This window comes from Clostridium sp. AM27-31LB (genome assembly GCF_003480745.1).
In the GTDB taxonomy this organism is placed as follows: Bacteria; Bacillota; Clostridia; order Lachnospirales; family Lachnospiraceae; genus Butyribacter; species Butyribacter intestini.
In genome coordinates this window covers 57,672-173,014 of sequence record NZ_QUJS01000008.1, presented here as the reverse complement: position 1 = coordinate 173,014, position 115,343 = coordinate 57,672, and the positions used below count along the sequence as shown (strand labels likewise).

Genomic DNA, 115,343 nt, shown 5'->3' with positions numbered 1-115,343 from the left:
ATAAGAGTAAACTCCGGGTTGTGTCTTGTATCTACGCCTTCGTTACGGAATACTCGTCCAATCTCATATACTCTTTCAAGTCCGCCTACTATAAGTCTCTTTAAATATAATTCTAACGAAATACGAAGCTTTACATCCTCATTGAGTGCATTATAGTGTGTTTCAAATGGTCTTGCGGCTGCTCCACCGGCATTAGATACAAGCATAGGTGTTTCTACTTCCATGAAATCTCTTGATGCAAGGAAATTTCTGATTTCTTTCATCATAAGTGATCTCTTTACAAATACATTTTTACTTTCCTCATTCATAATAAGGTCAATATATCTCTGACGATAACGTACATCTGTATCTGTAAGACCATGGAATTTCTCAGGTAAAATCTGAAGGGATTTCGATAACAGTGTCAATTCTTCCGCATGTATGGAAATCTCTCCTGTTTTTGTTCTAAATGCATAACCTTTTATGCCATAGATATCACCAATATCTGATTTTTTAAATACAGCATACGGCTCTTCTCCAATTGAATCTCTGGACACATATATCTGTATTTTTCCTTTGAGATCCTGAATATTACAAAATGATGCTTTTCCCATGACACGCTTAAACATCATACGGCCTGCCACCGATACCTGAATAGGAGATGCATCCATTATTGCTCTTCTTTCATTGTAATCATCATTTATTACTTTACGGGCTTCCGCTTCGTCCATTCCCTCTGTATCAGGCTTAACTCTGCCAGCAAGAAGTTTCTCTTCATGTGCTGTGTAAAGTTCTTTTACTTCATCCGAATGATGCGTCTGATCATACTTTGTAATCTCAAACGGATCTTTTCCTGCTTCCTGTAATGCAGCAAGTTTCTCTCTTCTTACCTTTAAAAGCTGGTTTAAATCCTGCTGTGTCTGTGGTTTTTTCTGCTGTTCTGCCACTTTTATTACTCCTTCCGTTTTTATTATTATCTGCTTACGCTCATTACTTCATATTTTATCATTTCACCATTTGGTGTCTCTATCTCGATAATATCACCTTTTGCTGCCCCTATAAGTGCAGCTCCGACAGGTGATTCATTTGAGATTTTATTATTAAGACAGTCAACCTCTGTTGAACCTACGATCTTATACTCCATCTCATCACCAAACTCAATATCTTTAATCTTTACCGTAGCACCTACATTAACCTTGTCAGCATCTCCCTCGTCATGCTCTACTACCTCAGCATTTTTAAGGATATTGTCGATTTCTTCGATACGCGCTTCTATGTCACGCTGCTCATCTTTTGCAGCATCATACTCAGCATTCTCTGACAAGTCTCCCTGCTCTCTTGCTTCCTTGATTTTCTGTGCTACTTCTTTTCTTTTATTTAATTTTAAGTCGTTTAACTCATCTTCCAGTGCCTTAAGACCTTCACGAGTCATAAGATTTTTCTTTCCAGCCATCTTAAATCCTCCATAAATTCATATTCATATCGCTTGATTATACTGCAAAACCACCATTTAGTCAACCTCGGCATTTTTCCACAATCCTTCATTTCTGCTGCCGGTCGCAACTGCCCCGTCATCACAACTTGTTCTAAACGGTGCGGCAGGTATTCCATTTTTGCCAAATAATGTCACTTCTGAATAATTTGTCCAGCAGTATCTTGCATATTTAGGCTTATCTACCTCAGATGCCGATACTACAATATCATTTCCTGCAATCTTGGCATCTGCTTTATAATATTTCTTATCATCACCTGCAATCTCAAATCCTATAAGTTTCTCTCCCTTACATTCCATGCCATTATCTGCATAATCAAAATGAAGTATCATTTTTTCTTCGTCTTTTTCATACGACTTGTATATCGGTCCAAATGCACTCTTTTCATTATCATTTTTATATACATGATAAAGTGCCTGCTCGCAGAGTCTCTCTCCAACAACATCTTTCTGTACCGGATGAATGTTTCCATACTCGCCCTTGTCAAGTATGACTGCAATTCCTGTGTTTTTAACAGTCTTAAACACACGCATCTGGGCTTCTCGTATAAACGGCCAGTTATGGTAATCAGGCTCTCCATCATTCTTAAACATAGGAAGCTGAACAATCATAAATGGGAGTTGCTCATCTCTCCAGTCATGACGCCACTGTCTTATAAGTGTTGAAAGCATCGTATAATATGTATAAGGCATATGGTCATCTTCCTCGCCCTGATAATATAAAAATCCTCTGAGCGTATAAGGCATTACCCTCTTAAGAAGCGAATCGTAAAGTCCGTTCGGTCTTGTCTCATTTCTTGGTCCCATAGGTCCCGGATACTGATTTTCTCCAAAAAGGCTTATCGCCTCATCCCATGTAGGATTTTTGGCAGTCTCATAATAATGACCGACATTCTTATCAAACTCTGCCTGATATTTAATATATTCTTCTCTGGATTTTATGTACTCCTCTGGATTTTGTCCCTTAACCGCATTGTCATATTTATCAAGATAAGGTTTTAAAAGTGTCTCCTGCTCCATAAACTCCCTGCTCGTCCAGCATGAAGCCGAAGTTCCGCCCCAGTTGCAGCCGATAATACCGACCGTCACTCCAAGTTTTTTTGAAAGCTCTTTTGCAAAATAGTATGCAACGGCAGACCAGTTTTTGCAATTATCAGGTGTGCAATGCTGCCACTCACTCTTTTTTTCTGCTTCAAAAAGTTCATCTCCGACCCATGACACTTTCGGTGTATAATAATACCTTACACCGTCATCTTTTACATTTGCACAAACTTCCTGTCCGTTCATGCTGTTCTGAAGTTCAAGCTCCATATTAGACTGACCTCCGGCAAGCCATACCTCACCTATCATTATATCTGTATATTTTTTAGTCTGTACTCCATCCGACACCTCAAGTTCATAAGGTCCGCCTGCTGCCATCGGCGGCAGTTCAATCTCCCATCTGCCGTTATTTACATCTGAACTTACTTTTTTTTCATCTATTACTGCTGTAACATTTTTTTCATCACTTTCTCCCCAAAGTAATATATTTTTTTCTCTCTGAAATACCATATGGTCGCTAAAAATAGCCGGTAAACTTAACATACTTCGTCCTCCTGATTATTATCACTTTTGTACTCATTATATCATAAATTTGTGCAAGCTTTTTGCACATAATGGAGTTTCGTTAGAAACTCTTAATATGAACACTTTTGTGTTCATTATATCATAAATTCGCTCGAATAAATACAAAGTTTTTCCATCTGTTTTACATTCCAAATCTTATAGTAACAGTTCAGCCTTGCACATCTTATATAAAAACAATCGGCATTGCTATTGTCACACTTTTATAGATAGGTTATAATAAATATGTAACTGTTGTTGCACATACCAAAAATGAATAGCAGTTATATAATAAGTTTTTACGAAACTATTTGCTATGTCTTTGCAGTCAATAAGTTTCGTTACAACCTAATCTATCTAACACAGGGAGGGCTGGTATATTGAAAAAAGGAAGCTTAATAAAAAGAATTTTAGCAAGTATATTAATACTTGCCGCTGTCGCTGTCATATCTATTCTTATAATAAAAAAAGGGAAAGTCAAATTATACAGTGATTCATCCACTACCGGCAATACAAGTGGCAATCTTTTAAATGGTGGTCTTTTCACACAGGCAGACGATGTGATTTATTTTGCCAATCCAAACGACCATAATAAACTATACAAAATGAATGCAAACCTCAGCAAAATAAAAAAAGTCTATAATGACAAGGTAAGTTATATAAATGCTGCCGGAAATTACATTTTTTACACCAGAAGAAATGATAAATTCAAAAAATCTGATAATGCACTGTTGTCTTTAAGTACTACCGGACTTTTCAGAATAACAAAAAACGGTACTGATTTATCAAGGCTTTATGAAGACCCTACTCAAGTAGCCTGCCTTTATGGAAATCATGTATATTACCAGCATTATGACCATAAAAAAGGTCTTGAACTTTATTCAGCGAAAATAGACGGTTCAAAAAATAAACTTCTTAAAAGAGAAGCCATATCGCCTTATTCTGTTTCCGGTAACACTATTTATTATTCCGGCTGGGCAAAAGAACATAATATTCATTCAATGGATATTTCAGGTGCCAATGACAAAGTCATATACAATGGCAACTGTACATCTGTTATAAAATCAGGCGACTACATATATTTTCTTAACATGAATCAAAACTATAATTTGTGCCGTATCGGACTTGATGGTGGTTCTGCCGAAACTATAGTCCAATATAAACTTGCCACATATAATATCACAAATGATGGCAACATTATTTTCTATCAAGTTGATAACGGTCAAAACAATGGTATATATATGTATGATATGAGTACCGGCACAAATGAGCAGATTGCTGCAGGCAATTTCAATTTTATACATATAATCTCCGATTATGTTTTCTATGAAGACTATGAGGGAAAAACAGCATACTACTACAATATTTCAACAGGTGAAAATAAAAATTTTAATCCAACTGTTGAAAAGGACTAAAACAGAACACAAATAAAAGAACATATAGCATAGCTTATATACAAACTGTGCCATATGTTCTTTTTTAATGTCTGTGAAAATGTTCGTAACACAGCAGAAAACCAGCGTTTTCCCCTTTTTTATTTTAACAGTTCAGTCTTTCATTTCTTAGATTAATGAACCGTCAACTGCCAAAACTCAGCTTTTATTTTATTTCCAGTATTCTTTATTCATTGTGCAGGCAAGTACCATTTTCTTTGGAAGTTTTTCATAATTTTTTCCAAGCTTATATCCAAACAGCCTAAAGCCACACTGCATCATAAAATAAAATGTCTTTATAAATTTTCCATTTTTCAAAAGACGGATTATAACTTTTTTGGCATAGCCTGCCCCTTCTTTTTCAGAAGAAATATTATCAAATATCTCATGATACTGTCTCTGTGACACACCGAGGTCAAAGCTCCTTACAAACTGCTGTTTACAAGTATATGAATGTGAATGGATAACCTTTGCATCCGCCATATATGCAACGCTGAATCCTGCCTGCATCTCTTTATATGCCATTATCATATCTTCATTAAATATCGTTTTCTTGACAAATCCGCCAAGTTTTTTATATACATCAAGTCTATACATTGCACATACATCCGAGCAAAAATAAGCTTTTATTCCAAGCTTTTTTTCATCCTTTTTAGTTTTTACGATACTTTCCTCCGGATAGTTATTTTCTCTTGTCATCCGCTCTATCTCATCCGCATCTTCTCTTGCAAGCTGCCTTGCGTAAGCTATCCCTACTTTTCTGTCATCAAATGCATTTAAAAGATTTTCGATAACATAATCATCATAACATACCGCATCCTGCGTCATAAAAAGAACATATTCACTTTTCGCCATAAGTGCCCCATATGCCCTTGTTGCACCGTGGTCAAAATCAGACTTTTTTATCGGATGAACAGATATTATATTTGCAAGTCCGTGACTGCATTTTTCTTTATCAAACAGCTTTTCGTCTTTACTCTCTATCGTCTGTAAAAGATATATGTGTTCCGGTCTTTTGCTCTGCTTATAAAGTTTTTCAAGCATTTTTACAAAATCATTGCCCGCTTTATATATCGGTATAACAACATCTACACTGTTTCCCATATTTTACACCTTTCTTTTTGTAAGTCTATGTAATTATTTTTTATCACCATGCCAACAATTTATTTATCACTTATTTTCGCTATTGTTTTCGACACCCAAAATAAAAAATCTCATTACATACGCAAACATTTCATTATTTATTTTTGTCTCTCTCGGCAAGAAGTTTTCCAACAACCTCAACTGCATTCTGGGCATCTTCCGAATAACCATCTGCTCCTATTTCATCAGCAAATCCCTGTGTTATAACTGCTCCGCCAATTATGACAAGCGTATCCATATTATTTTCTTTTACAAGATTTACAACCTTTTTCATCTCCATCATAGTGGTTGTCATAAGTGCCGAAAGACCGATTATATCCGCATTATGCTCCTTTGCAGCTTCTATGATAGTCTCTGCCGGGACATCTTTTCCAAGGTCGATAACATCATAACCATAATTTTTAAGCATGAGCACTACAAGATTTTTTCCAATATCGTGTATATCATGCTCAACGGTTGCCATTACTATCGTACCCAAAGGCTCTTTATCTTTATTCTGTGCAAGCACCGGTTCTAACACACCGATACCAAGTTCCATTGTCTCGGCACTTGATATGAGCTGTGGAAGATAATATATCTGTTTATCAAAGAGTTTTCCAACATGCGTTATCGCAGGTATCAGACTTTTATCTATTATAGACTGTGCGTCCGCACCATTGTCAAGTGCTTCCCTCACGAGTTCTTCTATCTTTTTGCTTCTTCCCTTGACAACAGCTTCAAAAAGTTTGTCATCTTTTGGCACATCACTGTCTATATCAGCGGCAGATGTGGTATTTCCTGCCTGTGCCGTAACCTGTGACGCATCTATGTCTCCTGAAAGCACCGAAAGTTTTCTTCCCGTAACCCTGTTTATATATCTTGTGTCTGACTCAGGTTTATTCATAAGAAGGTCAGCGGCAAACATTGAATGCATAAGAAGATCCTGTGACGGATTTGCGATTGCCATAGTAAGTCCGTGGCTTATGGCGATACTCATAAAACTACTGTTTACAAACATTCTCTCAGGCAGTCCGAAGGAAATATTTGAAAGACCACACGCCGTTGCCACTCCTATATCATTTTTGCAATACGAAATAGTTTCCATTGTCTCTTTAGCGGCATTTCTGTTTGCTCCTATCGTAGCGACAAGACCGTCAACAACAACATCATCTTTTGTAAGGCCAAACTCATATGCCCTCTCAAGAATCGTATGAATAATCTCTTTCTTTTCATCAATATCCTTTGGAAGCCCTGCTTCTGAAAGCGGGAGTAAGATAAACATTGCACCATATTTTCTCGCAACCGGAATAAGTTTTTCAAATTTTTCGGGCTCAAGAGAAATCGAGTTTATCAATGCTCGTCCCGGATAAATTCTAAGTGCTGCCTCAACAACAGACGGATGACTTGAATCTATTGACAAAGGAAGGTTGCTTACAAGAGTAAGTTCATTTACACATTTAAGCATCATTTCTTTTTCATCAATGCCGTTCATACCCATATTTACATCAAGGATAGATGCACCAAACTCCTCTTGCGACTCAGCCATCTCGCAGACCATATCAAGACTTCCCTCACGAAGCTGTGCCTGAAGTGCTTTCTTTCCTGTCGGATTTATCCTCTCACCGATAATAAGAAAATCTCCGTCAAGGTCAATCGGCAGCACATTTCTCTCAGTAGACAATGCTCGCCTTAAGACTTTTCCCTCTCTCTTTTCAAAAGAGCCGCCGTCCTTATAACCTTTCTCAATAAGAAGTTCATTTAAAAGCCTTATATGCTCAGGTGTTGTTCCGCAGCATCCGCCCACAACATCTGCACCAGCCTCAACAAGCGGCATCATTTCTCTTGCAAATTCCTCAGGTCCCATATCATAGATGGTGACACCATCCTCAAGTTTTGGCAGACCTGCATTTGGCTTTGCCACAATCGGAACATCTGCATATTCTGTCATCGTCTTTACTATCTCAATCATCTTGTCAGGTCCCGTTGAACAGTTTACACCGACCGCATCGACACCAAGAGTAGTCATTACAAGAGCCGCCGTCTCAGGATTTGTACCATAGAGAGTTCTGCCATCCTCATTAAATGTAAGCGTCACCATAATAGGAAGCTCACAAACTTCTTTAGCCGCAATAACTGCGGCCCTGCACTCCTGAAGACTCATCATAGTCTCAACCACAATAAAATCAATCCCTGCATCAGCAATGCATCTTATCTGTTCCTTATATATGTCAACAAGTTCCTCAAACATAAGTGGTCCGACAGGATATACCTGTTTTCCGGTCATAGTAATGTCACCTGCTATATAGACTTCTCTGCCTGCTTTCTTCTCCTCGTCCGTCAGCCCTTCATCAACGGCAGCTTTAGAAATCTCTACAAGTTTTGTGTTTATCTCAAAAAGCTTGTCATCAAGACCGTACTCCTCAAGTTTAATCCTGTTTCCCGAAAATGTAGGTGCATACAAAACATCACTGCCCGCCTGTATATATTCAATCTGAAGCTGCTTTAAAACTTCGCTGTTTTCAATAATCCACTCCTCAGGGCAGACACCAACCGGCATACCTCTTTTCTGTAAATTTGAACCCGTTGCTCCATCAAGTATAAGCTTTGATTTTTTTATTCTATCTCTAAACTCTTTTTTTGTCATAACAATATATAATCCTCATTTCCGAGCGTTTTATCATCACTTCCTGCTCTTATTTATCAAAAGTAATTATAGCCGAAAAGCATTTGTTTTACAACAATTTAATATTATGGTAAACTTAGTGGCACACTATAAATGTGATTATAATTTAATACCGCAAGCACACTCGTAAATCCCCACTTTGCTTTTGCAAGAGTCACTCATCACCTAATGGTAATGGGTTCTCTCTTCAATTTTATAAAACATCACTTAAAAAGGAGCGATTAACATTGAAAACAATAGGAATAGTTGCTGAATATAATCCGTTCCACAACGGACATAAATACCAGATAGAACAGACAAAAAAACAGCTTGGTGCCGACAATGTTGTTGTCGTAATGAGCGGCAATTTTGTCCAGCGTGGCGGTGTTGCGTGGACAGATAAATATCTGCGTGCAAAAATGGCTATAGACTGTGGTGCCGATCTTGTTTTTGAATTGCCCGTTGTTTTTTCGTGTGCAAGTGCTGAAACTTTTGCCCTTGGCTCTGTAGCACTCCTTGACTCTCTCGGTTTTGTCGATGAAATCTGTTTTGGCAGTGAAGAAGGAAATCTTGAAATACTTGAAAAGATTTCTTCTATATTAAATAGCAATGATTATATTAAAGAACTTGAAATATACTTGAAAAAAGGGATATCATTTCCTGTCGCACGAGAGGAATATCTAAAACAGCATATGCCCCAATATCGTGATATCCTCCCAACACTTTTAAAACAGCCAAACAACATATTAGGAATCGAGTATATAAAAGCACTAAAAAGAATAGGAAGTCATATCAAACCTGTTACAATAAAAAGGATTGACAATGGTTATCATTCGACAAGCCTTGATAGCACTCCCACTCTTTCAGACAACACCTGTAATTTAATTCCAAACAGAAATATGCAAAATACAAACAAAAATGTTTGCTGCAGTCCTGACTCTAAAAAAGAAATATATTTGTCTGATAAAGAAAATAACAAATTCAGTTCAGCATCTGCAATAAGAACATCATTTGAAAAGTTAAACTTTTTTTCAGATATAAATAAAAAAGAAGCAGCTTTAACTACTATCACTACGCATGTGCCTGAACCTGTCATAAATATTTTAAAAAATAATCTTACACGATTTCCTGCCGACAACCCCCTTTTCTCTGATATGCTGTATTTTAAGCTCTTATCATTAAAAAAAGAAGATATGCCGTTAGGAATTTATAGTGATATTTCTCCCGAATTATCCGACAGAATATATAATAATCTGCCACATTACAAAGGCTTTGACAACTTTGCAGACATCTTAAAGACAAAGCAATATACACACACACGCATCACAAGAGTGCTTACACATATTCTGCTTGATATAAAAAAAGAAGACATGGAGCTGTTTATAACTAAGCTTTATCCTAACAGAGATAAACCGCTTACAAAAAATTCACAGGCTGATGAGCATGATAAAAATATTACGGATTTTATGCCGACTTTAGCATATGCCAGACTTTTAGGAATGAACAAAAACAAAAGCGGACTTCTTCGCAATATAAAAAATATTCCTCTTATCACAAAAGTTGCTGATGCAGACAAAAGCTTTGAAAGATTTCTGTCACAATTCCAAACTGACAATGCGTTTTCCAAAAAGCCTGCACAAGCAAATAAAAGTAACGGCAATAACGCTGTATCTGTAACAGACAAACAGCACTTACAATACATGAAACAGCTTCAAAAAATGTTTAAATATGACCTGTTTGCAGCAGAGCTGTATCGTTTCTGCACTCACAAGCATGTTCCCGATGAATATCGCGCAGGAGTTTATATTTTGCATTGACCGAAGTAAATAAAGAAATACACACTGGAGGTAACGATAATGTTATTAAAAAATATGTCAGACTATTTTACAAAGAAAGAATTATTATTATGGATAGGTTCAATACTCACAATATTGATATCATTTATTCTTTTTAAAGGTGACAATACACTGTCACTTATAGCATCACTCATCGGTGTTACATCACTTATATTTTGTGCAAAAGGAAATCCGTTTGGACAATTTCTCATAATCATATTCAGTTTACTTTATGGAATTATTTCATTTTCATATGCATATTACGGCGAAATGATAACTTATCTTGGCATGACTGCACCAATAGCTTTGTTTTCAATGATCACATGGCTTAAAAATCCTTATGAAGGCAATAAATCAGAAGTCGAAGTGAAACATCTTAAGTTGAAGGATATTATACCTATGATAATCCTGACCGTTATTGTAACCTTTGTTTTTTATTTTATATTGGATTATTTTAATACGGCAAATCTTATTCCGAGTACATTTTCAGTCACAACAAGTTTTCTTGCAATTTATCTGACAACAAAAAGAAGCCCTTTTTATGCAGTTGCATATGCCGCAAACGACCTTGTGCTTATCGTACTTTGGAGCATTGCCGCAAAAACAAATATTACATATGTTTCTGTGATCGTCTGCTTTGCAGTATTTTTGTTAAATGATATTTACGGATTCATAAACTGGCAAAAAATGCATAAACGACAGACAACAGTTGAAATGTGCCAGTGATACATTTCACCTGTTGTTTAGCAGAATAATTATTAGTCAAGTGGATATTCACAATCCGCTTTGCTGCCTGATAGTGTTAAATTTGATGGTAACATCACTTTTTACACTCTTTTTAATCTTATGCTTTCGGTTTTAATGGGCCATAATATATTGCAAAAGGAATGTTAAATTCATAAATATCTTTGCAAATATACCATATCTATTAACTGTACACCGCCCTCATAGATTGGGTGATTATAATTATCGGTAAAGAAATTGGGAATCTTGTGAGAACGGATAAATCCACATTTTTCATAAAATGGTATTGTCAATGGACTGTCACCTGTTCCAACCTGCAAAATAGAATATTCTTCTGCATATTTTTCTGCAAGGAAGTCTATCAGAGCTTTACCATAGCCATTTCCTTGGTTCTTTGGATCAACTGCGATATTTTTAATTTCAAGTATTCCATTATCTTCATCAGTAACGACACATTCAGCTTTTACATTACCATCTTCAAGTACATACATAGTACCCTTTTCAAGATAGCGATCAATCATATTTTCCTGTTCATCAGCTAATAACAATAATGATATAAACTGCTTTTTATTTACATTTACTTCTCGAATTATCATATCCACTACTCCGTCAAACTGGAAGTTATTAATCTACAATTTTAATCTATAGCCCATCTTCTTGCCCTTCGGACAAGAAGCATCCCACGCTTCTGAACAAAATGGAACTCCATCTGTTCCACAATGCATTGTTCCCGGAGAAAGTAATACCCCTTCATCCGTTTTTCCGCTTTTTATCAGTGTGCCTGCTCCCATATGCCAATAGTCATCACGCTCATCGTTGCGATAAAACATAAATTCATCTCCAACATTGTAACAAGGACATTTCCCACTGTCGGGTACTGCACAATATTGCGCCTGTAATTCCGGAAATAATTTTTTATCCAAAACAGTAACTTTCACTCTATGCTCCATATCGTATCTCTCCTTAAAATTTAAAATTCATGTAATATGTATTCTACCTGCTATCCTTCTTCCTATAATTTGCAATACCAAATATTGCCATAAGCAAAACACAGGCAAATACCATCCAGCCTATAAGATATCCTGTTCCAAGCTTCGCAAATGTGTCATAGTATCCCTTTAAGTATATTACAACTATTACAGCGGGGAGAATGTATGACATATAAAATCTGATCCCGTCAGGATATCTCATTCCCTTTCCAATGTTGGTTTCCGCATGAAATCCTTTCCAGCCCCAGCCATTCTTTTTGGTGCAGAAAAGTACAAATATCATACTCCCAAGCGGCAAAAGATTATACGATACAAGGAAATCCTCAAGATCCATTATTGAACTTCCCGGTCCGAGTGGCTGAAATCCTGCAAGTTTGTTAAATCCAAATACGGCGGGAAGTGAAAGTAATGTCATAAATACTATATTCCATCCGACTACTTTCTTTCTCGAATATCCTTTTAAATCTATGTAAAATGATATTATATTCTCAAAAACTGCAATAACCGTAGACAGTGCGGCAAATGACATAAATACAAAGAATGCTGTTCCCCATATTCTTCCACCTGCCATATGATTAAATACATTAGGCAATGTTTTGAAAAGAAGTGATGGACCTGCATCCGGCTGAACTCCATATGCAAAACACGCCGGTATGATTATAAAGCCTGCCATGAGTGCAACAAATGTATCAAGTACAACGATATTTACTGCTTCGCCGCCTATCGTCCTGTCCTTTTTCAGATAACTTCCAAATATCTCCATGGCACCGATACCTACACTAAGAGTAAAAAACGCATGTGTCATGGCATCAAATATGACCGGTCCTAGTCCTCTGGATCTTATTGTATCGAGATTTGGAACCATATAAAATTTTATTCCGCTTGACGCATTTGGAAGTACAACGGAGTGTACCGCCAATACGATAATAAGTATTATAAGCAGTGACATCATTACCTTTGTAACTTTCTCAATGCCATTCTGAAGTCCCAGCGCACAGACTCCAAAAGAAAGCACAACTGCCACGATTGTCCATATTGTCATATTTCCCGGATTGCCAAGCATTGACGCAAACTTTGCAGAAACTTTTTCTGAATCAAGCCCTGTCATTTTTCCCGATGCTTCGAGCCATGCATAATACAGCATCCAGCCTGCAACCATTGTATAAAATGCCATTAAAATATAACTTCCTACTACTGAAACCCATTTAAAATAGTGCCATTTACTTCCTTTACTCTCAAGAACTTCAAATGCCCTTGCCGCACCTTTACCACTTCCTCGTCCTATTGCAAACTCTGCACACAATATTGGAAATCCCAGCATTGCAAGAAACACCAGATATATCAATACAAATGCAGCTCCACCGTTTTCTCCACATATGTACGGAAACTTCCATACATTTCCAAGTCCGACTGCGCATCCCGCCGATACAAGGATAAATCCAAGACGCGAGCCAAATTTTTCTCTCTCTTTTACTTCATTTTGCATTTTCTTCCTCCATTTTATTTTGATGCTTTATAGCATTAAACTAAAATTGACGCTATTGCTGTTCCCAATGCACCTGCAATGGTTCTAAGACTGCATATTATCGCTGTTCCATCTGAATAATACTCTTTTTTAATCTCTTTCATTCCCCATGCAGTCATAGGCATCATTATTGCTCCGATACCGATTGAACGAAATGAATACATTACCCATATCGGAACAACATTTCTCGTAATAAATGCCAATATAAACGAGCATATACTGATCGCATATAAAAGCCTTATACCATATTTCTGGTACAGCCAGCCGCCAAGTACACTTGATACTGCCATGATGACAGCACCCGGAAGCATTATATAACCGGCTCTTTCCATGCCTGCTCCGGTCATTCTGTTTATATAAACCGGGAACCACAATGCCGTACCCATCATGATACCATAAATAAATATACTTGTCACTACAACTGCCATAAACCTTTTATTTTTAAATAACTCCAGCCTGATATATGGATTTTTCATTTTCTTTTGCCGACTTATAAAAATTAAAATAAACACTATCGATATACAACTATAAAGTACGACCTTTAAAATCGCATATTCACTTATCTTTACAAACTCATCCGCTGTCAGATTTTTCTGCCAGTAATTTATATCTTTTACCGATATATCCCTTATCGACATACAGGCAAGCATAAGAAATATTACCGAAATACTGCTAAACAAAAAAGATATTATATCAAAATTTTTAAATAATCCTATTATTTTTTGATATAAAAACAGTCGTAAAGAATTAAAATAACGACAAAAATTGCCTGTCAAATTTGTCTGCTTAAAAAACTTATTTTCTTTCAAATCCTGTTTGCCTGAACAATTTTCCAGAGTACAATTTGCCGACATTTTACTTTTTTCACAGCTATATAAATTTATATTTTCTTTTTCATCGTAATTTTCGTAATGTGTTTTTTTCCTCCTATGACATTTAAACCATGTCAAAAAAATCACAAATACAGACATTATCAATATCCACCACATTATTGTCTGCCACGATATTTTTTTAACAAGCATTATCGTGATAACAGGTGCAAGTGCCGATGATAAGTTTAGCATAAATCCATAAATTCCCATTACAAGCCCTGTCTTTTGTTTTGAAAACGAACTAAGCAGAACTACTTGTGACAATGTAAGGATAATACCACTTCCTATTGCCTGAAATACTCTGCCTGTTAATATCAATACATAATTAAAACTTATCGCAGTAAATAATACCCCACTCCCAAATACAAACATTGCACCTAGAAATAACACTTTCCTGTTGATATTTTTTGTTAGAAAAACAGATAATATCGTTGTGATGCCTATTGTCATTGAATATATACTTGTCATGAGTTGGGCTTCACCTGCTGACAATGAAAACTGCTTCATTATCAACTCAAATATTGAAGAAAATGCTGTATGCGAAAACGACCCCATCATACAGCCAACGACCATCAATATTATAAAAATCTTATTCTTTGATATTTTTTTCTTTTTACCCTTAATATTATTACTGATATTTTTTTCCAGTGGCATATCATTCCTCTTTTACCTCAAAACATTTTTATATATTTATAAATATAATATTTATGAATTTTTATTATATTATGCCTATCCCTTTATACCTTTAATATATAGTTCAAAAGATATTTCAACCTTAAATGTCATATCTCTCACCTGATATAAGTATATCCCATTATTTGTTTAACAATTCAGAATTGAACAAACTCTTTGAAAAATAAACAAAACAAAGCCTGCAAAACCACTTCAGTTTCCTTGCCACTCAATCTTTAAGGACTTGCCAGCATTTCTGCTCCCATTTCTGAATCTCACTTTCCTTCAGTTCACTCGCTCTAATACCTCGGCAGGCTTTCATCATTCCATGCCATAATTTTCAATTTTTTCTCAATAAACCGTAATTATTTTGTTAATTAATCTGACAACAATTAAATATTAAATCCATAATTCCATTCCTAACAAATCCCGATTTATTCCAAATATCTACTACTTTAATTGCATTTGTTTTTCAAAAAGAAGCACCGCTCTCGCGGTGCTTCCAAAATTTTATATTTATTTAGTTGTACAAATATTTACCGAAAATACTTTTCAAGCAAAATTCCCTTCTTGAACTTCGTTCAAGAAGTATCGCTCACTTTTCAAGCTCGCTCTATTTGTAAAGTTCAACTAATTTCTGTAAGTGCTCATAACGAGCCTTTGCAGCTTCCTCAGATTCCTTGAAGAGTCTCTCAGCACGCTCTGGGAATGGCTTAACAAGACGAGTATAACGAGCCTCGTTGTTAAGGAATGCCTGGTAATCATCGAAGCTTACACCCTTCTCTGAAGTGAATGTAAATGGATTCTTACCATCTGCTTTGTTTGCAGGGTTGAATGAGAAGAGATTCCAGTAACCAGCCTTAACAGCTTTCTTCATCTCATCCTGGCAGTGGTTCATTCCACCCTTAGCGATTCCGTGGAGCTCACAAGGAGCATATCCGATGATAAGTGATGGTCCCGGATAAGCCTCAGCCTCTGCGATAGCCTTAACAGCCTGTGCAGGATTTGCACCAAGTGCAATCTGAGCAACATATACATAACCATAGCTCATAGCGATCTCAGCAAGACTCTTCTTACCGATTTCTTTACCGGCTGCAGCGAACTGACAAACTTCACCGATGTTTGAAGCCTTAGAAGCCTGTCCACCTGTATTAGAATACATCTCTGTATCAAATACCATTACATTTACATTCTCGCCTGAAGCAAGTACATGGTCAAGACCACCGAAACCGATATCATAAGCCCAACCGTCACCACCGAAGATCCATACAGATTTCTTTCCAAGATAATCTTTCTTGTCAAGAGCTGCTTTTGCATCAGGACATCCTGCTGCAGCGGCTTTCTCTAATTCAGCGATAAGAGCATTTGTTGGCTCAACATTTGCCTTTGTATCATCTTTTGTCTCAAGGAACTTGTCTACAACAGCCTTAAATTCTGCTGAAGCCTTGTCAGATGCTGCACAAGCCTTAACAGACTCGATAGCCTGGTCACGAAGGTACTTCTGACCTACATACATACCAAGACCGTGCTCTGCATTGTCCTCGAACAATGAGTTAGACCAAGCTGGTCCTTTCTTTGTATCTTTATTTACTGTGTATGGTGCTGTAGCAGCAGGGTTACCCCAGATAGAAGAACATCCTGTTGCATTTGAGATATACATCTGCTCACCAAACAACTGTGTAATAAGACGAGCGTAAGATGTCTCTGCACAACCTGCACATGAACCAGAGAACTCAAGGAGTGGCTGGTTGAACTGGCTTCCCTTAGGTGTTGTGTCAGCAAATCCGCTGTCTTTCTTTCCTACATTTGCAACTAAGTAATCAAATACCGGCTGCTCATCTGCTTCCTCTGCCTGTGGAACCATCTTGATAGCTCCCTCAGAAGCCTTAGGACATACTGTGATACACTCACCACATCCCATACAGTCAAGTGGAGATACGCTCATAGCGAACTTATACTCTCCAGCCTTTGGCTTAGTATCAGCAAGCTTGATATTTGAAGGTGCTGCCTTAACTTCGTCCTCTGAAAGTAAGAATGGACGGATTGTAGCATGTGAACATACAAATGCACAGTTGTTACACTGGATACAAGTCTCAGGATCCCATGTAGGAACTGTTACGGCTGTACCACGTTTCTCGTACGCAGAAGCACCTGTCTCGAACTGTCCGTCAGGATTGTCAATGAATGCTGAAACAGGAAGGCTGTCTCCATCCATCTTAGAGATTGGCTCAAGAAGATCTTTAACCATCTTAACAACCTCAGGACGACCTGTGATTTCTTTTGCAGCAGCATCAGGAGTCGGATTCTTCCAAGAATCTGGAACTTCAACTTTGTGTACTGCGTCTACACCGGCATCAATAGCCTTGTAGTTCATCTCTACAACTGCATCACCCTTCTTAGAGTAAGATTTCTTAGCAGCAGCTTTCATGAACTCGATAGCGTCATCGATAGGCATAACATCTGCTAATTTGAAGAATGCAGACTGAAGGATAGTGTTTGTACGTTTACCCATACCTATTTCGATAGCCTTGTCGATAGCGTTGATAGTATAAAGCTGGATGTTGTTGTCAGCGATATATTTCTTAGCTTCAGCATTAAGATGCTTATCTAATTCATCATCTGACCACTGGCAGTTGATCATGAATACTCCGCCCGGCTTAACATCCTGAACCATCTTCATTCCCTGTGTTACATATGCAGGATTGTGACACGCTACGAAGTCAGCCTGATTGATGTAATATGGGCTTCTGATAGGGTTGTCACCAAAACGAAGGTGAGAAATTGTAACACCGCCAGTCTTCTTTGAATCATACTGGAAGTATGCCTGGATATACTTATCTGTGTGGTCACCGATAATCTTTGTAGAGTTCTTGTTGGCACCAACTGTACCGTCTCCACCAAGACCCCAGAACTTACACTCTTTTGTACCAGGTGCTGATGTGATAGGCGCTGGCTTAACTTCTGGTAAGCTTAAGTTTGTTACATCATCAACGATACCTATAGTGAAGCGTGACTTAGGATCATCTTTTTCAAGTTCTTTATATACAGCGAATACTGATGAAGGTGGTGTATCCTTAGAACCAAGACCATAACGTCCACCTGTAAGCACTATGTCATTAAGACCTGCTTCACGAAGTGTAACTGCTACATCGAGGTATAACGGATCTCCGAGTGCACCCGGCTCTTTTGTACGGTCAAGTACGGCAATCTTCTTAACTGTCTTAGGAAGAACTTTAAGAAGGCTGTCTGATACCCAAGGACGGTATAAACGAACTTTGATAAGACCAACTTTTTCTCCCTTAGCTGTAAGGTAGTCGATAACCTCTTCTGCAACATCACAGATAGAACCCATAGCTACGATAACACGGTCAGCATCTGCTGCACCATAGTAGTTAAATAAGTCGTAATCTGTTCCGAGCTTATCATTGATCTTCTTCATGTATTTCTCTACAACAGCAGGTAACTCGTTGTATGCTTTGTTACAAGCCTCACGATGCTGGAAGAATACATCACCGTTCTCATGTGAACCACGAGATGCCGGATGCTCTGGGTTAAGTGCGTGTGCTCTGAACTCTGCAACTGCATCCATGTTACACATTTCTTTAAGATCTTCGTAATCCCATTTTTCGATTTTCTGGATTTCGTGAGATGTACGGAAACCATCAAAGAAATTAATGAAAGGAACTTTTCCTTCGATTGATGCAAGATGTGCAACCGGGCTTAAATCCATAACTTCCTGTGGATTTGTCTCAGCTAACATAGCGAAACCAGTCTGACGACAGGCATAAACATCACTATGATCACCAAAAATATTTAATGCATGTGATGATACTGTACGTGCAGACACATCAAATACACAAGGTAACTGCTCACCGGCAATCTTATACATATTAGGGATCATAAGAAGAAGACCCTGTGAAGCTGTAAATGTAGTAGTAAGTGCACCTGCTGCAAGTGAACCATGTACTGTACCTGCGGCACCTGCCTCAGACTCCATCTCTACAACTTTAACTGTGTTTCCAAAAATATTCTTCTGTCCTGCTGCTGACCACTGATCAACTGAGTCAGCCATTGGGCTTGAAGGTGTGATAGGATAGATACCAGCTACTTCTGTGTAGGCATATGCTACATGAGCTGCGGCTGTATTACCATCCATTGACTGTTTAGCTCTAGCCATCTTTATAATTTCCTCCTTATTATTAAATTCTTCTCATTATCTTAACACTAATGAGAAAAAAAGTAAAGAATTGAAGTCGAATTTTTAAGGTAAAATGTCGAAATTTTGTCAGATTTATTGTACGATTTCTACATTTTTTAAAAAAACATCGTCTCCTGCTTTATCCCTGACAAACTCTTTCAAGCCTGAAATATCAATCTGTGCACTATCTGTTTTTATATCCGCATAAAGTGACATCTCATTTATTTCAGGGTCATATGCAAGATAACACTCTGCATCTTTTACTCCACCGTACTCAAGAATATATTTTTCTAAAAGTTTAAGGTCATAATATTTTCTTCCGTGAATACCGTCAGTGAGCACTGTCCTGCCTGCATTTTCAAGAAAATCAATCGTTCCGTCAGGAAGAATACGCCCAATAATCCCGGTATCATACAAAACCCCCTCTCCATACGGGTACTGTACTATTTTTGCACAATTTATTGGCTCGTAGTCCATTATATAGACCTTTCCCCATGCACCATAAGGTTTCTTTGAATAGTCATCATCAAGCACATAAACCTTTATCTGTTCATCCGACTGTTCTTCTGAAATAATCTTACTTCCTGCCGCCTTATTTAATTTAGAAACATTTACATAATAGTGCTTAGGATAAACCTCCTGTGGAAGATGCTCCTTTAAACATCTTACGGAAGTCTCATCAAGCATGGCAAGTAAAATACTCTCAAAAACATCAAGGAATATTTCAAGAAGTTTTTTGTCAAAACGATTTTCCCAAAAACGAAGTTCAGCGTAATAACCATTGTCATCGTACATTACCTGAAGATGAAAAGGAAGTGAATCTAATTGAATATGCATCCTCTCCGTATTTTCTCCTCCAATCTGAGGTGTCTCAAGAATATCTCCCTGAAACTGTAAAAACATCTCACCCTGTCTCGGGCAGCTTGTCAGACATTTCATTGTTTCCATTATCTGTTTGCCCGTTCTTTTTAATAGTTTTTCAACTTTTTCATGCGAAACTTTGTCATACTTGCAATAATATGTCTCAAATAACGGTCCAACAATACGGTTCCACCTGCTATCAGTTCTGCCTGAATGTATTGAATTTACAAAAACTTCATCCTCATCTGAATACATACTTATGCAATAATTAAATGCAGCGATAAACAATGCGTTCTCAGAAACACCATGCTTTTTTCCATAATAAAGCACCTGTTTTCTCGGAAGTTTATCAAAACGCTTTCTTATAACACCATACACACCCTCTGACAGTTCTTCGCATTTTGTTTTATTAAGAATACTTCTTTTTAATTTTATTCCTGACATCAAAGTATCCACATATTTTATATCCCTGTCACGCACTCCGTTTTCAGTTCTTTTTTGTTCCTCAGTAATATAATCAAAAGTTGTATATTTTTCTTTTTCCACTTTTTCGCCTTTGTAAGCGGCACAGAGATCCTCCATAAGGATATTCATACTAACTCCGTCCCCCATAAAATGTGCAATATCGAAGAACATATAATTAAACTTTTCCCCCTCAAACACATGGATATGCACAAGATTGTCATTTTCTCTGTACTTAAACGGAACAATAAGCTCCTGCATTTTCTTTTCGGCATCTTTATCTTGAATTTTTCCTACTCCAATATCTATATTTCTATTATCATCCCTATATATTGCATAATATTTCTGCTCTGTCGGCTTGACAGTGGCTTTAAGTGACGGATGTGCATCAAGAACAATGCCTATAGCCTTTATAAGTCTGTCCGTCTCAACAGTCTTATCCATTCTGAATACAAACGGTAGATTTCCAGTTGTATTGTCAGGTATTATATATGCGAAATATTTCTGCATGGCAGTAAGCGGATATACCTCTTTAACCGTTTTATTTTCTACATCTTCATCAATAGTTTTTTTCTGTTTTGTCTTGCTTTTAATAAGTGCTTCAAGTTTTAATATATCTGCATTTTCCATAAGCTCAGAAAGCGTTATATTGACATTTATTTTCTCTGACAGTTCCGTAATAAGAACCGAACTTCCAAGCGAATCAAGACCACGCTCATAAAAATTGTCATTTATTCCAAACTCAGTGTTGCCTATCTGTTCGGCTATCATGTCATATAACTGTCTCTGGATTTTTGTTTCAGCCTTTGTGCTGTTTATTTTTTTCTTATTACTTTCCTCTTTCTCATCAAAATAAACTTTTCTTATTATTTTGTTTGAGGATGTTTTTTCAAATGCAGTTTTTCTCACTGTCACATCCGCAATCCTCGAATATGACGGCAACTGCTCATTATGTTTTTTAACCAGAATATTTATGGCAGTTTCAATATCCGTAATACCATTTACCTGTGCATATTCATAGTTTGGATAAATCTCTGCCGCTATAATATCATCCTTTCCATAGACGATAATATCCTGAACAAGCCTGTCCTCATCAAAATAATTTTCTATCATCTCCGGAGAAACATTTTCTCCATTGCTAAGTATTATAAGATTTTTCTTTCGGCCATTTAAATACAAAAAATCCTCATCATCAACATATCCGAGATCTCCGGTACAAAGCCATCCATCCTCAGTAATCGCTTCTTTTGTAAGCTCCTCATCATTATAATATCCCATCATGACAGACGGGCTCTTAACCTGTATCTCCCCGTCAACTATACGGACATGGCAGCCTGTCACAAGATGACCTACTGATGCCATTTTATCTCTGCGTGTATAATCGGGTACTGATATTTTAGGCGAACACTCAGACATTCCATATCCCTGTCCTGTCACTATTCCGAGGTTTAACAGTGCATCTGACAATGTTTCTGACAGATAACCTCCTCCACTTACAAGACGGTTAAGACGCTTTCCGAGAACTTCCTCTTTTATTTCCACTATACTTCTTTCAGGATTCTTTTTTCTGAGTATTGCAATACGGTTTACGAACATTTTTGCTATCATCGGTACAACACGAATGACTGTCGGCTGAAACAATTTTATGTAATAAAGGATTTTTGACATATCATCACAGATACACAACGTACTTCCATAACGCAGAGCAAGAAGCACATCACTGCTTATACAGAATATATGATGAATAGGAAGAACATTTAAGCATACCTCTTTTGCATCATCGGTACAGAACATATTGTCAATAAGATTTGCATGAGAAAGCATAACCCCTTTGCCATGTCCCGTAGTTCCCGAAGTAAAAATAATCATGGCACACATATCAGGCTTTATCTTTTCTTTAACAGTTTCGCCCCTGAAAACCTTGTGCATAATAGGAACATTGCGTGAATTTTTCCTTGTCTGGAGACATATAAACCTTTTTATAAAAGGACAAAGTTCCCTTAATTCATCTGCCTGAGAAGAAAAAGAATAGTCATAGAATAAAATATCCGTATCGGCTTTTTTAAGATTTTCAGCCATTTTCTGTGCCGTAAGTTTCACATCCATAGGTATCGAAACTCCGCCGCCACAAGGTACTCCGAGAAGAACCGTGAGATATTCATAACTGCATTTTCCAAGAACTGCCGCATGAATCTTATGCCCTGCTTTTTTATTCTGCTCTTCAATATAAACAGCTACAGACATTGTGTCCATGGAAAAAGTTCCATAACCTTTTTCAAATATCGTGTCATCTCTCTCATACCGTAAAAAAACATTATTCTCAAATTCTTTTCCGATATTTTTTACAAGTTCCAAAAGAGTTTTAGTATTATTAAATGTAATCATTCTACTCCTCCCAAAAATGTGTTGCAGACATTTGCGAAACTGAGTGTCTGCACGGTTAATTGCACAATATAAATGTATTTTATGATGTTAGGGGCAAAAGGTATTTTGACCCTAACATCACTTTATAAAACTTTCGTAAATCTCCTAAATTATTTCGCAATACGAAATTTATTATATTCTACCACCCTTTATTTTATTTCGCAATACGAAATATTAAACAAAAATTATTTTTTATAGGTAAGAAGTATTTTCAAAAGCCTGATAAGTTCCTTCGCATCATCATATCCCAAAATCTCAAACAATCCACGATACTCCTCATGAATTTCTTTTCTTCTTCTGGCAGCTTCTTTTTCGCCCTCTTTTGTGAGTACAACATCAACCACTCTCTTATCTGTTTTATTTTTCTGTCTTATGATAAGTCCCTTTTTCTCCAATGCCGTAAGTATATCCGTCATTCTCCCCGGAACAACATGAAGTTTTTCCTTTAATTCCCCCGCACTGACAGCCTCTTTTTTTGTGAGCAGATACCATAAAACACCATACTCTCCTCTTATACTGTCGAAAAAAGCACGGTTTTCCGGTCTGTTTAATACCTGTGCCAAAAGATTATATAACTGTTCTCCTAAGTCCTCTAATTCCATAATCATCCTCATTTTTCAGAATTTTATATCGGAAGATATGCAGAGCAAAATTTAGCCATTGACACTCATACCACTACTTATATTAAAGTATGCACTGTAAGCCGCAGCTAAATCTTCTCTGTCTTCCGATTATTATAATGCAATAGATAAAAAATCTTTTACTTTTGCATCATCTATATTACTTTATTATCTTACTTGTATTTCAGAAATAATACCACTATTATCCACTTTATGTCTATACTAAAGTTCTTTTGCAGCCATAAAAATATTCTGAAATAGTATAAAAAAGAGTGAAAAAACTGTCTGCACAGGCAGATTTAAGCCATGCCGTTAGCAGTCTTGTACTTATAAAGCATCTCCGCATGGTTCTGTTCTTCTATCTGTATATCTGCCATAAGTTTTCTGAGTGCGGCATTTGCAAAGCGGAATACTTTTGAATTGTACTCTGATGAAACCATCTTTTCAGTTCCGATACAGTCTGTAACCAAAAAACAGTCTGTCTTTTTATCCTCGCTGTTGTCTGCCTGTGTATATGTCACCGGCGGTTCGTAATTTTTTCCGTCATCATCGTTACAATTACACTCAGGCACTTCTCCCTCAAGAACCTTACCAAGTGTGTCATAATGTTTCTGCTCAAGTTTCTCAATCTTTCCAAAGAGATTTTTAAGTTCCATATCGCAAGCCTGCTCCTTATATCTGCGGTATTTCTCCACACAGCTTTTCTCCTGCGTCTGTAATTCCTTTATAACATCCATTTCTTTCTGTTCTAAAACCATTTTGAAATCCTCCTGTTTTTTATTTTCGTTCCAAAATAGTATGTGCAATTAAAAGAAATGTATGCAACGCACTAATGTATTCTGCTCATATTTAACATTACTGCATAATATTATGTTAGGGTCAAAAGTAGATAGCAATACATATTTAAATGCAAATCTGCTTCATGTCGGTGTTTGCAGGATTGCGAAAATTGCGTAGCAATGAAGCATGAAGCAATCCGGAGTATCACCGTCTGGGTACTTTAAATTTTTTTCGTCTTGCATATCGTTTCAATTATTTTATCTCCACCTTTTGGTATACCCTGTACAGTATCGGTTGAAAAATCAAGCATACCACTGCATATACTGGAACAATAACAGTTGCTATTGTTGTTACTTTACTTCCCAATGTGATAAGTCCAGCTTCTTTGATATCCAAATAAATTTCTAATAACTGGTCTGGAAAGAAAGAGCATAATCCAGGCAATGTAATAATTCTGCTTAAAAATGGAAATACACATAGCACAATGAATGGTACAATAACGGCAGTTGGCGTAGAGTGTGTAAACGCTGATGCCAACATTGCGAGTGTAGCTGCAAATATCGTTCCTATATATCCACCCAGAACAATAAACAGATATGCCTGTAAAAAAGTAATATTATAAACACTTCTCCACAAATCCAACTGGATTGGACAGCTTGCGCCGTCTGCACCTAATACAAAAAGTACGATAAATGTATATAGAAATACAAACATCAGATAAAATCCCGTAGTAATATAAAAACCTGCTCCTACCTTTGCGAAAATCCCTCTGCTTCTTCCAAATCGTGCAGAGAAAAAAATGGAATCTGCTTTTGTCTGAAATTCATCTGAAAATATCCCGGATACCAGAAAACCGATTACTAATGCCAACACTAGAATAAAGGTTGATATATTTTGTAGTAATGCAGCCCAACCGTCTATATATTCATAGTAAAAGGGAGTTTTCAGTTCTTTATATTTCTGAATCATAAAATCTTTTTCTGCCTGTGTAAATCTTTCTTCTCCAGATTCAAGCCAATTTTTTAAAGTAGAAATTCTTCTTTCATAGATTGTTCCAACTTCATCATCCGAAACCTGATCCGTTACATAATAATTATAATCTCTGTAATCGCTGAATGCACAAATAATGACATCCATAATACCTGCTATGCCCTGCTTTTTTGCATATGCCTTATTTTGTTCTGTAATGTCATCCGACAATGCCTCTTTCGAACTGTTAATTGTCCTGTTCTCTTCCAATGCCTTGCTTAATGTATCTGCTGTTAAATAACCTGCCCATTGGTTTTTGGCTTCTCTTAAATATCTTGCAGCCGAAATTCCAACAGAAGAATTCCCATTTTCATCAACATACTCCACTCTGTTAATCGTTAATATACTGGTTATCGCAAGTATTACGAATAACACTATGACAGCAATTCTATTTTTTGATTTAGAAAACACTTTTTTGATTTCATAACGTAGCATTTTCATCACCTACTTTCTCTCCAAAATAATATAAAAATACATCTTCCAGTGACGCTTCTACACGCATTGCATTCTCAACCGGTTTTTCGTGAGAAATAATTCGCAGCATAACCTGATTTATTTCTGATTTCATATTGGAAATTTTATATTTTTCCATAAAATCAGATACCCTGTTTTTCGGCACAAGACATTCCCATACTGTTTCTGTCATAGAATTTATCAGTTCTTCAATACTTCCTTTATGCAGAATTTCCCCGTCTTTCATCAACCAGATTTCATTCGCAATATACTCGATATCTGAAACGATATGTGTCGATAATAACACCAGTCTGTCTTCTGAAAGTTCGCTGATCAGATTGCGAAACCGGATTCTTTCATTTGGATCAAGTCCTGCTGTTGGTTCATCAAGTATTAAAATCTTAGGATTATTCAACATAGCCTGTGCAATTCCGGCTCTACGCTTCATTCCGCCAGATAATTTTTTCATTTTTTTATGAGCTGCTTTTGAAAGACCAACCTTAGCAATCAACTCTTTCACACGTTTTTTTGCGACAATAGGACGGATTCCTTTCAATGCAGCAATATAAAGTAAATAATCCTCTACTGTAAATTCAGGATAAAATCCAAAATCCTGTGGTAAATACCCCAACAGCTTGCGATATTCACTATCCATGTTGAAAATATCTTTTCCATTACAGCATATCATTCCGCTTGTTGGCTTTAAAAGGGTACACAACATTCTCATTAAAGTTGTTTTACCTGCTCCATTTACACCTAAAAGACCATATACCCCATTTGTCATAGTAAGATTTATATGATTGACTGCTGTAAAATCTCCAAATTCTTTTGTTAAACCATTAAGTTCTAATTTTACCAAGTGACACCTCCAAATATTGATTACAATTTTTTAAAATACGATATATCGCAAAAGCAATAAAAAGTATTGTTACACCCATCAGTGCTGACCAGATGGGAACAGTAACCATGATATATACATTTTCATTCAAAACAATAAAAAGCCATACTGCACTCCATATCACACACAGAACAATCGCAACTGTTTCACTGAAAGCGTGTTTACTGCATAAAATTCCAAAACAGATACAGACCGTTACACAAAGTGGAAAAAGAAATTGGACGACTAATTCTAATAATTCATAATGCAAACCTGCTGAAGCGACTCCTAAAAATACAGTTATGAAAAATATATCTGTAAAACCAAATAACAGCATACGTGTAGCATATACCTGTTTTAATGAATAATAGGAAGCAGCTTCTATTTCCATACATTCACATGACCTGTTTTTCCACAGTTCCGGAATAATAAGGATAACAAATAGCGTGGCTACAACACCCATACTTCTTTTTAGATATATTTCATCATGGATAGAACTTAAAGCAATCCATAATGCCACTAAAATCATAAATTGAAGAACCCACCATCTTTTTTGTATCACACGAAGCTGTGTCCACAAAAAATCATGATAAAAAAGCATTCGTTCTTGCTCTGCCATAAAAAAGGCATTTTTAGATTTAAAAATGGTTTCCTGTATTTTTTCTTCGCTAGCTTCCACTTGTATGTTTTCCCTATATTTTTTTATCTTTTCTTTCTGATTCATCGAATTCCTCCTTCCCGAGAAGTTCCCTCAACTGTTTCCTTGCTTTTTGCAAACGATACTTTACAAGTGGAAGTCCAATTTGCAATGTATCAGAAATTTCTGTTAATTTTAGTTCTTGAAAATAATAAAGAGTAATTACTTCTCTTGATTCATCTGGAAGTTGTTCTAAAACCTGTTCGATCAAAACTCTATTCAAAATTTGTTCCGTTTGATTTTCTTCCACAAGCTCAATTTCTTCCAGAAGTGTTTCCTTTGTTTTCTTCAAATAATCTTTGCATAGGTTACCTGCTATCGTATATAAATAATTCAGTGTTTTCCCTTTATAATGATAATCGGGTAATTTTGAAAAAAAACGTATAAAGGTTTCCTGCGTGAAATCCTCCGCATATGTTTGATCGAAACAATGATGATAACAGTAGCTTAAAATTTCTTGATAATACTTGTGGACAAACAAATCAAAAGCATTATCATCACCTTGCTTCATTTTCCTGATTAGTAGAAAATCATTATACACAAAATCCCCCTTCCTCATTATTAGAAGTTCAAAATATTTATCCCGTTCTATAAGGTATAACGATTGAAAGCTATAAAAAGATAGTACAAATTGTTTTTTTATTTTAAAAACAATCTCAAAGTATGTTTTATTATTATAACGGTTCGAGCCAACAGCCTCAACTATACCAATACTTTTAAATACCTTTCTATCTGTTTTCTCAAAAAATATTTCTTTTTTCCTCAATTTCCGCTCAATGTCTTTTTCCTCCAATTTTCGTATGCTTATCCCGTGTCAAATTCTATCGTTGCTTTTACCGCAATGCTTTGTGTAAGTGCCGATTGAATCAGCACATTATGACACATTGGTGCCATGCCATCACCCTCGCCGTGATTTTGTTCCGGGTCAATCACATCTTTAATTGCTCTTTCTATATTAGCAATGTCCGACAAAAAGGCAGCCACACTCCTCTGCATGACTGCTTTTCCATGATTGAATGTTACGATTATTCGATTGCACCAAAGCTGAAACTTTTGCCCTCCTGTGCTTTTTTTGATGCAAACCTTGATTTTACCTCTGCAACCCTCCCCTCTAATGCCTGAAACATAGCGTCTACCTGTTCCTGTGTATATTCATAGGAACTGCAGTTTGCAAGATTTTCCAGTCTTCCAAGGGCATCCACTGCCTTATTCATGCGGTACTCGCCAATGCGGATAAACTTCTCCGCCTTTGTCTCATTTTCCTTTGCTGCAGGCTCGCCCTGCATTTCCTCTGTTGACATTGTTACATTTGTTTCTTCCATGTGTTTTTCCTCCATTTTTTGATAAAAAAAGAGAGCGTATAGGTTTTCCCATACGCTCTGACGCTGTGTTGCTATTTAGTTATGTGTGGTATTAGTGTTGTCCCGACAAACGGGAAGTTGTCAGATACTCATTTGTCTGTTTAAATATATCATTATTTGTTTTTGCAACACTTCAAGTATCCTTCCCGCATCACTTGTAAGCATTTTTATTTCACAATGATATAACTTTCTTGTATCTTCATCTTTAAAAGTGATATATGTACGACCTTTTTCTGTTTCATATACACAATTGGCATGTGAAACAGCATTACGAATATGTCTATAATAGTTAACAGTAGATAAATTACTGCTGGATTCGCCAGGATATGTTGTAGTTACACTTAAACTAAATGATGAAACTATTGTTTTTAAAGCATTCTCCCACGAATTAAGAGTTCTATCATCAAGACCCGAAAGTGTTTCTTTTGGCATCACCAAAAGAATATAGAGAAATATTTGCATTGTAGCTGGATTTCCCAATCCTGATGCCTTCAGAATCTTTTGAAAATTATCATTATTTTCAGCAAAAATGATGTTTTGATTGTAGTAGTCGCTGTTTAAAAAATCCCTGTCAGATAATTCTACAAGTAATGAAGTCATAGCTAATGCTTGACAAAAAATAGATTCCTGTTCAGTTAAGTTCATTGTATTCTCCTTTTCAGATATAAATGCAAATTTCAGATTTGTCTTTCCCACACTATACCACAATCACAACTACATTACTACCCCTGCTTTCCCTTTGTCTGCGGAAATTCCATATTAAATTTATACTGAAATCCCTTGATTTCCCTACCATCTTTCATATATGAAAACTCCTCTATGCTCTGAGGAATGAGGTACGCATCATAGTTGCCTTTCTTGCCTTTTAAGCCTTTTACAAGTATCTTCTTTCCTTGAAGCAGGCTCTTGACTTGTGCATCTGAAAGTGTCACTCCCAGTGCCTTGCTGACATTCATACCGCACTTTCCGGTGCAGTACGCTCCGAATTTTCCTTTGACTACATCGGCACCGCATTTTGGGCATTTGCCAAGCACTTCCTGTCCGACCCTGCCTGCTCCAAACATGGCTTTCTGCTCATCACTGACACTGTGGTATATCTTTACAAGGTCACTTACCATAGCTTCAATACCGGACATGAACTGCTCTGCGGCAACTTCACCTTAATCTTCGGATATGTAGCCTTTTCCTCTGGGGTGTAATTACTCTCCTCATCAGGCTTCATTGTAACCTCAATCTTAGGTGTATCTTTTTTGAAGGATAATTTGACAACCGTCTCAACATGGCTCGATAGTTCCGGATTGATGTCGGTCATCTGGAACCTATCCAGACTAATATGGCATGTACTAAAATATCTCCGTTTGTTCGTGGAAACATATCTACAAATTCTGTAGCAAAAATACCTTGATACATTCTGCTACCCATATCGCAGCCTGAACCTTGTTTGTCCACGGAAAAAGTTCAACTTTTTTATCCATTTCTACTATGTATAGTGATTCCAACATAAAAGTCAAATCTTGCGGAGAATCTCCATCGCCTCAACCTTGTCCGTTCTTCCTACAAGGAACAGGTCAACGGCTATTTTTAGACCTAACTGATGGCCTTGCTTCCATGCACTCGACCTTATTATACTGAGAAATATGCATTAAACAGAGAAGCAATCCTATTACTTCTTCGCATTCTCTTCCAATTCCAACATGTATTTATCAAAGTCAGACATAAACAATCTGTCATGAATGACACGATACTTTTCAAATTCAGTCTCCGCTTTTGCCTTTGCAATCTCTGCTGTAATCTTACCTGCATCCTGAAGAACCTCTCTGTCATCTGCCATCAGGAATAAATCCAGACGCTTTGCCCAATCCTCCATTGTCATCGGAATGTGACGTTCAGCACGGTCTTCTGCCAGATCCAGGTATGCCGAAACGATACGCTCTAATGAACGCATTTCCTGCTCTGAAAGATAATTCTTCGCAACACTCACATCACTTTTTACAATCTTGCCTTCCGGTGCGGCTGCCCAAGTGGTCAGTCCCATATGTGGCTTGTCTGCTGCATCTGCTCGCTCATAAATCAACTCTGCTGCCGTATGTCCGTGAACTGCATAATGCATCTTGTTCTGCACCTTGGCAAAAAACTGCTTTGTCGTTTTGGCTGTGCGGTCGTAATCAAGAGCTGTAGCATAGATGTCCGTTATCTTCTGATAGAATCTACGCTTAGATAAACGGATCTCACGAATCTGCTCAAGCAAACGATCAAAGTATTCTGTTGTGAGCACAGAACCACCGTTTTTCAGGCGCTCATCATCCATAACCCATCCTTTGATGGTATCGTCCTTTACGATGCCATTTGCCCACTTACGAAACTGCACTGCTCGCTCATTATTGACCTTGAATCCAACTGCAATAATCATTTGAAGATTATAGTGTTTTGTATCACGAGTGACCTGGCGTGAACCTTCGGTTTGAACTATCCGGAAATTCCGGATAGTTGAGTCTTCCTCAAGCTCTGAGTCGGAATAAATCTTCTTAATATGCTCATTGATTGTACGAACATCCACGCCATACAGCATGGCCATTATCTTCTGTGTTAGCCATATATTCTCATCCTCATAGTGCATCTCAATACTGTCCTGCTGAGCGCCGACAGAGGCAACATAGGTCAAATATTCCGCTGTGCTGGAACGGATGGTTATTTCATCTTTTTTCTTTTTCAAATAAGAGGCCTCCTTTTTGTGGCTTTTTGTTCCTGATTAAAGGTCCTGCATTTTTTACAGACTTCAAAAAATTTTCTCTTTCTTCTCGCCGTGAAATTTCTCTGAAAATTGTAGTTTATCTACATGTTATCTAATTCTTCTTTTGTGAAACCACGTCTTAATAAATTACTTTCATCATATATTCCATCGTATATAATATCGTAATATATTTCTCCTCTAAACTCATATGCGGTATATTTATACCATTGCCCATTATTTTTCATAGTTTCCTTTGTAACCGGGCAAAACTCAGCCAATGCACTTTCTTTAGTGTATCTATCTGTTGGAAAAGTATAATAATCATATATTTGATCCCATCCCATTCTTTTAGCACTTATCATATGATATTGTCTCATAACACTTTTCTCCTAAACTTATAATTCCGATTTATCACACATCAATATCTGTTTTTCAATCTTAAAATTGGTCAAATGGATTAGATACCATGTTTTTACTTCTTATCCCTCTTTTTCTTATCTGTAGTCTTGACTGCTTTTGCTAGCCAATATACTTATAAATAATCTTGCGATGCTTTAATATATTCACTTAACGTTGATGGAAGCCCATGTCTTTTTATGACATCTGCACAATACTTTTTATAAATAGACTTTAATCCCTTGCTATTTGAAGTATCATTCCGTTGTGCGTAATACACAAACGCCTGGAGTATAATAATGTCAAATGTTATAATATCAATATCCTTCAGATCTTCCAATTCTCTTGCCACATTATCAACCATAATTTCTTTTGAGCAAAAATAATTTATATTGTGATATGCAGCATATGCCAAACTATAAACCTCTCCTCTGTCTTTAGAGCGACCTCTCTCATAGTTAACCAATTCATGCTTAGATATATTATTGAAAATCATGGTATATTTAGGATCTGTTCCATATAATCCGTCTTCTTTAACTATCGTAACATTTTTTTCTAAATAACTATCAACAAATTTCCGGGATTCCTCGTCTAATTCTTTATATACCTCTTCATGAATATAAATATCTGTAAAACTTTCAAATAAAGGTTTTATGTATAATTGCTTCATATTTTCAAATGAGCAATTTTTATCTGAAGTCCTTTCCGATATTCCAACCATGAAAATATTGGCATCAAATAGAATTGGCTTGTTAAGTAAATCATGCAAAGCTGTCTTTTTTAACGGTGTATACATACAATATCACCCCCGCTTTGCATTTATTATAGAAAACAATTCTTCATCAGCCTCTTCTTCATCATCAGGAATTTCATCTTGTTCAACCAACTCATTGATAATGTCCATATCTAACGAGAGAATTTTTGCATCCTTGACAATATCTTCTTTTGATGCATTACCAGTAATAAATGATGTTTCCATATCTTGATATGTTTTACTATACGGAATAATAAAATTATTCACTGTTCCATATAACATAGAAACAGGTTCACTGAATATTTGAATTTCTTGAAGAACTTTCTTTATAAATTCGTAGTTCTCAATATATTTTTTTACATCTTCGATAAAATGTTCCTCTTCGAGTCTATAAATTACTGCTTTAAGTGGCATTTGGTATTTTACTGTCATTACAATGATAAACGAGGCAATCTGGTTAAAATTTAAGGACTTAAAATCTGTCACTTGTAGACTTCTACAATAATCTCTAACTTCACGATTCAAAGCTTCCTCTGGAAATAATATTTCAGCTGCGAATCTGCATGCTTTCTTTTCATTTACATCCTTAAGCATACTAAAATCGCAAATGTATGGCTTTTCCTTAAACACCTGATAGTCCTTGATATAATGATAGAATTCGTGTGCTGCTGCAAAAACCTGATTTACCAATGGCTTATTGCTATTTAATATAATGTATGCTCTTTCTTTCCCCGTTGTCGGAATATACAACATACCATCAATTTTGTCGGATTCAAATGAAACCAATTCAAATCTAATATCACTACTCTGTTTTTGAATCAAATCAAACACACCTATTCCCATTGGAGCAAAAGCATAATCAACTCTTTTTTCCCTAGCCAGTTTTTTTATTACATCAATCTCATCTAAAGAAAGTGAAGTTGTATTAAAATCATATTCAGTTTGATAGTATTTCTCAAATAATTCATTATTATCAATCGACGACATAACTACCTCTCTTTGCAAGCATCTCATACTTTTCCTTTATTCTGATGCGTTCAGCCATTTCCTCAATTTTTAGCTTATCAGATTCCTCAAGACTACCCATAAGATATACAAGTGCATCTGTTGTAGATTCAACAAAATAGTCATCAGCACTTGTTCCTGTTAAACTACAAATTTTGCTTAATAAGTCAATAGTAGGCACCTGTTTACCATTTTCCAGCAATGATAGAGTAGGTCTTTTAATATCAAGTCTTTTAGCAAAAACATCCTGAGACTCTTTCCCCCTAAGAGAAACTAAATCTTTACAAAACTTCTCCGAATTGAACTCCTTCATGACAAACCTCCTAAAAAATGCACGTTAATTATCTTAACAAAATTATCTATTACTGTCAATGGGATTGTTAGTATTTTTAACATCATTATATATCATATTATGCTCAGTTGACAATATTTTTAACACTATATATAAACATTATTCAAAGTTACATTCATTCCGTAGTTACAACCCTACAATTTATTCATAGTGTATTTTCAAAACTTCACTCCAACGGGAACATTTTCCGAACAGATATATTCCCGAGCTGATAGGCAAATATTCAACTGCTTTTATTCTAAAGATAAACCCAAACCTTTAAAAGTCTCATTTTAGTCCATTCTTCGGTGCTTTCTATTTCACCCTTGACATCAATACCACCGTCTCCACATGCGGTGAAAGTTACTTCTTATACTAAATAGCGAAACTGTTGCCTTTTGCGAAAAGGTTCATACTCCACCTAGGGGGATAAATTTTACCCCACGCACTATTGATAGTATTGCTTTATTTCTGCTAACATCTTTTCCGCATCTTCACATTGATCATAATAATCAACGTCATACCTTTGCCCTGTACGCAAGTGATGTAACCAACCATCAAGCATAGCCAGATAGATTTCACCTACATCATTCAAATTTGCGTATTGTCCAACATAATTATTTCGAGCATCATAACTCTCTTGAGACACTGGATATCGATAACATTCATAATGTAAATCACTATCTATTAACTGGGCATATCCTTCTTCATCAATAACCAATCGGTTATTCCTAAAGTCATTTCCTGCTCTTAATACTTCTTTAATTTCTTCTTCAGTAAATATATGTGATGGAGGTTTTATCCGAAACAGTTTTATTGTAAAATAAATACCCATTTCCTGCCATACTATCCCTGATTCACTGCATATTTTTTTTATATAATCTTTCATTTCAACAATAGCCTTAACTGCTCCGTTAAAATCTGTAAATAAATATTTCCCATCCTTGCTTACCGGATATGGTATAACATCTTCTTCACAAATATATCCTGTCTCCGTCACATATTTTCTTGCACCAAAAGTTCCACCATTTATATGAAACATAATAGCAAATTCCAACTTACCATCATTTTTATTATTATTTTCATCACAAATATCTTTTAAGCACCATTTATTCCAATTTTCTTCGATAAATTTGTCAAACTTACAACTTTCTTCTATTCTCCTATGGATTTCTACATCCTTTTTTTCTTCTTTAATACTAAATGGATTCTTCTGGTAAATGCTTGAAAATTTAGTAAAATCTTTCATCATATAATATGATTGTCTCATAGTTCCAATATAATGTCGAAATTCCATACTGCTCATTTTATTATGCCTTGCATCATAAGTTCCAGAGATGTGATTATATACAGATTGTTTTGAAAAGATAACAAACGAGCCATTCAAAAATCTGTCGACTTGTCTGTGTCCTTTAGGAAACTCTGTTCCATCATCATATCTTCCATAACTTGCCAGATTGCTCTCTATATAATGTCCTGGAAAATCTTCTATCAATGACTCACGACAATCCTCATATATCGCATTAGAAATAGCTTCTATTGGTTCTAATTGTAATCTAAAATAACTCCATCTATAATCTCTTTTCCCGTAATTTTCTAATTCCAACCTATACGGTTTAAATATGTAGTTACAACCTCCAGCTACCAAACAGATACATCCTTCTTCGTTTGCGTATTTTGCCGATTCTACATCCTGTCCCCCTCCAGTGGGCAAAAACATATGATTTAGTCCAGGCATACTTCCTATATCATTTAAAATTTTTATAATAGAATCTATATCTCTCCACTCAGCATGTAATGGTACTGTTTTAGGAAACAGCCTATTCTGTAAATATTTCCACTCACTATAATTGCTCTTTTGAAAATTGCTTACTACCTCTACATCAATGACTTTAATTTTGATGTAGATAATATTCAGACTGTAAAGAATGCCTTATTACTTTCTTCCACTGCTGACGGTAACCTATACGGCAAAACCGGAACAGGAAATATTAATGGAGAGAACATAAGCGGATGGTTCATTGGCTATGTCGAAACTTCAGATAATACATATTTCTTTGCCTTAAATATCGGAGCCACTGAAAATGCTACCGGAAGCAAAGCCAAAGTGTAGCTATCATTGCAATAAATATACCAGCAACACATAGTAAAATCTTAACTTCTCTTGATTACTCCTCTAGGATATTAAATGCTATTTCCTTTGCCTTTGTCCCACTAATTTCATTCGAAGAATTATCATCTAAATATATAGCAAAATATATATTAGTATTTTCTTTTTCGACAAAACCGATGAACCATGCTGTACCGTCTGTTCCCGTTCCTGTTTTTCCATATATTTTTTTTGAATCACTAGCCTCAAGTAACATAATGCTTTTTAGAATTTCTATCTCTGATTCTGTATATATAGTTTTCCCTTCCATAATCTTATGCAAAACTTCCACCTGCTCTATCGGAGAAATCAGCAAAGATGATTCAATCCAAAAACCATTAAGTTCTGGAAAAGAGTTCACACCACTTCCACTCCATTCAGATATGTCACAATTTCCATAATCCAATTTGTTTAATTCCTCTTGGATTGTCTCTTGTCCCACCTCTTCTATTACTTTTCTAAAGTACCAAATGCAAGAACTTCGAAATGCATCTTCCAGTCTTAAATCGGCATTCCATGCATCAACTGGGTAATTCATTCCATCATACCCCATTTTACTATCCTCTGACGTTACCACTTGATTATGAATTCCTATTAAAGCTGAGATTACTTTGAACGTAGAATTAGGAGATACCCTCGTTCTGCATTTGTCTTCATTATAAAAAGTATATGTATTATTTTCTGAATTCAAAATAACTGCACACCCTTGGATTGATTGAAACGCTTCCGCATAATCTACAGTGACTTTTGTCGGCTGCAGTTCCTCTTCATTCTTCACATCCTCGTTTTCACTTATTTCTTCTTCGGTTTGATTAGTCTGTATTGTCTGTTCCTTTTGATTTGATTGGCTGTTTCCATTCTCTTTTGAACTGCATCCTGATATACTTCCTATAATCAAGCAAGCAGTTATACCCATTATCATACATCGTATTAGTTTCATCACAAAATCTTCCTTTCTTCTGTAACTTCTTTTAACTTTTACTTCCTAACCCACGAACAATTTTTACATCAACATTCTAAATACAAGCATCTTCTCATTTTTTATTACATGTGTAGGATTTCAATGTAAAAAAATTTCCCTTGTAAACACCTGTTACATCTACACAAATATTACATCAGTAAGATTTATAAATCAAGTTATCTTTATACAAAAAGGCTCCTGCCGGGAGGTATCATACATTTTCGCAAAAGTGATACCTTTTAGCAAAAGCCTATTATTCAGCAGAGTCTCAAAACACCCCTCTGCTCCGATATTCAAATGGTTCATTCATAAAGCTACAAAACACACATCCATTTTTCTTCCTTAATACTCTACAAACCGCAGAAAATCAAGGTTTCCTTGAAAGCAGACAAACGGTTTCAATATTCACCGTCAAAGGAATTATGTAACTCAAATATTTTTTTAATATTGTCCTAATTTTTTAATAGATTTTTTAATACTAAATCAATCAATTCTCCGGGATTATTAGTACACACCTGCGCTCCACGTCTTAATGCCTCATCAACATGTTCTTTTTTCTTTGAACCAGCATAAATAATAAATGGGATTTTCTTATCCATTTTGCGAATTTCTTCTAATAAAACATATCCCTCTCGAATTCCTTCCTTTCTACCCATATCAGAAATAATAAGAGCAAATTTGTTATGTTTCATATAATGTAATGCCTGCTGTGTTGATAATGCTAATGAAAAAGTTAATCCATATTTTTCAAGTATGTTCCGTTCATAAACATTATTTTCGGGTCTATCATCTACCCAAAGAATCTCTTTTTTACTACTACTCTTTTTAAATTCTTCACCTCTCGTAATGCTATCAAAATAAAGTTCTAAATTCTCTCTAAACTTATTTACTAAAGCTTTTTCATCCTGAATAGTAAAAAATATTCCTTCACTTTTATGTTTATCTTTAAATAACAGTATTTTTTTATATTGTTCTTGATCTATTTTCGATGGACTCAACGGTTTATCTAGAAAATATAAGAAAACTTGCTTCCCCATAGAAAGCATTCTTTCAATTTCTTCTTCCGTTCCAGAGCCATAATTTTCTGTAGGTGTTCCAAATCTTGTCCAAAAAACACCTAAGGCCATATCTGAAGAATCTACAATTTGCTTATTTAATAATTCCTGTGGCTGATTTCCAAATTCTGAATAGGAATCTTTCGACCAATGTCTAGTTCTTACAATAATATTATTTTTTCGACCGAAAAAATTATTGAAATGATTTACCTCTTTTTCTAACATTTCAACATATTCCGAAACATCAGAAGGGCATGAAATCAACAAATCATAAACTTTAATATCTTTTGCCATAATAATCTCCTTTGTAAACTGATTTTTGCGAAAAAGTATCCTTTCGCCAAAATGTATATTTCTTATTTCCAAAAGCCTATCCCTTGGGGTAAACATCCGATTATATCTTTACTCTGCGGAAACTGAAACACACAACCATTTTTACCCTTTATCGGCAAAAACCTTTGACTTATTGGGCTTTTCTCGTGAGCAAACAGACCGTCTCCACATGCACCGTTCCCGGGAACATATCCACATTGCTAACCCTCTCCACATGGTACCCAAATGTCTCGAATGTAGCAAGATCCTGTGACAGGCTCGTCGGTTTACATGAAATATAAACTATATTCTCCACTCCATAGTCAATTATCTTTCTGATTGCCTTAGGGTGTATTCCCTCTCTCGGTGGGTCAAGTATTATATAATCAGGTTTCTCGTCTATCTCATCTATCACCTTAAGCACATCACCTGCTATAAATTCACAGTTGTCAAGACCGTTTATCGCTGCATTTTCTTTTGCAGCCTCAACTGCTTCTTCCACAATCTCAACACCTATAACTTTCTTTGCAACAGGTGCTATTATCTGTGCTATCGTTCCTGTTCCGCTGTAAAGGTCAAAAACGACTTTATCCTTAAATCCTGCATTTGTTTTTGTCTCAAGATTTTCCGTCTTTTCAGAGTATATGTCAGCTAAATCAACATTTTTGGCACCCTTTTCAGAATATCCATCTACAATATCAGAACTGCCAGCAGTCATTTCTGAACATACGCCATTAATCCTTGAGTTTTCAACATCCATTCCAACGCCAACGCTATTTTTACCGACTCCTGCCATTTCTCCTCCTAGCACATAGTCCCTTGCCCTTGTGTAAAGCACCTCAGCTCCTTTTGTGTTTGTCTGGAAAAATGAAAACGGTGATATTTTAAACTGAAGTCCTAATATCTTTTCGGTAAACCAGTCTTTTCCGCTAATGATGTGCATTTTGTCACTTTTTACCACATCCCCTAATCCATCGTTTATGATATGGATAAATCCTGTTAATTTTCCATTATACTTAAGTCCATTTAATTTTTCTGATACTTCACTGACATACTCAGATATATCCTGCTGTGATGATGTGACAAGTGCAACGAGGAGCTCTCCTGTTGATACCGCTCTTCTTACGAGAAGATGCCTGAGAACACCCTGATGAGTATTTTTATTGTAATGCGGTATCTGTTTTTCCCTGAAATATTCTACTATGCAGTCTATTACTTTTGAATAATCATCATCTACTATCTGACAGCCTGAGGCATTTACTATATCATGGACACTGCCTTTTTTATGAAGACCGAGTGTAAGTGGTCCTCCTTTGTATTCATCACCGAATGAAAATTCCATCTTGTTTCTGTAGCCTTTGATTTCAGGACTTGGCAGTATTCCGTCATATATATAATCTTTTTTTATCCCCAAAGATGAGTCGAGTGTCTTATATACATTATCTATTATCTCAAGCACCTGATTTCTCTTAAGTTCAAGCTGTTTTTCATATGGTAATGTCTGGTAACTGCATCCGCCGCATTTTCCGAACCGGCAGCACATTGGTTCTGCTGTTTCAAGCGGTGATTTTTCTGTTACTTCCAAAAGTATTCCCTGACTCTTATCTTTTCTGACTTTTTTTGCCCTGAATTTTATTTTTTGTCCGGGTAACGCACCTTTTACAAGTGTAAGTGTTTTTTGTTCATTTCCGTTTTCGTCTTTCTCTATCACATCAACATATGCCTTGTTTGGAAATTCAACTTTCTTTACAACACCCTCATATATGTTTCCTTTTTTCATGTAAATATGTCCGCCTTTCTTTAATCAACAAAAAGCAGTAAAGATATTTTATCATTTTCAGGCACAAATACTGTGTCAACAACTTTATATCTCTCCCTGCTTTTTATTGTACTATTTTTTTACTTCGTTCTCACATTTCCAAGTATTGTTAACTGTTTTGCACACTCACTTATACAGGCAAGTGCGTTCCGCACACCCGGATCATTTAAGTTTCCCTCAATGTCTACAAAGAACTGGTACTCCCAATTCCTGTTTTCTATCGGTCTTGACTCTATCTTTGTAAGATTTAAGTCATTGTAATAAAAGTTTGAGAGCATATTGTAAAGTGCTCCTGCCTGGTGCTTTATCTCAAATGAAAGACTTATTTTATTTGCATTTGAAAGGAATACTTTCTGATTTGTGACTATAATAAATCTCGTATAATTGCTGCTTTCAAAGTTGATACTTTCTTTTAACACATCAAGTCCGAAAAGCTTTGCGGCTCTTGTGCTTGCAATAGCTCCTTGAGAGATATCATCTTCCTCTGCCACTTTCTTTGCCGCACTTGATGTGCTCATGTATGATTCACTTTCCATATTGTGTTCTCTTATAAATTTTGAACATTGCATGATTCCCTGCGGATGTGAATACACCTTTTTTATATCTGATATTTTTGCTCCCGGCTTACCTAAAAGTGCCTGCTCAACTTTTACAACATGCTCAGCAACTATTGTTATATCATAATCGAGAAGAAGGTCATATGTGTCGTTTATTCCACCTGTTGAAGTGTTTTCAATAGGTATCACTCCGTATTTTGCCTCACCGTTTGCTACTGTCTCAAGTACCTCCTTAAAAGAAAGCCTGTTCATGGAGGTTATATCTGTTCCAAATACTTCCTCCATCGCCTGCTCAGTATATGCCCCATGTTCTCCGAAGCATACGATTCTTGTATCTTTGTCAACATCGAGCTTGTCCACCTGCTTAAATGGCAGCAGCTCATTTGTCTCACTTCCAAGAACTTTATACTGATACTTTCTGCTTATTGACATTATCTGTCTAAAGAGATCTTCTATTCCTGTCTTATTAAATTCATCAGTTGTAAGTTCTCTGAGAGTCTTTATCTTTTCTTCTTCTCTAACGGGGTCAAAGACTTTTTTTCCCGTACTTCTTTTATACGCTGCAACATCCGTTGCAACTTTCATTCTTTCTTCAAAGAGCTTTGCTATCTCCTTATCAATATTATCAATCTTTTTTCTGCTTTCTTTTAAGTCAACAACCATAAATCTATTTTCCCTTCAGTTCTTTATCTCTAATTTTTAAGGAATGCCTCATAGCATTTCTTTGCTTCGTAAACATCTGCTTTGCTTGCTATCTCCCACGGTGCATGCATATTTAATATAGCTACACCACAGTCGATTACTTCCATTCCGTAAAGTGACATGATATAAGCGATTGTTCCGCCGCCACCTACATCTACTTTTCCAAGTTCTGCCATCTGATAATGCACATTGTTGTCATCCATTATCTTTCTGAGTTTTGCTATATACTCTGCGTTTGCATCATTTGAACCTGATTTTCCGCGGCTTCCCGTAAATTTGCTGAATACAACTCCGCGTCCGCAGAATGATGCGTTTTTCTTTTCAAATGCATCTGCAAAAAGCGGGTCATAGCCTGCATTTACATCTGATGAAAGCATCTTGCTGTTTGCAAGGCATCTTCTAAGTTTAAGGTCATTATAATCACCCTCAAGACTTATAAGTTCTGCCACTACATTTTCAAAGAATTTCGACTGCATTCCTGTTGCACCGACACTTCCGATTTCTTCCTTGTCTACTAAAAGACAGCAGGCTGTTTTTTCAAGCTCGGCATCAGTTCCAAGCATTGCAGCAAGCGAGGTGTAAGCACATACTCTGTCATCCTGTCCGTAAGACATTATCATGCTTCTGTCAAAGCCGAGTTCTCTTGCCTTTCCTGCCGGTACTACCTCAAGCTCTGATGACATAAAGTCCTCTTCTTCCATTCCGTATTTTTCTTTTAATATTGCAAGTACACCCTTTGATACAGCTTCTTTTTCCTCATCATTAAGTGGTATGCTTCCGACTAAAACATCAAGTTTTTCGCCCTCGATAACTTTTGAAGCTTTCTTTTCCATCTGATTTGCAGCAAGATGTATAAGAAGGTCGCTCACACAAAATACAGGATCGTCATCGTTCTCTCCTATATTTACCTCGACAACACTTCCATCTTTCTTTGCGATAACACCGTGGATTGCAAGAGGAATTGTTACCCACTGGTATTTCTTGATACCGCCGTAATAATGTGTATCGAGATATGCAAGGTCACTGTCCTCATACAAAGGATTCTGCTTTATATCCATTCTGGGTGAGTCGATATGTGCCCCTAATATATTCATTCCACTATCAAGCGGCTCTTTTCCTATCTGGAACATTGCAACCGTCTTATTCATGCACACTGAGTATATTTTATCGCCACATTTAAGTTTTTCACCAGATTTAAGGTAAACATCAAGATTTCTGTAGCCTGCACTCTCAGCCTGTGCGATTATCTGTTTTACACATTCTCTTTCTGTCTTTCCTGCCGACAGAAATTCTCTATATTCTTTACAAAGTATTTCTAACTCTTTTTTGTTGTTTTCATCATATGATTTCCAAGCATTTTTTCTTTCCATAATAAAATAACCTCCATTTCACACTCCCTATATTTTATATCCTGAACACCAATAATGCAAGTATTACTGCAATAAATCCCTGCCTTATCTTTGCAATCACATACTTTTTTATTGATAAGTCTGTTCCTGACAGTACACTGTATGTCTGTGCAACACTTGAAATTCCGCCAAAGGCACACAGCCAGACCGTAACAATAGTTTTCGCATCTGTCATAATCACTCTTATACCGGACAGCCATTCATTCCCTGCGAGCTGCATCGCACCTGTACTGACCTCTGTTATCCCTGCGGCAATGCACCCTGCCACATCGTATTTTTCAGGAATTATATATTCTATTATACTCGTTATTATTGAAAATAATATTATGTAACCGCCTATTTTTAATATTGTTTCACACGAATCCGCAATACTCTCATCAACGGCATCCATCACCGGATAATTTTTTTCAGTCTTAACATTTTCTCTGCTTCTCTCATCTTTCCTATTGCTCAATTTTTTACCGTCATTAAGATTTTTTTCAAACTTAACACTTTCTCCTATTCTCTCCGCTTTCTTGTAACTTAATTTCTTCCAGACATTAAAACTTTTTCCATCACTTCCATTTTTATATACATTCACAATCATTTTTTTATCCCGGCTACCATGAGAAGATTTTTCTCTCACCGTCAATTTTTTTCTCACTATCCATGCATTTATCACCGCTGAACCTGCGACAACGACAAATATCAAAAACGGATTTTTTACATCAAGGCATTTTACCCCGATAAATTCAATAAGAAACATAGGGCTTAAATTATTGCAAAACATCATAAGATACTGGGCTTCTTCCCTCTTTATCTCTCCGTCCTTATACAACTGTGCAGCCGTTTTTGCCCCGATAGGACATCCGGCAAGAAACCCTATAAGTATTGGATAACTTCCGCCATCACTTACCCCAAACACTAACCCAAAAAGTGGTCTTAAAAAACGGTTTATGTATTTTGTGGTTTTTAATTTCACCAATATTCCGGACAAAATCATAAAAGGAAGCAATGACGGGACTATTGCCATAAACCATAACAGCAGCCCGTCTTTTGCTCCCTCACTCACAACTGACGGCATTATCGTAAATAAGATTATCATACCGACAGTCATCACTATAAATAATTTTCTTTTCATGATACACCTCTTTAAAATGATATGTCTGCACTATAAATCCATACATTTGTACCAATACCACACTATTACAATTTCAGTCTATAAGTCTGTGCACTACATACTATTGTCTGCAAAGCCTTAGACTTTATGCTAAACATATCTTTAAAAAGCTTTTTGTATCATGTTTATGTTATCATTTGTTTTTTATAACTATTTCATGCTGTGGTGCATCCTCCTGTTTAAATCCAACGAGATTGTCAATATACTTTTTCAGTGTATCATCATATGTTATAGCATAATGACTTATAAGATTGATGCCGACAAAATTTATATTTTTGTCTTTAATACTTCCCATAAAATCAATATTCTGACCGTTTTCTTTAAAATATCCATCAACATTTTTAAGACCATTTATATACACACCCTGCCACTGTGCATACTCTTCATCAAACAGCTCTGTTAATATCTCCTTTTTGTCAATTATCAATGTAGGATAACCGTTTTCAAAATTTATGCTGTTGCAGCTAACCCCAAGAAGTGCTTTGTTTCTTGTCTTCATGTCATAAGGAATATTGTCTGCATTTATCACCACTTTTGTTCCGCTCTTTGCAACATCTTTTATTATATTTTCCGCATCATCCCTATCATCATATGTAAATCCGCTAAGATAAACAGTCTCATATTTTGACAATTCCGATGCCGAATATTTTTCTATATTTGTCTCATCACTTTCATAAATCTGAGGATATATCATCGCCAACTGATGTACCTTATCACCTATTCCTATCGCTTTGTAACTGTTTTCTACTTTAAAATTGCTATTATCACATTTGTCATGGTGAAAAAGTATATAATACTTATTTGATGATATAAGCCTGTAATTTTCTTTTTTTGCGGCATCCTCAACCATATATATGTCGGCATCTTGGTTTCTCATTTTAGACTTTTCTAAAACTACGGTATCATAGCCTGCCGAAATACACCTGTCAAAAACATAAAGGTATTCTCCAAGATCCATTGCCTCCGCAATTTTATCCGTAATCTTATCTTCATTAAGTTTTCCCGCAAGAATCATCTTATTTTTTGTTACTCTCTGTGCTTCCTTCAAAATACTGTCAGATACATCATTCTCTTCTGAAAATGTCACAAAATTATCTCGTTTCTGATATGTCAGATATGCCGAGGGAATCATATCCATACAAAGCAATATACATAATGCAATATATATCTTAAGTTTTAATGTTTCCCACATGACAAATGCCACAAATATGCTGGTATATGACATAATAGCCAGAACATATAATCTGTCACTTCTAAAACCTGTTTTCTTTACAAACCATCCTGCAATCGGATTTACCGTAAATACCATAAGAAATATGCCATATAAAAACATTATATTCGTTTTTCGGTGACTGCATATAAATCCAAATACAGCACATAACAAAATAACTATTCCAAAATAATATATAGACTCATCATGTCTAAGATTATACACAGGATTTAACACATCTTTAATTGAAAAAATAATCGTATCTTCCGAGATACAAAAATTTTCACGATAAAATCCCTTTCCTGCTAATGACTGATATATTGTTACGATATTTGGCAAAAGAACTGCTGCTGCAGGTGCTATAATACCATGTTTTTCTTCATTTACTATTTTCCATAATAAAAGCAGTATCACCATGCAGCCTGAAATCACTGCCGCAGTATATGCATCAAGCTGCCTGAGTATCAGCAAAGCAACCGCGGTAATGACCGGCATAATTTTCTGCTTTGTTTTTATATAATCAAAACTTGTATAAACTGCCACCGGCACGATTACCGTGCTGAGCAGTGCACTTATATTTTCGGTTACAACAACATTATAAAAATTGTATGGTATAAACATCCATATCAATCCCGTAAATATACCTGCAAAATATCTCTTTGTTCTGCAACCTATTAATACCCAGCACAATAAAGCGGCTAAACCTATAATTAAAACCATCTTTTCCCCATTTCCATGTCTATTATTGATACAAATATCTGTTCATAGGCATTATATCACTCAAGTATATTGTCAATTATATTTTCCATAACCTCATCCACCTGTTTTTCCGTCAATTTAGACATATTTTCTTTAAAATCAAGACCATCCCTAAGATCGATAATATAACTTCTTGTCGGAGTTTCACTACTCTCCATAAAAGCAAGTTCTCCTCCAAGCTTCGTTATTATGCTCCTTATCTCATCACAAAAATAATCTGATATATTTTCCAATGTTGGAATCATTGTGTCAAATGGAGGTATCTCATTCATAACTCTCCCCTGAAATTTTTCAAGATACTCTTCTATTGCTTTCTCAAATTTGTTAAAAAGAACAAATTCTCCCTCACTCTTCATTATATAAAACACAAATTCCCATGTATGAGGATGTGTCTGACCGTTTTTTCCGTTTATTATAATATAATGATTCGCATTAAGATAAAATTTAAATTTGTATTCTCTGTAAAGTCTAGTTGCCATATTTCTCCTCCTGACATTTTCAGATGCTGTTATGTCAGCCAATCTGCTCTATTATCTTATTAAGATAATCATTGCAATACTCTTTTAACTTTTTATCGGATTTTCTCCATTCACATGGTGTCAGGCACTTATCATTTGCTCCGATTATCATCTGCATGATATTTTTAACCTCATTTGCGGAATGTCCTATAAACACAAGCATAACCGCATTTTTTTCTTTGACACTGTCTATTTCAAATTTAAGCGTCTTTTTGTCAAGCATCCACTGGGAATTTTTTAAAAAAATGTCATATGCACCTGCATCACTAAAAACAACTGTTTCAAATATCACTGATGTTATATTTTTATTTTCTAATTTTTCCATAAAACGATCTATTATTTTCTCTTTAAATACAGTGTTTTTCACATCATATTCACTCAACATACTAAGTTCACTCTCAATCTTCTCAATGCTCAGATTTTTATTTTGAATCTGTTCATTAAGTTTGTCAATCTGAGACTGTTTTTTATCTATATTGCCCGCCATAATCATCGACACTACTAAAAGCATTAAAACAAGAAGCACAACTCCTATTAGGATTATTATCTGTGCCTGCATAAACTCATTGTTATTGATAATATATTTTTCATTCGTAAGCAGACATATTTTATATTCATCTCCATTTACTTCAAAAAATACACCCGATGCAATATATTTTTTACCTGACTGACTTATAAATCTATGCTTCACTTTATTCTTTTCAAGACTATTCAAAAAACTCCGTCCGCTTTCAGATACATAATACGATGCTGTTGAAAGTCCTCTGTATCTGTCACTCTCTGTTACATCCTTTACAAATAATAAAGAGTCTTCCTTTGACAAAGTCCAATACTCTTTTTCAGAGCCATCAATCGACCCAAGTATATCTCTTATCATTTCCTGTCCTGAACCAGATGTATCTTTTTTAAGATTTATCTGATCCAATACAAGTTTTATATACTGATCCTGCTGAGACGCATAAATTTCAAGAACACTGTTATTGTATGTTTTTGTCTGGTATAAAACCACACAGCCCACAACTAAAGCAAATACAATAATTGCAAATGAAACCTTTTTAAATATTCTGTTTTTATTCATTTTATAACTTCCTCATCCATTCTCTTTTTAATCTTCCAAAAACATATCAGTCAGTGTTGACATTTTTTTTAATCTTCTCGATAATTCTTATCGGTATAATAAATTCATCTCTTATAACCTTGAAGAACGCTCTCTTTTCTTCCGTAAATGTCTTTGTTTTCCATGCACTGTTTGTATTTATACTGTTTATAACCCCTGCAAATCTTATAAAAAATACGACAAAATTAAAAAACGGAAGTAATGGTACTATATACCACTGCCTTGCATAATATCTCCTTAATTTCTTGAAACCTGATAAAAAACCTATCGTTGTAAAATAATAACAATATCCTACCAAAATATAAAGCAGAAATATAAACAAAGTTGAATAAATTATTGAAGTGAAAGAATACTTCATAAACAAAAGACATATAAGTGCAAGATACCATATAATTCTTGGAAATGCAAAAGTATGGTCATACATCAGTGTTCTTATATTAACATCAGTGAATATTTTCAAAGGATTCATCTTTTTTTTCATAAACAGATGTGAAACTTCCAGACTTCCTCTCTGCCACCTCTGTCTCTGTGTATAGAGTTTATTCATATCTTCTATTGGATCAACATAAAATATAGCATTCTCACACATATAAACACGCTTTTTCTGAAGATATTTCATCTGAAATGTAATCTGCGTATCCTCGCATATCGTATCTGTATTATAAAGCTGTGATTTAAGCACCGTAGATTTTCTAAATGCTGAAAATGCACCTGACAATGTATATATGGCATTCAGCTCAGATGCATAATTTCTTCCTGCAAGAAATGCCTGTGCATATTCCATAAACTCCATTTTTCTAAGTAATTTTGCAAAGAAACCCTTATACTCTTCCACCTGGTCCGGCATTGTCATTATCGCACCTGTCATACAGTCTATAGACAGGTCTGCCTCAAACTTATTTACCATATTGGTAAGAGCAGTTTTTTCAAGTATTCCGTCACTGTCAATATGAATTATATATTTTCCATCACTGTTAAATAAAGCAAGATTTAAAGCTTTTGACTTTCCCTGCTTTGCATTTAACCACTGCATCATAAGTTCCGGAAACTTCTTCTGACATTCAGCAAACACATTAAAACTGTTATCCTGCCCCTGATTGTTCACAAGAAATATCCTTATCTTGTCATTCGGATAATCACTTTCATATATCGAACTGATACAGGCCTCTAACGAGTCCTGTGAGTTATAAACAGGTATAAGAAGCGATATCTCCGGATATATTATAGGAATATCATATTTAACCGGTTTTATTTTTTTCTTTATAAGAACAACTATACTTCCTATTGACGGTATTATCTCCATAATAACCGGAATGATTATCCACGCTGCCCAGAAGACAAAAGAATTTACAAATCTATTTATTATCATCGACATATCCAAATCCTCCTACCTTCTGACTTATTATCTGAGCTTTTGTAAATACATAAAAATATAATATGATAGACAAGATATAGAAGAAAATTCTTCCTATCAATGCATGTGAAATATAATAATAATCCACACCTTTGAAATGTATTATAAGACATATCAGTATTATTCTTAATGCATTTGCGACAATAATATATACCGTTCCTATGCATCCTATAATGACTTTTTCATATCTTGAATATACATTAAAAAATATAAGAAGTGACAGAAATGCCGTTATCTCAATAATACCCGAACATTCAAAATCAATCTTTAGTGTAATGGAATCTTTGGCTGATTCCACAAAAATAATACCATATTTATAATATGGTTCAAATACACCGGTCATTTTTCCAACTATGCCGGCAACCGCTGCTACAATATTTGCCATAGGCTGTGTAAGTACATCTTTAAATCCGACAAAAATGATTACAAACAATCCGGCACTTCCCCATAGGAAATGCCAGAATGGTAATTTTGCTTTTTTAGTCACATGAAGTATGTATAACCACACAACCAGAAATATCAAAAGTATTATATATCTAATCATTCAGCTATCCTCATCATGCTCTTTTTATCTTTTCTTTTTTTGTATGAAAGTACACCTGCTGCCGTAAGACAACACATTGTAACCCCCACAAAAGGACCTGTAGAAGTACCCGCATATGTCACCCACTCTTCACCTATATTTATATACTGTGCCTGCAAAACTTTCATCTCATTTTCATCAAGACCAAATTTCTTAGCAAGTTTGTTCATATAAATTCGATATTCCATCTCATCATATTTGCTGCCTGTTGTTATCTTAATCTTTCCATAATCAATAAACCCCTTATCTGATACATTTTTATAAGTCGTCCATGAGCCTATATCTACAAGTGTAAACTCATATGTTCCATTTTCAAGATTTGTAAGCTTTGGATTCCAGTTTATATTTCCATCCTTGTCAACAGAAACAAATCTGAAAGAAATTGATGTCTTATCATTTTTATTGGCTCTTACCGCAAACGGCATAAACTCATTTTTCCCCTCAGTTGTCTTATGAAGAAGTGATTTTACATGACCGTACAAATATCCGTCAGATGCATATAAAGCAGCCTCCGAATCATCAGTCTGTCCACCCTGTGTAGAATATTCTATAAGTGAATGTGGATAATCGTCCCAGTCGCTATACTCACCATCATATGTTATTCCATCAAACTTCTTGTTAAGTGCACCATGCGATGAACCCTTGTCAATATTTACTATATCTTCCACAAGTGGTTTATCTGCACAGTAATATCCAAATGAAAACTTTTTATTGTACTGTTTAAGTGCAGAAACAGGTACTGAAATTTCATACTGTAGATTTGAATGTTCTACTTTTATACTTTCACCCTTCATCTGATGGGTTACATAGTCATTTACCTCAACCTGATATTTTCCATCTTTTTTTACCAGCTTTAAAGATGTTCTTCTTCCTGTATCAGTGAGGAGCTCATATGCACCTCTTGAATAACTTCCTGATGCTAAAGCTGCACCATCTGAAGTTTCCTTAAGATATATGTAAATATAATCCCCGTCAAATACAACCGCAGCCTTTGATAAGTTATTGTTTTTCTCAGTGTTACCCGTAACATCTTTTTTGTCAACAGCATTCCAGTCTGAGAAATTTCCATCAATCTTTATACCCTTATATACATAGTCACTCTTCGTCTCTTCATCCTTTGACTTTAAGTCAGTAATATCATCGCTTTTGACCTTTGTCCCACAATATTCCAATGTGTATTTTTTACCGCCAAAAAATTTCTGAGGTATCCTGAATTCAGTTTCATACTTATCTTTTTCCTGACTTGGCTCTGATGCCTTATCTTTATCACCTACACCATCTATATCACCAAAAGTTCCGTTTTTAACAGCATTCATATTTGCTTCAAAACGTATTCCGTCACTGCTTCCATCTTCATATTTGATAATAAAGTTTGTAGATGTTATAGGCTGTCCATATATATTTCCACCATTTTGCTGAACATAAAAATATACATAGTCATCATTCTTTGACACAGACCATTTTGCAATCTTTGAATCATTTGACTTATATGCAGGAATTCCATCCCACTCTGAAGGATTTCCATCAATTTTTATCGTTCTTGCCGCCATAGCTTTATTCTGCGGCATAAAAAATGATGTTCCTGCAAGCAGCAATGCCATACTTCCTGCAACAATCGTTTTCTCTAGTCTTACCATAAATCTCTCCCCTTTTAAATAAAAAAACAAAACTAATCTTTACATTCTTATTTCCTCAGTTGAAACTGAATATATCCTCAATGGATTTTCTCCAATTTCAAGCCTTATCAATGCCCAACCATTTTTTTCAAAAACCATGAAAAGTTTTTTCCAAAAAACTTCTCCTACATTTTCAATATTTGCGTCCCCATTAAACTCTTCCAAATCGTTTAAATATTTGTTTTTGTATTCTTCAAGTGTTTCATTCACCATGTTCTCCATATCGGAAAATTCAACAAAATCATCATCCGACGGTTTTGCAAATATTTCTCCTTCTAATATATGATTATGCTTGTTCTTTTCATTATTGTCAACACTATGTGTTATGCCAAGTCTGTATTTAATCTTATAACATTTCATCTACTACCCATGACACCTCCATTTCAGAATAATGTACTCTCTCAACAACATCATGTCGTATAATACTTAAAATACAATTTTATATATTTTAGAACATAAGCTCCTGCTGTGTAACCTGTATCTGCGTTGCTATCATTGTTTCCTGTTCATCTCCTCTTGTGTGCTCCCCTTTAAGATACTGCATTCCGTTTCTCAAGCTTGCCGCCACAAGATTTAACACATAAATATTGTCAAATCTGTCATATATTGAATCACCACCAAGACCTGAAAGGCAGATAAGCTGCGTATTTGTCTTTTTTGCCATATCCATAAGCGGTTTCAAAAGATGTGAAGCATTTGTCTGTGCAAAAGGATTGTCCATAACAAGCACTTTTCCCTCATTATAATTGGTAAATACATCTGACACATCTTTTCTCATATAGTAGAGCAGACTTGACAGAACTATAAATGCCGACAAAAATCCCTCACCACCTGAATTTTTCGCAACATCTGACCATGAAATTTCTCTTCCTTTCTGCTCCTCTATCTTATAAAGTTTTATGCGGACATTACCCGTACCTGCCACCGTATCGTATAGATACTTCGTGTTGATATAAAGCCCTGTTATATCATCAGGATTTTTATTTTCCTCTAATGCCTTTATCGTCTTTGCAGTAACCTCTTCAAGAATATCCTGTATCTTAAGATGGTATATCTCCTCATTCTCATACCACTCAGGCAGAGTTATCTTAAGCATTTTCTTACTCTCTCCATGCACTTTTATCGTTGAATTTCCATCTATCTTGCCCAGCTCCTCATGGACATCCCTTACATATTCCTCAAGAAGTTCAACTATCCTTACACGCTCCTTTTCAACGATGGCAACATCTACCTCAAGTTTTTCTATCATACTTTCGTAAGATGAAACCAGTATATCAAGCTGTTTCATGAAATTGACTGCGTTATCCGTAAGTGATAATAATACTTCGATAGGCTTCTGGAAAAATTCATCCTTAAAGATATTTTTTCTTGCCATCTCGTTTAAAAGTCTTGTGATAACATTACTCTGCTTTCTCTCATTTTCAATAAGTTCTCTGTAATCTCTTATCATCATGCCCCTGAACTTATCAATTTCTTTTACCGACTTTCCAAAAATATCCTCTTTCTTTATATGCTCATCGGTTTCCTCAACCTTTAAATCACTATATTCGGCAAGTGCAGAAATATTTGCTTCATATCCCCTGCAAAGACTTGTAACTCCGTCAAGGTCAAGTCTGGTGTCTCTTATCTCATTTTGTATTATAATTATCCTGTCTTTAAAGTTTGTGTCAGATATTTTATCCTTGCTAATTGGCTCTTTCTTTTCAGCAATCCTATACATATCCTTGTAAGCGTGCTCAATGTCTGACTCTTTTTTGGTTATCTGCGTATTGACTTTGTTAAGTTTTTCATCATACAACTGTAACTCCATATTGTTAGCAGATATGCGTTCATCTAATTCTGCCTTATCGTCTTTATCATACCTTGTCTTTTCAATGTCTGTTTTTTTAATACGGTATTTTGCAAGCAGTTCTGCTAACTCCTGCTTACTCTTAAGAAATCTCCTGTTGGCACTGTTATACTGCTCTGTAAGAAGTTTCACTTCATTTGAATAATCATTTAAAAGGGCATTGTAAGCTGCCTCTTTTGAAATCCTTTCCTCTTCGTCAAGCAAAGTATAAGACGCCTTATCAACATCTTCTGATTTTCCCTTAAATTTTTCAAAATATTCATATCTTTCCTGAAGTCCAAGAAGCTCCTGTTTCTTCTTCATCTCAGTTTTTTCATCCGCTTTGATATCCTCGATAAGGTTATTAAGTTTTTCTGTAATAATGTTCAGCTTATTGTCAATATCTTCATTTTTCTTGTCAAGTCGTATTTTTTCCTCTTTTGCATCGCAGTAATCATTATAACTTTCTCTAAGCATCTCGAAATCCTGCAATCTTATCCCTGCAAGATTTTTTTTATCATTCAGTGCTGTTACATTCTGATTTATCTGTTCGTTTACTAAGGTAATCTTTCTTTTCAAACTTTCCAGATTTTCAAGTTCAGCCTGCATCTTAACATTTTCACTCTCAAGTGTATCAATAAGTCCCCTGCTGCTTTCTATACTGTCACTTTCTATCGTCTGATTTTTTATACATTCCTGTTTAGAAAAATACTCCTTATATTCTTCATCTCTTCTCTCAATGTTTTCCTGTATTTTCCTGCTTTTTTCCTTTTTTTGTTCTATGATTTCATATCGTTTGCTATCATTGAGAAGTTCCTCTTGGAATTTCAGATAAAAGCTTATCTTTTCAAGTTCTACAACACCTGTTTCATCATTTATAAAACCATCTTCAAGCTCCTCTCTCTTTACAATCGGCACCGGATTTGAAGTAAATACCTTATTTTTATCTGCCAACAGCTTTTTAAAATCCTCACCGGAGATTATTACCGCATATGGAATAAATGGATTATTGGCAGCTATCTTTTTATTTTCATCCATACTTCTCCCATTATTTGAAAGCCACTCCATACCATATATATATTCAATCTCCATAGATGACAGATATTCATCAAACTCTTTTGAAACCTCCAACAATCTTCCATTCTCAAGAAGTTTTATCTCTGTGTTTGTCTGCTCGCTCTCACGCTCTAACAACCTTTTTGCAGCACTTATCTCCTTAAGCTTTCTGTCTGCACCCTTAAGTATCACTTCCTTGTTATAAACATCATTTTCACTTACAAGAAAATGTTTCATAATATCCTGTCTTATTTTTAACTGCTCCTCAAAATCAAGACATATTTCTCTCTCTGATGCCAGCTTGCTCTTTTTCTCCATAATCTCATTTCTGAGATCATCCTGCTTTCTTACATATTTTACAAAATCATCATCATTTTTCACCTTTTCCTGTTTAAGAGAAACTATATCTTTTTGTATCTTCGATATTTCTTTTTTATACTCATCATCTCTTAATTCTAATGCCCCCGTCTCATAAACACCTAAAATATTTCTGCAAAGCTTTTCTTCGTATTTTTTATTAAACTGTTCTTCAATCACATCATAATTTGAAATCTTTGCCTGACATTTTCCTATCTGTAATGAATTGTCATCCTTTTGTTTAAAACAGTCGGACTTACTTTGGTTGTACTCTTTTTCCTGCTTTTCCTGCTTTTTTATATTTTCTCTTGTATTTGCGATTTCAGCCTCGCACTCCGAAACTGCCCTGCTGTAATGTTTAAAAAGTGTTTTTCCAAGTTCCTGTCTTTCAGGTTCTTTCTGTTCCTCACTCTTTTTTGATGCTTCAAGACGGCTCTCAATCTTTCTACATTCTGCAAGAGCAGCATTTTTTTCTTCATTTTCTCTCGCACAAAGAAGCTTTGCCCTCTTATTCTCAAGCCTGTCTTTTTCTTTTGCAACCTGACCTTTTTCAAGTGTTATCTGCTCGTATTCATGTATGAGTCTTTCCTTTTTTGCCTCTAATGAATGAATATTATATGATACTTCTTCATATTTTATATCTGAAATCTCTATCTGTTTTTTTCTTATATCTTCGTCAAGAAGTCTTTTTCTTTCCTCAGCTTCTGCATTTAACTCATTTAATATCACATTAAACCATGCAATATCATTTTCTTTATTTTTTCTTTTCTCAGTGTAATCGACATATTCATCTGCATATACTCTTATGCCCGATGCTTCTTCTAAAAAACCTCTGAGATTTTTCATTCTCTGAATTTTTGTCTGATTGTCCCTGTACTGTTTTGCGTATTTTTTTATTATAGTCTCAAATTCTAAAATGCGGTTTCCATCTTTATTGAGTTTACTCTCTATTGCTTCTAAAAACCACTTTTCAACAAGACCTTTTTCATCACGGCAATCCGTAAACAACTCTGAAAGTCCAGATTCTTTTAAATTTATCTTTTTTATAATAGTTTCCCATTCTTTATAATTTATCTGGTACTGCTTAAGCTTTTCAAAATACATTCTTGACTGGGCAGGCATATCCATATCATAGTAATTAAAATGCATACCATCTTCTCTTTTAAGCTTTTCAAATACCTTTTTACATGAACCCCAGTTTTTTAATGTCATACCTGATTCAGTCTCATTTATTATAGGTATATGATATATGTCATTTTCACATCTGGCAGTATATTCATATACAAAATTTATCATCTCAAGTTCATCATGAGCCTCCCCATCCGAAACCTCCTGATTTTTTCTTACCATCATTCCGGTAAGCACATAACCGGCTTCCCCGTCAAGCACCCACTCGACCATAATGAAAGTCGGTCTGTTTGTCGTAAAATAACTCTCAAACTTTCTATCCTTTGTATCCCTATATCTTTTATGCACAAATGGTGCCGTCATCATCTGCACCAGCACTGTCTTTCCGCCACCATTTCTAAGTGACATAAGCGTACTTTCACCATTAAACTGAAATGCTTCATCACTTATCTTGATAGAATTATTGTTATAATTTAAGTTTACGATACGAAGTGTATTTATCTTACTCACCTTTTACCTTCTCCTTTTCATCACTGATTCCCAAAACTTTGCTCACTCTTATATAGTTGTTCTGATTTAACAAATTCCAGTCCATAAAACTGTCAAGTTTTTTTGTTGTGTTTATCATATCATCTCTCTCTATATACTCTATAAGTCCCTGTTCCTGTAAAAAGGTCAGTATCCTGTGGACAAAACCCTCTTTTGTCGTCTTTGTCTTTCTTCCCTTTTCGTCACTTCTAAGTGCCGTGTATGCTTCAAGCATATTTGAAAATGCAAGCCCTGTCTTTTCCTCTTCCTCCTCGGTCATATTATTTCCAGCCTGTATAAGTCTGTCTGAAACCAGATTTATAAGTTCACCGACCTTAATATATTCTCTTGATTTACTGCTGCTCCCCTGACCGTCATAAAATTCTGTAAGCATTGTAAGGATAACAAACTGTGACAGATAATAATCCTTGTCCGTAGCTCCTGACTTACAGAGTTTCGCTTTTAATTCCTGCTTTGAAAACCCGAGAAAATCGTTGTCTTCAGCAGGTATAAGATATATCACACTTCCATATCTTTCTACTGTACAATCCGCAATTTCACCCTGACTTTTCACAAGATTCATTATTCTTGGATTTTGTGTGTAACCTTCAAACAGCTCCTTATTATCTTCCTCCCTTAATTCATGTTTTGAAATAAGCGTACAAAATATTTCCTGACTTATCTTTACTTCTTCTGCCTCGTATGCCATAACTACTCCATTTCTTTCTCAAATCTAAATTGAACATTAGAACAATATATATTTCGTCTGTCACCAAATTCATTGTAAACATCCTTAAAACAAACTGTCTGTCCGTCATCACATCTTCTTACGGTTATCCGTTTAATCTGTGAATTTTTTCTCTCATCAGCAATTTTTAATATCATTTCATTTAGCTGAAAACTACAGCTTTCCTCCGCAACTATATTTCTTCTCTCTTTTCTAAGTTCATCAATATCAATACTTCCGGCTTTAATAAACTCAACCATTATCTCCTTAAACATTTCAGCATTCGGAATAAACACTTTCTTCTGTTCCTCTGGCAGACTACTCATTGAAGCTAAATCAATCTCGCCATCATTCTCCATTGTCCTTTCAACAAGAAATTCCATACTGGACTGATATTTTTTTAACTTTTCCCTGAGTTTTCTCTCCTTTTGCTCCTCATAGTCCATAGCATCAAAATCAAGTTTTTCTTCTTCTTCATCATCATTTTTCTCTCTGAGCGGCTTCTGATACTGAATACACTTATTCAGATTGTAAACTTTCTCCGGATTATTTCTAAAAAGCGGATTTAAAAACTGATTTATATTTACAAGACTGCCCGGATGCTCAATAATTTTGTCATACAGATCATTTCTGATAGAAAACCTTTTAATAAGCGTCATCTTTGACATCTGCTCAAGCTCATGAGAATAAAGATCTTTAAGGTCAAAATGTTTATTTAATATCTTCTGATGTTCATCTATCGACCTGCTCAAATATCTCTCAATATCCTGAAGATTATGAAGTTTTTCCATATCCTCATCACTCAAAGCCTTAATATTTATATTTTCATCTTCTAGTTCTTTAACACGGTTTCTAACCACACGCCTGTACTCCATAAACTTGTGCTTTGTATCACTTATGGCAGTCATATTTTCATTTAAAATCTGCTCGTAATCCTCAATAGAATAATTAAGTGCATTTCGCCTTATCTTATCCATCGCCTCCTGTATTTTCTGAAGCTGTATGCGCAGCATATTAAAAATATTTTTAACCTCATCAAGTGCCTGATCATATGTAGCCCGTTCTAAGTGCATCTTAAATATCATCTCATGTATCGTAAGCTTCATATTGTTTTCGACTTCGAGTGTCGATAATACCAGATTATATCCGTTATCAGTAAGTTTGTAGCTTGTTCTTTTTATATCACCATCAAGATAGACCACCTCATTTGACAGATAACTTATATTTTTCTTTTTATATTCACGCTTTTCAAACTCAAAACAGTCAAAATACATCGCATGACCTTCATCACACAAAACAATATTTATAATAAACTCAGCAAGCTCCCTGCTTTTTTCGTAAGAAAGACTTTTTTTCAGATACCTGTTACATACATCATCAACAAAGACTGATATATCATCAATCGTACAAGGCTGCTCCCTGAGTGAATACTCCATAATGAACAAAAGAACCGCATATATCATATTCACCTGCTCGTCCATTGTCTCAAAACCGAACTGTTTCCAGGTAGTCTTCTGCCAACTGTTTTTTATCAATGTTGAGAACATACCAACAATCTTCATTCTCTTTGAAAACTGTTTCAAAAAATCGTATTCCATATTTTAAAATTTCTCCCGTTTATTTGTTACTTAATAATCTTTTAATATGTAATAGTATAAAGGATTTAAGATTTAAATACAAATATTAAGAAAAAAATGTTGAAACAACCAAAAATTTGGTTGTTTCAACATTTAATAAATAGTGGAGCTGCGGGGAGTCGAACCCCGGTCCGAACCCAGATTCAATGTACTTCTACTGTTATAGTCAGTGCTTTAACATTCCCTCCGGCTGACGCCCACTAACAGGCTGCAGCTTTTAGTAGCTTCATAAATGTTCTAATATCTCAAAGCTTTGACATTAGAGGGTCCCACAAGGTTGACACCGGTGATCCTCATCGTGGGCTATGAGGGCCGATGAGCTGCAACTAGGCAGCTAATGCAAAATTATCTTCTGCGTTTAAATTTAAGTCGAACTTTTTACGTGGTGTCCGACCACGAACAGCTTCTCCATCTTCAGTGAGCCCGTCGAAACCAGTACAACCCCGTTGTACTGAGCTGCTCTCTGGCAACTGTTTTTAATGAAGCCATTTTACCATATTTCATTTTATGTGTCAACTTATTTTAAAAAACCTAGACACTTATATTGTAACAGTTCAGTCTTGCATTTCTTACATTCATAAACCTGCCAGCGAGCTGTCAGTCGCTGCTTTGCAGCTTTTGTTTATTTCATTTCAGAAATGAAAGGCTATTCTACCATAAAAAGATAATTGGCAATACAATGAACAAGCTCATTGTATTGCCAATTATCTTTTTATGGCTGAACTGTTACCTTATATTGAAAACAGACTGTTCCTACTTAAAAGGTTAAGTACCGATAACAGCCTGTTCGCAATAAAATATGATTTTATTTATTTAAACTTAGCAACCTTAAACTTTCTGATAAGACTATCAAGTTCTTCTGCCTGTCCACTCATTTCTTCGCTTGCAGCCGCACACTCCTGCGCTGTCGCAGAATTATTCTGGACATTATTGTTTATCTGGTCAACACCCTCATTTATCTGATCAAATGAATCATTCTGAGCACCAAGTGCATCTGCAACTTCATTAACTTCCTTTGTAATAGCATCTGAACCTGCTACCACATTCTCTAACTGTTTCGCCGTTTCATCAACAATTATGATACCTTTTTCAACAGCTTTTACAGATGTCTCAACAAGCTGTGATGACTCTTTTGCCGCTTCTGAACTCTGTGCTGCCAAAACTGCCACCTGGTCTGCAACAACCGCAAAACCTTTTCCTGCTTCTCCTGCTCTCGCAGCTTCTATGGATGCATTTAAAGCAAGCAGATTTGTCTGTGCGGATATATCGTTTATTGTAGCAATAATCTTTCCTATTTCCTGTGATGCCTCGCTGATTTCGTTCATAGACTGAACCATCTCCTGCATCTTCTCATTTCCAATAGCAATCTCACCGCCAAGATTTTTAACCTTTGCACTTATATCTTCTGCATTACGTGCGTTCTTTGCTACCTGCTCAGATATGTTTGTGATGGTTGCCGTAAGTTCTTCTGTGACTGCTGCCTGCTCAGTCGAACTCTCTGCAAGTCCGTTTGAACTTTCTGATACCTGCTGTGAGCCATCTGCAACTTCATCTGCAACACGCTGTATGCTTTTAACTGTAGTTGACATACTCTTTTCAAATTCAACAAAAGAATCTCTGATACCTTTAAAATCTCCCTGCCATTCTACCTGTGGTTCTACCGCAAAATTTCCTTTTGAGAACTCATCCATGGAATTTGAAATATCATCGACATAGGAAGCGAGTACCGAAACCGACTTTCTTAGGTCATGTGCAAGTTCTCCAATCTTATTCTTTGCACGATAATCTATTTCACAATGAAGATTACCGGCAGCAATTTCTTTAGTAACCTTTTCGATTTCTATCAAAGGTTCGATGATAGACTGAACGATCTTTGTACCAAGCATCTTTGAAAAATATATTGCAAGTCCGACAAATGCTATTATTAAAATAATACCTATTATAAATATGGCAGTTGTACTACTTAAATTTCCACTTGCACCTATATTCTTCTTAACATCCTTAAATACCAAGCTTAAAGCTATAATTGATAAAATACCTGATGCCACCATAAGCTTTATCACGAAATTAAAGCCATAGTTAATCTTGTGTCTTACATTTAAACTTTCAAGTTTTTTGTCAAACAAAATTATCACTCCTTATTCGTATTATTTTTCAAGTACTTTATTATATACTCAACCCCCTAACAATTTCAATGAAAATCACGAAATTTGTCACTAATAATACGAATATGGTATATAAAGCCTGCTATACTTCTTTTACTGTCTTTACATTTTCTGCTTTATATTCCATAATTCCTGATGCTATCATCACCATCGATACTGTAATTATAAGTATTGATGCTATCGAAGTTATCGTCGGATCTATTTCTGAACGCACACCATCCCATATCATCTTTGGAAGTGTTGCATTTCTAAAAACACATCTTATCTCAATTTGCAAAAAGAAAAACAGGCATCGGAAACATAAAGCCCTTTGCCTGTTTGTTTGATTTGTTTTGACTCATTATAATCTGTGAATTATTATTTTTCAATAAAAAAACAACCGGATTTTTTTACCATTATTATTTTTATAACTGTGTAGTTACAAAAATATCATATATTGCTTTGATAGCTGTGTCAAAATCATTGTCACTTACACCAATAATAATGTTAAGCTCTGAAGAACCCTGGTCTATCATCTTTACATTGACATTTGCATGGGCAAGTGCTGAGAAGATACGACCAGCCGTACCTCTTGTGGATTTCATTCCACGACCCACGACTGCGATAAGTGCAAGATCAGCCTCTATCTCTATGCTGTCAGGATGTGCATTGCGGTTAATTGCTGATATTACAGCCTGCTCCTTTGCAGCAAATTCAGGCTCATGGACAAATACAGTCATTGTGTCGATACCTGATGGCATATGCTCAAAGTTGATGCCATTTTCCTCAAATGCACTGAGAACTTTTCTTCCGAATCCAACCTCTGCATTCATCATGTCTTTATCTATATTTACTGAAACAAACCCTTTCTTTCCTGCGATACCTGTGATAGTGTATGCCGGATGATGACAAGTGCTCTCAACAATCCATGTACCCTCATCGTCGGGAGCATTTGTATTTCTTATATTTATAGGGATGCCCGCCTTTCTAACCGGGAATACTGAATCCTCATGAAGTACGCTTGCTCCCATATATGAAAGCTCTCTGAGCTCTCTGTATGTTATAACCTTAATCGGTTTTGGATTATCAATAATTCTTGGATCTGCAATAAGGAAACCTGAAACATCAGTCCAGTTTTCATATGCTGTCGCATGAACTGCCTTTGATACAAGTGAACCTGTAATGTCCGAACCTCCTCTTGAGAAAGTTTTTACGACACCGCCTAATGTAGCACCGTAAAATCCCGGCACAACAGCATTTTCAAGTTTTGAAAGACGCTCACCTAAAAGTTTGTCAGTTGTATCTGCATCAAATGAACCGTCCTCATTAAATATGATAACTTCTGCCGAATCAACAAAGTCATATCCAAGGTAATTTGCCATGATGATTCCGTTTAAATATTCTCCTCTTGAAGCTGCATACTGTGAACCTGCTTTTTTCTTAAAGTTTTCCTCGATAGCCTTAAACTCATCATCAAGAGAAAGCGTTAAGTGAAGTCCGTTTATGATAGCCTCATATCTTTCCTTAATCTTTTTAAGCTCCTTAGAGAAATCTTTTTCTGCTTCTGCAAGATCATAGCACGCATAAAGCATATCAGTGACTTTTGTGTCTTTTGAATTTCTCTTGCCCGGTGCACTTGGCACTACAAATTTTCTTTCAGGATCAGCTTTGATAATGTTTCCAACTTTTGCAAACTGAGTTGCGCTTGCCAAAGAACTTCCACCAAATTTTACTACCTTAATCATTTTTGTCTCCTCACATATTCTTTATTCTAAGTTTATGATGATGGTAAATGATAGTGCACCTTTCACCTGCTTATCATCAAAATTACCTTTAAATAGGTAATTCCATCAATGCTTTATAATTTATCACAAAATCTGCGGTTTGAAAAGGGGGAGTGAAAGGAAAATGTTGAAATTTTCTCTATAACAAAGTATTATAATAAAATGTATGAGACTAAAAGTCTTATGCCCCTTGCCAAATATCAAACAGATGAGGAAAATCTGCTAAATGTTCCTTATACTTTTGAGTCGGTTGTAAAGGTTAATATATATGAAGACCTGTTTATAAATTTTGCGGAGATTTCCAGAGCTGTAGGGTTATAAATTTGATTTATGAATTTTGCGAATAAAGTTGGATTTGATTTAAACGGGGACATAAATGCCATAAAATATTTATGTCCCTGTTGTGATACTGCTTTCTAAATTAAATATCCAATTCGTCTACTGGAAGCGGATTTTTCATTAGTGCCACCATATTTGCAACACGAAAATCCGAATAATCTTCATCTACATCCGGTGTTCTTAAGACCAACTGTTCATACAAATATTCTATTCCTCCTCTGGCATATGAATTAAATAACTCCATATTTTCTTTATATGTTTCTTCATCTTCCGGTATCATAAAGGCACTCTCAAGTTTCTGTTCAAATGTTAAATCTCTGCTGTCATCCATGATAAGTACCATTCTCATTATGGTAATCAATGTTTGATATGTGTTGGTTATCTGCTGCAACTGAATTGTTCTTTTTATTCCCGTGTCATCTTTTTCCTCAAGACCTTTTCTCTTTAACTTTAATCCCACTATTGCCGCAACTGCATACAAGTCAACAAGCCTTGCAAAATATGATTCCTGAATCTGATTTAATTTCCATAATTTATCTATATAGTCTTTATGTTTTCCCCAAAAGAATACCTCATCAACTTTAAAATATTCATATGTAGTAATTTCTTTATCTCTTCTTGCCATATATAACCTCATTTCCGCACACATTCTTGTGCATTTTTAGTTTGTGTCAAGTGTCCTCAGATACTAATCTATTCATGTTCAAGTGTAGAGCTATTTGATGTTTCATCCTTATGTACCCTGTAACAATATTTAGATAATGTAAATTTATCTAATCCTGATGGTTCCCAGTCCTTATCAAGCATAAAAATAATAACCTGCTCCGCAAATTTAGGAAGCCTGTTTGATATTAAACTTGTATTTTCCCCACTTAAAGCCGAAAATGGACCATCCAGCACCAGTGGCAGACCCAGGACTGCATTTTCTATTCCATACTCATCATTTTCGCTTTCATCTTTTCTATATTTGCTTGCCAACTCCAAAATACTTACAATAAACACAAAATTAATTGCTATTGTTTCTCCATTTGAAAGATGTAATTCCTCATAATCTTCTATGCCATTTAACTCCTTATAAAAAACATGAACTTTATAATCATCTCCCAATCTTGCATACTTTTCCTTATCATTAAACATTCTCTGAAAATTCAGTTCAATAATTTCATTTAAATCTTCTAATATACCCTGTTTTTTATGTTTTACCATTATACTTGCCTGTTTATATAATTCCTCTACATAATCAAGACTTTTGTAAATTTGTGCATTATTTTTATCGTGTATTGCAAGTGCATCAAACTGCTTTTCCTTTGATTTTTTTGTATCTTTTGCATTTCCAATCTTATTTTCCAACTCAGCTTTTTTATTACGCAAACTGCTCAGTTTTGTCTTTGCCTGTCTGTTTTGTGCTCTGACAGGAGCTAAATTGGTTTTTCTATCCATTCTTTTTTCCAGCTTATCTTTATCGTTATTCTTCTCATCAATGGTATCCTGAGCCATGTCAAATAAATCAGCCTTATTCTCTATGTTTACTATGTAATCTTGAGTAGAATCCCTCCAATTTTCTAGTGTTGCTTTTAATTTTCCTGCTGCTCCACCAAGCATTTCCGGCGGAACCTGTTTGCGAAGTCTCATCATATGGTCATATGCTTTTGAACCAACATCTAATTTTGTTCCGCATAAACATTCTTCATGTTCAATAAGATAGTCAATCGTATCAACTGTTACCCCTGGAATATCACGTCCTTCTAAGTCTACCTTTTCCAACAGTCTTTCAAAATCTTCTAACAATGAAGCTGTAAAGAAATGTGACGACCCCGACATAATTTTCACCATATCGGCATAATAACTATTCTTATATTTTTCTTCTCTTATAATATCCTCTTCCAAACATTTATATTCTTTCTGATCATCTTCTACCTTTCTATTATCATTCAATATTTTTTGAGTTGATTCGACAATCCTTTCCTCTGTTTCAATAGCCTTTTCTGTATCTTTAAGCTGTTCCTCGTAAGATACGATATTCTTTTCTAAATTTTGTATTTCATTTTTTAGTCTTGTATATTCACCTGATACACCTTTTACTTTAGCTCTAAAACATTTTTCGACATTATTATAACTTCCATCTTTTAAGTGGTTCATCATTTCAATCAGACCACTCACTCCAAGTATGGTGTATATCGAATTTTTTATATCACTTGTTTTGCTCTTTAAGTCATTCCAACGCTCTCCATCAAAAAAGAAATAATTTGATAAACTTTGAGGAAAGATACTGCCAATAGCATCTTGTACACATCCATTAACATATTTTTCCTTTATCACCTTTCCATTAACTTCTCTTTTAACTTCTTTTCCCGAATTTGGAATAACATCTCCCCAAATACCACTTTCGTCTTTTATCTGCATTGTAAGTTCAGTCGGACCAATCTGTTTTACTGATATATCAGAGGATAAAACATTTTTTTTATTAAATGTTGCTGTTCTCACAAACCTTATTTCTTTCTCTTGATTTATTACAACTATTTCCACAAATACTTTCTCCACACCTGATTTCAATTCTGCCGCCGCTTCATTATTTAACAAAACAACATCTTTCTTTTTGTTATAACTTGTATCATTCAATGATTCATATAATCCCCACCTAAACGCCTGTGCCAAAGTAGTTTTTCCGAATGTATTGTCTCCCAACACAACAGTGACATTTTTCTCATTATCTGTAGAAAAAAACAGTTCATTATCTCCCTTGTAACGCATAAAATTATGTAATTTAATACTCTTAATTTTCATTTTTTGCCATCTCCTCTCTCACCTTTTTTTCAATATAACTTTCAATCATTTTTATCATTTTCTTGTTGTCATATTTCTGCGTCTTTATATTTTCATCCTCGGCTTTCCTGATAGATTTAAACATAACTCTAAGCATATCATTGTTAATCTTTTTATTCTCCATAATATTCCTCCATCCTTTGCATTTCTTCTTCTGCATCAAAGTAATACTCATATGCTTCCATAATCTGATTTATCAGATAATCCGAATCTTCGGGATTATCTGCCAGACGACCAAATTCCTGCATCCTGGCAACTTCACCTACGATAATCGTCTTATCTTCCTCAATATCAGTTGGTCTGGTATCGTCTAGTTCTCTTGGCAATGTTATAAAATCATAAATAACAGCTTTCTTTTTATTTCTACTTTTTCTTAACAATCTCCCTCTCCTCTGCACAAATTCTTTTGGATTTCTTGAGCTGCTCATTATAAATGCTGTTTTTATTCCCGGTATATTTACACCTTCATCCAAACATTTTATTGCAGTTATTACCTGATATTGTCCCTCAGAAAAATATTTTTTTATATTCTCCCTGTCTTTCAAATCCTCTTCAGCGGTAAAACGCTTTACAGACATCTGATAATCTACCTGTAATTTTTTAGTAACATAATCCACCTGTCTATATACCTTTCCGGTCTTGTCATCCTCAACACCTGTCGCACCACAATATACCAAAATATTATTATCATTTTTATAATCTTCAAATAATTTCATTAACAGTTCTATTTTATTTTCCGCACCCGCAAGTAATCTCGTCCTCTCATATATAACAGGCTTACCTGCATCAGAAATTTTCATTTTGCCATTCTTTACAATGACATATTTCTTTAATTTTCTTGACAACTCCCGATATTTTTCCAATTCATACACTGTTAAAGCTACAGGAACAGGATGATATTCATAATGAACAAGGTTACCATCTGTAATAGCCTGTTCAAGTGAATATGTTATACACTTTTTACCAAAATATTCACCTATCTTTCCAGTGCCATTTTTATCCATATACCTTTTTATAGTGGCAGATAAAGCAATTCTGCTTTTAATATTCCAAGGCATAACATTTATCATATGAGCAGAGCCAAAGTTATGTGCTTCATCTGCAATCAACAACACTTTTTTTTTCTCATCTAATCGTTGAACAAACATCTGCATATCATCACTCGCAAATGTATCATTTGTTGTCAGACACACAAACGGCTTATCACCTCTCCTAAATTTTTTGTACGCCTTTCTCACTTCTAATTTCCAATCATTTTTTGCTTTTGAGTGTGCAATTATAATCGGCACCGCACACCATTCTTTTACATCCTCCTCCCATTGACTAACTAAATGAATATACGGACATACTATAAAAACAGCTATCTTATCATCATTATCATTCGCAAATCTAATCATAGCTGCTAATGCCGTATATGTTTTACCTGAGCCTGTACACATATCAAATATCCCCTGATAATCAAAATTTACCCAGTTATTGACTGCATCTTTCTGATAATCATGAAGTATTATTCCATCCGGAATATTAAATTGCGATTTTTTCTTTAAAAATGCTTTATATCCATATTCTTTTACATCTATATCCCAATCAACACCAGCACTCTTTTTATATTTTAATAATTTCTCAACAGCAATTTCAGGAAATGGAATGACATGAAGCTTTGAAGTCTGGTTTGCCCACATATTATCAAAATCCATCTCTGCCATCTCTACTGCTTCAATCTGACTTGAATCTTTCCAACTGCAAAATGTATAGATTGATTCAAAATTCCCATCTAAACCATTTGCAGATTCATTTGCTGAACCGGCATAACTGATTTTATTTCCGTCAGCATCTTCAAAATAAGCTATTTTTTCATGATATAACCTAAAACCATTATCATCTTCCATGAAAGCTATTTTTATATCCAATCTCCCCTCTGAAATAAGAGTTGCAATAAGATTAAGCCTTTCTTCTTCAAAAAAATCAACCGGCTCGCTTATTCCTTTAATAATCGCATCAGATATAGCTTCTTCCCGTGTCCTATATCCATAATCTATAGCTTCAACATCCTTTTTATCTAATTCAGGAGAACATATAAGCTGAATTTTTCCACCATTCTTTGCCATTTCAAATAACCCAACTGACAACTGAACAAGAGCAGATGTACTAAAGTAGCCTGTTCCTCTTTTATATATTTTTGCCTGTGATAAAACAGGAATCAAAAAATCTCTTGGAAAGTTATGTATCTCAGATCTATATCTAATCTGAATATCTAAGTCCATAAAACTCAATATTATCACCTCCTACCTCATATCCCTTACCGCTGCCACAAGCTCATCCACATCCTCTTTTGTCGTAAACCGCCCCATACTTATCCTGACCGTTCCGCCATACCGCTTACTCCCTATCACATCATGCACAAGCGGTGCACAGTGATATCCTGTCCTCACGGCTATGTCGTATTCGCCGTCCAATATCGTGCCGGCATCGTCTGACATATATTTTTCAAATCCTATCGAGAGCACTGCTATGTGATTTTGAAATTCTTCTTCTGTTTCCGGCTTTTGAAATATATGTATGCCGTCAATATCTTCTAATTTTTCTATCAGATATTTAAGCAGCCTGTTTTCTCTTTCCTGCGTTCCCGATAAATCTTTTTCTATTGTATCTATGGCTGTTTTTAATGTTCCTATTGCTGCGATATTAGGACTTCCCACTTCGTATCTGGAAATCCCTCTTTCTGATAATTCAAGATTTAGAGAGTCTTCTCCGTTTCCACCGAATATCACCGGTGTAATGTTTTTGTCACGGTCAAATATCCTGCTGTTTGTTATAAATCCGCCCACTCCGAAAAGACCATACATTGATTTGTGGCCTGCAAATATCAATATGTCTATGTTTGTTTCTTTTAAATTTATCTCTATGTTTCCTGCTGCCTGTGCCGCATCTGCAAGCACGATGGCTCCGTACTCTTTTGCCATGTCTGCAACACGCTCCGCCGGGAGCACATAGCCTGTCACATTGCTCGCAAGATTTATGCAGACAAAGTCAGGCTCATCACACATAAACTGATACTCTATATCATCTAAATTCAAATAACCTTTTTCGTCAGTTTCAAGCACTTTTATCTTAAATTTTTTTTCTTTTCTTAATGCTTCAAGCGTTCTCATAACGGCATTATGCTCATACGGTGACACATATACAGTCATATTTTCTTCAAAGCCATATCCACGCAAAACCCTGTTTGCAGCTTCTGTTGCAGAGGATGTAAATATCACATCCTCCGCATTTTCCGCTCCCATAAATTCTGATACTTTTTTTCTTGTTTCGTTTATTACCGCACTTGCATTTTCTGCCTTTTTATAACTTCCTCTGCCTGAATTTACGGCACACTCTCTTGTGAGCCTGTCCATCTCTTTATAAACCTGTTCAGGTTTTGGATATGTCGTTGCCGCATTATCAAAATATAACATTTTCTTCCCCCTTGTATTTCACATCAACCTACTATCTCGCCTAATATTTTAAGTATGGCACTTACCTGTGCACTCTTATCATATTCATTTTCGCCAAGCACTTCCCTCAACTGATTTTCGATAATGTCAGTTGCCGGCGACTCATCGTACTCTGAAAGACTGCATTTTACCTGTTTTCCGTCTGCCGTATCCATCGTAAATGAAACTGCGTTATCAGTCGTATTTTCTTTTTTCAGTGTCCGTTCAAGCTCTTTTACCGCTTTTTCAAGTTCTTTTTCAAATATCTCTGCCGTGCCGTCCTTATAATCTCTAAGTGCCAGTCCGATAAGACCGTCCGATATTTTATTTATTATTTTTTCTTCATCTTCTTCACTGTTTTTTGTCACATATCTGATAAGCGTTTCCACGCAATATTCAAATACTACGCCGGAATCTTTTAATTGTGATATTTTTTCCTCATTTTTTTCCGTCCATCTCTCAAATACCGTTCTGAGAGATATGACAGAGACATTGCTTTCATCTGACAACTGCTGTTTTATCATTGTACTTAATTTATCAACCAGTTTGTCATACATTTTTTCAATCTCTGACTTTATTTTTACAATCTCAGAAACACATTTTTTATAATCGACATTTCCGTCTTTTGCCGAGTCTGTAAGTTTTGGCAGACTTTCAAACAGATATTCTCTTGCACTCTCGATATTTCCGGCAAGGTCATTCCTAAATAAATCACATTTTGAATAAATACAGTTTTTTTCATTCTCCACTTTATCTTCACTGCATATGTCAAGTGAGACATATCTGCAATATCCCGAAAGTGAACGGTACCACTGCTGCAATCCGTTTGTTATCATTCTCAGCTTTTTCATAGGCGAGAGCATCTGAGTTTTTTGTGTCAAAACTTCATCTGTACTCTGCCATATATCAAATATCTTTATAATATTTTCGAGATATTCCTCTTTTTCTCCATCATTTCTCTCAATATATAAATAGCATTTTTCCGGTTCTTCATCGGCTTTTGAAAGTATCTGTGCCGAGATTTCGTTTTCAATCCTGTCATAATATACGAGCGGAGTCCCTATCTTTCCCGACAGACAGTATGCGACATATATCGGTATGACCCCGTTTCTCACACCAAAATCCTTACCTTTAAGACTCTTATATAACTCCGAAAAACAGTTTTTATTTCCAACACTGTCTTTTATAAATTTTCTTATTTTGTCAAGAAGTTCTGCTATATCATCATCCTGTTTTTCCGGACTATCCGCATTTTCATCATCATAAGTGATAAGTCCCTTATTTTTAAGAACTGCCCTGTATATAGTCGCTTCTGCACTTTTTCCATCGTCCCATTCGCTCATATCCTCATTTGAAAGCAGTCTGTGCATTATCTCATTTCTGACTTTTTTTATCTGTGAAGATATATCATTTTTATTTATCAGCTCATGGTTTATGCACGGTGTTTTTCCATAATAATCGCTGCATATCGAAGACAATATCTTTTGCAATTTGCGGTTTGTATCTATATTGTCATTCTTTTTAAGTTCCGCTTTTTTCTCACCATTTTTCTGCATATAAAAATATATTGCATTATTTGTTCCCGGCATATAATGTTCATTTATCTTGCGGTTTATCTCAAATACAACATCATCAAGACAAAAATAAGCCTCCTCCAACGCTGTTTCATTTTCTTTTAGATATTCCTCATCATTTCTTATATCATTTATGGCATAATATTTTTTAATATTATCCGTGAAATCCACACTTTCAGCAGGGCATATGACAACTATTCTCTCATTTTCAAGTTCCTTTAAATTCTGTTCTATTTTTTCTCTGTCAACTTCTCCCATACTTAAGATTATCTTTCCATCCGAAAAGTTTTCCTTTGATAATTCTTCTATGCGTTTTTTCAGATATTTAGTATTTTCTAATTTTTTTCCATACTCAAAACAATATTCAAAATATCTTGTCATCTTCTTTTCATCATTATATTCCTTTGGAAGTTCAAATCGTCTCTCAGTTGTTTTTCTAAAACATTCCACCACTTCGCTCTGACTGCATTTTATTTTATTTATTCTTTTTTCTATCTCTTTTTCAAAGTTTGCATCCGTATTTATCCTGAATACATAGCTGTCGCTTCTTCGCCTGTAAGTTAAATAGCCACCGTCTGTAAGTGCTTTTTTTGCAGCCTCATACAGATTTTTATTTTCCTCTAAACATACCATGCAGATAAGACATTTATCGTTTGCCACAAGTTCTGTCTGATTTAACATATTTAATAGTGCGACAGACTTTATTATCTTTTTCATATAATCATAGATTTTATCTCCATAGAAGCCCTCGCCGCCATTGTCAGCCTGTTCTTTCTCACATTTCCTGATAAGATATTTCGCTTTTATATACTCCATGTGGCATCTCTCATTTGATATGTCCTTTTCAAAAATATAGCCAAAATAGTCAAATATCATGTCCGCTGATACAAGCGTATCGCTGTTTTCAGTATGATTTTTTACAAATCTTGCAAGTGTGTTCGGCTCATCATTTGACATAAATGTAAATACCGTTCTTTCATTCTGACCGACTTTTTCACTTATCTTTACAAGAGTATAAACAGTGAGCGGTGCTAATGGGAAACACCCTTTTACTATTATATTTTCATAATCTTTCTTATCAAATATGGTGTACATATTTGTCATGTTATAGGTTCTTTCCGTAATCTTAACAGTGTCAATACCATACTCTTTATAATATGTCCCCATGTTTTTTTCATCTTTATGTATGACATTCATCATAAGCTCATAATAATTCTGTGCATTAGTCCTGAAAACCACTTCGCTTAATCGTCCCTCAACACCTTTAAACGAATTTAATATCTGTGTTGATAAAAATCTTCCATACTCTTTTATACTTTTGTGTGTCACAAAAATATGGCGTATATCAGGCTCTTTTGACGCATTGCAAAGTTCACACATTGACTGCACAAGCTCCATATCTTTTGATGTCTCTCTGCTGTCCTCGCCCTCAATAAATTTGCTGAACTCATCAAATACTATTATCATTCCGTCAAAGCCGTATTTTTTGAGTTCATAGGCAACATTTTCATATATTTTTGGAATATTATTTTCAAGCAGCGGATTGAACTCTCCACCTGCCGTCAACTCTTTATATATCTTCTTAAAAACTTCAAGTGCCGGCAAAATATTTTTTTTTATATCGCTCGCAAACTTTTCAACCTCATACCCTGCATTTTCCAGATTTTTTGTAAATCTTTCATATGTTTCAGGATAATCTTTTTTCCATGACTCAGTCTTTTTAAGCACTTCATCGTATATTGAATCTGGCATCAGATTAGTTATTTTCTCCCTTTCTAATGCCTGAAATAGTGCAAGTCTGTATGAATTTTCAAGTGATGACCTGCCGAAACTTATTATCACAGGAAGATACCTTTTTTTATCTTCTCTTCCACATAAAATATTTTTTTCGATACAGGCAGCAAGTCTCTTATTTTGCTTTTTTATCTTTTCATAAAATCGTGTTATTGAATTTTCCCATTTCTTATCATTTCTGTTTTGCAAAAGTGCAAGAAGCACCAGCAAAAGATGTGATTTTCCTTTTCCATAAGGACCTACAAGAAGTGTTGACTTATTATTTTTCTTTTCAAATATATTTTCTAAATATGACTCCAAAACATTTAATGTACTTTTTGCAGGTATAAATTCATCTATCTTACTTATCTTATCAATATCAAATCTTATGTTTACAGATGTCTGAAATCTCTCATCTAATTTTATGACATCTTTTAATATCATCTGTGTTCCCTCCTGAGCCTTTATATGTACTCTCGAAATTCTTCGTTCAGAAGATTCCGAGAGTACATTTATTTATAAATCTGTTCCATGACTTTCTCTCTGGTTTTGATTGAACTCTCCTCAAAATAAACAGTATCAAGTCCTGCTGTTCTGTCTATCTTAAGATAGCCGTCCTGTTCTAACACATCGAGACAGTCATTTAATGTTATCCTGTTAATCCCGAATATTTTTCCCGGACTATTTTCATCCTCAAGCAGATTTTCAATGCTTACGCTCGTTCTTTCCTTTTCCTCAATAAGTCCTGCCTTTTCTAAGTAGCCGCATATTCCGTACAATACGGCGAGACTGCTTATATCCTGTTCTTTTATCTCATTTCTGCTGTACTTATCATTAGTTTTTGTCAGCAGATGAAGTTCTGCAAGCGGACAATGCATTTTTTCTTCCGGGTTTCTCTCCCTGTTGTCATCAAGATACATCTGAAGAAGCACCGCACAGTCATTAGAAAGCGATCTCTCAGAATATGAACCCTGTCCATGCCCCCTCTTTTCAAGCTCCTCCTCCATCATAAATTCAAATTCTCTCCTGTTAAATCTTTCTTCGCTGACACTGTTAAAAAACAAGTTCCACATAGTCGCATCTTTATAGTTTGATGCGATATTATAATGGATTATCCAAAGTGTATCTTTATTTTCAATATATTTGTCATTTTCAAGAATAATCTTGCCGCATTTTGAAATAAAACTTCCCTTTTTAATATCATATTTTACCGGTGACTGCTCTGCCTTTTTTACGATAAGTCCTGCTGCCATAAGCCAGTATTTTATTGATTTTGCCATGACTGAACCAACACCTAATGCATCTGCCCCTTCAAAATACTTTTTTGAAAAAAGTTCAGGATTTTTCTCTATCTCTACAAGTCCTTTTGTAAGCCAGCCCTCTCTTATATAAAAACTTCCATTCCCTTTTAATGTAATCTTATCTTCCATATATCACCTTTTTATTGACAGTACCTTTCTCATATAACAACCAACCGAAAAATGACCCACACACTCCTGACATCTCCTGCACTTATCATCATCAATATGATAATCTGCCATCTTGTCAGCCACGGTATTTGTGTCATTTGCAAAAAACCTCACTTTAATGGCACTAAATCTGCACACGCTCTCACACGCCCTGCATCCGAGACACATCTGATATTTTGTAATCTGACAGTCAAGTTTTCTTTTTGCTTCTTCTGCATCTTTAGCACGCATAAGTTCCGGATGGTCCACTATTATTTTGAGTTTTTTTGTTCCGATTTTTCCCTGAAGCCTTAAAACTGCTACGCTATTTGCATCAACAACATAGACTTCACCAAGTCTTTTATCTCCAAGCTGCTCGACAATTTTACCAAATGGCTTAAATAACTCGTATAATATCGGAGTTATCTCCCTCGTAAGCTCATAGTTGAATGCCAGTTCTTCCTTTACGCACCGCTCGAAATTCACAATAGAATTTTTAGCAAATTTCACTCCGTTGCCGCCCTGTCTCGCTTTCCAGTTTCCGCTGTCCACATACACCTCAGGGTCTTTCTTTCCGACACTTTTTGCAAAATCAATAAGCATCGCATGAAATTTTTCATATTGTTCTTTCATATGTATTTTTGATAAGAACTCCGACCATGAACTGTTATTTGGGCAGCACCAGCAGCCTACTCTCGAATAACCCAGCCTGTAGGCTTTATTAAATATGATTCCTCTCGTCATGATATAAAGCCATACATCAAAGTCATACCACGATATGATAGGTGCACATACTTCCTGTTTGCTTATCTTTGATGACTCTGAAACCCTGTCATATTTATTTCTGCTGTTTGACTCACTTCTCCTTATTCCCTGAAATGATAAAACTTTTGTCTTGTTGGCATATATCGTCTCTATCTTTCTGTTTATCGCACCTGTCTTAAAAATCGTGCAGCACCACCTCATAACCCTGCTCGGAGGTCCGACTATACCACACAGCTCCTCAAAATTTTTATCCTTATTTCTCGATGAAACGATAAGTGCTTTGGGATTATGCCTTTTATATTCTTTTATATAATTTTCCGTCTCAGGAAACTCCAGTGTCGTATCTCCGAATATATGGCATATATCCGGTCTTCCCATTGCTCTCTTAACTAAATCCGCAACTACCGTTGAGTCTTTTCCGCCGCTGAATGACACAAAAATTTCCCTGTCATCATAATCCTTAACTTTTTTCTTTATCTGAACCATGGCATCATCATCTATATCATCAAATCTCTTTTTATTGGCGGTAATAAATCTTTTTACCATCTGCTCAAAAAAATCCGTATTTATATGCTGAACTCTTTCATTATATAAAGTACGTATATTTTCCGTATCCTGCTTTATAAGCTCACTTATCTTAAGCTTCATATTTTTCCCGTCAGCATAATAGATATTTCCGTTTCCATTCCATACGGACACATTGTCAAGTTCTCCCTGCTCTTTTCCAAGAAGTATCTCAAGCAGCACCTTTTCTTCCGGAAATACGATGCGGCTGTCTTTTACAAACTTTTTCCCCTTTTTTCCACAGCATCCGCATACCTGCTCATACAACGGCACCTTACACTCATTGCACCAGTAAAGTATTGATTCTACTACAAGATGTTTTCTGCTGCGGCATATAGGACATTCTATATTTCTATCATAATCATCATTGTCACGCACTATGTCATTGTTATTGTTTATGTCAAATACATAATATTTTCTTTCCTTTTCGGGAAGTTTATCTACATCTATATCCTTATTTTTATCGTGATTTCCATAACACTTATAAAAAATCATATCGTACCCCACTCTTATATAGTTTTATTTTTATTGTGTTTTCTATATCAAACTAAGCGGTTCGATTTCTAAATATGCACAAACCGAAAGCATTTCAGATGCATTCATCTTCCTTTCTGCCTTTCCGGTCAGAAGTCCTACATCCACTTTTGTTTTCCTTGCAACCTCCGATGCAGATATGTTGTTTCTGCTGATATAGGCTGCTATTTCTTTTTGAGCTTTTGTTTCTTCTCTTATTTCTTCCATTTTTACACCTCATTTTCTTGTTTTCCAAGAACTGTATATATAGTATATCCATTATATACTTGTCTTAAAAGAAATTCAACCATATGTTTTCTTATATTTCAAGAATATTTTCTATATTCTTGACACTGTTGTTTTTGTTTTGATACTATCTATAAAGAATATTCAGAAAACAACCGCTGAATAATAATTAGAAAAATAAAATGAACTTTAATATACTATTAGGATATGCGTAACTTATCCGACAAGTACAAACATATTACTTACTACACTCTGTAGACGGTAATGCCAAAATTTATATAAAGAAATGAGGTTGAAAATGAAAAATCCTGTTATAGCAAAAATGCTAAAATATTATAGAAAATCAAACAATCTGTCCGTAGATGATGTTGCCGCATATCTCGATGAATGTGGAATTTCTGTTGCAAATAAAACAATTTACGGCTGGGAAAGCGGTCAGACACAACCGGATGCTGATATACTTCTATATCTTTGCAAATTTTACCGTATCACTGATGTATTGGGAACTTTCGGATATTCCAAGAAAAAAATAAACGAAACATCAACTTACTCACTTAAAGAACGTGATCTTGTTGATGCCTATAGAAAAAATAAGGCTCTGCAGCCTGCCATAGACAAACTGCTCGACCTTAAAAGCTGATATTTTTTGATATTTTTATAATTCTTTTGTATGGCAGATAACTTCCGTGATATTTTTATCTATCCAGTTTTTATCTGCCATATCTTTTAAAATTTCACAAGCCTTATCGTGATCCATCCCATCTTTGTACGGTCTTTTTTCCGTCAATGCCTGATATATGTCGGCACACGCCATTATCCTCTGAAGTGTAGTTAATTCGTCTGCCCTTTTACCAAACGGATAACCGCTGCCGTCAAGCCTTTCATGATGAAATGCAGCAATATCCCTTATCTCTTCAAAACCATCAACCTTGGATAATATCATATATGTATAACCGGCATGGTTTTTCATCTTAGCAAATTCTTCATCCGTAAGTCTTGCCGGCTTTTCAAGTATCTCATTTCCTATTGCAATTTTTCCTACATCATGCAATGTTCCCGCAAGATACATCTTATCGCAGATAACCTTATCATATCCCATTATCTCTGAAATTTTTGATGCCGTTCTTGCCACTCCGAGAGAATGTCTGCTCGTAAATTCTGACTTGTAATCGATTATCTTTGCGAACAGATCTGCAAGGTCTTTTAACACATTAAAAGAATAAAAACTCTTTTCACATGGTACCTTTTCCCAGAAATATTCCTCAATATGTTCATCACCGAGTCTGCTAAACTCCTCTTTATCAAAGGCATCAAAGAACATCTTCGTCACTTCACTGTCAAATCTTTTGTCCTTATTTTTCTCAATAAAATGGACCGCTTTGTTAAAAACATCTTCATCAAATTTCTGTGCCTTACAAAATGCGTCAAGCATATCACTAAAATGTATTATCCTTGCAAACAGAGGAACTTCTGTCCATTTTTTTTCAAAAGGACCTGAACCATCCGCTTCTTCATGATGATATAATATAACATCTTTTACACCTGTTTTAAAAGGATATTTTTCGAGATTTTTCTCACCGTATATGCAATGCATACCAAGCTGTCTCGGAGTTATGTCATCACTACTTACTTTCAATGTATCAATATTGGATATATCACTATAAAATTCTTCATTTATATATTGTGTAAGGGCATTGTCGTGAAGAAGTGCACATGCCGCAAGATCTCGCAATGCATCATCAGACACCCCCATCTTTTCTGCCATGCAGACACTCATATATGCCACTCTTTTTCCATGATTTGAAGTAACATGGATCAACTCTGCTTCCACACAGTCAAGTGCAAAAGAAAATGCACTTAACAATCCTATTATATCTATTTCCATTCTCTTTTCCTCTCATTATCAACACCAGTTATAACCAAAAACATATAAAACGCTTTGTTTTTTTACATCATTATCTGATTTTCCTAAAATATAAGACCATATTATTTTACAATATGGTCTTATATTTATCTATATTTTCTATTTTAACACTTTTTCGTTTTAATACAACTCAAAATTTCACTATCGACACTTTCGGTGCTGCCTTTATCTATACAATCTTTGTTTATTCCATACATTTTAATCTGTAATCGTTATCTGCCATATCCACAATACCTTCTAAAATAATCTTCTTACCGCACATTCATAACAAGTGCTGATTTTTCAACATCGCCTATTGCAACCTGCTCAACGCTCTCATACTCATCTGAATTTGTGATAATAACAGGTGTGACCGTATTATATCCTGCACTTCTGATTCCCTCTATATCAAATTTAAGTAATGGCTGTCCTTTCGTAACTTTATCACCCTCTTTTACGAGTGCTTTATAATATTTTCCTTCAAGCTCAACCGTATTTATTCCAACATGGATCAAAAGTTCAAGTCCATTATCCCCAGTCACTCCTATGGCATGAAGCGTATCAAATAAAGTCGAAACCTCTCCGTCAACCGGTGATACAACCAGCCCATCGCCTGGAATAACTGCCATTCCTTTTCCGAGGATTTCATTTGCAAATGTGTCATCAGGAACTTTTGAAAGCTTAACAGCCTCGCCCTTTAATGGTGAATAAATCTCTTTTACTGCATTATCTCCAGTTGAACTGTTGTTTTCTGCCGTAACTGTTTTTTGTTCACCTATCGTATCATTTGCTGTTTCCGCCTTACCGGATGCACTGCGATTTACCGCAGTAATATTTTTTATATCACCTGCCGCCTTTACATCCTCTTTTGTTCCTCCGGATATATGTACAAGTGCTATAAATTCATCATATACCTTGTTTACCGCACCTGTTCCAAAGATTATCTGAAGCTGTCCCGAAGCCTCAAACACACCTTTTACACCATCTATATTTTCAACTGCTTTTTTACTGTATTTTGAGTTGTCGCCGGTAATAATTCTTAATCTCGTGGCACAATGTGCCACTGAGATTATATTATCGCTCCCTCCTATTTTTTCCAGCACTTCTTCCGCTGCTTTCTTATAATCCATAACTTCATCCTCTATATTTACACTCTATTTGCAAAGTAAAATAAATATTATGAACTTACACTATCATCATCAGTCCATTATTTATATTTCAATTTTTAGATTATTACATTCTAAAATCACATTGCATTATTTATCTAAAACAATCAATCCATATCCCTTACAATCTTTCTGATTGGAAGTACACAAGCCGGTGAAACAGAAAGTTCATCTATTCCCATCTCAACAAATCTCTCCGTAAGCTCTGTGTCGGCACCGAGTTCTCCGCAGATTCCAGCCCAGATTCCCTCTTTATGTGCATTGTCGATAACCATCTGAATCATTCTGAGAATTGCCTCATGATGCGGGTTGTAAAATTCGTCAAGTTTTGAATTCTGACGGTCTATAGCAAGTGTGTACTGTGTCAAATCGTTTGTTCCTATACTAAAGAAGTCAACTTCTTTTGCAAGAAGGTCACTTATAATAGCTGCTGCCGGGGTCTCTATCATGATTCCCTCCTCAACTTCGCCAATCTCAACTCCTGTTGCAACAAGTTCCTCCCTTACCTGTTTTGAGATTTCTTTTATTCTCCTTACTTCGTCAACAGATGTTATCATAGGGTACATGATAGCGATATTTCCATATGCACTTGCTCTGTATAAAGCACGAAGCTGTGTCTTAAATACTTCCTCTCTGGTAAGACAGATTCTTATTGCTCTGTAACCCATTGCCGGATTTTCCTCTTTTTCAAGATTGAAATAATCTGCCTGCTTGTCTGCTCCTATATCAAGCGTACGGATTATAACTTTCTTTCCTGCCATTGTCTCTGCCACCTGTTTGTAAGCCTTAAGCTGCTCATCCTCCGTCGGATAATCACTTGCTTCAAGATAAAGGAACTCACTTCTGAAAAGTCCGATTCCTGCCGCATCATTCTGAACGACTGCTGCAAGATCTGACGGGTTTCCGATATTTGCGTATAATTTTATCTGTTTTCCTGACTTTGTTACTGTATCTTTTCCCTTAAGACTCTGTAATAGTTTTTTCTGCTCTTTTGCGGCTTCCTGCTTCTTTACATAATCGTTCATAGCAGCTTCATCAGGCTCTACAATAAGTTTGCCCTCAAAACCGTCAATGATACCTGTCTTTCCATTCCACTCCTCGTCAATATCAACACCGATAAGTGCAGGTATTCCCATCGTCCTTGCGAGGATAGCCGTATGTGAATTTGAAGAACCAAACTTTGTGACAAATGCAAGAAGTTTTGTCTTGTCCATCTGAACCGTCTCACTAGGAGCGAGGTCATCAGCAACAACTATAACCGGTTCATCTCCTATATCACTGTCACTTGTTTTTCCACAGAGAATCGAGATAACTCTCTCCGAAATATCCTTTACATCGGCAGAACGAGCCTTGAAATAATCATCCTCCATATTTGCAAACATCTCTGAGAAATTATCACCGGTAACTCCAACCGCATACTCAGCATTAACTTTCTGTGAAGTGATGATATTTTTTACTGAATCATTATAATCATCATCCTCAAGCATCATAGCATGAACCTCAAAAATCTCTGCATTCATCTCTCCGACTTCTTTCAATGCTTTCTCATAAAGTCCGTGAAGCTGCTCAATCGCTTTTTCCCTTGCTGCTTCATATCTTGCAATCTCACCCTCAGAATCCTCTGTTTTCTTTCTAACAACAACATTCTGATTTTTTGAATAAAAACTAATCTTTCCTATTGCAATACCGCCAAAAATTTTCTTTCCAAAATACTCTTTCATAATGACCCTCTTTTCTGCACACATTTTTTGTACATAATATGAAATATGATATATTTCACACCTTAGATTTGTATCAAGTGTGCACAAACACAAATCTTATGTTTGAAAAATCGGATTTTTAACGATAAAATCCTGCATATATGGATTTTTCAAACTATCATCATAAAAACTAAAACCCGGACACAAAACTAACTATATTTTTTCACATACTTAATATTTATATTCTTTAATATGTTTATTCAAAATAAAAGTTAAAAGTTTCGTGTCCGGGTTTCGCCAACTGAATGTAACAATCCCTAACAGGTGTGTTTATATTTAATTTGCAGTTACTAACGTGACTTTAAATTCACTTTTCATGGTATAATTCACACTGCATAGCTGATAATATTTTAATATTTCAGCTTTCCTTGTGAATATTTTTCTGACCTTCACCTGAAAGTCTCTGAATGTGAATGGTAAGATACGATATTTCCTCCAAAGATACATTATACTTCTTGCTCACTTTGAGATAATCTCTTATCCTTAATGCACATCTGTAGCTTTTCGGAAATTCGTCTTTTACCATTATGGCGAGTCTGTCATTCGCATCTTTACCATATGTTTCATTTTTTACAACCCTCGCAAGAAAGTGTTTAAGATGAGTAATAAAACGCTCATAATATAAACTTTCTCTGTCAAGTTCTCGTCCAAATGTATATCCTACTATATTTACAATATCTTTTGTAATCCCCGGAATATTTATAGTCTGCATCATATCAGCATCGATCTGGGCATTTAATATATGGATTGCAAAAAATCCTGCCTCATCTTCTGAAAGCTCAATCCCAAGTTCTTTTTTTATGATTTCAAGAGCTTCTTTTCCGGCTTCAAATTCTTTTTGATAAAATCTTTTGATTTCCCATAAAAGTGCATTTTCAACTTCAATACCTTTTTTAAAACGGGTAATCGCAAAATTTAAATGATCGGTAAGCGTTATGTAAATTATCTTGCTGAGTTTCATATCAAACTTTTCTTTTACCATCGCTATTATACGATTTGCAACCTGAGCATACTCATAAGGAATATCCTTTAATATTTCTTCAAGTCTGCTGACACTCTCATCAGGCATCGAAAACTTTTTCTCAATCTTTGACTCGTCAAGAATATCTCCGTTTTTCTTACCAAAGCCTAAACCTTTTCCCATAACAACTATCTCTTTGCCTTTATCATCACAGGCACTTACAACATTGTTATTTATAACTTTTAAGATTTTCACCTTTCTTCCCCCGGACAAAACAGCAAAATTTTCACCGAGTTTTTCAATTCAAAAAGAAAATAAACTTTAAAAAAATGAAATCAAAAAAACTGCATCACACCTATACCTAAACAATAGTAATATATAAACTACGTTCAATATCAAACGGTGCAACCCAGTCTTGCCTAATATGTATGATATACAATCAGTAACAATCCAGTTCGCTTTCGCAACTTGTTTCGTTGCCAATATATTACTATCGTAAATATGATTCGTCAAGTGTTTTTTGTATTTTTGCTGTTTTGTATAAATTTTAAGCTATTTTTTTATGCAAATTTACCAATGAAACCAATTTTACTTATTTATGCCTAGCCCTACAGTCTATTTCAGAGTAGCAAATAAAGCTCCATTATTTTTCATTAGTTCTTATATACTAAAATTGAAGATTTTTAAATTTACGCTCTGCCTCACGCCTTTGGTCTTTCTTTGCTATATCCTGTCTCTTGTCGTACAATTTTTTACCTTTTGCAAGACCAATCTCAACTTTGACAAGGCTTCCGCTAAAATAGACACTGAGCGGCACGACCGTATAACCTTTCTGTGCTATCTGACCTTCAATTTTTCGTATCTCACTTTTGTGAAGAAGAAGTTTACGCACTCTTAACGGATCTTTGTTAAAAATATTTCCTTTCTCATATGCAGGGATGTGCATATTGTAGACATAAACTTCTCCTTTTTCAATTCGTATAAAAGCTTCTTTTACACTGCATCTTCCCATTCTGAGTGACTTAACCTCAGTTCCCGCAAGTGATATTCCGGCTTCATACTTATCTTCAATAAAATAATCATGATATGCTTTTTTATTGTTTGCTATAAGTTTTTTTGTCTGCTTAGCCATAACTACCTCTATTTACTTCTTTAATTTTTTTGCCTGTTTTGCTTTTTTCTTTGCTTTCTTTTTTGCCTTATTTAAGGCTCTCTTTTTGGCTGCACCGGTAAGTTTCTTTACCTCATGCTCTATCTTTGCTTCAGCGGCTGCTTTAGCGGCTTTCTTTTTAGCTTTTTTCTTTCTGTACTCAAATGCCTTTAATGCTTTTTCTTTCGCTTCCATAACAGCCTTCTGCTTTGCTCTTGCTGCTGCCTTATTCTTTGGTTTTGAAACCGCCTTAGATTTTCTCTCTGAATCTCTTCTGCTTCGGCTTTCTGAACTTTTTGAAGTTTTTCTTCTATGTCCATTTGCTGATGAATCAGACTTTTCTACATTTCTGCGTTTCTTTCCCTTTGCAGTCTTTTCTCTTTCAGAAGATCTTAAACTCTCTGAGTCTGACTTTTCCACAACTCTACGGCTCTGGCTTTTTGATGATTTTCTTTCGTTTTCTCTGCTTTCAGGCTCTTTTTCATCACCACTGACTAATGAACTATTATCAGACTCTTTATTTTTTATGGTTTTATCTCCAATATTGCCATCAGCATTTTCGGCATCACCATCTGAAAGCTCATAATCTTCACATACGGTAAAGTCTATTGTTTTCGTAAGTTTATCAACTGCTGAGACAGTTATCCTTATCGGTTCACCGAGTTTATATGACTTTCCTGTATGCTCGCCTACCATTCTGTACTTTTCTTCCTCAAAATAATAATAATCTCCCGGAATGTCGGCAACTCTTACCATTCCCTCAACAGTATTTGGAAGTTCAACATACATTCCCCATGTCGTGACGCCTGATATAATACCATCAAAGCTCTGTCCGATAAACTGTTCCATGTACTCAGCTTTTTTCAGCTTCTCAACTTCACGCTCTGCATCGTCAGCTCTCCTTTCAAGCCTGCTTGCAGCCTCCGCAACTTCTGGAAGTATCTGATTATAATGACCTATCCTCTTGTCATTCATCTGTCCATGAATATTTTCCTTTATGATACGGTGTATCTGAAGGTCAGGGTATCTTCTGATAGGTGATGTAAAATGACAATAATACTTCATCGAAAGACCAAAGTGTCCTCCGCACTGCGTCATATATTTTGCCTGTTTCATTGAGCGAAGTGCAAGTCTGCTTATAAGTGCTTCTTCCGGCTTTCCCTCAACGGATTTTATAAGCTTCTGTATCTCTTTTGGGTGAATCTCACCGTCTGAGTTTACCTTTAAAGTATAACCAAAATTCTCTATAAAAACTCCGAGCTTGTTTATTTTTTCCTCGTCAGGCTCCTCATGAACACGATAAACAAACGGAAGTTCCTGCCAGAAATATTCCTCTGCCACTGTCTGGTTTGCAGCAAGCATAAACTCCTCGATTATACGGTTTGCATTGTTTCTCTCATATTCTTTTATCTCTACCGGCTTGCCCTTTTCATCAAGAATTATCTTGCTCTCAGGAAAATCAAAATCAATAGAACCTCTCTTAAATCTTCTCTCTCTTAATATACCAGCAAGTTCATACATGAGTTCAAACATAGGTATAAGTTCTTTGTACTTCTCCTGTTCTTCCTCATCTTCAAGCTCGACTATCTTATGAACACTTGTGTAGGACATTCTCCTGTCTACATTTATAACGCTTTCTTCTATGCTGTGTTTTACTATCTCACCCTTTTCATTTATATCCATCATACAAGAAAGTGCAAGTCTGTCTACTCCCTGATTGAGCGAGCAGATACCATTTGACAGTTTATGCGGAAGCATAGGTATAACCCTGTCTACAAGATAAACACTCGTACCTCTCTTAACGGCTTCCTTGTCAAGTGGAGAACACTCAGTGACATAATTTGATACATCAGCAATATGGACACCAAGATGATATATACCGTTCTCTTTTGTAAGTGATACGGCATCATCAAGGTCTTTTGCATCCTCACCATCGATTGTTACCATCTGCAGATTTCTATAATCGCTTCTTCCGTTCTTCTCCTCCTCTGCTACCTCATCCTCTATCTTTTCAACCTGATCCATAACCTCATCAGGATACTCCTCAGGAAGTCCGTAAGCCTTTATTATTGATAAAATGTCTACCCCCGGGTCATTTATGTGACCGATTATTTCAAGAATCTTTCCCTCAGGATTTGTCGTATCACTTCCATAATCGGTAATCTCAACAACAACCTTATGTCCTGTTATCGCACCTTTGCTCTCAGCTTTTGGAATATAAATATCCCTGCCAAACTTTTGATTGTCAGGTACAACAAACCCGAAGCTCTTACTCTTTGAATATGTCCCAACGAGAATATCTGTTCCACGCTCAACAATGGATATAACCTCACCTTCACGCCTTTTTCCATGTGCTTTGTCATCAATAACTACATGAACCGTATCTCCATCTATTGCTCCTCTGGTCTTGTGTGCAGGGATAAATATATCTTCGTCATCTCCCTCAACACGAACAAAGCCAAAACCTCGCTGAGTGCCCATAAATTTTCCAACAAAAATATCCTCAGAAAGCGGTTTTATCTTTCCCTTAAGATCAAGCTGTATCTTTCCCTCGCTATACAATTCGTCAAGAACTGCCCTGAAATCTTTCTTTTCCTTTGCCGGAACCTGTAAGACAACTCCCATCTCTTTTGTTGACATTGGTTTATAACTTTTTGAATTAACAAATTCAAGAATCATCTCTTTTTTACTGTTTAAAACTTCTCTATTCATACAAACACCCCCTATTGCTCAATTTATATATATATTATATCCTATAATCCATGATGAAACAATCATTTTGTGGGATAAAATAATATTGCGGAATTGATATTTCTGTTTATTTTAAGTATAATATATACAATAATATCTTAAAAACATTTTCGGAGGTGATTAAAATGTGCAGCATTGCAATAAAAATACCAGACGAAGTATTATATGATACAAAAATGACAGAAGAACAGGCAAATGATTTTGCTAAAAAGTCAATCGCTCTCATGCTTTATACCAAAAATCATATTTCTATAGGATACAGTGCCCAGATTGCCGGAATGACAGAGGAAGAATTTATAAATTATCTAAGCAACAATGGAATATCAATTTTTAATTTTGATGATGAAGATGAATTTTTAGAGGAGATGAATAATGCGTAGGGTAATCGTTAATTCCACTCCGGAACAATTGGTGTTTTACTAAAAGCAAAAAAAGAGGGTATTATAACCTCTGTCAAAGATAACATCGATGCAATCCGTAATAATGGTTTTTATATTAGCGATACGGTAATTCAAATGGCTCTAAAACAGGCAGGTGAATGTAATAACCAATAAAAAAAATCGACAATATAATGAACAAACTCACTATATTGTCGATTTTCTTTTTATTACTGAACTGTTACTATTATGAAAAAATACTAAGATTCAATAAAAGTGAAATCAAAACAAATAATACTGCAAGAACTCTTGTAGCTACAACAAGTCCGCCCTCCATAGAACGACCTTTATTCTTTCCCCAATAAGACTCTGCTGCTCCGCTGATAGCTCCTGTAAGTCCTGCCTGCTTGCCTTCCTGAAGAATAACTACAACTGTAAGTGCAACACATACGATAATGTATAGAATCAATAAAATTCCATGAATTGTCTTAATCATCGACTATGCTCCTCCATTCAACTAAAACTCAAACAATAAATTTCATGCCCTGACATAAAGATTATTGTCATAAACTGATTAGTACAGCAAAAAACACTGTACTAATCTAGTCTATCATAATGTTACATATATTTCAATATATTTTTTCTATTTGGTAACAGTTCAGCCATAAAAAGTAATTGGTAATACAATGAACTTGTTCATTGTATGCCAAATTCTCTTTTTATGGTAGAATAGCCTTTCATTTCTAAAATGAAATATACAAAAGCTGCATAGCAGCGACTGACAGTTTACTGGCAGGTTTATGAATGAAGAAATGAAAGGCTGAACTGTTACAACAGTTACTTACTATTTTTTTATAAGAAGTGATTTTCCGGTCATTTCTTTTGGCTGTTCAAGTCCCATAATCTCGATAAGTGTAGGTGCTATGTCTGCAAGACATCCGCCCTCTCTCAGTGTGTAAGCATCGTCATAATTTACAAGAACAAACGGAACAGGATTTGTTGTATGAGCAGTAAATGGTGCTCCTGTCTCATAATCTACCATCTGCTCTGCATTTCCGTGGTCTGCACAGATAAATAATACTCCGTCAGCTTTTTTAACTGCCTCTACTGCTGTTCCGACACACTCGTCAACTTTCTCAACTGCTGCTACCGCTGCCGGGATAACTCCTGTATGTCCGACCATGTCAGGATTTGCAAAGTTGATAACAATAACATCATATTTATCTGATGCGATAGCTTCATTAAGTCTCTCACTTACCTCAGGTGCACTCATCTCAGGCTTAAGATCATATGTAGCAACTGAAGGTGATTTTACAAGTGAACGCTCCTCACCTTTGTTTGGTTCTTCAACACCGCCGTTAAAGAAAAATGTTACATGAGCATATTTCTCTGTCTCAGCAAGACGAAGCTGTGTCATATCATGTGCTGCAAGGAACTCACCAAATGTGTTTTCAATACTCTCTTTCTCAAATGCAACAAGTTTGTTTCCAATAGTCTCATCATAATTTGTAAAGCATACAAATGTAAGAGGCATAAATCCGTTTGCTCTCTCAAACTTGTCAAAACTTTCATCACAGAAAGTGCGTGTAATCTGACGGGCACGGTCAGGTCTGAAGTTAAAGAAGATAACTGAATCGTTAGCCTTTATAGTTGCAACAGGCTTTCCGTTCTCCTCAATAACTGTTGGAACAACGAACTCATCATTTACATCCTGTGCATATGAGTCTGCTACTGCCTTAACAGCATCATCAGCCTTAACACCCTCACCCTTTACAAGTGCATTATATGCCTTTTCTACTCTGTCCCAGTTGTTATCTCTGTCCATTGCATAATAGCGTCCATGTACAGATGCAATCTTACCGACACCTATTTTGTCCATCTCTTTCTGAAGTTCCTCTACAAAGCCCTTTCCGGATGTAGGTGCTGTATCACGACCATCAAGGAAAGCATGAACATATACATTTTCAAGACCGTTTCTCTTTGCAAGTTCCAAAAGTCCATAAAGATGTGTATTGTGGCTGTGCACACCACCATCTGAGAGAAGACCAAAAAGGTGAAGATCTGAATTGTTTTTCTTTGCATTCTCAACTGCTGCAAGTAATGCTTTATTTTCAAAGAATGTTCCCTCTTCAATAGCTTTTGTAATTCGTGTAAGTTCCTGATAAATGATGCGTCCGGCACCGATGTTCATATGACCAACTTCTGAGTTACCCATCTGTCCATCTGGAAGTCCTACGCTGAGTCCGCTTGCATTTCCTTTCTGGAACGGACACTCTTTCATAAGTTTGTCCATAACAGGTGTCTTTGCCTGTGCGATAGCATTTCCCTCTGTCTTATCATTTAAACCATAACCATCAAGTACCATCAATACAACCGGTTTCTTACTCATAATCGTTATCCTTTCTTTATAAAAAATATTTTGATATAGGTTCAAAAAATTTTCCCTACATCACATTTAAAGTAGTTACATTTTTATCCGACAACAAATTATACATTATTTAATACAGGAAGTCAAAGGAAACATTTTTGCACCCTTTTGCGAAAGTTTCTCCTCTCATTTGTCACATCTGTATTATCGTACAGAATGATAACATGATAAAACATCATTATTTTCCATAATAAATGGTTTAGCTGTATCCTGTCCCCATTCCGTATCATACATTCTCATAAGATATTCATTAAGCTGCTGTTTTGATTCAAACTTAATAACCTGATATGGTGACTGGAACGAAAGTTTTTCTATAAAAATATATTTTTTATTTTTTAACGGCACAAGCACCCCTGCATGACCTATAAAAAGTTCATTCTCTTTTTTACTGAAGCTGGAATGAAAAACAACTGTTATAAGAGATGCCTTAGTCTTATCATTGGCAAGTTTAATATCATTCTTTTTTCGATATTTTTTGAAAACACTAATATGTTTATCTGTATTAGTCGAATAAACAGTATTAATACTTGAATATAATGCTTCAAACTTCTTTGTATCTTTTTTGTTATATTTCTGATAAGGTGAATTTTTCAACGCATCACTATCCATGAACAATTCAGTTGTATCCGTCTTTACATTTTTTCCTATTTTCACATAATCTTTTAAAAGATCAAATGCAGTTATACGACAATTATATCCGATAAACATATTATACTTCTTTGACCAGTACTCCGCTATTTTAGTGTCATTATACACTGGTACATTAAGACCAAGTTTTTTATATCCTTTTTTCACAAGACTGGTATTTTTAATAGTCTTATTATATTCATTCACATCTTTCAGCCACGCCTCTACATTTTTCTTTGAAACACCGGCATCAATGAGATATTTTTTCACTTCATTTTGTGTATTTAAATCAGTAAGATTTGAATATTTTCCCAGAGTATCAGTAACCGTTACTTTTAGATGTGAATTATATTTTTTTCCATCTTTTGTTATTCCAGTTACTGTAATATTGCCTGTACCATTAGAAGTTCCTGCCGTAACAGTTCCTTTTTTATCTATTTTAATTTTTTTGAAATTTTCAGTTCTGAATGTTATTTTTTTATACTGTTTTTTATTTTTTATGTTAAGTCTGAGTCTTGATTTTTGACCAAGTGTATATTTACCGCCTGTAATATTCTCGCTGCCGGCATATATCAACGGAGACTTCGTAGAAGCATTAGTATCGTTTTTTCCAAACAATAAACCAATCGACAAAATAATACACATAACAGCTATAATTCTTTTTTTCATAATTATAATCCGCCTTTCTTAAAATAATAATTATTATCAACAAGTACAATGCAGAAGTTATTCTATAGCATAAAGAAGAAAAATACAATTAAGATTTTATTACATTTAAACAAATTTAATCCATTTTTCAAATTGATATAGTAATATTTAAAATATTGTTATATAATAATGCCGTATCAAAAGACATAAACATACTCCCGGAATCTTTCAAACAAATAAATTCGAGAGTACATATAAATATTAAGGAGGTTTTTCATGTACGAATTTACTAAGGATTGTATGATTGGCATTAAAGAAATAGATGACGAACACAAGAAATTATTCGATATGATAAATGATGCCATTGCTCTTGCTGACAAAACTGAAGATGTTACATATATTGCCAAAAATCTTATTAAAGGACTTAACGATTATGCGGCTGTTCATTTTGCCCATGAAGAAGCATATATGAAAAAAATCAATGACCCTGAGCTTGACTCACAGATTAAAGAACACAAGGTTTTTACAGAAAAGGTAAATAGTTTTAAACTTGATACTTCTTCTAATGAAACTACTAAAAAATCATTAAATGATATTCTCGTTTATATCGTTCAGTGGTTATATAAACATATCTTAGGCAGCGACATTATGATTGGCAAACTTGTTGAGCACTCAGATGAAAACGAAAATGACAACCCGTTTGCCTTTACAGACAAGTATAAAACTGACATTCCACTTGTTGATGACGAACACCGCCATCTTTTTGAGATAATCGAGCAGACCAATGACCTTATTCATGAAAAACTTCTCCATGATAAATATGATGAGATTATGCGTCTTCTCGATGAACTTAAAACTTACACTGAAACTCATTTCAGTGATGAAGAAGCCCTTATGGAAAAAATATCTTATCCGGGTATTGATGCCCAAAAAAAGGCTCACGCAGCTTTTGTTGACAAGCTTGTTCATATTGATATAAACGAACTTGATGAGATTGACGAACACCAGCAGACATATTTGTTTGAACTCATAAATTATCTTTTAAACTGGCTTTCAAACCACATTTTAGCTTCAGATATGAAACTAGGTGAATACATCAAAGAAAACAACATCAGTATAGATTAAAAAGACGGCTGCCGCATCTTCACTGCGACAGCCGTTTATCTTCTGCATTTCTTAAAATTAAAAGCAACAGTTTAGTCTTTCCTTTTTTACGCTCCATCAGCTTATCATTTTATCTCTCTGTGAATATACATTCTGAATATCATGTGTTTCATTTTCATCCTGTATTTTTTTATCTGTCGGCCGGACAAGTTCTTTCATAAGTTCATGAACAGTTGTCATTTCATTTATACGCCCCACATTTGCACCGCAGAATATAAGTCCGTTATTTATGTCTCCATTTACGGCATCGACAAGTGCTTTTGTTATACAATATGGCACTTCGTTAGGATTACACTTTTTCATGCAGTTGTAACATTTGTCCACCGGCTGTTTTTCTTTTTCAACACGCTTTATAAAATCATTTCTTATCGCACGCCCCGGCATACCGACAGGACTTTTGATTATTTTTACATCATCCTCCTTTGCATCAAGATATGCCTGCTTATATTCGTCCGATGCATCGCACTCTTTTGTCGCAACAAAACGGCTCGCTATCTGTACTCCGTCTGCCCCAAGTTCAAGTGCATGGATAATGTCGTCATGGTCAAATATCCCACCGGCAACGATAACAGGTATATGTGTATTATATTTTTCACCGTACTCTTTGGTACATTCGATAATATCTTTTATCTCCTCGTCATAATCAATATTTTCAATATCTGCGAGTTCTTCATCTGAAAATCCCAGATGTCCCCCTGCCTTTGGCCCCTCTATCACAACAAAATCGGCTGTCCTGTCATATCTTCTCGCCCACATCTTAAGTATTATATCCGCCGCACGCCTTGATGAAACTATAGGTGCTATTTTGGTTTTTGCTTTTCCTATATACTCAGGAAGTTTAACCGGAAGTCCTGCTCCGCTTATTATAACATCCGCTCCGGCCGCAACTGCCTCCATAACATGCTCTTTATAATGTTTTAATGCCACCATGATATTTACACCTACAAGACCATTGCCGCACGCTATCTCTTTTGCTCTTTTTATATGTTTTCTTATGGCTAAAAGATTACAGCCTGCCTGGTCTTTCTCAAAACCATCCTCATCATATCCTATCTGTGCCGTCGATATAATACCTATTCCACCTTCTGCTGCAACTGCACCTGCAAGTTTTGAACGGCTTATGCCGACTCCCATTCCACCTTGTATGATAGGTATTTTTGCCACCATGTCTCCAATACGGAGAGCTTTCAACTTTTCTCCACACTCATATATATCCATATTAATCCTCATTTCTGCACGCGTTTTTTTCGCTTATCAATTTTGTTTGATTATCAAACTAATCTAAGTATATACCTATAATGTTTTCTTGTCAATGTTTTCTTGTATCTTTTTCTATTTTATGTAGTTTTTAAAACCATATACATTTATTCGCACAAAAAAAGTATTACATTTTGTCCTGGTGTCACACTACGCTACGAGTATTTTCCTATACACAAAAAGTACAAAACCAGCGTTTTGCAACAAGAATTGCAAAGCAATTCTTGTTGGTGTCACACTACTTTACGGACATTTTCCCATGCATTAAAAAATAACCCATATTAAACAAATGTAATTTAAAACCTAACATTGTTTAATATGGGTCATTGTTTTCTCATTAAAATCTATTTGTCTATTCCTATCTCAAATCCGATAAAATCATCTCTTGTCACATATGACTGATGAAGTTCACTTACAAAATCATGATCTCTTATCTCATTATAAAATGTTACTTCACATATCTTCCCGATAAATGACGGCTGAAAAACATCACCACCGAGCACGATACGCTTTGCATAACGGTTTCCCGGAACATTTTTCATGCTTCCGACAAGCTGTCCGTTTATGTATGCATAAGCAGTTTCAGTCTTTGCATTATAACTCACAACATAATGGGACCATTCATTCACCTGAAGTTTACATCCACTGATATCATACCAGCCATCTACTTCCTTTGAATCTCTTATTCTGAAAGATGAATGACCTTCCCACGCAATTGGAATCATGCCAAAAAAACCAGTCTCATACTTTACATATAAAGCACATCTCCAAGAATGTTCTTCTGTAGGGTATATCCACATCGAAACCATAAAACTATCACTTGACAAAATCTCATGCGGCAGTTCTATAACCTGTTCTTCCTTTGGACCTCCCGGAAATACAAGTGCCTTGCTTTCTTTAAATATACCGGTATCAAATTTCAGTTCACTAAAGCATTTTGTATCTGCCTCAAGCTTTCCATCATCCGATTTTACATTACCATTAAGCCTAAATACATAACTGGTGTCATCATTAGTTATATATTCATTCGCAAATTTGTCAAATTCATCAACCGGAAGCGGCTTTGAATAGAAATACCCCTGTGCTATCTGGCATCCGCATCTTACGATAAAATCTCTTTGTTCTTCAGTTTCTATACCCTCGGTGACAACATCCAGCTTTAAGTCTTTGCACATATTTATGACATTTCTCAAAACTTTCTTACCTCTGTCATCATCACCGGAACTGTTAAGAAATTCCTGATCTATCTTAATAATATCTACCGGCAGATCTTTAAGCAGATTAAGTGCTGAAAAACCTGAACCAAAATCATCAATAGAAACAATAAAATGTCTATCTTTCAACATTTTTACATTTCTTATCAGTTCTTCACTGTCTTTAACAAAAACACTCTCCGTAATCTCTATCTCAAGTTCACTGTGATCTATACCATATCTGTCTGCTATCTCAACAAGCATATCAGGAAATTTCTTATTGTAAAGATGCAGTCTTGACATATTGACTGACACCGGAATATGCTCATATTTTTTGCCTTTCCAACTTTTCTTTATACGACAGACTTCCTCAAACATATACATATCAAGCTTAGATATAAAACCGTTTTTTTCAAACAATGATATATATACTCCGGGTGTCCTGATACCGTCATCAGGATGATTCCATCTGGATAATGCCTCTGCTCCGGTTAATTTTGTTGATATCATGTTTACCTTTGGTTGAAGATAAGCAATAAATTCACCGTTTTTTAATGCATCGTCCATCTCGATTTCCATATTTCTGTTTCGCTGTACTTTCTTATCATTTTCCCGGAAAAATACATATCTGTTCTTTCCATCATATTTTGCTTCGTACATTGCAGAGTCACATTTATGTAAAATATCATCGAGCATGGTGCTCACTCTCTGCCTTGTAACGATTCCTATACTGAGGGATACATTAGAAAGTATGTCCTTTCTAAAATCTATGTTTTCCATCTGTCTGAGCAGAGTTTCCGCTGTACTCTTAAGCTCATCTTCCGTCATATTACCGTCAATAAGTGCAACAAACTCATCTCCTCCGATTCTCGATGTAAAACCAGAAACATTTTCTTCTATAAGCTTTGCTATACATATAAGGAGTTCATCTCCCATGCTGTGCCCATATATATCATTTACACGCTTGAAATTATCAATATCTATAAACATAGCATGAATACTATCTTTACTTTCAAGTATATCATAAAATTCATAAAGTCCGCGTCTGTTTGGAAGCCCCGTCAGATAATCATACTCCGCAAGATGACTTGACATCTTTCCAAACAGTTTCTCATTTTCTTTCATAGTCATCCTCCACCTAAAATATATATATTTATAATACAACTTTTTGACAAAATATACTACTATTTTTTTACTTTTATTTATACATTTACACACTTATCACACAAGCCATGTTTTTGTGTATTCTGACATTATCAGGTTTTAATTTAAATATCTTTCCGGATTTAAGTATATTTTTTTCCAATATAAGCCAATACTATGTCTTGTCATATCTTATCTTTTCTTTTAATAAAAATGGACTACACATTTTTATGTAAAGGAGATTTGCTTTGAAAGAAAAATTGAATATTTTTTTCTTATGTTTTTTTATTGCTGTTTTTGTTGCTGCAGCAGCAATATGGCTTGTATTTTCTTACCGTTACAGGCAACAGCTTTCAAATGAAGAACACACATATAAAGAAATCCAAAATAAACTGATAAGAGAAAACACATGGAAAGATACCGACAAAATTTCTTTTTACGATAACAGTAATGACAACTCAGAAAACACACGGAATAAGAATATTAAAAGCTCCCATGGTTTAGATATCGCAAAAATTCCTGATGTAGATTTTAATTCTCTTAAAAAACACAATAACGATATTTATGCATGGATACAAATTCCGAAACTTGGTATTTCATATCCGGTTCTCCAGCACAAACGGATAAATAATTATTACCTGACGCACAATCTTGATAAAAGTTTTGGCTATCCCGGATGCATTTTTTCAGAAACCGGCAGTAAAAAAGATTTTTCTGATGCATTAACCGTTCTATACGGGCATAATATGAAGAATGGCTCTATGTTTGGTATGCTGCACCGGTTTGATAACACTGATTTTTCTAAAGTAAAATGCTATATCAACATCATAACACCAATATCTAAAATAAGATATAAGATAGTGACTAATGCAGTCTGGGGCACTAAAAATATCCCTTCTTCTTTTAAAAATTCTAATGAGGGACTGATAAAACTTCTAAATACCGTCCGATTAAATTTATCCCACAAAAATACAATCCACTTAAAAAAAAGCATATCATCAAAAAATCAGCATATGCTTGTCTTATCAACCTGCGGTTCAAACGACAGATCACGTTTTTTTATAATCGCATTAAAACAAAATGAATGGAGGATTAAATTTTGAAACATAAGTCAAAAAAAATCATTGCACTAATAACCTGTATTTCTCTTTTGCTGATTAGCACCTGTGGTTTTATCACCAGTAAAGCTGCCGCACCTGTATATACTGATTCCGGCAAAAAATACAGCTACAAACAGTTTCTAAGTGATTACCAGTTTTTTGTCAAAGATGATCTAAAGACTTCCAACCACTTTGTAGGTGCAGCAGCCTGCGGCGGTATTGCAAACTTAAAATCTTTCGGAAACGGGGCTGTCTCACCTTCATATCTGAATTATATCAAACACATAGACGACTACAGCGGATGCTACAACAGTCATTTTCTTTCAGGTAAACCTGATTATCAGAAATTATTAAACCAGCCGGCATATTACCACGATAAATCTCTATTTGTAAAATGCCATTCTATCACTAAATATCCTGATAAAAACAGTGCTTATATAAACTTCTCTTCAGCATTTGCTTCATTAAAAAAAGAAGCTCAGGATATGGCTGAAAAACGACAACTTACTCTTACTGAGAAAAATTTAAAAAATGCACGCATAGACAATTATTTTGGAAAACTCCTTACAATACCTTTTTCATCAAAAGTCACTTCCGTATATATACCTGAAAGTATTTCAAAACAGGCTGACTGGATTCTTATTGATGGAGTTAAGGATTTAGATGAGCTTGTTTCAACGGAGCATATTATCAGCTTTGAAAAAGGTAAGCCTATTGCCCTAGGCGGCAGTTATGATTTTGTAAAATCAGGTGATAACCAAAAAGCCGTATTTATATCAACCTCCAAAGGTGATGGTAAAACATTTTATATCTCACATGATAATAAGCAAAAAAATGCATATCTTCTTGATGATGCACACGGACTTAAAAACCTTAAAAGTGCTTCAACGATTCAGTCAGGTCAAATGGATCTGTCAGGTGTAAAACTCATCTGGAACTTCCCTCAGACGCAGAAACTTGCTTTTGAATACCTTGCTGGTCATGTTCTTGCTCCAAATGCTGATATAAAAATATCAGGTGGTTGTTTTGAGGGCGGATATATAGTTGAAAAGATTTCATGCTGTGCAGCAGAAGGACATTTTTATCCTTACGGTGAAGTTCCTCGTGACCAGGGCACTCCGACTCCTGCAACATCTGCACCTACAGCAAAACCGACAATTAAACCAACGACTGCTCCGACTATTAAACCGACTGTCAAACCGACGGCTGCTCCAACTGTTACGCCGACCGTTAAACCGACGACTGCTCCAACTATTAAACCGACTGTCAAACCGACGGCTGCTCCAACTATCAAGCCAACCGTCAAACCGACAACTGCTCCGACTATCAAACCAACGACTGCTCCGACTGTTACGCCGACCGTTAAACCGACAACTGCTCCGACTGTTAAACCGACCGTCAAACCGACAACTACTCCGACTGTTAAACCGACAACTGCTCCGACTTCTGAGCCGTCTGTCAGACCAACCGTTGCCCCGTCAGCTTCGCCGTCTGTAGTTCCTCCGGCTAGTCCGTCAGCTATCGTTCCATCGGCAACACCTGATGCAACTTCATCAACCGGTCCGGCAATCACACCTTCGCCGACACCGGCTCCAACGCCGATTCCAAATCCATCGCCGGCTCCATCACCATCGAATACACCTGTTGTTCCCGGTAAGACTAACACCCAGACACCGACAGTTACACCAAGTGTAACTCCAACACTTCCTATAAACACACCGTTGCAGACTGCTCCAACACTTCCTTTAAATACACCGTCGCAGACTGCTCCACCGACAGACACTTCTGCTCCGACGGACACTCCTGTCCCAACGGACACTGATACACCGACAGACACCGATACACCAACTGACACTGATACACCAACTGACACTGATAATCCTAAAAACACACCGGCTCCAAAAGTCAAAAAGACTTCACACAACAATGATGATACAGACACTTACTCTGAGGAACCCGAACTTCCATCAGGACAAAAAGGTTCTCCTTCTACCGGAGAAAAAAATAACTCTCTGCCTTTTATCGTAACACTAGTATTATCAGGTGCAGGAATAATATTCTTTGGTGGCAGAGCATATTTAATCAGCAGAACAAAAAAGACTGATATTTAAAATCTGTTCAATGCACCCCGGCAAGCGGATATTCATAATCCACTCTGCTACCTGCACATAACAGAAATTACTTGTGTCACTCATGGTACAGAAAAGTCCCCCGCTTATTGCCCTAAGCAATAGAAGTGGGGGACTTTTCTCATAATGTTATAATATTTATTCTGAAAGATAATCATTTGCACTGTAGTAATGTGTGAAAATGTCAGTCACTTCATACACCACGCCACCTTTAGATGACGAACAATGACACCATGTTGCTTCACCTTTCTTATTTTTTCCACAATATATCCCAACATGATCTATACTTTCCTCAATATCTTTTTTATATTTTTTACGCTGTTTTTTCAGTTTCTTAAGCTGCTTATCATATTTATTAATCCTTTCAGAATAACCATTTATATCCGCCTGACATTTTTTTATTTTTTCATTGTACGATTTTATCAAAGCATTTATTTTCTCATTATTCTTTTTTTGTTGTTCAATTCTTTGCTGTTGGTCTTGTTGTTCCTTCTCCTCTGATATTTCCTCCTGCTGCTCGTCATTGTCAGATGAAATCTCTGATTCAGATATATCAATAACCTCATCTTTTTTACCATTCAGAGCAGTTATCTTATCTTTATACTCTGATATTTTATCTTTCTTTTCTTCAATCCTATCTTTTAGTTGTGTTTTTTTAGTCTTTCTTGCCTTAATCTTCTTATCAAAAGACTTTTCCTTACTCTCATTTGCATCCTGTGCCATCCCCGGCTCTGAGTAAGATTTTCCATCAGCGTCAAAATAAAGTGAACCGGTACCATTTCTTAGACCTATATCTCCCGGCTGTAGCTCATTCTTTTTTATTTTCGGCAAACCTGATATCGAAATAGTCGACCCCAGTGACTCAATCCTCTTCTTATTGTATTTTGAATAAACAAACTGGATAAATCCTGAACAATCAAGCTTCTTAGGCTGCTCTTTTCCTTTAATTTGAGCATCTGTAGGCTTTCCTCCCCAAAGATATGTAATCTTTCCTTTATATTTTTTTGCAATTTTCACAATCTCTTTTCTTGGATTTTTCTTAACTTTCTTATCCGCCGCTTTGTTTTTCTTTTGAGAATTTCCTTTATTCATACGTAATGAGACTTCCGGCTTTCTGCCAGATGCGTATGAGGTTATTGCTTCCGTCGTTGTACTTACCGCACCTGTTGTAGCATTTGCACTCTTATCTGACTTTCCTTTGTCTTCCATATTTTTATATGAAACAACCGAAACTGTTTCATTTCTTTTATTGTCAGATTTATTTAAAGTCCCGGAACCTGCTGCCGCAACTCCTGCCAACAGACAGACCCCACCTATCAAACCATATATCATAAATTTACGCTTCAATTTTCTTCCCCTTTCAATCTTTTGTATCAGTATGCAACACTAAAACCATTTTCTTTTTCGACTATATCTATACTTCGGATTTCAACATTTTGTATATCTATATATGTATCTGAGTTTAGATTAAGAAGCAATCTCTCTACCAATACATCTTCGCCCTGAACTTCCATATATACTGAACCGTCACTTTCATTGCGAACCCATCCCGTAAGACCTAATGATGATGCTGCATTTTTAGCATGGTATCTAAATCCTACACCCTGAACTTTTCCACGAAATCTTATCTGTTTTCTCACCATGTCTCTAATCACCTCACTATATGTTTTTTCATTAGCTATAATACTATCCGCTTTAGCTGAATGCGTCAAGTATTGCTGTATATAATTTATGGCTGAAACTTTTACCGGGTTTCCCATAAATTATATTGAATTACTATGAATTATAGTATATAATATATAATTAGTGTCTGTAAAGTTTTAATTTCCAAACACTATTTTTATGTTGTGATACAAGTTTCAAAACACCTTTTAAACACAACAACATATTATCAATAAACATACACAGAAATGAGGAATAAATAAAATGAAAATATCAACAAAAGGGCGATATGCTTTAAGGCTTATGATAGACATAGCACAGCACTGTAACGAAAAACCTGTAAGTATAAAAGAAGCAGCCAAAAGGCAGAATATATCAGATAAATATCTTGAACAAATAATTTCCATATTAAATAATGCCGGATATGTAAAGAGCATACGCGGACCTCATGGTGGCTATCTGTTAAAAAAAGCCCCAAAAGACTATACCGTCGGAATGATATTAAGACTCACCGAAGGTTCTTTAGCACCCGTCACCTGTGTCGAGGAAGATGCCGACAGCTGCGAACGAAAAAGCAATTGTGCTACATTTGTAGTATGGCAAAAAATGTATGATGCCATCTGCGATGTTGTCGACAATATAACACTTGAGGATCTTGTATCCTGGCATATCGAGGGTTCGGGTGATTATTGCATCTAAAATGGTGAAATTATTATTCATTTAACAAATGTATCATGTTATAATGTTTCTAAATATTGAAGCTAAAATAAACTTCACAGATATATAATCTGTGAGGTTTTATTTTTAATTTAAAACTTAAGAAATGCAAGACAAACTGTTAATTTTGAATAATAGGAGGCGATTTGAATATGAAAAAATTCTACAGACACATTTCATTTATCCTGATACTGACATTATGTATAGTACCACTTCATGCAGTATCAGTGTTTACCGGACATACTCCATTTTCAGATATGTGTATGACTGCAAAAGCTCAGACCTCGGAAAACATCATTTATCTAAAAGACGGTGAGGGCGAAGGAGGAAATGGAACACTTAACAATCCATACCTAAACATACGAACAGCTTTAAAAAATATTAAAGATGGACAAACCTTATTTCTTATTGATACTGTTCAATATACAAAATATGAAAAAGGTACGGATGGTTCTGCCCTTCCACTTATAATTAACAAAAATATTACTATTGCAGGCAATGATACTGAAAAATCCATTTTGCAGTTAAGGGCTGCCATCCAGCTCGCCGCAGATGTGACATTTAAAGATATGAGACTTCAGATAGCACCTGAAGTAATACTTGGAAAATCATCTTTAAATTATAATACCAATACAACTTCTGAAATTTTGGGAACGGAAGCTTTTAAAAGCACGGCAATCTATGTTGGAGGGCATACACTTACAATAGATAATGTAAATACAAAACTTGATTCTGAAGCACAGAGTAAAATACGCCCATATATATCCGGTGGTGCATACCGACTGAATACAGATAACAGTATTCTTGGCGGGAACACTGTCGTCAATATTATAAATGCCAATGCCGAAACAAAATTTGCCGACATATATGCGGGGGATTACTTCAAATCAAGAAATATCCCTGCAACTTTAAACCTAAGCGGCAAGTTTCTTGACTCTGTCGTTCATTGTGGCGGCTACTCTGACTCAAGTATTCTCAATAGTGATGTTGACATAAATCTTTATGCCGACAACCCTGATTCTTCAGCACAGGTATCCGGCATAACAGGATTTGATACAGCAAATCATAATGGAAAAGTAAATGTTACATTAACAAAAAATGTATTTTCATCATCAATGAGCTTAAATGACATAGACTGTCTTAAACTTGATAATAATTCAAGGATAAATTTTGACTCCTCAAATATTTTTGATGTTAAAAATGTAATCTTAGGAAATAACACAATACTAGATTTCAGACAGCTTACAGGCAATCCTGCCATAACAGAAACACTTTTATCATTAGCTCCTGCTGACGATACTCAAAAAAATGCTTCAATATTATTAAACAACAAGCAGACACTTAGAATATCAGGTAATGTGACCGGCACAACAAGATTAAATGTTGTTGACACACAAGAAATCATAAGTAACTTTAATTACGGACATACATATGTCACTTCTTCGCAGAGTTCAGATGGTACTTTCAGTATCGATGGCACAAAGGATACTTTTGCAGAACTTAAAACCGAAACAGAAGATAATATAAAAAAATGGAGCATATACAAAAAATCAGGTTCCGAGCCTGATGATACTGACTTTAAGTCTTTTGAGATAACTGACGGTCCCGACATTATATATCCTACGGAATTTTATCATGATTATAGCTATAAACTTAAATTTATAAATAAAAATGATGAGACTTACATCCCTGATTATTCAATTTTAATGCGTAACCTTGACTATCAGATAATTAAAGATGGAAAAGTCATTTTTGACAGCTCAGATAACACTGATGATAACAATACCGTATATCCTCTCATAACATTGGAAACTACTCAGTCAGATGAAAATGACGAAAATTCTTCATATGAAACAATTTTGGCTATTGAAACAGACGATGTGGCAAAATTAAAGAATATATACGGAAATTACAGTATCGTTCTAAGTTACTTTGGAAATTCCATAACAAAAAATATAAGAATTGCCGACCCCTTAGAAACTGCGGAACCTACCACAAAGCCTACACCTACACCAACTATTAAGCCAACGGCGGCTCCAACCACCGAGCCTACAAATACACCTACTACTAAGCCAACGGCAGCTCCGACTGCTGAGCCTACAAATACACCTACTACTAAACCGACGGCAGCTCCTACCACCGAGCCTACAAATACACCTACTACTAAACCGACGGCGGCTCCAACCACCGAGCCTACAAATACACCTACTACTAAGCCAACGGCAGCTCCAACCACTGAGCCTGCAAATACCTCCCAGCCACCGTCAACTCCTGTTCCGGCACCAGCTCCAACACCGGCTCCAACACCGGCTCCAACTGACAATACCGCACCAACAGCACCACCTAGTGACCCGGATGCAGCTCCGACATCAGTACCGACTAATGTGCCATCAGTCTCTCCGACTGTTATGCCGACTAACTCACCGTCAGATACTCCGACTGTTGCACCAACAAATACACCATCAGTCTCTCCGACTGTTGCACCGACAAGTACACCATCAGTCTCTCCGACTGTTGCACCAACTAAAAAATCAGCATCTGCAAAAACTAAATTTGCAGATAAAAAGAGTGGTATTTATTTTAAAATATCAAACTCGTCCAAAAAATATTTGGAATACTTATACCCCACTTCAAGCAAAACTAATATAGTCATTCCAAATACGGTAAAATATAAAAATAAATCCTATAAAGTTGTTTCTGTTGCACCTAAGGCATTTTATAACAAAAGTAAATTAAAAAAGGTGTGCATAAATGCAAATATAACAACTCTGGGAAAAGACTGCTTTGCAAAATGTAAAAAACTCAACAGTATCACCTTTAAAGGAAGTAAGCCGCCAAAAATAGGCCGAAATGCTTTTAAGAACATCAATAAAAAAGCTAAATTTTATGTTCCGAAAAAGGCTTATGCAAAATACAGAAAAACGCTCACTTCAAAAACAGGTTTTAATAAATCTATGAAAATTGTAAAGAAATAGTACATTATCACCTGCATGAGATTTTAAAACAGCAAAGCGTACCATAAATATCTTATTGATTGCAAAACCCCCTGTTATTTTCTGTTTTATAACAGTTAATAACAGGGGGCTTATTTTATTGCAATAAATAAATCATCTTACATTTTAAGCATCAACATTTTCTATATAAGCATAGCTGGCTTGCAATAAGACATTAAGAAATAAATTCTTCTATCTTGCCCTTAGTTATAAAGCCTATACTCCTATTTGCTTCCTCACCGTCTTTAAATAACACAAGTGCAGGTATGCTCTGTATTCTGTACTTCATTGCAAGGTCAGGATTTTTGTCAACATCGACATTAAAGAACTCTACATCATCTCTTTCCTCTGACAACCGTTCTACTACAGGTCCTATCATATTGCAAGGCCCACACCAGGCAGCCGAAAAATCAACTAATGCACATTTGCTTGCTAAAACTTCACTCATATCGTTATTTACTATTTTCTTAACCATATTACTCCTCATTTCTGCACACATTCTCCGTGCATAGCGTGAAATATAATATATTCACACCTAATATTTGTGTCAGGTGTGCACAGACACAAATTGTCTGGTTTATTGTCAAAAAGCAGCTTACTATTCCGGTACTACTATCTTTCCTGCTATTGCACAAGCTGCTGCCGATTTTGGTGACGCAAGGTAGATACCTACTTTTGATGTTCCCATACGACCGAGGAAATTACGGTTGTTTGTTGCAACAACTGTCTCTCCGTCTGTCAGAATACCGCCTGTTCGTCCACAGCAAAGTCCACAGCTTGGATGTGTTATTATCGCACCTGCTTTTGAAAGGATTTCCATCGTTCCATTCTCTACCGCCTGTCTGTATATCTTACGGCTTGCAGGCGTAACGATAAGTTTTACAAAAGGTGCTACATGCTTGTCCTTAAGGATTTCTGCCGCTGCCATAAGGTCCTCAAGCCTTCCGTTTGTGCATGAACCGATAAATACCTGGTCAATCTCTTTTCCCTCAATCTCTGAAATTGGTTTTACATTATCGACATTTGAAGGACAAGCCATAACAGGTACTAAATCTTCTGCTTTATAATTTATAACTCTTGAATAAACCGCATCACTGTCACCGACCAAATCTTTCTGCTCGTCAGTAAGCTCGATTTCACAATACTCTGCTGTTTTCTCGTCAGGTGTAAATAATGCACATTTCGCTCCTGCTTCAATCGCCATATTTGACATTGACATTCTTGAAGCCACCGACATATTTTCCACTGTATCTCCGGCAAATTCAAGAGCTTTATATGTCGCACCGTCAGCACCGAGATCTCCAATAAGCTTCAGGATAATATCTTTAGCCATAACATTGTCAGGAAGTTTTCCCGTGATATTTACCTTGATAGTCTCAGGTACACGAATCCAGAGCGTTCCCGTTCCAAGAATACTTGCCATCTCAGTATAACCGATTCCTGATGAAAATGCACCAACACATCCATATGTAGTAGTATGGCTGTCTGTTCCAAAAACTATGTTTCCAGGTTTAACATATCCTGCTTCTGTCATAAGCTGGTGACAGATTCCGTCTGAACGGTGAATATTTTTCATTCCATATTTTTCCACAAATTCATTTCCAATACGGAAATGTCTTGTGTCATCAACCTGACTTGCCGGCACAAGATGGTCATATATAAGAACCGCCTTGTCAGGATTCCATATCTTCGTAAATCCCATCTCCTCAAACTTTGAGGCAACAAATGGAATAAAAATATCATGTACCATAACTCTGTCAACATTTACGGTAACTATCTCTCCCGGCTTTACTTCTTTGCCGACATTATTTCTAATGATTTTTTCAATAATTGTTGAACCCATAACTTACCTCCTAGTCTAATCCATTTAATTTACGCATTGCTTTTACAAGTCCGCCTGCATCGATTATCTCAACAAGATTATCCGGAAGTGATGCTATAGGATATTTATTTCCATCATACTCTATATTTTCATTAACTGTAACTGTAATACTGTCACCCTCTTTCACATCATCGTGAAGTTTATCATTCTCGATAAGCAAAAGACCGTTGTTTATTGAATTTCTAAAGAATATTCTCGCAAATGATTTTGCGATAACGCATTTTATACCAAGTGCTTTTATAATCTCAGGTGCCTGCTCTCTTGAAGAACCGCAGCCAAAATTCTTTCCGGCAACTATAATGTCACCCTCTTTAATCTGTGCTGCAAGTTCCGGTCTGAGTGGTGAAAACGCATACGGTGCCATGTCATTGACTGTCTCTAATGCAAGGTACTCAGTTGGAATAATAATATCCGTATCTATATCATCACCGAGCACCCAGACTTTTCCACTAAACTGTGCCATGTATTTTTCCTCTTTTCGTTATTTAGATTTTTCTACAATAAATCAGCCGTTGTAATCTCACCCTTTATCGCTGATGCTGTCACTGTTGCGGCTGATGCAAGATAGATAAATGAGTCTTTATGTCCTGCACGGCCTTTAAAGTTTCTTGTTCCCGTACTTATAAGAACTTCATTTTCACCGATAACACCCTGACAGCTTCCCCAGCATACGCTGCAGTTCGGATTCATAACTATTGCCCCAGATTCCATAAATGTGTCGATAATGCCCTCTTTAAGTGCCTGCTCGTAAACTGCCGCACTTGCCGGTACCACAAGGAAACGAACAAGCGGAGCAACTTTCTTTCCTTTGATAAGTTCTGCACCAACACGGAGATCCTCAATTCGTCCGTTATTGCATGAACCAAGAAATGCCTCGTCAATATGAGTTTCTAAACATTCTTTTGCCGGTACTACGCTGTCCACAAAATGAGGTTTTGCAACGATTGGCTCAATTTCATCAAGATTAATGTCATAGACCTTTGCAAATTTAGCATCAGCATCACTTGAAAAGCTGTGTTTTGGCTTTCTTCCATGCTCCTTAAGATAATCAATCGTTATATCGTCAACTTCCATAAGTGCTGTTTTGGCACCTGCCTCAACACAGAGGTTACAGATAGATATTCTGTCGCTCATGTTGAGAGTTTTAAGTCCCTCACCGCCAAATTCCATAGCCATGTAATTTGCACCATTTGCACCAATCTTTCCTATAATAGTAAGGATAAGATCTCTTGCATAAACACCGTCCTTAAGTTTCCCTTTAAGATTAAATCTAAGTGTTTCAGGAACAAGAAGCCATGACTTACCTGTAACCATGGCATAAAGATAATCCGTACATCCAACACCGGTACCAAATGCACCAACAGCACCATAAGCACAGGTATGACTGTCAGCACCAAAAATAAGTTCACCTGATGTAACATGATTTTCCATCATAACCTGATGACACACCCCTGCACCCTCATAAAACTTAATGCCATGCTCCTTTGCAAAATCTCTCATCTTCTTGTGTGAAGCTGCTGTCTTTACACTGTCACATGGAACATTGTGGTCTACTATCCAGACAAGTTTGTTTACATCTGCAATATGCGGATTTTTAAGTTTGTTATACATGTCTATTGTAAGATGTGTTGTTCCATCATTACTCATAAGTCTGTCAAGTTCTACTGTATGTATATCTCCCGGCTTAACCTCATTTACACCTGCGGCTGCCGCAATAATCTTTTCTGCAATCGTCATTCCCATGAAATTAAACCTCCTTATTTAATGATGCAATAAGACCGCCCTGGTCAAGTATTCCTTGCATATATGCCGGAAGTTTTGTGCACTGGTATTCTTTATCACCAACACGCACGATACCCTCCTGAAGATCAAGTTCCATCTCATCACCTGCATTTACATTTTCGTGTAAATCTTTACAGACAATAACTGGGAGTCCGATATTGATCGAATTTCTATAAAAAATCCTAGCAAATGATTTTGCTATAACTGCCTTGACTCCGAGTGCTTTCAAAACGCTTGGTGCCTGTTCCCTTGAAGAACCGCAGCCAAAATTTTCAGAAGCCACAACATAATCCCCCGGCTTTACATTTGCCGCAAAATCAGGGTCAAGTGACTCAAATGTATGTGTTTTCATCTCATCAATTGTAGGAAAAAGAAGATACTGTGAAGCAATTATCTGGTCAGTATCAACATCCTGATTGAATTTAAAAATCTTACCCATCTATAGTTTCCTCCATTATATTTGTATAATAGATATTCACAAAACAATTTAATCATAATAGATTATAAGCGTTTCACAAATACCTAATTCGTATAACAAAAAGTGCTTTTTAAGTATATCACATTTTTGATTGACTGTGAACTGTCTGCATATATTTTCGCTGTAGCTGCTTCGACTATCCCCTCTTTTATAATAACCTTTATATGCTAATTCTATTTTATCTCCACTGTCTGTTATATGATTTATTCTTCCTTTGTAATCGTAAACTATATTAGTGTATTGACACACACTGCCGCATCTTCCATAAACTTCTCAAATAATACATCGTCAATCAAACGAAGATTTCTTATTATCTGTATCACTTCTTCATCAGTTTTTCTATTCTTTTTAGATTTTCCTTTATTTTGTATTTCATTAGCCACTTGTTCCACCTTCTTTCAGTATTTGTTTCAGAAATATATGTTCATAATTAAACTTTATCATCTGATAAACAGATGAAAATGCTTGTTTTTTCTTAAGTGAAATAATGATAACATACGATTTATCTTTTTAATATGTGAATATTGTTAGAAATATTTTATATGATTTAGTACATTATAAAAAATTTTGTAATATTAGATTTTTATTTCCTTCTGCATTATGCCTTAATTTATATAGATTTCTTTGTTAATAACATACAAAAAAATCGCAACTTAACTGCTGTAAATGGCGATTTTATCATTATTTGCGTTACTTTTTTAAATAATGCCCTTTAACGGGCTTCTTCATTTCTACAAGTACGACATTCATTCATCAGAAATTAATAAGTAGTATGTTAATACCGTTAATGTAAATCTGACCTGTTTGAGTACCATACATTTTTACATCATTCTCAAACAACAATTTACAGTGTGATAAAAAAGAACGCGTTTGAGTACCATACATTTTTACATCATTCTCAAACTAAATTGACTGTTGTCGAACTATACCAAAGTTTGAGTACCATACATTTTTACATCATTCTCAAACTATGTATCAGCACAGTCAAGCGATGTATTAGTTTGAGTACCATACATTTTTACATCATTCTCAAACTACATTGTTATAAATAATATATGTTTGTATGTTTGAGTACCATACATTTTTACATCATTCTCAAACATAAAGAATATAACGGTGTGAACATAAACAGTTTGAGTACCATACATTTTTACATCATTCTCAAACTTTCTTTTGCCATATTTTACCACTCCTCTCGTTTGAGTACCATACATTTTTACATCATTCTCAAACCTCATTCATATACTCATCAAAATTTTGTACAGTTTGAGTACCATACATTTTTACATCATTCTCAAACTAATGTCTATTCAGGATAGCAATAATGCCGGTTTGAGTACCATACATTTTTACATCATTCTCAAACTCTATCAGATTATTGGCATATTGTTCATCTGTTTGAGTACCATACATTTTTACATCATTCTCAAACTAAACTGCAATTTGTCTGCCGCTTTTTGCAGTTTGAGTACCATACATTTTTACATCATTCTCAAACCTCAAATTCAAAAATGAAATGCCATCACCAGCATAAAATGTATATACCGTACTCAAACATATTTGTCTTTAGATAATTTTATAATATCATATATGAGCAAATAACTCAACTGATAAAGCAGCAATCTTTGTCTAAAATATAATACTTTTCTTCTTCTAATATACTGAATTGACTGCTCTCAAACAAAATAATATTCCATTTTCTACTCATAGCTTCGGCATAAAAGTCCTGTATTTCCTTTTCAGAAAAATATCTTTTCAAGTCAAAGAATATAAATACCTGAATTTTTAATAAGTCCCGCACTAGAATACAATATTTTATCAGTCGCTCCAAATCGTTGTCATACTCCTGAACTATATGTATTCCAACAGCTTTTGCCAATTTACTAATATCTACACTTTCATCAATTTCATATTCAAAATCAAATTCCATTTCCATATCATAGAAAAAATTTTGTATCACCTGATTGAGTTCCTGATATTGCATCCATCTTTTTTCATTCACTGCAACATTCTGAACTGACTGTAAAAATTTATTTAAAATGCGTTTACTGTTCTCATCTGCAAGTAAAGGATTTAATATCAATTCGACATACTTATTCCACGCTATCTCAATTTCTTCATGTGACAATATCCAGCCTTGTTCTTCTCCCAAAACCTGCCTCATAAAAGACTTTTGAATTTTCCGCCACATTTTAGGATTTTCCACAACAAATACAGTGGTTCTATTTTCTGTCAATTCTACTCTTATTCCAAGCTTTGCCTGTGCAAGTATCATAATATCACCAATCTTTCGTCCGATTGCAAGATTTCTTTTTGTTCCTCTCCTACCAGAAATTCCATTTTACTATACTGTTTTTCTGTGATAGTGAGCATCTGAACAAGTCCTTCAGGCGGTGTATTTTTCCTCACACCATCTATTATTCCTCTTGATACGGTAGTATTTAAAGCCAATTTTGTATAAATTGACTCCTGCATCATCACAAACCCATTTTTTAACAGATACTTTCTAAATCTTGTATATTCTCTCCTCTGTTCTGTCGTAATAACAGGCAGATCAAACATTACCATTACTCTCATAAACCTATAACTCATCTACTGAATAAAATCTTAGCAACGAAATATCCGAATCATTTATTGCATCAAATACACTTTTTGTATATCTCTTTATGGCATTATTAACAATGAAATGTTTTCCCTCCATATAAACCTCGCCATTTAATACATTTACAAGTTTCATTTTCTGCTCATGTTCAAAGTCTATCAAATTCATGTCATACACAAGCCTGTCTATAAGAATTCTAAAAGGTTCCATAAGATCAGAACCAAAATTGAACTGATTGAACATATTGTCATGGAAAAGTCCCAATTGTGTTATATAGCCGTTTGCAACTATTTCCCTGTTAAATGCAGAAAGTAATATACTGTATCCGTAATTTAGTGCCGCATTTATATTATTGTCCTGACTCCTCGAAAAATCCATTCCAAACAATGCGTTGAAATATACTTTTGCAGCGTGTCCCTCTCTGTTAGTTTCATCTTTCCAATGAACTGCTCTTAAATATCCGGATAAAAGCCGTGCTTCCTCCTCCTTACCTAATTCTCTTAAAAAACATTCCTGCTGCTTAATCTTTTCACGCACAATTTCAGTCCAGACACTATCCTTTATAAATCTGCTCCAATTTATCTGTGTCCTCACTTTATTGCTTGTATCATGCGAACCATAATAACCTATCAGTTCAGAACTCGGATTTCTTTTCTGGTCGCAGAATATAACTTTAACTTTCTGTCTTGTAAGTTCTGCGAGCAGACCAACTGTCAATGAAACAGATGTTGACTCTATCAAAAGCAATCCTATCTCCGAAATATGTATTTTTGTGGTATTCATATCACTGCGAACCACTAGATACCCTAATTGAAGGTCCAGTTTCGCAGTGTTATGAATAACCACTACACGCCAGCTCATATAGTTTTCAGGTCGATGACCTGTTCATAAAATCCGGTTATTGATTGATTAATCAACTCAGCCGTTTCAAAATTTGACATTTTACATACTGGTTGAATTTTTCCATTTTCCTTTCCACCTCCTATCAATGTCAAATTCGCCTTGCAACTATTGCATCCAAACAAATGCAATATCTCCTCTATCACAAGACACTTATTCACCAAAGTTAGTTTTTCAAATTTTTCCTTACCATTTTCCAATGTTTCTACTTGTTTTGATAGCATAATATTATATAAAGTATCTTTTAGTTTCTTATAAAATAACTCATACAGCTTTATCAGCATCTCATCAGTCAGTTCCATTTTATCTGAAATCTTTACATTTTTATTTATCTTGTAATCGGCACATATCTTTCCTGTCTTTTTCAATATTTTCTGACTCTCATCATCTAAAACAAACTGTTCTGCACATTTAAAAATTAACTGTTTTCCTGTTCTTCCTGAAAGATGCATCCTAAATCCATCCACATTGAATAATGAATCTGTCTTTATCTTTTTCAGCCTTATATCAGGATTTACAAGCTCAAGCTTTTCAATACAATATCTTAGTGCTACATCTTCAGATTTTTCCATTTCTTTTGCAAGGTAAACAGGAACAAATTCTAAGGTCCGTATCCTATTGCCTTTTTTATCTGTTGACTCAACTAGCATAAAATACACACCACTTGCACTATCATATGCTCCATATTTTTCTTTCATAGCAAGCCTATCATCATATGAATTTCCTTTTATCGGAATTTGTCCGTTTCCTTTCTTTACCAACTGCTGTTTAAATAGCTTCCCTTTGACTTCATATGCTTTTCTTGTAAACAGTATGTTATTCTTTCCCATTACTCTTTTTACTGTGAAAATAGTTCCATCCTCACCTGATACCCATGCTGTTTCACCACCACGGCTGACTGTCCCCTGCTCAAACATCTTTTTAAGATTATAAGTTCTTCCCGGATTGTTTCGTATAAACCATGCCGCATCTTTTGTAAATTTAACATAGTATGTATTTCCAACTACAATATTTAAATAAGCATCTTTCGCATGATGATAATCATTTATGCTCCTTACTTTTGTAAATCCAAATTTATGTCTGAATTCACTTACTGCATTAGCCTTTGCATATACTATCTCCGACTCCGGATATGCCTTTGTGAGAAGCTGCGTTACTGCTTTTGTACTCTGTCTTGTTTCTACAAGCTGTCTTGCGATAAAACCGGACAGCTCATTTTCACTGAAACCATCACGCCTTGTTAAACGGTGATATTTTTCTTTTGAGATTAAATCTTTCTTTTTAAGCATATCCCATAAAGTTTTTGACTTGTCCATATATTCCTTTGGCACTGGAAAAACATCGGTTTTGTTGCTATTCAATTCTCTTTTCACAAGAACTCTGTTGTCGAGACTGTCGTCCATAACCTTTGACTGCGGATATATATGGTCTATATCATACCTGTTTGTAAACAAATCTTCTATGTCTATCACTTCATTTGAGTACATACATCTTCCCATCTGGGTATAATACAAAAACAATTTATCACTTCTAAGTTTATTATCATCTTCTTTTACAAGATTTTCATAAATCTCAGGTGCTTCTTTTTTACAATATTTATATTTTTCCAAAAGCCTTGATTTTCTTGAAACTTTTACATCTCCCTTTTGTCCTGGTTCTCTTGCCATCTCGACAAATATACGCTCCGGCTTACTTCCCATTATTTTTGATATTTCTTCTACGATTTTTAAAGTCTGCCATACAGGTCTTTTGACCGCCGGTGATACATAAAGTTTCTGAACATCATCATATGTTACCACCTCAGATTTATCTTCTGCTTCATCATTCAATCTTTTTATCTCTGAAAGATAATCGTACTTGTTGCTGAGAAGCTGCATAAGATTTTCATTTGTCTCCCAAAGTGCTGATATTATATTTAGCACTTCACCCGTTTCTTTATTGACTGACTCTACTTCTTCTAAAAACTCTCTTGAAAGTCTTCCCCATCCTGTATATTTCTTTGCCGCAAGTTTTGTCACCTGTTTATCACTAAGTTCCGGATATTTAATCTTAAGTCGCTTTTTAAGCATCTTTTGTGAGTCTGCAAATACTGTAATATCCTTTATTATATCCTCTTTCTGATTTTGACTTAAATTTATGTCTCCTGCTATCTGTTTTATATCATGATATGCCTTAAGGGAACTTTTAAAGTTCTGGTCAAATCCCGACAATTCCTGTTCTCTTTCTATAATGCCGCTCCTTATAAGAAAATCTTTAACTTTCTTTCCCGTTACCCTCTGGTATTTCTTGAAAACATTCTCATAGACAGCCTGCTTTATCTCAACTGACACTTTTTCCCCGTCAATCCTTAAATTGTTAAGTTCATTTAAAACCATAAATTTTGAATAGAGCAGCGATTCTTTAGGTAAAACATCTTTTCCTATAAGATATGTGCATTTATTTGTCATTCTTCCTATAAATTTTCCAGCACTTTCCTCTGCATCAATCTTACTTTCAAAATTCCACGGATAAATCTTTCCATCCTGTTTTCTTACCGCCCAACTGTTGCCGCCTTTGTCAGAATGATATGTATTAAGCGGTCCGACATAATATGGAATGCGAAACTTAAATATTGCCTTTATCTTGTCCGTGTTTGTATAACCCTCATCATCTTTTTCACTCAAAAACGGATAATACAAAGCTGCATTTTTTAATATGCGGTCAAGCTCTGCCTCATGAAGCTGGTAAGGTATTACACCATTATCACTTATTACCTGCTTAGGCAAAAATGTTTCATTTTCTATCTCATTTATGATACTTTCCGCAATTTCTCTTTCTTTTTCATCCTCAAAATTTATCTTATTTAAAGTTTTCTTCAAAAATGAATAAAAATCAGCTTTTGTGCATTTTTTATCTATAGGTACTTTCTTCCCATTCTTTTTAACCATACCAATATATGCACTATAATTTGCCTGCTTTTCAGGTAATCCGAAAATCAACTTATATTCATCCGGTCTTGTTTTTAAAAGACCTTTTAACTTTCTCAAATCATCCCCGTGCTTTTTATATATCTTTACTTTTGCTTCTGAAATATATGTCGAACCCTCTAATATATCACTGAGCACCGCCCAGTCATAAAGAGCCTTTCCGGTAGCTATCAATAAAAATCTTTCCGCTAAAGTTTCCTCCACATTCGCAATATACTCATCATAATTTGAATCAGCAAAAGAAATTTTGTTTCTTTCACCATCATCAAGTGACTTATCCGCAAATATTTCACTTAATTTAACCGTACAGCCTGTAATCAATGCCGCAAGTGCCTTTTTCTGCTTATCCGCTCCTGCTATTATCTTTCCTAACTCCTGCTTTTTTGCTGTTTTACTTTTTTGTCTTGATTTTAGCAAATCTTCTATATCTTTTAACTTTTCTTCATCCACCGTTATCTCAATATCATTATCCGATGCCACTTTACAAAAAGCCTCAAATGCACTGCCGAAATCCGTCACCTCAGACATTTTCTTTCCCTCAAATAAAAAATGTCCTCTATGCTTAATAATATGATGTATTGCAAGATAAACAAGTCTTATATCATACTTCTGTGTCCACTCGTTTACAAGTACATTTCTCACGTGAAATATAGTCGGAAACTGCTCATGATAATCTTTATCCGTAAATCCATCATCAACAAAAAGTGCATATGGTAATTCAGGCTGCTTTCCGTTTATATCTCTCTTATCTTCAAACCAATACTTACTCTCTTTCATTCTCTGATAAAAACCTATATCAGTCTTTGATATTTCATCACCGAATATCTCCTGCAACAATTCCATTCTCTGTTTTCTACGCTGTGTTCTTCTTCTGGCGGCACGAAATGTTCTTCTTTCCTCTGCTGTATTAGCAGTTTTGAACAATCGTACTCCCCATAGAGCCTTTCCATGTCTCTTTATGATATTATACTTATCATCCGTAACAGCCCAGCCTACTGATGCTGTACCCATATCAAGACCTACATAAAATTTTTGCTTCATAATTTCCATTACCTCCTTGACAATTTTATATTTTTATTATATCATACTTATAGAATAAGTACCATACTTAATTTTACATCATAAGTTCAAATAAAAATTTATTCAAATCGCCTTAGGGCATCACAGTGTGTGAATTTTAAAAACTCGTTTTCAACGGGTTTTTTGTTTTTTATATTTACAAGTATCAGTTTTTGTGTATAATATTTCACCAAAAAAAGATAATGATTATTGAAATTTTGTCTCAATAATCATTATCCTTTTTATTATAAATCACCTAAAACCTTATTCATTTTTTAATTATGCCAATTCCTTTATAAAACTTTCAATCCTGTCGAGTCCTTTCTCAATCTGCTCAATAGATATAGCATAAGAAAGACGGAAACAGTCTGGAAATCCAAAGTCTGCACATGGCACTATTGCCGTATTGTACTCATTGATAAGTATGTCTGCCATCTGTGGAACGCTTTCTATCTTTGTTCCCTTATATGATTTTCCGAGTACTGCACTGCCGTCTACAAACACATAAAATGCTCCCATTGGCTCAAGTGCA

At 35.5% G+C, this 115,343-nt stretch carries 91 protein-coding genes, 1 other RNA gene and 1 CRISPR repeat array (2 of these 93 cut by a window edge); of the genes, 11 read left to right on the top strand and 81 right to left on the bottom strand.

What is annotated here, in order from left to right; genetic code table 11:
• The 3 genes in view from lysS to DW721_RS12335 are tightly spaced (at most 57 nt apart) and all read right to left on the bottom strand, a layout consistent with a single transcriptional unit that may run on beyond the window.
• On the bottom strand, positions 1-926 hold the 5' portion of the coding sequence (gene lysS / locus DW721_RS12345; protein ID WP_118745935.1) for a lysine--tRNA ligase. Its footprint begins 1,105 nt before the window's first position; 926 of the gene's 2,031 nt are visible here — the first part of the coding sequence; it begins with the start codon at positions 924-926; its stop codon lies beyond the left edge, outside the window.
• 26 nt (positions 927-952) lie between these two features.
• Positions 953-1,432, bottom strand: a complete 480-nt coding sequence (greA, locus tag DW721_RS12340) for a transcription elongation factor GreA (RefSeq protein WP_118745934.1) — start codon at positions 1,430-1,432, stop codon at positions 953-955.
• 57 nt (positions 1,433-1,489) lie between these two features.
• Entirely contained in the window at positions 1,490-3,055 is a 1,566-nt protein-coding gene (locus tag DW721_RS12335) for a sialate O-acetylesterase (protein ID WP_118745933.1), read from the bottom strand.
• A 398-nt stretch (positions 3,056-3,453) separates the two neighbouring features.
• Between DW721_RS12335 and DW721_RS12330 the strand changes: the two genes are divergently transcribed.
• The gene (locus tag DW721_RS12330; protein ID WP_182436312.1) at positions 3,454-4,488 is read left to right on the top strand and encodes a DUF5050 domain-containing protein; all 1,035 of its coding nucleotides are present in this window, start codon (positions 3,454-3,456) and stop codon (positions 4,486-4,488) included.
• A gap of 189 nt (positions 4,489-4,677) precedes the next feature.
• Here DW721_RS12330 and DW721_RS12325 read toward each other — a convergent pair whose 3' ends face one another.
• Both DW721_RS12325 and DW721_RS12320 read right to left on the bottom strand, forming a co-directional pair.
• Positions 4,678-5,610 (bottom strand): glycosyltransferase, encoded by a 933-nt coding sequence (locus tag DW721_RS12325; protein ID WP_118745931.1) that lies wholly within the window; start codon positions 5,608-5,610, stop codon positions 4,678-4,680.
• A gap of 133 nt (positions 5,611-5,743) precedes the next feature.
• The gene (locus tag DW721_RS12320; RefSeq protein WP_118745930.1) at positions 5,744-8,272 is read right to left on the bottom strand and encodes a homocysteine S-methyltransferase family protein; all 2,529 of its coding nucleotides are present in this window, start codon (positions 8,270-8,272) and stop codon (positions 5,744-5,746) included.
• A 266-nt stretch (positions 8,273-8,538) separates the two neighbouring features.
• On the opposite strand from DW721_RS12320, the gene DW721_RS12315 reads away from it, so the two are divergent.
• Entirely contained in the window at positions 8,539-10,107 is a 1,569-nt protein-coding gene (locus DW721_RS12315; RefSeq protein WP_118745929.1) for a nucleotidyltransferase family protein, read from the top strand.
• Positions 10,108-10,146: 39 nt separating this feature from the next.
• The gene (pnuC, locus tag DW721_RS12310; RefSeq protein WP_118745928.1) at positions 10,147-10,851 is read left to right on the top strand and encodes a nicotinamide riboside transporter PnuC; all 705 of its coding nucleotides are present in this window, start codon (positions 10,147-10,149) and stop codon (positions 10,849-10,851) included.
• A 170-nt stretch (positions 10,852-11,021) separates the two neighbouring features.
• Here the strand turns inward: pnuC and DW721_RS12305 are convergent, their stop codons facing one another.
• The 23 genes from DW721_RS12305 to DW721_RS12200 all read right to left on the bottom strand — a co-directional run bounded on the left by DW721_RS12305 (position 11,022) and on the right by DW721_RS12200 (position 35,644).
• The gene (locus tag DW721_RS12305; RefSeq protein ID WP_118745927.1) at positions 11,022-11,465 is read right to left on the bottom strand and encodes a GNAT family N-acetyltransferase; all 444 of its coding nucleotides are present in this window, start codon (positions 11,463-11,465) and stop codon (positions 11,022-11,024) included.
• A gap of 33 nt (positions 11,466-11,498) precedes the next feature.
• Positions 11,499-11,819: a hypothetical protein gene (locus DW721_RS16430; protein ID WP_243036008.1), complete on the bottom strand. Its 321-nt coding sequence runs from the start codon at positions 11,817-11,819 to the stop codon at positions 11,499-11,501.
• Positions 11,820-11,862: 43 nt separating this feature from the next.
• Positions 11,863-13,344 carry a sodium-dependent transporter gene (locus DW721_RS12295; protein ID WP_118745926.1) on the bottom strand — a complete coding sequence of 494 codons (1,482 nt, stop codon included), beginning with the start codon at positions 13,342-13,344 and terminating at the stop codon, positions 11,863-11,865.
• A 35-nt stretch (positions 13,345-13,379) separates the two neighbouring features.
• Positions 13,380-14,909 (bottom strand): MFS transporter, encoded by a 1,530-nt coding sequence (locus tag DW721_RS12290; protein WP_055941592.1) that lies wholly within the window; start codon positions 14,907-14,909, stop codon positions 13,380-13,382.
• Positions 14,910-15,540: 631 nt separating this feature from the next.
• Positions 15,541-19,104, bottom strand: coding sequence for a pyruvate:ferredoxin (flavodoxin) oxidoreductase (nifJ, locus tag DW721_RS12285; RefSeq protein ID WP_118745925.1), 3,564 nt, complete (start codon positions 19,102-19,104; stop codon positions 15,541-15,543).
• 114 nt (positions 19,105-19,218) lie between these two features.
• Positions 19,219-22,833, bottom strand: a complete 3,615-nt coding sequence (locus DW721_RS12280) for an AMP-binding protein (RefSeq protein WP_118745924.1) — start codon at positions 22,831-22,833, stop codon at positions 19,219-19,221.
• 224 nt (positions 22,834-23,057) lie between these two features.
• Positions 23,058-23,474 (bottom strand): MarR family transcriptional regulator, encoded by a 417-nt coding sequence (locus DW721_RS12275; RefSeq protein ID WP_022014235.1) that lies wholly within the window; start codon positions 23,472-23,474, stop codon positions 23,058-23,060.
• Positions 23,475-23,791: 317 nt separating this feature from the next.
• Positions 23,792-24,250: a ferritin-like domain-containing protein gene (locus DW721_RS12270; protein WP_022014238.1), complete on the bottom strand. Its 459-nt coding sequence runs from the start codon at positions 24,248-24,250 to the stop codon at positions 23,792-23,794.
• Positions 24,251-24,524: 274 nt separating this feature from the next.
• Positions 24,525-25,742 carry an ABC transporter permease gene (locus tag DW721_RS12265; RefSeq protein WP_243036012.1) on the bottom strand — a complete coding sequence of 406 codons (1,218 nt, stop codon included), beginning with the start codon at positions 25,740-25,742 and terminating at the stop codon, positions 24,525-24,527.
• Positions 25,723-26,613 (bottom strand): ABC transporter ATP-binding protein, encoded by an 891-nt coding sequence (locus tag DW721_RS12260; RefSeq protein WP_118745923.1) that lies wholly within the window; start codon positions 26,611-26,613, stop codon positions 25,723-25,725. Before DW721_RS12260 ends, DW721_RS12265 begins: the two co-directional genes overlap by 20 nt.
• Positions 26,594-27,355, bottom strand: a complete 762-nt coding sequence (locus DW721_RS12255) for a hypothetical protein (protein ID WP_118745922.1) — start codon at positions 27,353-27,355, stop codon at positions 26,594-26,596. The genes DW721_RS12260 and DW721_RS12255 overlap by 20 nt, the downstream gene beginning before the upstream one ends.
• Positions 27,324-28,121, bottom strand: a complete 798-nt coding sequence (locus tag DW721_RS12250; RefSeq protein ID WP_347560384.1) for an RNA polymerase sigma factor — start codon at positions 28,119-28,121, stop codon at positions 27,324-27,326. Before DW721_RS12250 ends, DW721_RS12255 begins: the two co-directional genes overlap by 32 nt.
• A gap of 11 nt (positions 28,122-28,132) precedes the next feature.
• Complete coding sequence (locus DW721_RS12245; protein WP_207665625.1) at positions 28,133-28,300, bottom strand: hypothetical protein; 168 nt, start codon at positions 28,298-28,300, stop codon at positions 28,133-28,135.
• A 53-nt stretch (positions 28,301-28,353) separates the two neighbouring features.
• Positions 28,354-28,650 carry a hypothetical protein gene (locus DW721_RS12240; RefSeq protein WP_118745920.1) on the bottom strand — a complete coding sequence of 99 codons (297 nt, stop codon included), beginning with the start codon at positions 28,648-28,650 and terminating at the stop codon, positions 28,354-28,356.
• A 120-nt stretch (positions 28,651-28,770) separates the two neighbouring features.
• Positions 28,771-29,385: a HEPN family nuclease gene (locus DW721_RS12235; RefSeq protein WP_118745919.1), complete on the bottom strand. Its 615-nt coding sequence runs from the start codon at positions 29,383-29,385 to the stop codon at positions 28,771-28,773.
• 26 nt (positions 29,386-29,411) lie between these two features.
• Positions 29,412-29,825, bottom strand: a complete 414-nt coding sequence (locus DW721_RS12230) for a topoisomerase C-terminal repeat-containing protein (protein WP_347560383.1) — start codon at positions 29,823-29,825, stop codon at positions 29,412-29,414.
• Positions 29,801-30,001 carry a hypothetical protein gene (locus DW721_RS15925; RefSeq protein ID WP_147355408.1) on the bottom strand — a complete coding sequence of 67 codons (201 nt, stop codon included), beginning with the start codon at positions 29,999-30,001 and terminating at the stop codon, positions 29,801-29,803. Before DW721_RS15925 ends, DW721_RS12230 begins: the two co-directional genes overlap by 25 nt.
• Before the next feature lie 351 nt (positions 30,002-30,352).
• Complete coding sequence (locus DW721_RS12225; protein ID WP_118745918.1) at positions 30,353-31,402, bottom strand: virulence RhuM family protein; 1,050 nt, start codon at positions 31,400-31,402, stop codon at positions 30,353-30,355.
• 119 nt (positions 31,403-31,521) lie between these two features.
• Positions 31,522-31,797, bottom strand: coding sequence for a hypothetical protein (locus DW721_RS12220; protein ID WP_118745917.1), 276 nt, complete (start codon positions 31,795-31,797; stop codon positions 31,522-31,524).
• Between the two features lie 155 nt (positions 31,798-31,952).
• Entirely contained in the window at positions 31,953-32,612 is a 660-nt protein-coding gene (locus DW721_RS12215) for a hypothetical protein (protein ID WP_118745916.1), read from the bottom strand.
• A 6-nt stretch (positions 32,613-32,618) separates the two neighbouring features.
• Positions 32,619-33,557: an ImmA/IrrE family metallo-endopeptidase gene (locus DW721_RS12210; protein ID WP_182436311.1), complete on the bottom strand. Its 939-nt coding sequence runs from the start codon at positions 33,555-33,557 to the stop codon at positions 32,619-32,621.
• Positions 33,544-33,888: a helix-turn-helix transcriptional regulator gene (locus tag DW721_RS12205; RefSeq protein WP_118745914.1), complete on the bottom strand. Its 345-nt coding sequence runs from the start codon at positions 33,886-33,888 to the stop codon at positions 33,544-33,546. Before DW721_RS12205 ends, DW721_RS12210 begins: the two co-directional genes overlap by 14 nt.
• A 466-nt stretch (positions 33,889-34,354) precedes the next feature.
• Positions 34,355-35,644 carry a hypothetical protein gene (locus DW721_RS12200; RefSeq protein WP_118745913.1) on the bottom strand — a complete coding sequence of 430 codons (1,290 nt, stop codon included), beginning with the start codon at positions 35,642-35,644 and terminating at the stop codon, positions 34,355-34,357.
• Between the two features lie 120 nt (positions 35,645-35,764).
• Between DW721_RS12200 and DW721_RS12195 the strand changes: the two genes are divergently transcribed.
• Positions 35,765-36,019 carry a penicillin-binding transpeptidase domain-containing protein gene (locus DW721_RS12195; RefSeq protein ID WP_347560382.1) on the top strand — a complete coding sequence of 85 codons (255 nt, stop codon included), beginning with the start codon at positions 35,765-35,767 and terminating at the stop codon, positions 36,017-36,019.
• A gap of 55 nt (positions 36,020-36,074) precedes the next feature.
• On the opposite strand, the gene DW721_RS12190 is transcribed toward DW721_RS12195, so the two are convergent.
• The 29 genes from DW721_RS12190 to DW721_RS12055 form a co-directional block, all read right to left on the bottom strand.
• The gene (locus DW721_RS12190) at positions 36,075-36,995 is read right to left on the bottom strand and encodes a penicillin-binding transpeptidase domain-containing protein (protein ID WP_243036011.1); all 921 of its coding nucleotides are present in this window, start codon (positions 36,993-36,995) and stop codon (positions 36,075-36,077) included.
• 473 nt (positions 36,996-37,468) lie between these two features.
• Complete coding sequence (locus tag DW721_RS12185; protein WP_207665624.1) at positions 37,469-38,365, bottom strand: response regulator; 897 nt, start codon at positions 38,363-38,365, stop codon at positions 37,469-37,471.
• Positions 38,366-38,534: 169 nt separating this feature from the next.
• Positions 38,535-40,163: a class I SAM-dependent RNA methyltransferase gene (locus DW721_RS12180; protein WP_118745911.1), complete on the bottom strand. Its 1,629-nt coding sequence runs from the start codon at positions 40,161-40,163 to the stop codon at positions 38,535-38,537.
• A gap of 119 nt (positions 40,164-40,282) precedes the next feature.
• Positions 40,283-41,422: a prephenate dehydratase gene (pheA, locus tag DW721_RS12175; RefSeq protein ID WP_118745910.1), complete on the bottom strand. Its 1,140-nt coding sequence runs from the start codon at positions 41,420-41,422 to the stop codon at positions 40,283-40,285.
• Between the two features lie 29 nt (positions 41,423-41,451).
• Positions 41,452-42,831, bottom strand: a complete 1,380-nt coding sequence (locus tag DW721_RS12170; protein WP_022014430.1) for an aminopeptidase — start codon at positions 42,829-42,831, stop codon at positions 41,452-41,454.
• Between the two features lie 34 nt (positions 42,832-42,865).
• Positions 42,866-43,990, bottom strand: a complete 1,125-nt coding sequence (locus tag DW721_RS12165) for a nucleoside recognition domain-containing protein (RefSeq protein ID WP_118745909.1) — start codon at positions 43,988-43,990, stop codon at positions 42,866-42,868.
• 172 nt (positions 43,991-44,162) lie between these two features.
• Positions 44,163-45,959 (bottom strand): 6-pyruvoyl-tetrahydropterin synthase-related protein, encoded by a 1,797-nt coding sequence (locus DW721_RS12160; RefSeq protein ID WP_118745908.1) that lies wholly within the window; start codon positions 45,957-45,959, stop codon positions 44,163-44,165.
• Between the two features lie 56 nt (positions 45,960-46,015).
• Positions 46,016-46,477, bottom strand: a complete 462-nt coding sequence (locus DW721_RS12155; protein ID WP_022014427.1) for a 6-carboxytetrahydropterin synthase — start codon at positions 46,475-46,477, stop codon at positions 46,016-46,018.
• Between the two features lie 34 nt (positions 46,478-46,511).
• A complete protein-coding gene (locus tag DW721_RS12150; protein WP_118745907.1) occupies positions 46,512-47,594 on the bottom strand; it encodes a hypothetical protein in 1,083 nt (360 codons plus the stop codon).
• Positions 47,595-47,640: 46 nt separating this feature from the next.
• Complete coding sequence (locus tag DW721_RS12145) at positions 47,641-49,008, bottom strand: TIGR03111 family XrtG-associated glycosyltransferase (RefSeq protein ID WP_118745906.1); 1,368 nt, start codon at positions 49,006-49,008, stop codon at positions 47,641-47,643.
• Positions 48,989-49,591 (bottom strand): exosortase family protein XrtG, encoded by a 603-nt coding sequence (gene xrtG, locus DW721_RS12140; RefSeq protein ID WP_055942961.1) that lies wholly within the window; start codon positions 49,589-49,591, stop codon positions 48,989-48,991. The genes DW721_RS12145 and xrtG overlap by 20 nt, the downstream gene beginning before the upstream one ends.
• Positions 49,588-51,267 (bottom strand): Firmicu-CTERM sorting domain-containing protein, encoded by a 1,680-nt coding sequence (locus tag DW721_RS12135; RefSeq protein WP_118745905.1) that lies wholly within the window; start codon positions 51,265-51,267, stop codon positions 49,588-49,590. The genes xrtG and DW721_RS12135 overlap by 4 nt, the downstream gene beginning before the upstream one ends.
• 39 nt (positions 51,268-51,306) lie before the next feature.
• On the bottom strand, positions 51,307-51,666 hold the full coding sequence (locus DW721_RS12130) for a 6-carboxytetrahydropterin synthase (RefSeq protein WP_022014422.1): 360 nt from the start codon (positions 51,664-51,666) through the stop codon (positions 51,307-51,309).
• 88 nt (positions 51,667-51,754) lie between these two features.
• The gene (locus DW721_RS12125; RefSeq protein ID WP_118745904.1) at positions 51,755-56,185 is read right to left on the bottom strand and encodes a hypothetical protein; all 4,431 of its coding nucleotides are present in this window, start codon (positions 56,183-56,185) and stop codon (positions 51,755-51,757) included.
• Positions 56,178-56,912 carry a DUF6063 family protein gene (locus DW721_RS12120; RefSeq protein ID WP_022014420.1) on the bottom strand — a complete coding sequence of 245 codons (735 nt, stop codon included), beginning with the start codon at positions 56,910-56,912 and terminating at the stop codon, positions 56,178-56,180. Before DW721_RS12120 ends, DW721_RS12125 begins: the two co-directional genes overlap by 8 nt.
• Before the next feature lie 2 nt (positions 56,913-56,914).
• Complete coding sequence (locus tag DW721_RS12115) at positions 56,915-58,528, bottom strand: hypothetical protein (protein WP_022014419.1); 1,614 nt, start codon at positions 58,526-58,528, stop codon at positions 56,915-56,917.
• Between the two features lie 140 nt (positions 58,529-58,668).
• Positions 58,669-59,012: a transfer-messenger RNA gene (ssrA, locus tag DW721_RS12110) on the bottom strand.
• A 364-nt stretch (positions 59,013-59,376) separates the two neighbouring features.
• On the bottom strand, positions 59,377-60,693 hold the full coding sequence (locus DW721_RS12105; RefSeq protein ID WP_243036007.1) for a HAMP domain-containing methyl-accepting chemotaxis protein: 1,317 nt from the start codon (positions 60,691-60,693) through the stop codon (positions 59,377-59,379).
• Positions 60,694-60,814: 121 nt separating this feature from the next.
• Complete coding sequence (locus tag DW721_RS12100; RefSeq protein ID WP_118745903.1) at positions 60,815-61,009, bottom strand: hypothetical protein; 195 nt, start codon at positions 61,007-61,009, stop codon at positions 60,815-60,817.
• 127 nt (positions 61,010-61,136) lie between these two features.
• Complete coding sequence (locus tag DW721_RS12095; protein WP_118745902.1) at positions 61,137-62,456, bottom strand: aspartate kinase; 1,320 nt, start codon at positions 62,454-62,456, stop codon at positions 61,137-61,139.
• A gap of 460 nt (positions 62,457-62,916) precedes the next feature.
• Positions 62,917-63,459, bottom strand: a complete 543-nt coding sequence (locus DW721_RS12090) for a hypothetical protein (protein ID WP_118745901.1) — start codon at positions 63,457-63,459, stop codon at positions 62,917-62,919.
• 68 nt (positions 63,460-63,527) lie between these two features.
• Complete coding sequence (locus DW721_RS12085; RefSeq protein ID WP_118745900.1) at positions 63,528-65,618, bottom strand: AAA family ATPase; 2,091 nt, start codon at positions 65,616-65,618, stop codon at positions 63,528-63,530.
• Positions 65,608-65,781 carry a hypothetical protein gene (locus DW721_RS16150; protein WP_182436310.1) on the bottom strand — a complete coding sequence of 58 codons (174 nt, stop codon included), beginning with the start codon at positions 65,779-65,781 and terminating at the stop codon, positions 65,608-65,610. Before DW721_RS16150 ends, DW721_RS12085 begins: the two co-directional genes overlap by 11 nt.
• Entirely contained in the window at positions 65,771-67,921 is a 2,151-nt protein-coding gene (locus DW721_RS12080) for a DEAD/DEAH box helicase family protein (protein ID WP_243036010.1), read from the bottom strand. The genes DW721_RS16150 and DW721_RS12080 overlap by 11 nt, the downstream gene beginning before the upstream one ends.
• A 21-nt stretch (positions 67,922-67,942) precedes the next feature.
• Positions 67,943-69,112 (bottom strand): aminotransferase class V-fold PLP-dependent enzyme, encoded by a 1,170-nt coding sequence (locus DW721_RS12075; RefSeq protein ID WP_118745898.1) that lies wholly within the window; start codon positions 69,110-69,112, stop codon positions 67,943-67,945.
• Between the two features lie 23 nt (positions 69,113-69,135).
• Positions 69,136-72,921: a hypothetical protein gene (locus tag DW721_RS12070; protein WP_118745897.1), complete on the bottom strand. Its 3,786-nt coding sequence runs from the start codon at positions 72,919-72,921 to the stop codon at positions 69,136-69,138.
• 68 nt (positions 72,922-72,989) lie between these two features.
• The gene (locus DW721_RS12065; protein WP_118745896.1) at positions 72,990-73,907 is read right to left on the bottom strand and encodes a DUF4007 family protein; all 918 of its coding nucleotides are present in this window, start codon (positions 73,905-73,907) and stop codon (positions 72,990-72,992) included.
• 3 nt (positions 73,908-73,910) lie between these two features.
• A complete protein-coding gene (locus DW721_RS12060; RefSeq protein WP_118745895.1) occupies positions 73,911-75,749 on the bottom strand; it encodes a phosphoadenosine phosphosulfate reductase family protein in 1,839 nt (612 codons plus the stop codon).
• 42 nt (positions 75,750-75,791) lie between these two features.
• On the bottom strand, positions 75,792-75,995 hold the full coding sequence (locus DW721_RS12055) for a hypothetical protein (RefSeq protein ID WP_022013480.1): 204 nt from the start codon (positions 75,993-75,995) through the stop codon (positions 75,792-75,794).
• 316 nt (positions 75,996-76,311) lie between these two features.
• On the opposite strand from DW721_RS12055, the gene DW721_RS12050 reads away from it, so the two are divergent.
• Entirely contained in the window at positions 76,312-76,653 is a 342-nt protein-coding gene (locus DW721_RS12050; RefSeq protein ID WP_055941385.1) for a helix-turn-helix transcriptional regulator, read from the top strand.
• Positions 76,654-76,668: 15 nt separating this feature from the next.
• Here DW721_RS12050 and DW721_RS12045 read toward each other — a convergent pair whose 3' ends face one another.
• The 6 genes from DW721_RS12045 to rnr all read right to left on the bottom strand — a co-directional run bounded on the left by DW721_RS12045 (position 76,669) and on the right by rnr (position 85,665).
• Positions 76,669-77,898: an HD domain-containing phosphohydrolase gene (locus tag DW721_RS12045; protein WP_055941383.1), complete on the bottom strand. Its 1,230-nt coding sequence runs from the start codon at positions 77,896-77,898 to the stop codon at positions 76,669-76,671.
• A 290-nt stretch (positions 77,899-78,188) separates the two neighbouring features.
• A complete protein-coding gene (locus tag DW721_RS16630; protein ID WP_118745894.1) occupies positions 78,189-79,046 on the bottom strand; it encodes a glucose PTS transporter subunit IIA in 858 nt (285 codons plus the stop codon).
• Positions 79,047-79,189: 143 nt separating this feature from the next.
• A complete protein-coding gene (gene ptsP / locus DW721_RS12035) occupies positions 79,190-80,803 on the bottom strand; it encodes a phosphoenolpyruvate--protein phosphotransferase (RefSeq protein WP_118745893.1) in 1,614 nt (537 codons plus the stop codon).
• Between the two features lie 397 nt (positions 80,804-81,200).
• On the bottom strand, positions 81,201-82,058 hold the full coding sequence (locus tag DW721_RS12030; RefSeq protein WP_147355407.1) for a PRD domain-containing protein: 858 nt from the start codon (positions 82,056-82,058) through the stop codon (positions 81,201-81,203).
• A 412-nt stretch (positions 82,059-82,470) separates the two neighbouring features.
• On the bottom strand, positions 82,471-82,935 hold the full coding sequence (gene smpB, locus DW721_RS12025) for an SsrA-binding protein SmpB (protein ID WP_022013474.1): 465 nt from the start codon (positions 82,933-82,935) through the stop codon (positions 82,471-82,473).
• A 12-nt stretch (positions 82,936-82,947) separates the two neighbouring features.
• A complete protein-coding gene (rnr, locus tag DW721_RS12020) occupies positions 82,948-85,665 on the bottom strand; it encodes a ribonuclease R (RefSeq protein ID WP_118745891.1) in 2,718 nt (905 codons plus the stop codon).
• 164 nt (positions 85,666-85,829) lie between these two features.
• On the opposite strand from rnr, the gene DW721_RS12015 reads away from it, so the two are divergent.
• On the top strand, positions 85,830-86,084 hold the full coding sequence (locus DW721_RS12015; RefSeq protein ID WP_118745890.1) for a UPF0175 family protein: 255 nt from the start codon (positions 85,830-85,832) through the stop codon (positions 86,082-86,084).
• A 244-nt stretch (positions 86,085-86,328) separates the two neighbouring features.
• Here DW721_RS12015 and secG read toward each other — a convergent pair whose 3' ends face one another.
• The 3 genes from secG to DW721_RS11995 all read right to left on the bottom strand — a co-directional run bounded on the left by secG (position 86,329) and on the right by DW721_RS11995 (position 89,805).
• Entirely contained in the window at positions 86,329-86,577 is a 249-nt protein-coding gene (gene secG / locus DW721_RS12005) for a preprotein translocase subunit SecG (protein WP_055941376.1), read from the bottom strand.
• Positions 86,578-86,925: 348 nt separating this feature from the next.
• Positions 86,926-88,470, bottom strand: coding sequence for a 2,3-bisphosphoglycerate-independent phosphoglycerate mutase (gene gpmI, locus DW721_RS12000; RefSeq protein WP_022013472.1), 1,545 nt, complete (start codon positions 88,468-88,470; stop codon positions 86,926-86,928).
• A gap of 183 nt (positions 88,471-88,653) precedes the next feature.
• Positions 88,654-89,805, bottom strand: coding sequence for a DUF4300 family protein (locus DW721_RS11995; RefSeq protein ID WP_118745889.1), 1,152 nt, complete (start codon positions 89,803-89,805; stop codon positions 88,654-88,656).
• 255 nt (positions 89,806-90,060) lie between these two features.
• Here DW721_RS11995 and DW721_RS11990 point away from each other — a divergent pair, with 255 nt between their 5' ends.
• Entirely contained in the window at positions 90,061-90,909 is an 849-nt protein-coding gene (locus DW721_RS11990) for a hemerythrin family protein (RefSeq protein WP_118745888.1), read from the top strand.
• 96 nt (positions 90,910-91,005) lie between these two features.
• Here DW721_RS11990 and DW721_RS11985 read toward each other — a convergent pair whose 3' ends face one another.
• On the bottom strand, positions 91,006-92,166 hold the full coding sequence (locus DW721_RS11985) for a nitronate monooxygenase family protein (protein ID WP_118499218.1): 1,161 nt from the start codon (positions 92,164-92,166) through the stop codon (positions 91,006-91,008).
• A gap of 383 nt (positions 92,167-92,549) precedes the next feature.
• Entirely contained in the window at positions 92,550-94,523 is a 1,974-nt protein-coding gene (locus DW721_RS11980; protein WP_182436309.1) for an EAL domain-containing protein, read from the bottom strand.
• A 266-nt stretch (positions 94,524-94,789) separates the two neighbouring features.
• Between DW721_RS11980 and DW721_RS11975 the strand changes: the two genes are divergently transcribed.
• Both DW721_RS11975 and DW721_RS11970 read left to right on the top strand, forming a co-directional pair.
• The gene (locus DW721_RS11975; protein WP_118745886.1) at positions 94,790-95,644 is read left to right on the top strand and encodes a class B sortase; all 855 of its coding nucleotides are present in this window, start codon (positions 94,790-94,792) and stop codon (positions 95,642-95,644) included.
• A complete protein-coding gene (locus tag DW721_RS11970; protein ID WP_118745885.1) occupies positions 95,641-97,752 on the top strand; it encodes a collagen-binding domain-containing protein in 2,112 nt (703 codons plus the stop codon). Before DW721_RS11975 ends, DW721_RS11970 begins: the two co-directional genes overlap by 4 nt.
• A gap of 156 nt (positions 97,753-97,908) precedes the next feature.
• Here the strand turns inward: DW721_RS11970 and DW721_RS11965 are convergent, their stop codons facing one another.
• Together DW721_RS11965 and DW721_RS11960 are read right to left on the bottom strand one after the other, a co-directional pair.
• Entirely contained in the window at positions 97,909-99,117 is a 1,209-nt protein-coding gene (locus DW721_RS11965) for an NlpC/P60 family protein (RefSeq protein WP_118745884.1), read from the bottom strand.
• Positions 99,118-99,143: 26 nt separating this feature from the next.
• On the bottom strand, positions 99,144-99,413 hold the full coding sequence (locus DW721_RS11960) for an acylphosphatase (RefSeq protein WP_055941362.1): 270 nt from the start codon (positions 99,411-99,413) through the stop codon (positions 99,144-99,146).
• 283 nt (positions 99,414-99,696) lie between these two features.
• Here DW721_RS11960 and DW721_RS11955 point away from each other — a divergent pair, with 283 nt between their 5' ends.
• Together DW721_RS11955 and DW721_RS11950 are read left to right on the top strand one after the other, a co-directional pair.
• Positions 99,697-100,131 (top strand): Rrf2 family transcriptional regulator, encoded by a 435-nt coding sequence (locus DW721_RS11955; RefSeq protein WP_055941359.1) that lies wholly within the window; start codon positions 99,697-99,699, stop codon positions 100,129-100,131.
• Positions 100,132-100,301: 170 nt separating this feature from the next.
• Positions 100,302-103,124 carry a leucine-rich repeat protein gene (locus tag DW721_RS11950; RefSeq protein WP_118745883.1) on the top strand — a complete coding sequence of 941 codons (2,823 nt, stop codon included), beginning with the start codon at positions 100,302-100,304 and terminating at the stop codon, positions 103,122-103,124.
• A 193-nt stretch (positions 103,125-103,317) separates the two neighbouring features.
• Here the strand turns inward: DW721_RS11950 and trxA are convergent, their stop codons facing one another.
• The 11 genes from trxA to DW721_RS11900 all read right to left on the bottom strand — a co-directional run.
• Positions 103,318-103,662 carry a thioredoxin gene (trxA, locus tag DW721_RS11945; protein ID WP_279221183.1) on the bottom strand — a complete coding sequence of 115 codons (345 nt, stop codon included), beginning with the start codon at positions 103,660-103,662 and terminating at the stop codon, positions 103,318-103,320.
• Positions 103,663-103,740: 78 nt separating this feature from the next.
• Positions 103,741-104,985, bottom strand: coding sequence for a 3-isopropylmalate dehydratase large subunit (locus DW721_RS11940; protein WP_118745881.1), 1,245 nt, complete (start codon positions 104,983-104,985; stop codon positions 103,741-103,743).
• 10 nt (positions 104,986-104,995) lie between these two features.
• A complete protein-coding gene (locus tag DW721_RS11935) occupies positions 104,996-105,487 on the bottom strand; it encodes a 3-isopropylmalate dehydratase small subunit 2 (RefSeq protein ID WP_022013193.1) in 492 nt (163 codons plus the stop codon).
• 32 nt (positions 105,488-105,519) lie between these two features.
• Positions 105,520-106,767: a homoaconitate hydratase family protein gene (locus DW721_RS11930; protein WP_118745880.1), complete on the bottom strand. Its 1,248-nt coding sequence runs from the start codon at positions 106,765-106,767 to the stop codon at positions 105,520-105,522.
• A 4-nt stretch (positions 106,768-106,771) separates the two neighbouring features.
• Entirely contained in the window at positions 106,772-107,245 is a 474-nt protein-coding gene (locus tag DW721_RS11925) for a 3-isopropylmalate dehydratase small subunit (RefSeq protein ID WP_118745879.1), read from the bottom strand.
• A 266-nt stretch (positions 107,246-107,511) separates the two neighbouring features.
• Positions 107,512-107,667 (bottom strand): hypothetical protein, encoded by a 156-nt coding sequence (locus tag DW721_RS16140; protein WP_182436308.1) that lies wholly within the window; start codon positions 107,665-107,667, stop codon positions 107,512-107,514.
• A 419-nt stretch (positions 107,668-108,086) separates the two neighbouring features.
• Positions 108,087-108,782: direct repeats of the CRISPR family, unit length 36 nt; unit sequence GTTTGAGTACCATACATTTTTACATCATTCTCAAAC.
• Between the two features lie 105 nt (positions 108,783-108,887).
• A complete protein-coding gene (csn2, locus tag DW721_RS11920; protein WP_118745878.1) occupies positions 108,888-109,559 on the bottom strand; it encodes a type II-A CRISPR-associated protein Csn2 in 672 nt (223 codons plus the stop codon).
• Complete coding sequence (gene cas2, locus DW721_RS11915; RefSeq protein ID WP_118745877.1) at positions 109,556-109,861, bottom strand: CRISPR-associated endonuclease Cas2; 306 nt, start codon at positions 109,859-109,861, stop codon at positions 109,556-109,558. The genes csn2 and cas2 overlap by 4 nt, the downstream gene beginning before the upstream one ends.
• A gap of 4 nt (positions 109,862-109,865) precedes the next feature.
• A complete protein-coding gene (gene cas1 / locus DW721_RS11910) occupies positions 109,866-110,747 on the bottom strand; it encodes a type II CRISPR-associated endonuclease Cas1 (protein ID WP_118745876.1) in 882 nt (293 codons plus the stop codon).
• Positions 110,744-114,793, bottom strand: a complete 4,050-nt coding sequence (gene cas9 / locus DW721_RS11905; protein WP_118745875.1) for a type II CRISPR RNA-guided endonuclease Cas9 — start codon at positions 114,791-114,793, stop codon at positions 110,744-110,746. The genes cas1 and cas9 overlap by 4 nt, the downstream gene beginning before the upstream one ends.
• Positions 114,794-115,090: 297 nt before the next feature.
• Positions 115,091-115,343, bottom strand: partial view of a pyridoxal phosphate-dependent aminotransferase gene (locus DW721_RS11900; protein ID WP_118745874.1) — the end only. The gene runs 947 nt beyond the window's last position; 253 of the gene's 1,200 nt are visible here — the last part of the coding sequence; its start codon lies beyond the right edge, outside the window — the gene reads right to left on this strand; the stop codon is at positions 115,091-115,093.

Excerpts from the sequence above, each read along its gene's own strand:
- greA (WP_118745934.1), bottom strand. The coding sequence starts at position 1,432 with ATGGCTGGAAAGAAAAATCTTATGACTCGTGAAGGTCTTAAGGCACTG.
- DW721_RS12335 (WP_118745933.1), bottom strand. The coding sequence starts at position 3,055 with ATGTTAAGTTTACCGGCTATTTTTAGCGACCATATGGTATTTCAGAGA.
- DW721_RS12325 (WP_118745931.1), bottom strand. The coding sequence starts at position 5,610 with ATGGGAAACAGTGTAGATGTTGTTATACCGATATATAAAGCGGGCAAT.
- DW721_RS12320 (WP_118745930.1), bottom strand. The coding sequence starts at position 8,272 with ATGACAAAAAAAGAGTTTAGAGATAGAATAAAAAAATCAAAGCTTATA.
- pnuC (WP_118745928.1), top strand. The coding sequence starts at position 10,147 with ATGTTATTAAAAAATATGTCAGACTATTTTACAAAGAAAGAATTATTA.
- DW721_RS12305 (WP_118745927.1), bottom strand. The coding sequence starts at position 11,465 with ATGATAATTCGAGAAGTAAATGTAAATAAAAAGCAGTTTATATCATTA.
- DW721_RS16430 (WP_243036008.1), bottom strand. The coding sequence starts at position 11,819 with ATGGAGCATAGAGTGAAAGTTACTGTTTTGGATAAAAAATTATTTCCG.
- DW721_RS12295 (WP_118745926.1), bottom strand. The coding sequence starts at position 13,344 with ATGCAAAATGAAGTAAAAGAGAGAGAAAAATTTGGCTCGCGTCTTGGA.
- DW721_RS12290 (WP_055941592.1), bottom strand. The coding sequence starts at position 14,909 with ATGCCACTGGAAAAAAATATCAGTAATAATATTAAGGGTAAAAAGAAA.
- nifJ (WP_118745925.1), bottom strand. The coding sequence starts at position 19,104 with ATGGCTAGAGCTAAACAGTCAATGGATGGTAATACAGCCGCAGCTCAT.
- DW721_RS12280 (WP_118745924.1), bottom strand. The coding sequence starts at position 22,833 with ATGATTACATTTAATAATACTAAAACTCTTTTGGAACTTGTAAAAAAT.
- DW721_RS12275 (WP_022014235.1), bottom strand. The coding sequence starts at position 23,474 with ATGGAATTAGAGGACTTAGGAGAACAGTTATATAATCTTTTGGCACAG.
- DW721_RS12270 (WP_022014238.1), bottom strand. The coding sequence starts at position 24,250 with ATGGTTTTAGAACAGAAAGAAATGGATGTTATAAAGGAATTACAGACG.
- DW721_RS12265 (WP_243036012.1), bottom strand. The coding sequence starts at position 25,742 with ATGAAAATGCTACGTTATGAAATCAAAAAAGTGTTTTCTAAATCAAAA.
- DW721_RS12255 (WP_118745922.1), bottom strand. The coding sequence starts at position 27,355 with ATGAATCAGAAAGAAAAGATAAAAAAATATAGGGAAAACATACAAGTG.
- DW721_RS12240 (WP_118745920.1), bottom strand. The coding sequence starts at position 28,650 with ATGGAAGAAACAAATGTAACAATGTCAACAGAGGAAATGCAGGGCGAG.
- DW721_RS12230 (WP_347560383.1), bottom strand. The coding sequence starts at position 29,825 with ATGTCCGGTATTGAAGCTATGGTAAGTGACCTTGTAAAGATATACCAC.
- DW721_RS15925 (WP_147355408.1), bottom strand. The coding sequence starts at position 30,001 with ATGACCGACATCAATCCGGAACTATCGAGCCATGTTGAGACGGTTGTC.
- DW721_RS12220 (WP_118745917.1), bottom strand. The coding sequence starts at position 31,797 with ATGAGACAATATCATATGATAAGTGCTAAAAGAATGGGATGGGATCAA.
- DW721_RS12215 (WP_118745916.1), bottom strand. The coding sequence starts at position 32,612 with ATGTATACACCGTTAAAAAAGACAGCTTTGCATGATTTACTTAACAAG.
- DW721_RS12210 (WP_182436311.1), bottom strand. The coding sequence starts at position 33,557 with ATGTCGTCGATTGATAATAATGAATTATTTGAGAAATACTATCAAACT.
- DW721_RS12205 (WP_118745914.1), bottom strand. The coding sequence starts at position 33,888 with ATGAAGGAGTTCAATTCGGAGAAGTTTTGTAAAGATTTAGTTTCTCTT.
- DW721_RS12200 (WP_118745913.1), bottom strand. The coding sequence starts at position 35,644 with ATGCCTGGACTAAATCATATGTTTTTGCCCACTGGAGGGGGACAGGAT.
- DW721_RS12190 (WP_243036011.1), bottom strand. The coding sequence starts at position 36,995 with ATGAAACTAATACGATGTATGATAATGGGTATAACTGCTTGCTTGATT.
- DW721_RS12185 (WP_207665624.1), bottom strand. The coding sequence starts at position 38,365 with ATGGCAAAAGATATTAAAGTTTATGATTTGTTGATTTCATGCCCTTCT.
- DW721_RS12180 (WP_118745911.1), bottom strand. The coding sequence starts at position 40,163 with ATGAAAAAAGGAAACATATATGAGGGTGTTGTAAAGAAAGTTGAATTT.
- pheA (WP_118745910.1), bottom strand. The coding sequence starts at position 41,422 with ATGGTTGTTGACTTAAAAGAAAGCAGAAAAAAGATTGATAATATTGAT.
- DW721_RS12170 (WP_022014430.1), bottom strand. The coding sequence starts at position 42,831 with ATGGAAAGAAAAAATGCTTGGAAATCATATGATGAAAACAACAAAAAA.
- DW721_RS12165 (WP_118745909.1), bottom strand. The coding sequence starts at position 43,990 with ATGAAAAGAAAATTATTTATAGTGATGACTGTCGGTATGATAATCTTA.
- DW721_RS12160 (WP_118745908.1), bottom strand. The coding sequence starts at position 45,959 with ATGGTTTTAATTATAGGTTTAGCCGCTTTATTGTGCTGGGTATTAATA.
- DW721_RS12155 (WP_022014427.1), bottom strand. The coding sequence starts at position 46,477 with ATGGCAACTAGACTTTACAGAGAATACAAATTTAAATTTTATCTTAAT.
- DW721_RS12150 (WP_118745907.1), bottom strand. The coding sequence starts at position 47,594 with ATGAATAAAAACAGAATATTTAAAAAGGTTTCATTTGCAATTATTGTA.
- DW721_RS12145 (WP_118745906.1), bottom strand. The coding sequence starts at position 49,008 with ATGTCGATGATAATAAATAGATTTGTAAATTCTTTTGTCTTCTGGGCA.
- xrtG (WP_055942961.1), bottom strand. The coding sequence starts at position 49,591 with ATGATTAGATATATAATACTTTTGATATTTCTGGTTGTGTGGTTATAC.
- DW721_RS12135 (WP_118745905.1), bottom strand. The coding sequence starts at position 51,267 with ATGGTAAGACTAGAGAAAACGATTGTTGCAGGAAGTATGGCATTGCTG.
- DW721_RS12130 (WP_022014422.1), bottom strand. The coding sequence starts at position 51,666 with ATGAAATGTTATAAGATTAAATACAGACTTGGCATAACACATAGTGTT.
- DW721_RS12120 (WP_022014420.1), bottom strand. The coding sequence starts at position 56,912 with ATGGCATACGAGGCAGAAGAAGTAAAGATAAGTCAGGAAATATTTTGT.
- DW721_RS12115 (WP_022014419.1), bottom strand. The coding sequence starts at position 58,528 with ATGGAATACGATTTTTTGAAACAGTTTTCAAAGAGAATGAAGATTGTT.
- DW721_RS12095 (WP_118745902.1), bottom strand. The coding sequence starts at position 62,456 with ATGATTAAGGTAGTAAAATTTGGTGGAAGTTCTTTGGCAAGCGCAACT.
- DW721_RS12090 (WP_118745901.1), bottom strand. The coding sequence starts at position 63,459 with ATGGCAAGAAGAGATAAAGAAATTACTACATATGAATATTTTAAAGTT.
- DW721_RS12085 (WP_118745900.1), bottom strand. The coding sequence starts at position 65,618 with ATGAAAATTAAGAGTATTAAATTACATAATTTTATGCGTTACAAGGGA.
- DW721_RS16150 (WP_182436310.1), bottom strand. The coding sequence starts at position 65,781 with ATGGAGAATAAAAAGATTAACAATGATATGCTTAGAGTTATGTTTAAA.
- DW721_RS12080 (WP_243036010.1), bottom strand. The coding sequence starts at position 67,921 with ATGGACTTAGATATTCAGATTAGATATAGATCTGAGATACATAACTTT.
- DW721_RS12075 (WP_118745898.1), bottom strand. The coding sequence starts at position 69,112 with ATGTTATATTTTGATAATGCGGCAACGACATATCCAAAACCTGAACAG.
- DW721_RS12070 (WP_118745897.1), bottom strand. The coding sequence starts at position 72,921 with ATGATATTAAAAGATGTCATAAAATTAGATGAGAGATTTCAGACATCT.
- DW721_RS12065 (WP_118745896.1), bottom strand. The coding sequence starts at position 73,907 with ATGGAAGATAAGATTACATTAAAAGGGAATGGAAGTTTTTATATAAGA.
- DW721_RS12060 (WP_118745895.1), bottom strand. The coding sequence starts at position 75,749 with ATGATTTTTTATAAGTGTTATGGAAATCACGATAAAAATAAGGATATA.
- DW721_RS12055 (WP_022013480.1), bottom strand. The coding sequence starts at position 75,995 with ATGGAAGAAATAAGAGAAGAAACAAAAGCTCAAAAAGAAATAGCAGCC.
- DW721_RS12050 (WP_055941385.1), top strand. The coding sequence starts at position 76,312 with ATGAAAAATCCTGTTATAGCAAAAATGCTAAAATATTATAGAAAATCA.
- DW721_RS12045 (WP_055941383.1), bottom strand. The coding sequence starts at position 77,898 with ATGGAAATAGATATAATAGGATTGTTAAGTGCATTTTCTTTTGCACTT.
- DW721_RS16630 (WP_118745894.1), bottom strand. The coding sequence starts at position 79,046 with ATGGATTATAAGAAAGCAGCGGAAGAAGTGCTGGAAAAAATAGGAGGG.
- ptsP (WP_118745893.1), bottom strand. The coding sequence starts at position 80,803 with ATGAAAGAGTATTTTGGAAAGAAAATTTTTGGCGGTATTGCAATAGGA.
- smpB (WP_022013474.1), bottom strand. The coding sequence starts at position 82,935 with ATGGCTAAGCAGACAAAAAAACTTATAGCAAACAATAAAAAAGCATAT.
- rnr (WP_118745891.1), bottom strand. The coding sequence starts at position 85,665 with ATGAATAGAGAAGTTTTAAACAGTAAAAAAGAGATGATTCTTGAATTT.
- DW721_RS12015 (WP_118745890.1), top strand. The coding sequence starts at position 85,830 with ATGTGCAGCATTGCAATAAAAATACCAGACGAAGTATTATATGATACA.
- secG (WP_055941376.1), bottom strand. The coding sequence starts at position 86,577 with ATGATTAAGACAATTCATGGAATTTTATTGATTCTATACATTATCGTA.
- gpmI (WP_022013472.1), bottom strand. The coding sequence starts at position 88,470 with ATGAGTAAGAAACCGGTTGTATTGATGGTACTTGATGGTTATGGTTTA.
- DW721_RS11995 (WP_118745889.1), bottom strand. The coding sequence starts at position 89,805 with ATGAAAAAAAGAATTATAGCTGTTATGTGTATTATTTTGTCGATTGGT.
- DW721_RS11990 (WP_118745888.1), top strand. The coding sequence starts at position 90,061 with ATGTACGAATTTACTAAGGATTGTATGATTGGCATTAAAGAAATAGAT.
- DW721_RS11985 (WP_118499218.1), bottom strand. The coding sequence starts at position 92,166 with ATGGATATATATGAGTGTGGAGAAAAGTTGAAAGCTCTCCGTATTGGA.
- DW721_RS11980 (WP_182436309.1), bottom strand. The coding sequence starts at position 94,523 with ATGAAAGAAAATGAGAAACTGTTTGGAAAGATGTCAAGTCATCTTGCG.
- DW721_RS11960 (WP_055941362.1), bottom strand. The coding sequence starts at position 99,413 with ATGGTGAGAAAACAGATAAGATTTCGTGGAAAAGTTCAGGGTGTAGGA.
- DW721_RS11955 (WP_055941359.1), top strand. The coding sequence starts at position 99,697 with ATGAAAATATCAACAAAAGGGCGATATGCTTTAAGGCTTATGATAGAC.
- DW721_RS11950 (WP_118745883.1), top strand. The coding sequence starts at position 100,302 with ATGAAAAAATTCTACAGACACATTTCATTTATCCTGATACTGACATTA.
- DW721_RS11940 (WP_118745881.1), bottom strand. The coding sequence starts at position 104,985 with ATGGGTTCAACAATTATTGAAAAAATCATTAGAAATAATGTCGGCAAA.
- DW721_RS11935 (WP_022013193.1), bottom strand. The coding sequence starts at position 105,487 with ATGGCACAGTTTAGTGGAAAAGTCTGGGTGCTCGGTGATGATATAGAT.
- DW721_RS11930 (WP_118745880.1), bottom strand. The coding sequence starts at position 106,767 with ATGGGAATGACGATTGCAGAAAAGATTATTGCGGCAGCCGCAGGTGTA.
- DW721_RS11925 (WP_118745879.1), bottom strand. The coding sequence starts at position 107,245 with ATGGGTAAGATTTTTAAATTCAATCAGGATGTTGATACTGACCAGATA.
- csn2 (WP_118745878.1), bottom strand. The coding sequence starts at position 109,559 with ATGATACTTGCACAGGCAAAGCTTGGAATAAGAGTAGAATTGACAGAA.
- cas2 (WP_118745877.1), bottom strand. The coding sequence starts at position 109,861 with ATGAGAGTAATGGTAATGTTTGATCTGCCTGTTATTACGACAGAACAG.
- cas1 (WP_118745876.1), bottom strand. The coding sequence starts at position 110,747 with ATGAGCTGGCGTGTAGTGGTTATTCATAACACTGCGAAACTGGACCTT.
- cas9 (WP_118745875.1), bottom strand. The coding sequence starts at position 114,793 with ATGAAGCAAAAATTTTATGTAGGTCTTGATATGGGTACAGCATCAGTA.